Annotated in this window: 90 protein-coding genes and 6 tRNA genes (2 of these 96 only partly in view); 56 read left to right on the forward strand and 40 right to left on the reverse strand. The window is 39.6% G+C overall.

All coding sequences use genetic code 11. The annotated features are described in order from the left end of the window. The 9 genes from FAZ15_RS08765 to FAZ15_RS08805 all read right to left on the reverse strand — a co-directional run. Positions 1–1202: the 5' portion of a MutS-related protein gene (locus tag FAZ15_RS08765; protein ID WP_136900936.1), read on the reverse strand. It extends 121 nt beyond the left edge of the window; the window shows 1202 of its 1323 coding nt (coding positions 1–1202); it begins with the start codon at positions 1200–1202; its stop codon lies off the left edge, out of view. Continuing rightward, a complete protein-coding gene (locus tag FAZ15_RS08770) occupies positions 1199–2551 on the reverse strand; it encodes a MutS-related protein (RefSeq protein ID WP_136900937.1) in 1353 nt (450 codons plus the stop codon). The genes FAZ15_RS08765 and FAZ15_RS08770 overlap by 4 nt, the downstream gene beginning before the upstream one ends. 4 nt (positions 2552–2555) lie before the next feature. Then, positions 2556–4856: a Gldg family protein gene (locus FAZ15_RS08775; protein ID WP_136900938.1), complete on the reverse strand. Its 2301-nt coding sequence runs from the start codon at positions 4854–4856 to the stop codon at positions 2556–2558. An 18-nt stretch (positions 4857–4874) separates the two neighbouring features. Next, positions 4875–5795, reverse strand: coding sequence for an ABC transporter ATP-binding protein (locus FAZ15_RS08780; RefSeq protein WP_136900939.1), 921 nt, complete (start codon positions 5793–5795; stop codon positions 4875–4877). Positions 5796–5873: 78 nt separating this feature from the next. Next, positions 5874–7235 (reverse strand): RagB/SusD family nutrient uptake outer membrane protein, encoded by a 1362-nt coding sequence (locus tag FAZ15_RS08785; RefSeq protein WP_162304905.1) that lies wholly within the window; start codon positions 7233–7235, stop codon positions 5874–5876. A gap of 17 nt (positions 7236–7252) precedes the next feature. Further along, a complete protein-coding gene (locus tag FAZ15_RS08790; protein ID WP_136900941.1) occupies positions 7253–10840 on the reverse strand; it encodes a SusC/RagA family TonB-linked outer membrane protein in 3588 nt (1195 codons plus the stop codon). Positions 10841–10982: 142 nt separating this feature from the next. Continuing rightward, positions 10983–12131, reverse strand: coding sequence for a FecR family protein (locus FAZ15_RS08795; protein ID WP_136900942.1), 1149 nt, complete (start codon positions 12129–12131; stop codon positions 10983–10985). Between the two features lie 214 nt (positions 12132–12345). Further along, a complete protein-coding gene (locus FAZ15_RS08800; RefSeq protein ID WP_238387203.1) occupies positions 12346–12918 on the reverse strand; it encodes an RNA polymerase sigma factor in 573 nt (190 codons plus the stop codon). Between the two features lie 457 nt (positions 12919–13375). Further along, positions 13376–13600: a helix-turn-helix domain-containing protein gene (locus FAZ15_RS08805; protein ID WP_136900943.1), complete on the reverse strand. Its 225-nt coding sequence runs from the start codon at positions 13598–13600 to the stop codon at positions 13376–13378. 126 nt (positions 13601–13726) lie between these two features. Here FAZ15_RS08805 and FAZ15_RS08810 point away from each other — a divergent pair, with 126 nt between their 5' ends. Further along, a complete protein-coding gene (locus FAZ15_RS08810; protein WP_136900944.1) occupies positions 13727–14386 on the forward strand; it encodes a hypothetical protein in 660 nt (219 codons plus the stop codon). 91 nt (positions 14387–14477) lie between these two features. Here FAZ15_RS08810 and FAZ15_RS08815 read toward each other — a convergent pair whose 3' ends face one another. The 8 genes from FAZ15_RS08815 to FAZ15_RS08850 form a co-directional block, all read right to left on the reverse strand. Next, the gene (locus tag FAZ15_RS08815; RefSeq protein ID WP_136900945.1) at positions 14478–15650 is read right to left on the reverse strand and encodes an ATP-binding protein; all 1173 of its coding nucleotides are present in this window, start codon (positions 15648–15650) and stop codon (positions 14478–14480) included. A 198-nt stretch (positions 15651–15848) separates the two neighbouring features. Further along, entirely contained in the window at positions 15849–18230 is a 2382-nt protein-coding gene (locus FAZ15_RS08820) for an ABC transporter permease (RefSeq protein WP_136900946.1), read from the reverse strand. An 85-nt stretch (positions 18231–18315) separates the two neighbouring features. After that, positions 18316–20739: an ABC transporter permease gene (locus tag FAZ15_RS08825; RefSeq protein WP_136900947.1), complete on the reverse strand. Its 2424-nt coding sequence runs from the start codon at positions 20737–20739 to the stop codon at positions 18316–18318. Positions 20740–20780: 41 nt separating this feature from the next. Further along, positions 20781–23126, reverse strand: a complete 2346-nt coding sequence (locus tag FAZ15_RS08830) for an ABC transporter permease (protein WP_136900948.1) — start codon at positions 23124–23126, stop codon at positions 20781–20783. 95 nt (positions 23127–23221) lie between these two features. Next, on the reverse strand, positions 23222–25666 hold the full coding sequence (locus FAZ15_RS08835; protein ID WP_136900949.1) for an ABC transporter permease: 2445 nt from the start codon (positions 25664–25666) through the stop codon (positions 23222–23224). A gap of 116 nt (positions 25667–25782) precedes the next feature. Continuing rightward, positions 25783–28155: an ABC transporter permease gene (locus FAZ15_RS08840; protein ID WP_136900950.1), complete on the reverse strand. Its 2373-nt coding sequence runs from the start codon at positions 28153–28155 to the stop codon at positions 25783–25785. A 37-nt stretch (positions 28156–28192) separates the two neighbouring features. Beyond that, positions 28193–28870, reverse strand: a complete 678-nt coding sequence (locus tag FAZ15_RS08845; protein ID WP_136900951.1) for an ABC transporter ATP-binding protein — start codon at positions 28868–28870, stop codon at positions 28193–28195. A gap of 110 nt (positions 28871–28980) precedes the next feature. Further along, on the reverse strand, positions 28981–30231 hold the full coding sequence (locus FAZ15_RS08850) for an efflux RND transporter periplasmic adaptor subunit (RefSeq protein WP_136900952.1): 1251 nt from the start codon (positions 30229–30231) through the stop codon (positions 28981–28983). 338 nt (positions 30232–30569) lie between these two features. Between FAZ15_RS08850 and FAZ15_RS08855 the strand changes: the two genes are divergently transcribed. From FAZ15_RS08855 to FAZ15_RS08870, 4 genes are all read left to right on the forward strand, one after another. Continuing rightward, the gene (locus FAZ15_RS08855; protein WP_162304906.1) at positions 30570–31883 is read left to right on the forward strand and encodes a TolC family protein; all 1314 of its coding nucleotides are present in this window, start codon (positions 30570–30572) and stop codon (positions 31881–31883) included. A 13-nt stretch (positions 31884–31896) separates the two neighbouring features. Next, the gene (locus tag FAZ15_RS08860) at positions 31897–33258 is read left to right on the forward strand and encodes a sigma-54-dependent transcriptional regulator (RefSeq protein WP_136900954.1); all 1362 of its coding nucleotides are present in this window, start codon (positions 31897–31899) and stop codon (positions 33256–33258) included. Positions 33259–33286: 28 nt separating this feature from the next. Then, a complete protein-coding gene (locus FAZ15_RS08865; protein ID WP_136900955.1) occupies positions 33287–34606 on the forward strand; it encodes a sensor histidine kinase in 1320 nt (439 codons plus the stop codon). 305 nt (positions 34607–34911) lie between these two features. Then, a complete protein-coding gene (locus FAZ15_RS08870; RefSeq protein WP_162304907.1) occupies positions 34912–35367 on the forward strand; it encodes a hypothetical protein in 456 nt (151 codons plus the stop codon). On the opposite strand, the gene FAZ15_RS08875 is transcribed toward FAZ15_RS08870, so the two are convergent. Beyond that, a complete protein-coding gene (locus FAZ15_RS08875; protein WP_136900957.1) occupies positions 35364–36503 on the reverse strand; it encodes a BamA/TamA family outer membrane protein in 1140 nt (379 codons plus the stop codon). The two genes, FAZ15_RS08870 and FAZ15_RS08875, sit on opposite strands and share 4 nt — an antisense overlap. A 394-nt stretch (positions 36504–36897) precedes the next feature. On the opposite strand from FAZ15_RS08875, the gene FAZ15_RS08880 reads away from it, so the two are divergent. The 14 genes from FAZ15_RS08880 (at position 36898) to rpoC (ending at position 50335) form a co-directional block, all read left to right on the forward strand. Then, positions 36898–36970 (forward strand) — tRNA-Thr (locus FAZ15_RS08880). A 25-nt stretch (positions 36971–36995) separates the two neighbouring features. Then, positions 36996–37076: transfer RNA gene (locus tag FAZ15_RS08885), tRNA-Tyr, on the forward strand. Between the two features lie 59 nt (positions 37077–37135). Beyond that, positions 37136–37208: transfer RNA gene (locus FAZ15_RS08890), tRNA-Gly, on the forward strand. A gap of 92 nt (positions 37209–37300) precedes the next feature. Continuing rightward, positions 37301–37372: transfer RNA gene (locus FAZ15_RS08895), tRNA-Thr, on the forward strand. Between the two features lie 74 nt (positions 37373–37446). Continuing rightward, a complete protein-coding gene (gene tuf, locus FAZ15_RS08900) occupies positions 37447–38631 on the forward strand; it encodes an elongation factor Tu (RefSeq protein ID WP_136900958.1) in 1185 nt (394 codons plus the stop codon). Positions 38632–38792: 161 nt separating this feature from the next. Beyond that, positions 38793–38863: transfer RNA gene (locus tag FAZ15_RS08905), tRNA-Trp, on the forward strand. Between the two features lie 23 nt (positions 38864–38886). Continuing rightward, on the forward strand, positions 38887–39081 hold the full coding sequence (secE, locus tag FAZ15_RS08910; RefSeq protein ID WP_136900959.1) for a preprotein translocase subunit SecE: 195 nt from the start codon (positions 38887–38889) through the stop codon (positions 39079–39081). A gap of 19 nt (positions 39082–39100) precedes the next feature. Continuing rightward, positions 39101–39646 (forward strand): transcription termination/antitermination protein NusG, encoded by a 546-nt coding sequence (nusG, locus tag FAZ15_RS08915; RefSeq protein WP_136900960.1) that lies wholly within the window; start codon positions 39101–39103, stop codon positions 39644–39646. A 230-nt stretch (positions 39647–39876) separates the two neighbouring features. After that, a complete protein-coding gene (gene rplK / locus FAZ15_RS08920; protein ID WP_136900961.1) occupies positions 39877–40320 on the forward strand; it encodes a 50S ribosomal protein L11 in 444 nt (147 codons plus the stop codon). A 22-nt stretch (positions 40321–40342) separates the two neighbouring features. After that, on the forward strand, positions 40343–41041 hold the full coding sequence (gene rplA / locus FAZ15_RS08925; RefSeq protein ID WP_136900962.1) for a 50S ribosomal protein L1: 699 nt from the start codon (positions 40343–40345) through the stop codon (positions 41039–41041). A gap of 2 nt (positions 41042–41043) precedes the next feature. Further along, positions 41044–41562: a 50S ribosomal protein L10 gene (gene rplJ, locus FAZ15_RS08930; protein ID WP_136900963.1), complete on the forward strand. Its 519-nt coding sequence runs from the start codon at positions 41044–41046 to the stop codon at positions 41560–41562. A gap of 75 nt (positions 41563–41637) precedes the next feature. Then, the gene (gene rplL, locus FAZ15_RS08935; protein WP_002992785.1) at positions 41638–42015 is read left to right on the forward strand and encodes a 50S ribosomal protein L7/L12; all 378 of its coding nucleotides are present in this window, start codon (positions 41638–41640) and stop codon (positions 42013–42015) included. Positions 42016–42177: 162 nt separating this feature from the next. Beyond that, the gene (rpoB, locus tag FAZ15_RS08940) at positions 42178–45987 is read left to right on the forward strand and encodes a DNA-directed RNA polymerase subunit beta (protein ID WP_136900964.1); all 3810 of its coding nucleotides are present in this window, start codon (positions 42178–42180) and stop codon (positions 45985–45987) included. A 70-nt stretch (positions 45988–46057) separates the two neighbouring features. Then, a complete protein-coding gene (rpoC, locus tag FAZ15_RS08945; protein WP_136900965.1) occupies positions 46058–50335 on the forward strand; it encodes a DNA-directed RNA polymerase subunit beta' in 4278 nt (1425 codons plus the stop codon). A gap of 74 nt (positions 50336–50409) precedes the next feature. Here rpoC and FAZ15_RS08950 read toward each other — a convergent pair whose 3' ends face one another. Next, the gene (locus tag FAZ15_RS08950; protein WP_136900966.1) at positions 50410–51048 is read right to left on the reverse strand and encodes a bifunctional 4-hydroxy-2-oxoglutarate aldolase/2-dehydro-3-deoxy-phosphogluconate aldolase; all 639 of its coding nucleotides are present in this window, start codon (positions 51046–51048) and stop codon (positions 50410–50412) included. A 2-nt stretch (positions 51049–51050) separates the two neighbouring features. Continuing rightward, positions 51051–52043, reverse strand: coding sequence for a sugar kinase (locus FAZ15_RS08955; protein ID WP_238387204.1), 993 nt, complete (start codon positions 52041–52043; stop codon positions 51051–51053). Between the two features lie 157 nt (positions 52044–52200). Here FAZ15_RS08955 and FAZ15_RS08960 point away from each other — a divergent pair, with 157 nt between their 5' ends. From FAZ15_RS08960 to FAZ15_RS08970, 3 genes are read left to right on the forward strand one after another with little or no spacing between them, the layout of a single operon-like run. After that, complete coding sequence (locus FAZ15_RS08960) at positions 52201–53022, forward strand: SDR family oxidoreductase (RefSeq protein WP_136900968.1); 822 nt, start codon at positions 52201–52203, stop codon at positions 53020–53022. Between the two features lie 19 nt (positions 53023–53041). Then, complete coding sequence (uxuA, locus tag FAZ15_RS08965; RefSeq protein ID WP_136900969.1) at positions 53042–54211, forward strand: mannonate dehydratase; 1170 nt, start codon at positions 53042–53044, stop codon at positions 54209–54211. Between the two features lie 35 nt (positions 54212–54246). Then, positions 54247–55689: an MFS transporter gene (locus tag FAZ15_RS08970; protein WP_136900970.1), complete on the forward strand. Its 1443-nt coding sequence runs from the start codon at positions 54247–54249 to the stop codon at positions 55687–55689. A 2-nt stretch (positions 55690–55691) separates the two neighbouring features. On the opposite strand, the gene FAZ15_RS08975 is transcribed toward FAZ15_RS08970, so the two are convergent. From FAZ15_RS08975 to FAZ15_RS08985, 3 genes are read right to left on the reverse strand one after another with little or no spacing between them, the layout of a single operon-like run. Continuing rightward, on the reverse strand, positions 55692–56735 hold the full coding sequence (locus FAZ15_RS08975) for a LacI family DNA-binding transcriptional regulator (protein ID WP_136900971.1): 1044 nt from the start codon (positions 56733–56735) through the stop codon (positions 55692–55694). 56 nt (positions 56736–56791) lie between these two features. Continuing rightward, positions 56792–57436: a LolA family protein gene (locus FAZ15_RS08980; RefSeq protein WP_136900972.1), complete on the reverse strand. Its 645-nt coding sequence runs from the start codon at positions 57434–57436 to the stop codon at positions 56792–56794. Next, complete coding sequence (locus tag FAZ15_RS08985; protein WP_136900973.1) at positions 57437–60058, reverse strand: FtsK/SpoIIIE family DNA translocase; 2622 nt, start codon at positions 60056–60058, stop codon at positions 57437–57439. A 209-nt stretch (positions 60059–60267) separates the two neighbouring features. Between FAZ15_RS08985 and FAZ15_RS08990 the strand changes: the two genes are divergently transcribed. Then, entirely contained in the window at positions 60268–60918 is a 651-nt protein-coding gene (locus FAZ15_RS08990) for a DUF4397 domain-containing protein (protein WP_162304908.1), read from the forward strand. Positions 60919–60946: 28 nt separating this feature from the next. On the opposite strand, the gene tyrS is transcribed toward FAZ15_RS08990, so the two are convergent. Beyond that, on the reverse strand, positions 60947–62230 hold the full coding sequence (gene tyrS / locus FAZ15_RS08995; protein ID WP_136900975.1) for a tyrosine--tRNA ligase: 1284 nt from the start codon (positions 62228–62230) through the stop codon (positions 60947–60949). 90 nt (positions 62231–62320) lie between these two features. Between tyrS and FAZ15_RS09000 the strand changes: the two genes are divergently transcribed. Both FAZ15_RS09000 and FAZ15_RS09005 read left to right on the forward strand, forming a co-directional pair. Beyond that, positions 62321–62995 (forward strand): ACP phosphodiesterase, encoded by a 675-nt coding sequence (locus FAZ15_RS09000; RefSeq protein ID WP_136900976.1) that lies wholly within the window; start codon positions 62321–62323, stop codon positions 62993–62995. 47 nt (positions 62996–63042) lie between these two features. Next, complete coding sequence (locus FAZ15_RS09005; protein WP_136900977.1) at positions 63043–64731, forward strand: amino acid permease; 1689 nt, start codon at positions 63043–63045, stop codon at positions 64729–64731. Positions 64732–64753: 22 nt separating this feature from the next. Here the strand turns inward: FAZ15_RS09005 and FAZ15_RS09010 are convergent, their stop codons facing one another. Beyond that, positions 64754–66697, reverse strand: coding sequence for a KUP/HAK/KT family potassium transporter (locus FAZ15_RS09010; RefSeq protein ID WP_136900978.1), 1944 nt, complete (start codon positions 66695–66697; stop codon positions 64754–64756). Positions 66698–66914: 217 nt separating this feature from the next. On the opposite strand from FAZ15_RS09010, the gene FAZ15_RS09015 reads away from it, so the two are divergent. Further along, positions 66915–67337 carry a T9SS type A sorting domain-containing protein gene (locus FAZ15_RS09015; RefSeq protein ID WP_136900979.1) on the forward strand — a complete coding sequence of 141 codons (423 nt, stop codon included), beginning with the start codon at positions 66915–66917 and terminating at the stop codon, positions 67335–67337. Positions 67338–67394: 57 nt separating this feature from the next. On the opposite strand, the gene ispG is transcribed toward FAZ15_RS09015, so the two are convergent. Next, entirely contained in the window at positions 67395–69395 is a 2001-nt protein-coding gene (ispG, locus tag FAZ15_RS09020) for a (E)-4-hydroxy-3-methylbut-2-enyl-diphosphate synthase (protein WP_202912354.1), read from the reverse strand. A 28-nt stretch (positions 69396–69423) separates the two neighbouring features. Next, complete coding sequence (locus tag FAZ15_RS09025; RefSeq protein ID WP_136900981.1) at positions 69424–70341, reverse strand: LiaI-LiaF-like domain-containing protein; 918 nt, start codon at positions 70339–70341, stop codon at positions 69424–69426. A 221-nt stretch (positions 70342–70562) separates the two neighbouring features. On the opposite strand from FAZ15_RS09025, the gene FAZ15_RS09030 reads away from it, so the two are divergent. Genes FAZ15_RS09030 through FAZ15_RS09040 form a run of 3 tightly spaced genes read left to right on the forward strand, consistent with a single transcriptional unit; the run spans position 70563 to position 73027 of the window. Beyond that, entirely contained in the window at positions 70563–71297 is a 735-nt protein-coding gene (locus FAZ15_RS09030; RefSeq protein WP_136900982.1) for an MlaE family ABC transporter permease, read from the forward strand. Between the two features lie 16 nt (positions 71298–71313). Then, positions 71314–72069 carry an ABC transporter ATP-binding protein gene (locus tag FAZ15_RS09035; RefSeq protein ID WP_136900983.1) on the forward strand — a complete coding sequence of 252 codons (756 nt, stop codon included), beginning with the start codon at positions 71314–71316 and terminating at the stop codon, positions 72067–72069. 52 nt (positions 72070–72121) lie between these two features. After that, the gene (locus FAZ15_RS09040) at positions 72122–73027 is read left to right on the forward strand and encodes a class I SAM-dependent methyltransferase (RefSeq protein WP_136900984.1); all 906 of its coding nucleotides are present in this window, start codon (positions 72122–72124) and stop codon (positions 73025–73027) included. Between the two features lie 55 nt (positions 73028–73082). Here FAZ15_RS09040 and FAZ15_RS09045 read toward each other — a convergent pair whose 3' ends face one another. From FAZ15_RS09045 to FAZ15_RS09065, 5 genes are all read right to left on the reverse strand, one after another. Next, the gene (locus FAZ15_RS09045; RefSeq protein ID WP_136900985.1) at positions 73083–74903 is read right to left on the reverse strand and encodes a hypothetical protein; all 1821 of its coding nucleotides are present in this window, start codon (positions 74901–74903) and stop codon (positions 73083–73085) included. A 110-nt stretch (positions 74904–75013) separates the two neighbouring features. After that, entirely contained in the window at positions 75014–75859 is an 846-nt protein-coding gene (purU, locus tag FAZ15_RS09050) for a formyltetrahydrofolate deformylase (protein ID WP_136900986.1), read from the reverse strand. Between the two features lie 45 nt (positions 75860–75904). Next, positions 75905–77773: a DNA topoisomerase IV subunit B gene (locus FAZ15_RS09055; RefSeq protein ID WP_136900987.1), complete on the reverse strand. Its 1869-nt coding sequence runs from the start codon at positions 77771–77773 to the stop codon at positions 75905–75907. A gap of 136 nt (positions 77774–77909) precedes the next feature. Next, positions 77910–78698, reverse strand: a complete 789-nt coding sequence (locus tag FAZ15_RS09060) for a DUF3575 domain-containing protein (protein ID WP_136900988.1) — start codon at positions 78696–78698, stop codon at positions 77910–77912. A gap of 73 nt (positions 78699–78771) precedes the next feature. Beyond that, positions 78772–79272 (reverse strand): cupin domain-containing protein, encoded by a 501-nt coding sequence (locus FAZ15_RS09065; protein ID WP_136900989.1) that lies wholly within the window; start codon positions 79270–79272, stop codon positions 78772–78774. A gap of 290 nt (positions 79273–79562) precedes the next feature. On the opposite strand from FAZ15_RS09065, the gene FAZ15_RS09070 reads away from it, so the two are divergent. From FAZ15_RS09070 to FAZ15_RS09145, 16 genes are all read left to right on the forward strand, one after another. After that, positions 79563–81779, forward strand: coding sequence for a helix-turn-helix domain-containing protein (locus FAZ15_RS09070; protein WP_136900990.1), 2217 nt, complete (start codon positions 79563–79565; stop codon positions 81777–81779). Positions 81780–81812: 33 nt separating this feature from the next. After that, positions 81813–82076, forward strand: coding sequence for an AtpZ/AtpI family protein (locus FAZ15_RS09075; protein WP_238387205.1), 264 nt, complete (start codon positions 81813–81815; stop codon positions 82074–82076). After that, positions 82069–82455, forward strand: coding sequence for a hypothetical protein (locus tag FAZ15_RS09080; protein ID WP_136900991.1), 387 nt, complete (start codon positions 82069–82071; stop codon positions 82453–82455). Before FAZ15_RS09075 ends, FAZ15_RS09080 begins: the two co-directional genes overlap by 8 nt. 106 nt (positions 82456–82561) lie before the next feature. Then, positions 82562–83650, forward strand: coding sequence for a F0F1 ATP synthase subunit A (atpB, locus tag FAZ15_RS09085; RefSeq protein WP_136900992.1), 1089 nt, complete (start codon positions 82562–82564; stop codon positions 83648–83650). 35 nt (positions 83651–83685) lie between these two features. Beyond that, positions 83686–83874 (forward strand): ATP synthase F0 subunit C, encoded by a 189-nt coding sequence (gene atpE / locus FAZ15_RS09090; RefSeq protein ID WP_136819682.1) that lies wholly within the window; start codon positions 83686–83688, stop codon positions 83872–83874. A gap of 99 nt (positions 83875–83973) precedes the next feature. Beyond that, positions 83974–84474: a F0F1 ATP synthase subunit B gene (locus FAZ15_RS09095; protein ID WP_136900993.1), complete on the forward strand. Its 501-nt coding sequence runs from the start codon at positions 83974–83976 to the stop codon at positions 84472–84474. Positions 84475–84501: 27 nt separating this feature from the next. Then, on the forward strand, positions 84502–85047 hold the full coding sequence (gene atpH / locus FAZ15_RS09100) for an ATP synthase F1 subunit delta (protein ID WP_136900994.1): 546 nt from the start codon (positions 84502–84504) through the stop codon (positions 85045–85047). A gap of 54 nt (positions 85048–85101) precedes the next feature. After that, positions 85102–86676, forward strand: coding sequence for a F0F1 ATP synthase subunit alpha (atpA, locus tag FAZ15_RS09105; protein WP_136900995.1), 1575 nt, complete (start codon positions 85102–85104; stop codon positions 86674–86676). A gap of 71 nt (positions 86677–86747) precedes the next feature. Then, positions 86748–87626: an ATP synthase F1 subunit gamma gene (gene atpG / locus FAZ15_RS09110; protein ID WP_136900996.1), complete on the forward strand. Its 879-nt coding sequence runs from the start codon at positions 86748–86750 to the stop codon at positions 87624–87626. A 333-nt stretch (positions 87627–87959) separates the two neighbouring features. After that, positions 87960–89240: a hydroxymethylglutaryl-CoA reductase gene (locus FAZ15_RS09115; protein ID WP_136900997.1), complete on the forward strand. Its 1281-nt coding sequence runs from the start codon at positions 87960–87962 to the stop codon at positions 89238–89240. A gap of 10 nt (positions 89241–89250) precedes the next feature. After that, positions 89251–90225 (forward strand): UbiA family prenyltransferase, encoded by a 975-nt coding sequence (locus tag FAZ15_RS09120; RefSeq protein ID WP_136900998.1) that lies wholly within the window; start codon positions 89251–89253, stop codon positions 90223–90225. A gap of 42 nt (positions 90226–90267) precedes the next feature. Next, positions 90268–92883: a PEP/pyruvate-binding domain-containing protein gene (locus tag FAZ15_RS09125; protein WP_136900999.1), complete on the forward strand. Its 2616-nt coding sequence runs from the start codon at positions 90268–90270 to the stop codon at positions 92881–92883. A gap of 3 nt (positions 92884–92886) precedes the next feature. Beyond that, on the forward strand, positions 92887–93972 hold the full coding sequence (locus tag FAZ15_RS09130) for a DUF3419 family protein (RefSeq protein ID WP_136901000.1): 1086 nt from the start codon (positions 92887–92889) through the stop codon (positions 93970–93972). Beyond that, complete coding sequence (locus FAZ15_RS09135) at positions 93969–94646, forward strand: diacylglycerol/polyprenol kinase family protein (RefSeq protein ID WP_136901001.1); 678 nt, start codon at positions 93969–93971, stop codon at positions 94644–94646. The genes FAZ15_RS09130 and FAZ15_RS09135 overlap by 4 nt, the downstream gene beginning before the upstream one ends. After that, positions 94643–95617 carry a hypothetical protein gene (locus FAZ15_RS09140; protein WP_136901002.1) on the forward strand — a complete coding sequence of 325 codons (975 nt, stop codon included), beginning with the start codon at positions 94643–94645 and terminating at the stop codon, positions 95615–95617. The genes FAZ15_RS09135 and FAZ15_RS09140 overlap by 4 nt, the downstream gene beginning before the upstream one ends. Next, complete coding sequence (locus FAZ15_RS09145) at positions 95601–97127, forward strand: AMP-binding protein (protein ID WP_136901003.1); 1527 nt, start codon at positions 95601–95603, stop codon at positions 97125–97127. The genes FAZ15_RS09140 and FAZ15_RS09145 overlap by 17 nt, the downstream gene beginning before the upstream one ends. Positions 97128–97146: 19 nt before the next feature. On the opposite strand, the gene FAZ15_RS09150 is transcribed toward FAZ15_RS09145, so the two are convergent. Beyond that, entirely contained in the window at positions 97147–98193 is a 1047-nt protein-coding gene (locus FAZ15_RS09150) for a 3-oxoacyl-ACP synthase III family protein (protein WP_136901004.1), read from the reverse strand. A gap of 74 nt (positions 98194–98267) precedes the next feature. Between FAZ15_RS09150 and FAZ15_RS09155 the strand changes: the two genes are divergently transcribed. From FAZ15_RS09155 to FAZ15_RS09165, 3 genes are all read left to right on the forward strand, one after another. After that, complete coding sequence (locus FAZ15_RS09155; RefSeq protein WP_136901005.1) at positions 98268–98549, forward strand: ATP-dependent Clp protease adaptor ClpS; 282 nt, start codon at positions 98268–98270, stop codon at positions 98547–98549. A 95-nt stretch (positions 98550–98644) separates the two neighbouring features. Beyond that, positions 98645–101134, forward strand: a complete 2490-nt coding sequence (locus tag FAZ15_RS09160) for an outer membrane beta-barrel family protein (RefSeq protein WP_136901006.1) — start codon at positions 98645–98647, stop codon at positions 101132–101134. A 105-nt stretch (positions 101135–101239) separates the two neighbouring features. Further along, a complete protein-coding gene (locus tag FAZ15_RS09165) occupies positions 101240–102052 on the forward strand; it encodes a 3-keto-disaccharide hydrolase (protein WP_136901007.1) in 813 nt (270 codons plus the stop codon). Positions 102053–102081: 29 nt separating this feature from the next. Here the strand turns inward: FAZ15_RS09165 and FAZ15_RS09170 are convergent, their stop codons facing one another. Then, positions 102082–102783, reverse strand: coding sequence for a YjjG family noncanonical pyrimidine nucleotidase (locus FAZ15_RS09170; RefSeq protein WP_136901008.1), 702 nt, complete (start codon positions 102781–102783; stop codon positions 102082–102084). Between the two features lie 118 nt (positions 102784–102901). On the opposite strand from FAZ15_RS09170, the gene FAZ15_RS09175 reads away from it, so the two are divergent. The 6 genes from FAZ15_RS09175 to FAZ15_RS09200 all read left to right on the forward strand — a co-directional run bounded on the left by FAZ15_RS09175 (position 102902) and on the right by FAZ15_RS09200 (position 107196). Beyond that, positions 102902–103777 (forward strand): sensor histidine kinase, encoded by an 876-nt coding sequence (locus tag FAZ15_RS09175; RefSeq protein ID WP_136901009.1) that lies wholly within the window; start codon positions 102902–102904, stop codon positions 103775–103777. Next, positions 103767–104489: a response regulator transcription factor gene (locus FAZ15_RS09180; protein WP_136901010.1), complete on the forward strand. Its 723-nt coding sequence runs from the start codon at positions 103767–103769 to the stop codon at positions 104487–104489. The genes FAZ15_RS09175 and FAZ15_RS09180 overlap by 11 nt, the downstream gene beginning before the upstream one ends. 1 nt (position 104490) lies before the next feature. Beyond that, complete coding sequence (locus tag FAZ15_RS09185; RefSeq protein WP_136901011.1) at positions 104491–105006, forward strand: tetratricopeptide repeat protein; 516 nt, start codon at positions 104491–104493, stop codon at positions 105004–105006. Next, on the forward strand, positions 105006–106040 hold the full coding sequence (gene hemE / locus FAZ15_RS09190) for a uroporphyrinogen decarboxylase (RefSeq protein ID WP_136901012.1): 1035 nt from the start codon (positions 105006–105008) through the stop codon (positions 106038–106040). The genes FAZ15_RS09185 and hemE overlap by 1 nt, the downstream gene beginning before the upstream one ends. Positions 106041–106122: 82 nt before the next feature. Then, the gene (locus tag FAZ15_RS09195) at positions 106123–106674 is read left to right on the forward strand and encodes a CopD family protein (RefSeq protein WP_136901013.1); all 552 of its coding nucleotides are present in this window, start codon (positions 106123–106125) and stop codon (positions 106672–106674) included. Positions 106675–106686: 12 nt separating this feature from the next. Further along, a complete protein-coding gene (locus tag FAZ15_RS09200; RefSeq protein WP_136901014.1) occupies positions 106687–107196 on the forward strand; it encodes an outer membrane beta-barrel protein in 510 nt (169 codons plus the stop codon). Positions 107197–107215: 19 nt separating this feature from the next. Here FAZ15_RS09200 and FAZ15_RS09205 read toward each other — a convergent pair whose 3' ends face one another. The 4 genes from FAZ15_RS09205 to FAZ15_RS09220 form a co-directional block, all read right to left on the reverse strand. Next, on the reverse strand, positions 107216–108646 hold the full coding sequence (locus tag FAZ15_RS09205; protein ID WP_136901015.1) for an NAD-dependent succinate-semialdehyde dehydrogenase: 1431 nt from the start codon (positions 108644–108646) through the stop codon (positions 107216–107218). Positions 108647–108729: 83 nt separating this feature from the next. Then, positions 108730–109944: a bifunctional 3,4-dihydroxy-2-butanone-4-phosphate synthase/GTP cyclohydrolase II gene (locus tag FAZ15_RS09210; protein ID WP_136901016.1), complete on the reverse strand. Its 1215-nt coding sequence runs from the start codon at positions 109942–109944 to the stop codon at positions 108730–108732. Positions 109945–110019: 75 nt separating this feature from the next. Then, positions 110020–111477, reverse strand: coding sequence for an LptF/LptG family permease (locus FAZ15_RS09215; RefSeq protein ID WP_136901017.1), 1458 nt, complete (start codon positions 111475–111477; stop codon positions 110020–110022). Between the two features lie 68 nt (positions 111478–111545). Next, entirely contained in the window at positions 111546–111923 is a 378-nt protein-coding gene (locus FAZ15_RS09220) for an START-like domain-containing protein (protein WP_136901018.1), read from the reverse strand. Positions 111924–112178: 255 nt separating this feature from the next. On the opposite strand from FAZ15_RS09220, the gene FAZ15_RS09225 reads away from it, so the two are divergent. Further along, positions 112179–112252 (forward strand) — tRNA-Met (locus tag FAZ15_RS09225). A 302-nt stretch (positions 112253–112554) separates the two neighbouring features. Then, on the forward strand, positions 112555–113193 hold the full coding sequence (locus tag FAZ15_RS09230) for an outer membrane beta-barrel protein (RefSeq protein ID WP_136901019.1): 639 nt from the start codon (positions 112555–112557) through the stop codon (positions 113191–113193). 227 nt (positions 113194–113420) lie between these two features. Here FAZ15_RS09230 and rpsJ read toward each other — a convergent pair whose 3' ends face one another. Beyond that, the gene (gene rpsJ, locus FAZ15_RS09235) at positions 113421–113726 is read right to left on the reverse strand and encodes a 30S ribosomal protein S10 (RefSeq protein ID WP_002993539.1); all 306 of its coding nucleotides are present in this window, start codon (positions 113724–113726) and stop codon (positions 113421–113423) included. A 123-nt stretch (positions 113727–113849) separates the two neighbouring features. Beyond that, a protein-coding gene (gene fusA / locus FAZ15_RS09240) for an elongation factor G (RefSeq protein ID WP_136901020.1) crosses the window boundary here: on the reverse strand, positions 113850–115343 show its 3' portion. The gene runs 630 nt beyond the window's last position; only the last 1494 of its 2124 coding nucleotides appear in the window; the start codon falls outside the window, past its right edge; the stop codon is at positions 113850–113852.

Below are 115343 nucleotides of genomic sequence, written 5' to 3' on the forward strand. Positions count from 1 at the left end.
GGCAGATAAGCAAACTGCACATTGTCTGTTGTCTTTTGCAAGGCTTCCCCTACCTCAATAATGTGGGTAGAAATGACGAAAAAACATTGTCGGTATTGCGCAAAGGCGTCGGTTACTGCTAGAGTCGCATCGTAAGCATCTTTAACATTGGTTCCTTTAAACAACTCATCAAATAAAACAAGAAAGCTTTTCCCTCTGGCCACTTCTTCCGCTGCTTTTTTTACCCTCAAAACCTCCGCATAAAAATGACTGTAACCCATATTCAAACTGTCGGACACATTTATCGAAGAATAAATTCCATCGCAGACGGAAAAACGCATCCCTCTTGCAGCAAGCGGAAAGCCCATGTGTGCCAAATAAAGCGCAATGCCTAATGATTTCATAAAGGTAGACTTCCCGGCCATATTGGCCCCGGTAAGAAAAATCATATTATTTTCTCCGTTAAAACCAACCGGGTTGGCCACCCCTTTGATTAATGCCGGATGCCAAAGCGCGGCAATTTCTATCACTTGCTTTCCTTTAGGCAGTGCCTCGGCATATGCAAAGCCCTGGGCCTTGCCCACCTTGCCCACGGCAAGGTAAACGTCTAATTTATAAATGCACTCCATAAGGATTTCTATATCCGCCTGAAGGGTGTGTTTCAACAAATGATCATAGGCGGCGAGCTTCGCAATTGAAAATTCATCAGCATCTTTTTCTTTTAATAAGTTACGGAGCGCAGGTGTTTCAAGGATTCGCTGAAGCACTTGCAGTTCCTCATCAAAAGGTGTTGGATTAGGGTCATTGAACTGCTTTAGGAAATCATTTAAGGAATTTAGCAAACCTATTGTCGCTACCAAGCCCTTCTGCAGCGCTGGATATCGCTCATCCCTTAACAGGGAGGCTTGTATTTTCTTAGAGAAAACCACTATAAATGCGGCTGGATAGTTTGTACTGCTGCCCGTGCTAAAATAGTGTTCTACGGTCTGAAATTCAGCTCGACTAAAGGGAAAATCCAGTGCCTTCTCTTGAAAATAGCTCAACAAGCCACTACGTTTATTAATGGCATCAGGATCTGTTAGGGGATTTTTAAACAACTGCAGCAAAAGCCTTTCACCGCCGCTGGTCTGTACTTTATTGAACATGCCAAAAATAGAACCTGGTGTAAACTTGCCCAACAAGTTTAAATCTTCCAGCGTTTGTTTGTCAACTGTAAAGCTCATATCTTTTGTTTATTCATCCGCTCCATGCCAGACGCTAAAATATCCAATATTCCTTCGTTTTTTATAATAATCATTCCATGCCTGTCAGCTGTTAAACCTTGTTCCAGGGTGTAGGTGTATACGGGTTGATTACCGTCCATACGGGTGGGCAGATAGACAAAATTAATATTATCACATCTTTCTTTAAGTATTTCGCCCGCTTCAATGATGTGCGTGGAAATCACAAACATGCTATCGCGTTTCCCTGCAAAAGCTTCGGTAAAAGCAATGGTAGCTTCCGCCGCGTCCTTTACATTGGTGCCTCTGAACATCTCGTCAAAAAGAACAAACAGATTCCGACCCAGCTTAAGTTCCTGGGCGATTTTTTTCGCACGCAACACTTCTACATAGAAATGACTTACCCCCAAACCTAAGTTATCGGGCAAGTTAATGGTAGTATAAATTCCATCCAGCACCGAAAATTCCATTTCTTTGGCAGCGACCGGGAAACCCATATGGGCTAGAAAGAGTGCGACACTCAATGACTTCATAAAAGTAGATTTTCCGGCCATGTTGGCGCCGGTTAGGAAAATCACGTTGCTGTCGGGCGTAATATGGATGGAGTTGGCCACCGCATTTTTTACTTGCGGATGGTACACGCCCTCTAACTTAACTACATGCTGCTGTTTAGGCAGAGCTTTCGGAAAAATAAAGTCACGTTCTACCGCCACTTTGGCTATAGAAAAGTAAACATCTAGACCGTATACATAATTAAGTATTTTGAGTACCGCATCCCGGTGTTTAAACCTGAAAAATTCGTCGTACGCCACATATTCGTCCGAAGAAATCTTTGTGTTAAGAGGCAAGTTCAGGCTCTCCCTAATTCCCGATGTGGTTAGCAGGCTCATGATATCGGCTTTATCCTGCTGGTAAAAATCAAGCGAACCCATATCAAGGCTATTCAAAAACTGATTCAGCTCGTTTAGCAGCTTGATTAAAGCCGTGATCCCAAGGTATACGCCCGAAGTAACCGCATCCAGAGCAACCAGGTTGCTGAACTTTTTTGCAATAGAGCTTTCCTGTGCGGACAGCTTGGTCCTTGTATCTGTATTTTTTATGTATGTTTCTACCGGGTCAAAATTATCAACGCTGAAGGGGAAAGATGTTCCTGTTTTGGCGAGATATTGAATAATCCGGCTACGATGGTTGATTTTAGTCTCATCTGATAGCGGAAAACGAAACATTTCTTCCAGGATTGCCGCTCCACCTCTCGTTTTCGTTCTGTTAAAAATCTGATAGATGGAATCTCCACCAGATTTTCCAAAAAGATTAAGGTCGTCTATCGTTTGTTGATCAGTAAGGAATGCCATTTCTTTATTTTCTTTTTCTTCTGATCAATATTAATGTCCCAAGGGCGAGTAGTAGGCCTGGGAATACCCAAAGCAATGTAATCCGCAGGTATTTAATTTGTTCCCTTTTGATTAAAAGCGTAGTATCCTTCGGCGCCGGACGGTAACTGCTGATTGGAAACTCACCATAACTTAACCAACTAAAAATCCCTGTATTGAAGGCAAAGTTGGCCGTCCTCATGTTAAAACGGTTTAACTCGATGTTGGACATAAAATCAGCGTCGCCCACAACGACGATACGTTGCTCTTTCCCTTTTGTATTCCGGGTCAGGCTAACAGCCAGCGGAAAGGATTTCTGCAGATCACCTCTTTCAGGTTCAAACTTCACCTTTGCAGAATCCGTTACAAATTTGTCTCTTTTAAGCCAGCTTTTTCTTGAGTCGGTAACTAGTAATGGTTTTATCGTGTATACACTTGAGTTTTCAATACCGAGCGCTGTGGCCATGGGCATTGAAACTACTACACTGTCGCGGTGCGCGGCTACAAGTGGCGGATAGAGCTTGGCGCCTGTGCCGGTCAAAAACGGTGCGGCAAGGTGGGGTTCCAGATCCCTGCTGGTCTGGACGATGGCGCCATCCATCAGTTGAACGCCAAATTGTTTTAATAACGGATTAAGCATGGCTTGTTTTCCCGGTTCACCGGAAATTAGCAAATTACCGCCATTGTCGATGAACTGCTGCAATTTTGACGTTTCTACTGCCGTAAGTTCGGTCTTTGGATCAGCGAGTACGAGTGCGGAAATGTTTTCAGGAATCGATTCGCTTTGTAAGGAAATGGTATCCACATCAAAGCCCTGATTAATCAGTGAATTCCTGAAATTCTTCAGGTTTGCTAAAGCCCGGTATTCACGGTCACCCATTTTATTTATGTTACGTTCCAGGTTTCCGGTTACAAACAGAATTTTTGGAATTTTTGCAAGAAGCAATCTTTTTAGTGCCGCAGAAATCTCAGTCTCGGATGGCCAGTGTTCATTATCAGGAAATACCCTTAAGAAAGTTTGCCTTCCTTTATATTTGAGCTGCATGATGTAATAATTGGGCTCCTGAGAAAGGTCAATCATTTTTCTGATCTCTTCAGGACGCTTAAACTGGCTCAGACTGATCTCCGCAGTTTCTGCGGATTTGGCCGCGATCTCGGTTAATGTTTTCCCGAGATTGCCTTTTTTCATCTCCTCTCCAACACCCAGGGTGTCATAGTAAAGTACTGTTTTTAACCTGATGTTGTGCTTGAACCTGACATAGGGTGCCCAGCGATTGATGTTCAGCTGGTAGGATTCAGGTTTTGCGTCTTCCATATATCCGCCGAACAGGTTTGCGTACCCGGTAACTTCAAGCGGCTCATCTCCCAGATCCTCCACAATTTTCTGCGTATCTGGCTTAATCGTGTTGCTTTTATCCCTAGTTACGTCGAAGTAAAGAATAAGCTGAGGAATTGAACTGATGTAACCAATGCCAATCGTGACAATGACAATAAGGCTATAACGGCTCACCTTAACCCAGGTAGACGTTGTCTCCATCCCCGTTTTTAGCTTGTAGATGGTCAACTGCAGAAACATGAACACAATTGCAACGAAATATATAATTCCATTGCTGGTGATCAGTCCTGCGAGTATCCAGTCTGTACGGCCGGCTACGGAAAGAAAATAAGTAACGTCTCTTAGAAAAGGGATTCCCTTCCACAAACCGGAGACATTATAGAGTATACCGAAAGTTACAAATGTGCACACTGCGGCTACAATCTGATAGGTAGTGAGGCAGGACATAAAGATTCCGATCGCAGAATAAGCACAGAGCAGTAAGAATAAACCAAGCACATAGCTCAGCAGCAATCCCGTATCCGGATTATTTACCGTAAAGTAACTGGTGATGATATAAATAGATACAATGGACACCATGACTAAGCTCATGGCTACCATTGCTACAAATTTTCCTAATACAATGTCCCGTACGCGAATCGGTGAAGAATATAAAAGCCGGATGGTACCACTGCTCGTTTCGCGGCTAATGAGCCCCATAGTCAGAAGCGGGAGGTAAAGGTAAAGGTTCCCCATCACGTTAGAGAGGACGCCTCGTCCCCCCGAAAATATGGAAGCGATAATGCTAAACGGAATTTTATAGCCACCCTCTACTGTGATAGCGATATCGTCAAGCCCTTTCAGATAGACAAAGGCGCACTGGACCATAAAAATAGTAATCAGAAACCAGGCAATAGGGGAATAAAACAGCAGTTTCAGCTCTGTTTTAGCCACTCGAAAAATTGTTTTCATTAAGCTTTTTTGATATGTTTATTGTTGGGACAATTGTTTAAATATTTCCTCTACCGAGTCTTTTTCGAGCGTAATTTCCTGTAAACGCCAGCCGTTCTGCACGCTTTTCGTGACGATGGTTTCGGCGATCCCAGCCTCTCCGCTAAAAAACAGGCGTACGAGTCTATCGGTAAGAATTTCTGCTCTGATGATGCCCTCAATGGTTTCCAATGCGGCGATATCCGGCATATTATTAAAGTGGATCAGCAAGCTGTGCGGCTCAATGTAATTGTTAAACGCTTCCATCGTATCTTCAAATACGATCCTTCCGTTCTCAATCATCTTAATGTCCCTGCATAGCAACTGCACCTCGGAAAGAATGTGTGAAGAAAATATCACCACCCTATCTTTAGCGATGTCTTTAATCAGGTTCCTCACCTCAATGATTTGGTTGGGGTCTAATCCATTTGTCGGTTCATCGAGTACGAGGACGTTGGGGCGGTGTACAATGGCTTGAGCGATGCCCACGCGTTGTCTGTACCCCCCGGAGAGGTTTTTGATCAATCTTCCACTGAAGTGGTCTATTCCGCAGCGTTCTTTTGCTTCTTTCACTGCATCTTTTCGGACCTGGCCAGACATGTCCCGTAGGCTTGCGCAATATTCAAGGTACTCATCCACGGTAAGATCCAAATATAAAGGCGGATTCTGGGGCAAAAAGCCTATTTCCATTTTAGCGCGCATCGGGTCATCCCTGAAGTTGATGCCATTGATATAGACATTTCCTTCCGTTTGATTAAGGGATCCACAAAGAATGTTCATCGTGGTGGATTTCCCGGCACCATTTGACCCCAGGAGCCCGACAATACCATATTGGCTAATCTCCAGATTGATGTCACGTATCGCCCAGCTGCTGCTATATCGATGCGATAAATTCTCTATTTTTACTATACTTTTTTCCAAAATTTAGTGATTTTACATTTTATAGGAATATTAATTCTGCTGCTGATGTTATAAAAACCATAAGTAACAGAACATAATTTAATTCGGATTTTGTGTTAACTCCGGATTTTGATTAACGATTATAGGAGAAAACGGAAATACATATGCGTTGCTGTTAGGCTCCAGCGTGTAGGTCGTACCATTGTAGACACGTGTAACCGTTTTTGCGAATGCGGCATCTTTGTTCAAGCGTTTTTGGTCAAACCACCGAAGTCCAGTTCCGAATAATTCCCTACGGCGTTCATTAATAACCATTTCTAACGCCTGCTGATCTGATGTAGCTGTAAGCGCCACATAATCGTCCTGCGTAAACCTAAATTTACGCAAATCATTTAACGCCTGTAAGGCGTCTGCACGTCTTCCTGCACGTGCCAGGCATTCTGCCCGGATGAGCCAGGTCTCGCCAACTGTTAATCCCACGCATGCGTTGTCAGCACCAGCTCCGGCAAAAAATCGCCTACCTGTAAAGCTGGGATAACCGATGCTTCCGTCTCTGGTAAATAGAGTATATCTCAAGTCTTTAGTCCCTAGTAAGTTCAATAAGTCTTCGCTCAACTGCAAGCCGGCATAACTAAGTCGGGGAATTTTACGTAACAGAACTTCTTTGTTTTGTATCAGCGTAGGAAATGCAGCATTAACGAACAGATTGTAATCATTAAGTCCGTTTGAAAGTGCTAATGCTTGTTCTGCTGCTACTCGAGCGGCCTCAAAATTACGCATGTTCAAATGAACCTTAGCCAATAGCGCATAGGCGCTGCCTCGGTACGGGTTCACTGAATTCATTTTAGCAGTAGGCAATAAAGGAATAGCGGTTTCTATATCTTTCAGTACTTGGGCATAAACTTGAGCAACAGTGGCCCTTTGCAAGTTTACAAACAGCCTTGCTTCCAATAACAGCGGTACACCAAGATCAGTGCCAGCCGTCGAAGCATCGTATTGCTTCCCATGTGAATTTACCAGCGTAAAATAAGTAAATGCCCTTTGAATAAGTGCTTCCGCATAAATCGCATTCTGCTCTGCCAGAGAACCATTTTTACTCTCCAATACACCTGAGATCACGGTGTTAAAAGTATATATTGCTTTATACATGGAATTCCAATCAAAATCATCCTCTTTGTCGATATAGAATGGTTTTGCCCAGGTATATTGCGCAACGTATACACTATTGTAGGAGATTTCGCTTTGGAGGTTCGGATCTTTGAGATCAATGTCATCACAACCTATAATCGCTGCATTTGCCGAGCCAAATTCTGAATCGGTTCTACTGTTCATTAGTAGGCGATAATCATTTGTATATACTAAAACCCGCTGGCCTTGCACCGGAACATTTTCTACATATTTCCGGCAGGAAAATAAGGTTGCGGCAGTTATAGTGATGAAAAATACTTTAAATACATTCATAGTGATTTTTTTATGCATTATAAACTTAGGTTAAGTTGAAAAGAATAGTTGCGTACGGGAGCCAATTGGTAGGTGTTGCTCACATTAAATAAATAGTCCGGATCAATTTTCTCCTTATTTTTGGCCCAGATCATACCTAGGTTCCTGCAAACCACAGATAAACTCAAGGCCTTAATACCCATTTTAGCCACCACCGGCTGAGGAACCGCATAGGACAGGCGCACCTGATTCAATTTTACATTGCTTCGGCTTCTCACCAGTAAATCTGAATTGGAATATCTCTCTACACTGGTTCCATAATTAAAACCCTGCGAATAATCCGATGTAATTCCTGGAACGTTGGTCGTTAATTCATCACCTGGCTTTCTCCAGCGCTGTGCCAAATCTCCGGCACGGCTTAAATAAAATCCCGTTTCAGCAACTGAGGGCCTTAAAAAAACACCACCGAGCTGATATTGAAATTGAAGACCCAGATCAAACCTCTTGTAGGTAACGTTAGTGTTATATGCACCATACCATGGTGAGGTTGTTCTTCCTGAATACGACTTCACATCATAAAAAGGGAAATCCCAGGTCGTATACAATTTGCCTTGCTCGTTAGGATCCTCTATTAATGTTTCTCCTTTTTCATCCAATCCTGCAAACTTATACGTAAATAAATAGTCTGTCGGGTAACCATCGTACAATGCCTCCTCCCCAGGCGCCAGCATATTGGCGATAGGCAATTTAAAACGCTCATCATGAATGGTATTGGTATTGTAAGACAAATTGATCGTATTGTTCCAAGTCACTTGTTTAGATCTAACGAGTGCAAATGAAAAACCTAAATCTACACCCTCTCCGTCTAATGTGGCCGCATTAAATAAAGTTCTTGAAAAACCATAGGTTCCGTTGATGGGCAATTCATAAAAGATATCCTTAGTATGTTTTTTGTAGTATTCAAAGGTTCCAGAAATGCGACTGTCAAAAAGGGAAAAATCAAGTCCGTAATTCAGCATTTTGGTCTTTTCCCACGCCAGATCTTCTCGCGCGGGCTTTTCAATACGCGCATTCGGAAGGAGGGAATAACCATCTGTTCCCTGTAATTCGATCACCGTTACCGGTGCATAGCCCTGTGGGGCATTTCCGGTGAAACCATAAGTAAACCGTCCGGATAAGGCGCTCAACCACTCCACATCTTTCAAAAAGCTTTCCTTTTTCATGTTCCAGCTTAATCCCCCAGACCAAAGCGGGATGGCTCTTTTTCTCCGTTCCACACCAAGCAGGTTCAAATCATCAAAACGTGCACTTGCCGAAACAGTATACTTGCTATCATAGGTGTATGAGGCAGTTGAATAATAAGATAATGCCCTGGTGGTTCTCTCTACAACCGGCGAGGACGTAGCCCCAATAGCCGGACGGTTTCCAGTTATATCCAGGTAGCTTCCATTGGGATTTACCGGCGTAAATGAATTGATCTCCTTATTATAGCCATAACGGTTCTCTCCGCTGGTTTTATTAAAAACCTCACGAATTTCATTCCCCAGTACAGCGTTCAGTTCATGTTTGTTGTTCCAGTTTTTATTGATGTTTAACTGGCCCCTCAAATTATAGCTCTTGGTTGATCCATTATTCGTAATCAACTTTCCACCAATAGGAAGGCCATAAACCAATTGACCAGCAGAATTTATAGTAGTCGCCCTATTTATCATAATCCTGGCTTCGTAACTATCCGGTTCCTGATAATTTTCACGCTCGGTAAAATTCCGGCCCAGATTTCCAGAGACCGAAAAATTAAGCCATGAAGTAATCTTAGTTCTGACATCTACATTCAGGCCCAAATTGTTACCTGTATTGATGGTATTGTTGTAATTCAATTCATCTAGCGCGGAATACCTAAACGGAAGATAACCTTGGCTTTCTAAACTCCGGGCCCTGGATGGAATCGTAAAAACATCGTAGTACATCGTGCTTCCATCCGAATTGACCAGTAAATCATAAGGGCGCAGTCCAAACGGAGACATGCTCATCCCAAGCGCAGCGGCGGGATTAGTTTTATCCGTAGTGTTACCGTAAATCAGGGAAGTATTAATTGCAACGCGTCCTTTTAGGAGATTGGAAGTTGTAGATAAGTTGAAGGAATAACCCTTATTCTTATTTCCTTTGTATATCCTGTCATCGGTATTGTAAGAGCCAGACATGTAATAAGAGCTATTTACACCACCACCGGAAAGTGATAAATTATATTGTTTTGTGGCCTGCCGCTGAAGCAGGTATTCAGAAATTTGATCTGCGTTATCATATTGTGCCAATGCAGCAAGCTCTGCATTCATCTGGGCTTCAGAAATTTCGCCACGCTTGTTTTTAAAAATGACGGCTTGGGCTTGAGTCAGGTTTCCCGATATATAGGCTGATTGGGTAAGGTCTTCCACATAATTTTTATTGATCATATCTTTTTCAAGATCAATGTAATCAGCGACAGACATCATTGGCCCGTAATCCGTCCTGGGTTTTGCACCGGTGCTATAGGTAGTCGAAAAGTTAAGTGATGGTGCTGCATTTTGTTTGCCTCTTTTAGTCGTAATTACAATAACGCCATTTGCCGCCTGAATACCCCATATAGATGCTGCAGCAGCATCCTTTAAGAAAGTTACCTGTTGAATGTCATCTGCGTTAAGCAAATCCAGTGCACCATTTTCGATGGAAATCTGCGATGGAAAGCCATCGACCACTAAAAGGGGCTCTACGCTCACCTGAGTATAATTACCAACGATGGTCGAGACACCACGTATGTTAATTGTTCCGTTTCGGCTTTTACCAGCTGTTGTCTTTGTCGAAATATTCACTCCCGGAACCAGCCCTTGCAAACGTTCAAGGATACTGACCGTTGGAAATTGTGCAATCTCCTTAGCCGTTATGATCCCAAATGAACCCGTTGCGCGGTCTCTGTTCAGATCCTGATAACCTGTACTTACGATGGATACATCCTCAAGTGCTGCAACCAAAGGCTTCATGGCAATCACCACGCTATTTTGACCATTTAATGTTAATGTATCCGATTTATAACCGATGAAAGTCGTAATCAACGTTTCCTTACCCGTGAGGTTTCGCAAGCCAAACGATCCATCTGAAGCCGTTTTGGTAACCTGGTTGCTTCCTCGTACGGAAACACTGGCGCCGGCCATTGGTTCTCCTCTCTCATTCATTACCAATCCCCTTATATCTACGTTATGAATGGTAATGGTAACGTGTTGAGTGAGAGTGTTTTCCTTTTTACGTACAACAACCATGTTGTTCTGGATTTCGAAAGCTAAGGGCTGGTTTTTAAAAATAACCTCAAGAACTTCCTGAAGTTCCATATTTTTTACCTGGAGATTTACAGGTTTCGCAGCTTTTAATACACTACCGTCTGCGACAAAGTCGTAACCGATCTGCGATTTAATTTTGGAGAAAATCCTTACTAGTGACGCGTTTTTTTCTGATAATGTAATTTTCTGTGCGAACCCTACTACGGGAACTTGCATAAGAAATGCTAAAAATATCATGCTGGTTAATCGCATAATTAGCAAGGTTTTGCGGCATATACCTTCAGGCATACCGGGTTTTCTGATATATTTTGTATACATTTATTTCATCTTAGGGTTCTGTAGCATACCTCAACTTTCCACGGGAAAGGTTACTACGGATTCGGTTGATCAGTTGTTTTTGGCCCAAGCCAAATTTTAATCAGGTTCCGATCTTCGGGATCTGGTTAATTTATTCAAGTAGTTATTTCGACACGTATACCTTCCTTCCTTCAACTTTAAAGTGAACTAATTTTGTGGATTCCAAAGCCCGGAGTATCTGGCTTATGTTTTTAGATCTGGAAACATTCCCTGAGAACGTACCTGTGGGGATGCTTCCCTCGTAAACGATCTGGATGTTATACCATCGTGCAATGTCACGCATAATGCTTTCTATACCCTTCTCAGTGAATATAAAATCGCCTTCTTTCCAGGCCATATTTTCTTCCAGGTTCGCTTTGGCGATACTGATAGACTCTCCTTGAAGTAGGGATTCCTGTCCAGGACTCAGCACAATTTCATCCTCATAGATAACTTTTCCGTTATCATTCCATGTGGCAGCCTGAAAATTTACACGCACGCTGCCTTCTAGAAGGGTGGTTATCACGCTCGCCTCTTCCTTATAGGCTTTAATGTTAAAGTGCGTCCCTAAAACAGTTACGTGCTGTCCTTTTGTTTTTACAATAAATGGATGCGCCTCATCTTTTTCAATTTGAAAGAAAGCCTCGCCTTCGAGGTCCACTTGGCGGTTTTTTAATGCCGTGAAAGAGGTTGGGTATCTTAAAGAAGAACCGGCATTCAAAAATACCAATGATCCGTCAGGTAAACGCAAACGCGTTCGCTGCCCTCTTGCAGTTGATAAGCTATTGTATTCTACTTGACCTGATCTACTTTCTCTAATTTCGTAAAGAATGCTACCGTCTGCTGCCTTTGAAATTTTTACTCCTCCCTGTCTCGCGATATCTCCAGTAATCGTGTTATTGATCGATATTTTTTCTCCATTTGCCAAAGTCAAAGTTGCTCCCTCTTTTCCCGGAGCAATATCATTAGCATAAGAAATTGTTTTTACGGCTGTTCTATCTGGCTGGTTGCTGAAGTAAAACAGACTAGCACCTAATACAGCTATAAATAATGCAGCAGCTATTGCAATGCGTGGCCATAGTTTGACTTTACGAATCATTGGTCCTGGCAGATTCTGCTTTATCAATTCTAGCTGTTGCTGCTTTTGCGCATCATTGAATCCTGAAGTATCCTGCACATTTAATGCAGCATACCATTTTTCAACAATAGTCTGTTCAAGGGGATCTGCCTCCCCACTTATGTATCTCTTTAATAATTTTTCTGACTCTTTCATTGCCTAAAATAGGGAAATGTTTTACCCCCATTTATAGTTAAGACAAACAAACTCGCCCGAACAAGTATCCGAGATTAAAAAAAAGTTAAATAAATGTAAGGTTCTGCTTTTAATAGTTTGTTTTATCGGTGTTTTATTTGTTTTTGTGTTGAAATTCAAGCGAAAAGTTCCATGAAAGATAGTATTCATGGAGAATTTAGGAAATAAGGGGTGATTAAGGGAAGAAAAAAGTTATGAAGTATAATGAGCCGAGTTTTTTTCTTAAAATTTTAAGCACATTGGTTATTTGTTTAGATACTGTCGTTTCTGAGGTACCTAGCAGTTCTGCAATCTGTTTATGGGAAAGTCCCTCTTCACGGCTTAATTTATACACTTCTCGCATGCGTGTTGGTAGAGCATCGATTTCCTTTTGTATAAGCTCTGTGAATTCTCTTTCTCGAATCTGAAGGTCGATCAGGTAGTTCCCTTCATTAATAAATTCCTCCAGTGATTCAAGATAATGCATCTCTTTTCTCCGCTTATAAATCAAATTGAGAGAGCGGTTCCTAATGGCTGTAAACAGGTAGTTGGACAATCCTGTAGTTATATTGAGAGATATTCTCTTATCCCAAAGTTCAGTAAACAACTCCTGAATAACATCTTGGACATCCTGAGCGTCACCAATTTTCTTATAGGCATGTTGCTGAAGCAGCACTTTATAGCGGTCATATATTTCCAAAAATGCCTTGTGGTCGCCTTCTTTTAGAAGCGTCATGAGTTCAGTTTCGGTTTGATTACTATATACCATAATAATGATTTCTATTGTCAATCAGCGACAGATAGTTCGATAATTTAATAAAGCATGGGGAAATCATATGAATTTAGTGATTTCTGTTAAAAATGGGCAATATTTAATATAGCAAAACGGATAATCCGTAACTAAAATAACTTTCTGGAATAATTCGCAAACAAACGCCCCAAAAAAAACTAAAAAAGATTTTATAATTTTTAACCTAAGTCAAAGCAATGTCGTCGTATAAATCCCGAAAATTGGCGTATCTCTATAAATTTAATATGCGAATTTAATCAAAATTTCCAAATAATGCAATCTGTTGGTCTTTATAGAAAGGATCATTGTACTGCTTGTTTGAATGTTTACTTCGCAATTCCTAATGTCAGGATGACAAAATGAAAAGTATAATGTGCGACGCGTTACTATAGTAAAATATTGCCCTCATTTGGATTACGCTATAATATTACACATTCTAAGAATCTGACTCGTCTAAACTTAAGTCTGCACAGAGAATTTTCATCATTTCGCAAGGATCTGTATCAATAGCTAATGCGATCAAGTACATTTCATCTAAACGTAGTTTGGCGCTATCGGTCATGGTTAATTCGTTAATTCTAGCCTTGCTGAGTCCAGTTTTACGGGCCACCATCGATTTATTAACTGATTTCTTTGCTAAGTATTCTCCTAGTTTAGTCATTGCTATTGTGTCTATTTGTATAGATAAATGTATGAAATGTAAATAATTTTTAAACAGATGTTTTGAATATTGATATTTAATCTATTTATTTGTATAGAAAAACTATATAAATCAAATTTAGAAATTATGAAAGAAAGGAAATTTAAACCTACAACAAAGGTGTACAGACGGATGTATACCCCCTTTGAAATGATAATGTATTACCGTATGATGTTATTACGGATTTCTCGGCATTTATCTCCTATTGAGATTTCTTTTTTAATGGGAAAGCGTCTGGATTTTATACGTAAAGTAGAGACATTTAAATTTAAGAAGTTAACGATAGTAGATCTGCTTAGGATGGAGCGGGCTTTGGATCTAAAAAGTATAGGGTTTCTTTTTTCGGAAGGACAAGAAAGCCTCAATGATAACTACTCTTATCAACTGACCTATATGGTATTAGAAAGCCAAACTGTCTATCAGGTTGAAAGGTTAGATAGTGTAGAGAATGCCTTTGTTAATGAATTCAGATTGATCGATAAGAGACATGATATAGATCCATATACCGTGTCAACTTCGACTGAGTTAGACAAAATACACACCTGTATGCGAGAGCTATTTGCCGAAGGTTATTTTAAAGATAAAAGGGATCCGTATGAAATTTACACGAAGTGTTGCACCGACATGGATCAATATTTAAAGCCAAAAAATGTGCTAAGCGTTTTACAAGGTGATTCAGAACAATCTTTCGCTATTCAGCGGATGGAAAGCAAAGACGGAGCTTTCTATATGGAACGTGAGGTGTAAAAATTAAATAAAATCTTTAAGTCGTAGGATTTTACCGATTATTAACCAATTTCCCCAAAATCGGTTTATTTAAGTTCGCACCCCCTGCGGCTTATTTATAAAGACTTCCGTCCGATGCTTCGTTCCAGCTCCTGACGAGATACTTACTGCGCTTTTGGGATTGATTGCCTCCGTAGATCAAAACCTTTTGCACATGTGTTTCCTGATAGCTTTCGAATTTGTCCAACTGTTTAAACATTTCTGTGGTTATTGTCTTAGCCGCTTTTATTTCTGTCGCTATAAAGGTGCGGTCAACCTTCCAAAGGAGGTCGATTTCATTTCCGTTACTGTCCTGCCAGAAATATAGATCGTTAAATTGATAAAGGTGATTGGTGCTTTTTATGTGCTCTGCTATAATCATATTTTCGAATATGTTACCTCGAGCCTGATCCAATAACAATTGTTCTGTTGTTTTTATACCTAAAAGAAAACATAATAATCCGGCATCGTAAAAGTAAAGTTTGGGTGTTTTGACTAATCGCTTATTCCTGTTTTCGTAATAGGGGTGAAGTAGAAATGTGATGTAACTGCTTTCTAAAATAGACAACCATTCTTTAGCCGTATTAAAAGATATATCGGCTTCGTTAGCCAGCGCAGAAAGGTTGAGCAGTTGACCAGCCCTGTTGGCACATAGCTTGATGAATTGTCTAAACTGTCGGAAATCCTTTATTTTTAATAGCTCGGTAACGTCTTTATCGATGTAAGTCTGTAAATAATTGCTGTAAAAGATGGAAGGGTTAATCTCCCGATCATAAATAGCAGGATAAAAACCCCGCAGTGTATTGTCGGCATAGTCTTCGGATAGAAGTTGGTGTGCTTTTAGTTCTTCTAAGTCAAATGGGAGTAGTTTGAACAAGGCTACTCTGCCCGCTAGAGATTGCGTTATACTTTTTAGTAAATTAAAGTTTTGAGAACCGGATAAAATATATTGCCCCATAAGTCCGCTTTCATCTACGCGCCCCTGTAGATAAGAGAACAGCTGAGGGACACGTTGTATTTCGTCCAGAATGACGTATTTATCATAAAGATCCAAAAAAGCCGTCGGATCGGATTCGGCAAACTCCCGAATGTCTGGATCTTCCAAAGAAATATAGCGATATGTAGGGAACGTGTTTTTGAGCAATGTCGTTTTCCCAGACTGTCTGGGGCCAGTAAGGGCTATGATAGGATACTTGTCCTTTACTTCGTTTATTTTATTCGCTATCCTTCTGGTTACAAACATCATTCAATCCTTTGACAGGACAAATATAAATCATTTTGATGAAATTACATAACTTATATTGATGAAATTACATAGACTATACTGATGAAATTACATAACTTCTATTGATGAAATTACATAACTTCGGTATTGCATAAATGATGATATACTTAAGTTTGTAGACATCCTTGTTCTTTGTTCCTTTATCCTTATTCCAACCTGCTACTCATCCCTCAAGCTATCTACAGGATTTGCCCGTGCGGCTTTGATAGATTCGTAACTAACCGTTAAAAGTGCCACTACAAAAGTCAAAAAAGCAGCCGTGCCGAAAATAATCCAATTGATTTCGATACGATAGGCGAAACCGGACAACCACGTTGATGCCCCGTACCAAGATACAGGAATGGCAATAACAATTGCCAAAATCAATAACCCGAGGAAACTTTTGGTCAGAAGATATACAATGCCTGCGACGGACGAACCGAGGACTTTTCGGATTCCGATCTCCTTAAAACGTTGTTCGGCCAGAAAAGAGGATAGTCCATATAGACCCAAGCAGGAGATGAAAATTCCCAAACCAGCAAATATATTGAAAAGATTACCCAAACGATGCTCGCTTTCATATAGCTTATCTAACTCTTGATCGACAAACCCATAGGAAAAAGGAAAGTTGGGGTTGAAACTAGTATTGATTTCCTCTAACAGTCTTATGGTAGCCTGTAGTTGATGTGGCTGTGCCTTTACTACAAACATTCCGCCCCAATCGTTAAACCGCAGCATTAAAGGTTCGATGATTTGACTAGCGGGTTTAAAATTGAAATCTTTTACCACTCCGATGATCTCACCTTTAACGCCCCATAACGTAAATGGCATACCGATCGCATCGTGGGGAGAAATCCCCATGATGTCGGCTAATCTTTCATTGATGATGTAATTGCTACTATCTTGGTATTCTTTAGAAAATGGTCGGCCGGCAACCATTTTTATATCAAATACATCAATAAAGCTTTCGCTGACATCCATCATAGGTACAATGAGATCAGAATTAGGATCTTTTCCTTCGTATTGAAAATCGACAGTTCCGCTTTTTAGGTTCGAAGGGATCATATCAATGACCGTGAAATTTGATGTCAAGGAATTTTGTGCTAACGCATCTTTATAAGCAGCCTGTTTGCCCCAAATTTCCCCATTCATTTCTACATAGATCAAATTGGATTTATCAAATCCAATATTTCGATTTTTGATAAAGTTTAACTGTTTGTAAATGACAATAGTTCCTACCAATAAAAATATGGATACCACAAATTGGATCACCACCAACGCATTTCTAAATATCAGATGACCATGGTTGCTCGTGGTAAGCACGCCTTTAAGCACGTTGATTGGTTTAAATCCGGATAGATACAATGCAGGATAACAACCAGAAAGAATCCCTGTAAAGAGTGATATGCTTAAGAGGGTAATTATTATGTTAGAATCGAAAATGTGTGTTTCTAACGTTTTCCCGATTAATAGACTAAAGACTGGTGAGATGAGCCATACCAATGTCATTCCTAGAATGAGGGATATATAGGTGATCAACATGGATTCTCCAAAAAACTGAAAGACGAGCTGTAGACGCTTTGCCCCGACAACTTTTCTTAATCCAACTTCTTTTGCTCTCCGTGCCGAACGTGCTGTTGTAAGGTTCATGAAGTTAATGCAGGCTACAACCAGAATAAATATGGCTACCAAAAACAGCGTATTCACATATAAATGGTTACCTCGTCCTGCAAAATCAACCTGAAAATTACCAGAGTATAGATGGATATCAGGTAATGCCTGTAAATGAAAAGTTGTTTTTAATAAAGAGCCTGATACATGTTCTCGATAGATGCCTGCAATTTCTTGCTCCAGTTTCTGACGATTAGACGAAGAGGAAATATAGTTTTCATCCAGCTCAATATATCCGTAATTGACAAAGTTTCTCCAGTCTTCTTTTGTCTCGTACATCCAATTGTCTGGGCTGATAGCTGTCATTGGAAGGAGGTAATCAAACTGAAAGTGTGTGTTGTTTGGTAGATCAGCTAATACTGCAGATATTGTTACAAGTTTTCGGTTGTCTTGTTTTAATGTTTGGCCTACAACATTTGTCTTTCCAAAATATTTCTTGGCCATACTTTCTGTAATGAGTATCGAGTTGGCATCCTGAAAAGCCGTGTGCCGATTACCGGCTATAAGAGAGAAAGAAAACATGTTCAAAAACGTAGTGTCAACATAATAGCCTCCTTTTTCTTCAAAACGAATGCCTTTGTTTTCAAAAGTTTGATTGATCTGATGGCTAATACGGGTATAGCGTTTGATAGAAGGACTTCGTTCAGCGATTTTAGGTGCAAGAGGAGGGGGAACAACCGCAGCTTTAAAATCTTCCGACAAACCGCTTGTAATGCGATAGATCTTGGAGGCATTTTGGTGAAAATTGTCATAGCTTCGTTCATTGAAAACCCATAATAGTATCAGTACACTTGACGCTATCCCTACAGACAAGCCAAGAATATTCAGTAGTGAAAACGCTTTATATTTCCAAAGGTTGCGAATCGCTATTTTTAGATAGTTCTTTATCATTTTCGGTATCGAGATCTAGTTATTATCTACAATCTGTTATCATTTTTTTTTGTCCTTACTTCCTTTGGAGGGACTGGAGGAAGATTTATTCATCCCGCAAACTATCCACTGGATTCGCCATCGCAGCCCGTATGGCCTGCCAGCTGACGGTCAACAAGGCTATCACCACGGCCACTGATCCTGCTAAGGCGAACATCCACCATTCTATATCGATACGATAAGCAAAGTCTTCCAGCCATTTGTTCATCGCCCACCATGCAATGGGTGATGCAATAGCAATGGCAATAACTACAAGTCGTACAAAATCTTTGGACAGCATCGCAACAATGCCTGAAACCGAAGCACCCAGAACTTTGCGGATACCAATTTCTTTGGTACGTTGAAATGCGGTGAGCGTCGCTAAGCCAAACAGACCGAGGCAACTGATAAATATCGTAACCCCTGTTGCTAAATCAATCAGTTTTGCTGTACGGTGTTCGGTCCCATAGAGGGTCTTTATCTTTTCGTCGGCGAATTTGTATTCGAACGGTGCGTTAGGATAAAAAATTTTCCATTCTTTTTCCATTAATGCGAAGGTTTTTGTCCATAGGTTGCGATCATTCGGCAGTTTGATATGGAACGTTTGCAGTTGTCCGCTCTTATTGGAGGATCCTAAGATCAACGGTTCTATTTTTACATGCAGTGATTTTTGGTGAAAATCCTTAAATACGCCAACAATGGAAAAAATTTTATTATCATCTTGTGTCAAAATATGGCCAACGGCTTGTTCGGGGGACGAGATACCCAAGGGTTTCAAAGTAGATTCGTTAATCAGAACCTCACGCATCGTGTCTGTTTGCTGTATATTACGGCCGGCTAATAATTCGATATGATAGAGATCTACAAAATCTTTATCAACGTATTTTCTTGGAGCGTGAAGCTGTACTTGTCCGGTATCTGCGGCGAAGTAATAAATATCTCCCCAATGACTGTTATTTTGAGGTTCATGTCCTAATGCGATATTTGCTATTTCAGGATATTTTGACAGGGCTTGTTTGTATAAAAAAGGGTCGACATCTGCATTTTGATATGATTTGTAAGGCATGCGGATAGTCACTATAGCATCGTGAGCAAAACCTAGATCTTTCTGCAGTGTGAAATCCAGTTGTTGACCTATAATAAGCGCTCCCACCACAAAAAACTGAGCAATGACAAATTGGAAGACAATTAGCGCCTTGAGCAAGCTAAAACGTGTTCCCTTAATTTTGGTCTCTATTTTTCCTTTCAATGTGTCTATAGAACGTACTTTGTTGATCAAATAGGAAGGATACAGCCCGCCTAAAAGAGATACCAGAAGAACTAGTATAAACAGAAACAGTACAACAATCCAGTTGTTGTTGAATTGTTCCATTCCCGAAGGAATAAATTCAGGATATATCCGCCGAAATAATTCGACAATCGGCCATGATAATAGTAAAGCCAACAAGACAGTACATAATGTTTCTACAAGGAAATTTGCCGTAAGATAAAGTGGACTCGCGCCTAAAGTTTTGCGGACACCAATCTCTTTAGCGCGTTGAGGCATTTGTGATGTACTCAAATTGACATAATTAATACATGCCAGGATTAATAAGAATCCTCCAATCATCACTAATCCGTAAAGTACTTTTTTATTGATGCTACTTCCTTCGGTGTCGAATTGCTTTTCGAAATGTTTATCTTTCAAAGGAGAAGAAGTAAAATTAATCTTAGCACCAAGTTTTTCGTGCTCTTTAGCGGCCGTTTCCTGATAACGTTGTATTACCATAGATAATAAGCGTTTCAAAGATGCCTGATTTTTTGTTTTGACATAAAGGGTGTGGTTTGAATTCATACCGCTCCAGTTCTGATTATGCCATTCCTTATCGGGAATAGCCATAAATACCTGTGCATTAAAGCTGCTTGGAAAGGATAGTTTTCTGACCACGCCTGATACCACAAACTGTGTTGTATCTGCCACTATAACTTTGCCTAAAAGTTCCGTGGAGCTATTTTTAGGAAAATACTGTCGCGCGCGCTCTTCCGTGAGTACCAGATTGTTGGGTTGGAGAAAAGCCGTTTCGGCATTGCCTGCAATCCATTCATAAGGAAGTAGTTGGAAGTAATCCGCCCGCGTGCCCACTATGCCCTCTTGCTCATCCAGTATCAGGGGCTCTTCTTCATGATCCTGCGGTATGGACAAACGTTCAAAATATTGGTTATATATAGGTACGATAAGAGCATCATCCAATGACTCATCTGCTAACAGCGGTGCCATACCCAAAGGAACACCTGCGAAACTGCTCTTTTTTCCTTCAAATTCCTGCCTAGATACAATCTGATGAACGTGTTCAATATCGGGAATCTTCTTGTCGAAAGATAACTCATAATGTACAATGCTGAATACCAGCCAGCAGGCGCTGATGCCGATCGACAGCCCGATCATGTTCAACGCAGTAAATAACTTATTGCGCCAAAGATAACGGAGAGTAGTTTTAATTTTGTTGTTCATCTTTTTACAATTTAGATATCCTTAATCCTTGTTCCAACATACTATTCATCCCGCAAACTATCCGTCGGATTCGCTACCGCTGCCCGAATCGCCTGCCAGCTCACCGTAAATAAAGCGATCCCGATCGCCAACAATCCGGCCAGTACAAACATCCACCATTGGATATCGATGCGGTAGGCAAAATCGGCCAACCATTTATTCATCGCCCACCAGGCAATGGGTGTGGCGATGATAATGGCAACAAACACAAGTTTTACAAAATCGATGGAAAGCATAGAAACGATACCTGATACCGATGCACCTAGCACTTTGCGAATCCCGATTTCTTTGATACGTGTCTCGGTGATATAGGAGATAAGTCCGAACAGGCCCAGGCAAGAGATAAATATAGCCAACAGCGAAAACGTCAGGGATAAAGAAGCCGTTTGTTGCTGGTCCCTGAATTTTTCGGCATAGCGTTCATCCACAAAACGGTAGTTGAACGGATAGGCCGGGTCGAATTTCTTTACGGTGCTTTCGATGAAAGCTAAAGTTTTATTCATTGCCTGCTGATTGTCCGTACGAATAATCATATTTTTGAGATTATCAACCCATGAGAAGACCAGCATTGGCTCTACCTCGCTATACGGTGAGCCACTAACGAAGTCCGAAAACACACCCACGATCGTGTAAGCCTCGTCTCCCCAGTTAAAAAACTGCCCGATCGGGTTTTCCAGACCCATCGTTTTAATTGCTGCCTCATTGAGCAGAATAGCACGGTTATCACTAGGCAGGCGGGGATAGTCCAAGTCACGGCCATCCACCAGCTTGAGTCCCACGGTTTCGATAAAATCACTCTGCGCATTTGTCAAGAAGAAAGTCGTTTTTTTTGATTGTTCGGGCGTAGCACCCTGCCATGAAAAGTTCCCCCATGATGATGAGTTATTTTGGGTAATGGTCTGTCCGGTACGGGTTATATGGGTGACAAAACCACTGTTCAGCAGTTCGTTCTTGATCGTTTCATAATTCTCGACGGCTTTGCCCTCGAGGGCGACTTCCAGTAGTTGAGAGGTATCATACCCCACATCTCTGTCGCTCGCATACTGGATCTGTAGATGGATAATCAGAGTAGCGATTATCAGCACGACGGCAGAGCCAAATTGTAAGACCACCAATACGCTACGCATACTGAAATTAGATTTTTTGGATACTTTAATATTTTTTAGGGTCTTGATGGGCTGAAAAGCCGAAAGGACAAATGCCGGATAAACGCCGGCCAATAAGCCAGTAAAAATAACAAAACCCAACAGTATCAACCAAACCAACGGCCCGGTCGTCACGAAGGACAAGGGTTTGTCGAGCATTTGGTTGAACAGTGGCAAGGCCAAAAAGCTCGCCACAATGGCCAGGATCCCCGCCACGACCGATATGATGACAGACTCCGTCAAAAACTGACCGACCAGATTGCCCTTGCTCGCTCCGATGACTTTACGAACCCCGACTTCCTTGGCTCTCTTTTGTCCCTTTGCGGTGCTGAGGTTGACAAAATTTATACAGGCAATACATAGGATCAGCAGCCCTATGCCAGCAATAAGACGAACTTGGCTGATCTTGCCGCCCACAGCCACACCGTTCTCAAACTTCGAGTACAGGTGTATTCTGGACAAGGGATAAAGAAAGTTTACGTTGTTCTTCAAATCGGGAGCATGGGTACGCACCATAGGTTCGATCTTTTCGTTGAACACCTCGATGTCGACCCCAGGCCGGAGACTTACATAGGTACTATAGCTCATTGTATTCCAGTTCGAGGGATCCCGATCCATGGGAATCAAATAGTTAAAGCTAAAATCCGTATAGGTCGGTAGATCATTGAGCACCGAGACGACGGTGTAGGATTTTTCGTTGTCCAGCGTGATGGTCTTGCCAAGGGGGTCTTCGTCTCCAAACAGGCTTTTCGCCAAGCCCTCGGTCACGACGATATTGGTTTTGTTGCTGAGTGCGTCCTCTCTCATTCCCTTTATAGCCGGAAAATCGAATATTTTCAAGAAATCGGGATCGACCTCATTTCCATACGCTTTGATACCGTCACTTTTGAAGGTCAACAAACGCTCCCAATGCCGATACACCCGCGCGGCATATTCCACTTCCGGATAATTTTCGGTAAGTGCATCCGCCGCAGGATAAGGGGTGCTCTGACCAGTTGACATATCCACGATGTATCGGTTCAATACTTTGTAGATATTCTCCTGATTGCTGTAAAAATTGTCCTGTCGAAACTGGTTCTGCACCCACAGGGCAATGATCAGCACAGCAGACAGCCCTACGGTCAGACCAAGAATGTTAATAACGGTGAAGCCCTTGTTTTTCAGAAGGCTACGCCAAGCGGTTTTAATGTAGTTCCTTATCATTTTTTAGTATTCAGATTTCAGTATTGCAATCCAGTTATTATCTATAATCTTTGATTTTTCTGCGTATCGACAAATTTGCAAATACGCGGATTCGCTTATTCATCCCTTAAACTATCTACAGGATTGGCTAATGCCGCACGTATTGCCTGCCAACTGACAGTTAGCAAGGCCACCACTACGGCCGCCGATCCCGCTAATGCAAATGTCCACCATTCTATATCGATACGATAAGCAAAGTCTTCCAGCCATTTGTTCATCGCCCACCACGCAATGGGTGAGGCGATGACAATGGCCACAAACACAAGTCTTACAAAATCTTTGGACAGTAGTTTGACGATAGCGGAGATTGAAGCGCCTAATACCTTGCGAACTCCTATTTCTTTGGTTCGCTGTGTCGTTGTATAGGCCGCCAGGCCAAATAAACCTAAACAGGCAATGAAAATGGCAATAATTGCAAAGGAAGTGAAGATGTTTTGAGTACGTCGAACATCGTTATATAACGCGGCAAACCCTTCATCCAAAAAGCTGTATTGGATTTTTTGGTTTGGAGAGAATTTATCCCAAATAGCGGTAATATCCTTGATAGTCAGGTCGATGTTGTCCGAGCTGATTTTTACAGATGTTAACGAGTTACTTCCTCCAATTGCCAAGCAAAGGGGCTGTAAGCCTTCTTCTCGTAGTGACCCGAAAATGAAGTCATCAACGACGCCGATGATTGTATATGTTGTTCCGTTTGTAATTCGTGCCCCAATAGGATCTTTAAGCCCCAGTTCCACTATCATTTTTTTATTTACTATTACTGCCGCTGAGTCTGAGGCTACATCCATATTGAAATTTCTGCCAGCAATTAGGGTAAGTCCAAATGTTTGAAGGTAATCTTTGTCAACTATCCAAAATTGACCACCTTTTCCGGCTTCTTCGATCTGTTTACCTTCTAACCAAAAGGTATTACCATTTCTTTTGGATCCATCGATCATCACCGGTAGGTAATCGCTGATGGTCACGTTGTTTACAGAAGGGATACTGCCGAGTTCGCTTTTAAAAGTTCGTGTCTGGCTACCCAGCGTGTTCGTACCATGTAATACCAATACTTGATCTTTATTAAAGCCTACATCTTTGCTTAGAATAAACGTCATCTGCTGATTAACAATCAGCGTTCCGATAATAAGGATTATAGAGGTTACGAATTGAAACACGACTAATCCGTTGCGAAATGTTGATGTTCCAGATCGCGAAGATATTTTTCCTTTTAGAACGGATATGGGTTTGAAGCCGGATAAATAAATAGCAGGATATATTCCGGAAAGTAGACCAATAATTAGTGCAATTGCAATGGCAGCGGGTACGAAATACCATTCATTCCACGGTATAGATAGTGTTTTATCTGCTAAGTCGTTAAAAACGGGTAACAGCAGGAAACTTATAGCAATGCCGGCAAAGACAGAAATCATACTGTAGAGCAAGGATTCGGTAATAAATTGGCTAATCAAGGCGCGTCGATTGGATCCTATTGTTTTTCTAATGCCTACCTCTTTAGCTCTGCTGGTAGCGTTTGTTGTAGAAAGGTTAATGAAGTTTATGGCTGCAATAAGAAGAATAAATCCTGCAATGCCGCTGAAAACCCATACGGTTTTAATGTCACCTCTTTTTTGTGTTTCTAATTTGTAATTCTGAATGTCCGATGAATACAGATGTATTTCAGCTAAAGGTTGTAAGACGAGTTTGGCCGTGCTTAAGATAGGATTAACTTGCATACCCGCTTGTAAAATAGCAGGAACGTAATGATCTTGAATGTATGATTTGGTAAGCTGCTTGGCCAAAGGCTCGATATCAGTTCCCTTTTTTAGCTTCAGGTAGGTGCTATAATTACTAGCGATCCAGTTTTGCTGCTCGCCGGGATAAAAATCAATTCCTGATAAAGTCATAAAGAAATTGAAGCCATACAAATGGGAATTGCTTGGCACGTCTGCAATGACCGCAGTGATTGTATAAGGTCTGTCCTTATCGTTATTTAAATAAATGATCTTTCCGGTAGGATCTCTTTTAAAGTATTTTTTTGCCGTGCTTTGGGTTATAACCACAGTGTTGGGTTTATCAAGCGCGTGGGCTAATGATCCATAGATTGCCTGTGGAGAGAAGATATCCAAAAAAGACTGATCTACATAGGTAAAGCCATTGTCTGAAAAGTTTTCTGGGTTTTCATGTGTAGATAATTGATTGCTTCCTGCGCCAAATAGCGGGTTGGAAAGCATTCTGCCCATGGCTTCGATCGCAGGAAATTCCTCTTTCAATGTTGGTCCAGCAGGAGCGGGCATGGCTATCCCTTTTAGAATTACATTGTCACGATTAGCAACACCTACTATTCTATATATCTGATCTGAGTCGGGATAAAATTTATCATAGCTAAGTTCGTGCTTCACGAATAGAACGATGAGCAAGCAGATGGATATACCGAAGGCAAATCCCCCGATCTTTATGATGGAGAATAGCTTTTGACTTCTGAGGTTTCTCCAAGCTAATTTAATATAATTTTTTATCATAACTGTCTTTGTATGTGGTTATCTACCTGTCGCGTTATCCTTCGCTACGTACAACGTGACATGTAACCTTTGTATGCCTTTTTAGATACCTCCCGACGCTAATAGTATACCGTGTTCTATTCGTTCCGCAGACTCTCTACAGGGTTTGCGGTAGCCGCACGTATAGCTTGGTAACTTATTGTCAAAATGGCTATTACCACGGCGATCACACTACCGACGACGAATGTCCAGATGCTTAACTCGATTTTATAAGCAAAGTTATCAAGCCACTGTTTCATCAGATAAAACGCAATGGGATAAGCAATCAAAATCGCAATACTTACCAGCATGATGAAGTTTTTCCCTAACAGCTCGACTATTCCGAAAACGCTCGCTCCCAGCACCTTTCGGATCCCGATTTCTTTTATACGTGTCTGACCTTCATGGGTCGCCAAAGCAAATAAGCCGAGGGACGATATGAATATAGCGATACCTGAAAAAATATTAAATAGTAAGCCTGTTCGTTGTTCAGATTTATATAAATTGTCGAATTGCGCGTCTACGAAGGTGTAACTAAATGGCGCATCAGAGGGATAGCGATTGTATATCGTCTCTAGCGCTTTAATAGCTTGTCTCGTTTGAGTAGCAGTCGTTTTAACATATAACGTTCCCGCACCCCAACGTGTCCAGAAGACCATAGGCCCTATTTGTTCTCTGACTGATTTAAAATGAAAATCTTTGACCACACCGACGATTTGACCAGGAATGTCGTGAAAGCTCATCGTCGACCCCACGTAGGGTGGGGTCAGACCCATTTGCTTTGCTAATGTTTCATTGATTATGTAGTTGGATGAGTCGGCCGGTAAACCGGTAAAATTAGTCCCTTCAAGTAGTTCAATACCCATCAAAGGAATAAATTCTTTGTCAATGGTAGCCTGTGATACCACTAATGGGTTATTTTTGGATTTGCCCGGCCATTCAATATCTCCCGTGGAGTGGCCGTAATCCGTAAGGTTATACACGCCGGAAAGCGAAACATTTTGTATCGCGCTGTTGTTTTTTAATTCTGAACGGATAGCTTCAATATGCTTATAAGCCTCTCCAGGTAGATTTACAGTCAAAACATGCTCTTTATCGTATCCCAAATCGATTTGTTGAATGAATGCAAGCTGATTTTTGATAATCAAGGTGGACACAATTAAGGTTACTGATATGGTGAATTGAAAAACGACTAAGACCTTTCTCATGATGTTTGATGAGAGGTGATTAAGTGATTTTCCTTTTAATGATTCGATAGGTTTAAATGCGGATAATTGTATGGCAGGATAAATACTCGATAAGCATAAAGTTCCGAAAATAGCTAATCCTACATATATCCATGGCGAGATGTTATGGAGAGAATAGCTCATGGATTTTTGAGCTATTTGGTTATAGCCAGATTGCAATAAAAAGATAATTGCCAATGCGATAATTAATGAAATTAAGAATATCACCAACGTTTCGATAACAAATTGAAGGAATAGTCTCGCTCTACTCGCTCCAATTAGTTTACGTATACCTACTTCCTTTGCGCGGTCCAATGCTCTTGCTGTACTTAGGTTAACATAATTTACTGCTCCGATAACTAACAATAAGATAGCGATTACACCAAATATCTGCACCATCCTGAGTGCAGATTTATTCCCGTCAGCGGCAATTAAATGTAAGGTTTCCAAGGGGTCCAACACGAATACGCTGGAATTTTCGCCATCGCGCGCTTTGGTGTAGGCGGCTGTTATCGATTCGCTAATGGTAAGGGGATCGCTATGGGGTTTTGCTTTTATGTAGGTCTGGAAGGCGTAATTGCCTAAATCCTCGTCTATGGTCTTCCATTTTCCGTTTCCACCCCACTTCGTGAAACGTTGCGCATGGTATCCTAACGGAATAAGAACATCAAATTGGATGGACGAGTTCTGCGGTACATCTTTTAAAATTCCTGCGACAGTAAATAGATCTTCGCTATATCGGAATGTCTTGCCGATTATGGAGCGGTTATCAAAAAGTTTTTCTGCAGTGGATTCCGTGATGAATGCATTAGTATAGTTTGTTTGAAAGTTCGATAAAGAACCTTCTATCAACGGAAAGTTAAATATGCTGAAGAAGTTACTATCTACATAGCAAACACCCAGCGCCGTTACCGAACGTTTAAGCTCGTCGTTAACGAATGTAACATGATGATCCTGTGATATGCGGGTGGCCTGGTTTACATGAGGCGAATTTTGAGCGTAGTTCGCAATAGGGCCTGGCGAACTGCCCCATATCGGACCGTTCTGTTCTGGACTCAGGTGTGAATTTACTTTGTACAATTGCGTGTAATCGGAGTGGAATCTATCAAAACTACGCTCATCCTGCACCCATAGGATAATCAATATCGACGTCGCAAGACTGATGGACAGTCCTAAAATATTGATAATGGTGTAGAGTTTTTTCTTTTTCAAACCCCGTAAGACAGCTTTTAAGTTGTTTGTCATCGTTATCTTTCTTATGTGATTACCTTTCTTTTTTGAATTATGCCGTTGTCGTTTCCATAATTACCTGTCCGTCGAGCATACGGATCACACGATCTGCAAATCTAGCATCGTGTTCACTGTGCGTTACCATTACTATGGTTGTTCCAGCCTCATTAAGCTCGGTAAGCAGTTGCATCACTTCGTTACCGTTGTTGGAGTCCAGATTTCCCGTTGGCTCATCGGCTAGTATTAATTTAGGCGTATTAACTACTGCGCGGGCTACGGCTACACGTTGTTGCTGACCGCCGGAAAGCTGCTGTGGAAAGTGATTTCGGCGATGCATGATCTGTACCTTTTCCAATACTTCTTCGACGCGGCGCTTGCGTTCTGCAGCAGGCACATTGGTATAGACGAGCGGAAGCTCCACGTTTTCAAAGACGGTTAACTCGTCAATCAGATTGAAACTTTGGAACACAAAACCAATATTATGCTTTCTAAGGTCTGATCGTTTGCGTTCGTTGAATTTTGCAACCTCGATATTGTTGAACAGGTAACTGCCTTCATCCAGATCATCCAGTAGACCGACAATGTTGAGTAGGGTTGACTTCCCACAACCAGAAGGGCCCATTACAGCTACAAATTCTCCTTCTTTGACATGTATAGTTAAATTGTTCAGCGCGACCGTCTCTACTTCTTCGGTGCGGTAATATTTTTGGAGGCTAGTTATTTTGATCATAGTATTCTAGATGTTAGATTTGAGATATTAGACTGTAGACTTGGGTGTTTGCTTGGTAATCGTTATTAGACTGCACGTTCATAATCTTTGTTCTTTATTTCTCATTTTACTTATTTCACATTCAATTCCTGTATTTTATCATAGGTTTCATAGCTGGAAACAATTACTTTGTCGCCCGGTGATAGCCCATTCATGACTTCATAAAAATCCGGGTTTTGTCGTCCCAATTGAATATCTACACGATAGGCAATGTTACCAGATTTGTCTAATTTGAAGATCCAGTTGCCTCCTGTTTGTTGATAGAATCCTCCTTTTGCTAATAGAAGGGCTTTTGTCTCGTCGCTTAATGCCAGGCGAATTTGTAAGGTTTGTCCACGGCGAATGCTTTGCGGTCGTTCACCCGTAAATTCCATATCTACCTGAAAGCGACCACTGGTCACTTGTGTGTAGATCTTCTTAATACGAAGTTTGTAAGGTTTGCCCGATATGGTGAACAATCCTTCCAGATCGGGAAAAATCCGATTAATATAATGTTCGTCGATCTCAGCACGTACCTTAAACCCGGTCAGCACATCGATCTGTCCTAGGCGTTCGCCTGCGTTTTTATTTTGCCCGATCTCAGCATCAAAGGAAGTCAGTTGTCCATCCACCGGTGCGCGTAATATCAGATCGCCTACCTTCCGGCGCATCAGTTCTAACGCACTCTGTGTACGCTTGTACGTTTCTCGATCCTGGTACAGTTTCTGGTTTGTGGACAGCGAATCCTGTAGCAGAATCTGTTTGGTTAATGCAACCCGCTCCTTTTGATAGTTATATTCGTTGACGGTTTTTTCGTACTCCTGTGAGCCAATCGCTTTTTCCTGAAAAAGTTTCTTGTTGAGCCGATATAAACGATCGGCTTCTTTTAAACCTTGCTCTACGTCCGCCATTTGGTTGCGGTTGTTGATAGATACCTGCTGTGCGTTGGTTTGCGCGATCTGCGCCTGTGTTAATAGGTTTAGTACCTGTGTTTCCTGCTGTACTAGACTGAGTTCTAAATCCGTGTTGGATAGACGCATAATTGGATCTCCTTTTTTGAGGTGTGCGCCGTCTTCCACAAATTTCTCTTCCACGCGACCACCTACTGAGGCATCTAAGTAAATGCTGCTAATAGGTAATATCGTACCATTGATAGGGATAAATTCCTGAAAAGTCCCTTCTTTAACTTCCACGATATTTAGACGTTCAGCTTCTACATTCAATTTGCTGTTACCACTTGTGAAGTAGTAGCTAGCTCCGATTAATGCGAGTATACTCAAAATCCCGATAAGAGTAAGGATTCTTCTCTTATTCCATCTGCGTTGTTTTATCGGTCTGTCCATTGAAAAGTAGAAAGTATTAAATATAAAAAAAGTATGTCGTTTTCTCTTTTCCTAGAGAAGCTTGTGCCATTTTTTTAAAGTATTGTTATATAGTTGTTTAGTTGTTTTTTGGAAAAGTGATTTGTCCGATAGTGAACACTTGATTGTTCATCTGCGAACAGTAAGGTTAAGTTTCTTTGTTTTACAGGAGGAAACCGTGTACTGAACAAAGTGTCCGATTCCGAACACTCATTGTTCGTCAACGTACATGTTTTTTATACAGGCGATTTTAACTAGTTGATTTTTTGTGTTTTACTGGTTTGGCACAGGCTATGAATGAACCTCAGAAATATCTAAGCATGGATCTGAAACTATTTTATAGTATACTCTTAATAACAATCGCGCATGGAGGTAAAGCCTTTTCCCAGGATTCAATAATTGATCTGCGCACGTGTATTGTAATGGCATTGAAAAGCAATCCGCAACTGAAGCAAAATCAATTGAGTGTGAGGCGGGGCGAGATCGAGTACAGACAAGCCTGGCAAAACCAGTTGCCGACGCTGAATGGGGATTTAAGTCACGGATTCAATCAGGGTCGGAATATTGATCCTACGACCAATCAATTTATTGAAGAAAATAGTGCCACGGGGAATCAAAGTTTGAACGCAGGAGTGAGCCTGTTTAACGGCTTTCGGATTTTACATGATATACGCATGAAATCTAATGCAAAAGAAGCCGGAAAATTGGAGTTTGAAGGAAAAGCAAACGAGCTTCGACTAGATGTGATAGAAACCTATATTCAGGTGCTGACCGCAAAGGATCTGTTGATTCAGTCCCGACGGCAATTGACCGTTACAGAAGAGCAGTTGCGTAGAGCTGAAGTTATGTTTAAAGAAGGCGCTTTTGCTCCAGGAGATTATTACGATATTAAAGGGCAGTATAAGATGGATCAAAATAGTGTGCAAGCGAACATACAGATCTTGTATACCAATAGATTACGTTTAGCAAAACTATTAAATATCCCGGAATCAGAACTTGGCGAACTCAAGACACTTCCTATTCCAACTATCGGCTCCGCTTTAGGTTGGGAACAACTCTACACGCAGGCGCAGATCCTTTTGCCCGATTATCGGGCCTTAGATTGGCGAATCAAGGAAGCGCAACAAAATATTAAGGTGGCGAAATCCTATTACTATCCTTCCCTATCACTAGGAGCAGGGTTAAACAGTCGTTACTCGAGCAACGGCGATTTTTCTTACTGGCAACAATCGAGAAATAATCTTGGAAAAAGTGTTTTTATGACTTTAAGTATTCCTATCTTTAATCAGTTTCAGGTGCGTAATCAGGAAAGTCGTGCAAAAATCGGGTTAGAAGAAAATTTGCTACAAAAGGAAATCGCTTTGAATAATTTGCGCGAATCTACTGCAAGGGCGGTATTTGATTTGCGTGTTGCGTTAGAAAGCGTACAAAATCTGAAAGAACAGGAACAGAGTTATGCGGAATCATTTCGAATTGCGCAGGTTCAGTTTGATGAAGGCGCAAGCAATTCGTTCCTTTACCTCACAGCGAAAAATAAACTTGATGCAGCTAGAAATCAATTGTTATTGAAGCAGTATGCGTATTTATTACAAAAATACATGAACGATTATTATGCAGGTAATCTTGATTTATAATTATTTTTAGCGGATGGATTTAAAAAAGGCTTCTATACTGGTGTTAGATGATGATCAGGATTTACTGACAGCAGCTCGGATTTTACTAAAATCGAAGGTCAGGAAGATAAGTGTAGCACACAATCCCGAAAATTTATTAGCCACATTAGCTAAAGAAGATATTGATCTGGTCTTGTTGGATATGAACTACAAGAGTACGATCAATACGGGGAATGAAGGCTTATTTTGGCTCTCGCAGGTGAAAAATAAGTATCCCCATATTCGGGTAATTATGATAACGGCTTACGCGGCAGTCGACCTGGCCGTGAAATCGTTGAAACAGGGAGCGGCTGATTTTATCGTCAAACCCTGGCAGAATGAGCAGTTGATCGAAACGCTTGAAAATGCGTTGGTAGAAAAAAAGGAATTTACGGTCAGTACATCAAGTAAGGCCGTACACGATGATGGTATTATCGGCAGATCCTCCATTATGGCCGACTTGCAACATAAAATTAATAAGGTCGCTCCAACAGAGGCAAATATCTTGATTCTTGGCGAAAACGGGACGGGCAAGGATCTGATTGCTCATGCTATCCATTCCAGATCTTTACGTAGCAAATCTCCTTACGTCAAAGTAGATGTGGGGGCATTGACCGAATCCCTGTTTGAAAGTGAACTATTCGGTTACAAAAAAGGAGCCTTCACAGACGCTCGCGAAGACCGTAAGGGAAGGTTTGAAAATGCAGATAAAGGGACCTTGTTTTTAGACGAAATAGGAAACATATCCCTGCATCAGCAATCAAAGTTATTGAGCGTATTACAAAACAGAGAGGTTATACCGCTAGGCTCGAGTCAGCCTGTTCCGGTAGATATACGGTTATTAACGGCAACCAATGTATCCCTGAAGTCTTTGTCTGATGAAAGTCGATTTCGTAAGGATCTAATATATCGAATTAATACGGTTGAAATACAGGTTCCACCACTTCGGGACCGAGGAGATGATGTATTGTTATTGGCGGAACACTTTTTAGCTTTTTATTCCAAGAAATACAATAAACTGATTGAGGTTATTGAAAGTGACGGACTACGAAAATTAACGGATTATCATTTTCCGGGTAATGTCCGGGAGCTACAATATAGTATCGAAAGAGCCGTGATTATGTCGGAAGAAAGGACATTAAAAGCGAATGATATTCTTTTTTCGCCAATTGAACAGGTGGAGGATCTTCATCCGCTTGATGCAACACCTCCTAATCCCCGTAACTTAGAAGAACTGGAGCGAAAAGCCATTAAGTCAGCTATTGATCGTTACAATGGTAATATCAGCAAGGCCGCCAAAGAGCTAGGGCTAACCCGGGCGGCACTTTATCGGAGATTAGAAAAATATGATATCTAATGAGATTAAGAAACAGAAAAATTAGGGTATGACACGTCAGGTAACGTCGATCTTTTTTAAGTCAATTGTTCTGCTAATTTGTACGATAGGCGCATCTTATTTGTTTTTTTTAAAGCTATATACTTACGGAATTTTATTGTTCATAATTGCTTTCACTATTCTGTACTACCTTTTATCGAGGCAAAATAGCCTGTTAAAACATCTTACCGAGTTTGCAGACGCGGCAAAATATAATGATTTCACGCGAAGATATCTCGTTAAGGATCCACACTCGGCAGAAGGACGGCTGTTTACCGCCTTTAATCAAATCAACCAAATTTATAAAAATATAAGCGCTGACAAAGAAGTTCAAAATCAGTATCTGAATAAGGTCATTAATATGTTGGATTCGGCGATTATTTTTTATAATCATAACACCGGGAAGGTAGTCTGGATTAACGATGCCTTCAAGCAGTTGTTCCATACACCTCACCTTGGAAATATAAAGGGGATGCAAAAGAGACACGAAGAGCTGTATGAAAAAACCATGGCTCTTGACGTGGGCCAGCAGCGGATGGATGTCATCAATTCGAGCAAGGGAAAGATTAAGCTTCTGATACAGACTTCTGAATTTGGGACGAAGGATGGACTTTTCCGTATTATCGTGTATCAAAACATCAATGAGGCCATGGATGCAACAGAGACCAGAGCCTGGCACAAATTGTTACGGGTACTGACGCACGAAATCATGAATTCTATTGCCCCGATTACCTCTTTAGCGGAAACACTATATAGTAAATTGGATCTATTGGAAGGGCACGAAGAGATTGAGGATGTGAAATTGGGCATATATACCATAAAAAGAAGGAGTGAGGGCCTGTTGCAATTTGCCAAAAGTTACCGATTGATTAATAAGGTTGACCAGCCGGAATATACCGATATAATCGTCGTACAGCTATTCGAAAATATCTATCAATTGTTGGAACCGACCTTGATACAAAAGAAAATTGATCTGGATATCATCATTAAAAATACCAGATTAATTCTACAGGCGGATATCAATTTAATAGAACAGGTCTTGATTAATATCGTTCTTAATGCTATAGAAGCTGTTAAGGGAGTAGAAAATCCGTATATAAGTTTGAGTGCGTTGGAAAAGGAGGGTAATATCCAGTTGAAAGTTGAAGATAATGGAATTGGGATGTCGGTAGATATTCAGGATCAAATATTTACTCCGTTTTTTACAACCAAGAAGTCGGGGAGTGGCATAGGACTGACATTGAGCAAACAGATTATGTTATTGCATAAGGGTAATATTTTCGTTGATAGCGATGAAGGCAAGGGAAGTGTATTTATCTTGCAATTTTGAGATAGAAGGCGAGACATCGTGTTCGGTTTATAGTCGCTATATGTTCGGGAAAGAGTCATGGCCTCTTTGTAGCAGATAGAAGATGTGTCCGTGTTAACTCCGTAGTGAGTCCGTGACGAGTCCGAGTCTAGCACGGATTCGAGGTGGTTTTAGTGTGCTCGCATAGTTGATATACCTGCCGTATGTTGCGAAGAAAGGATATCTGCAATGCGAAGCGGTATCAAATAGGTGCTAATACACGGACTCGGGGTATTAAAACAGGCACATCGTAAATTCTTTGGAAAACAATAATTAAGTTTGTCGCGATGTTATTTTTCTTTCGGTTGATATCACATTTTATATTGTCTAATAGTAGGCATGGTACACATTCCCCTTTTGTTTATAGGTTGGCAGATGAGGTGATTTACACAGCAACTAAACAGAAAGCCAGAGGGGGCAGTAAATCTGATCTTCTAATTAAAGAAATTGCAGCGTATTATGGTGTGGCAATAAAACAGGATAAATCTGCATGGAGTGGAGCGCTTGATGTTTCCATCGAAGAGCTACAGCTAGAGGAGGTTGTGGATTTACAGCATCGTTTTACATTTCTTTTTCTAAGAGATATCCATAAGAGCCTTTCTAATACACGAAGATGGAACAACTTGACCGAAGAAGACTCCATTACTGTTACGATAGATCTGTTCTATTTTGGAATAGTGTGTCATCGGGAAGGGCAGCGGAAGGAGCATTTTAAGCTCCGTTTCCCATTTTGGAAATACTAAAAGGCTTCACTGATACTTAGGTAAAAGCCAGACTGTCTTTTTTCTCCCGATCTCTTTTCGCCATATGCATAATCCAGTCGGATCGTACTGTTATGCTCTAAACTAAAGAAATAACGTATTCCTCCACCAAACGATGGGACTAAGCGTAGGTCGTGCTGAAGAGAGAACGTGCTTCCTGTGCCACCAAAGACGACAGCTCCGAGTCTTGGAATTATTCTATAGCGTAGTTCTGCCTGTGTAGCCGTGTAGCTCTTGTCTTTATAACGCCCCAGATAATACCCTCTCATCGTCATGTCACCTCCTAGGTCCCTAAAGGCATAGAAAGGTATATCTTTGCCGATGGAAGCCCTGTATAGTGTCTGGATAGCGGTTGTTAATTTGGGCGTGAGGGGGTAGAAGTATCTGACGTCCAATTCGATTTGACTACCTGTGAAATTATCTCCGCCCCAGAAGTTGGGAGCATATGCATATTTTATTCGGCTGTAAAGTCCCGATGTGGAGTAAGTTGTGTTATTCCGGGTGTCGAATAATGCAGACGCCCCTAATGCGATGTATTTTCCACCGGTTTTGCCTAACACTTCATTTGATTCGAAAATGCCTCCAGGCTCTTCATCCGTAAAGGAGAAATGTTCAAAATTCGCATTTACTCCAAGGTAGAGCTTTGGCGATATTTTCTTTTCGATATCGAACTTCGCTCTGAAGAGTTCTTGGCCGATATAGTCTTCATTTATGAGTAATGTCTCGTTGCCAATCCCGTAAAAATTGAACGGCCAATCTCTAAATCTTAGTTCGGAAATAATATGATAATCGTTGTTTTTCGTCCAGATATCTGATGTTAGTTTGATGTTTTTCTGTTGCTTGGTGGTCATGGTCGCCATCAGTGTCAGATTGGATGTGCGGCTGTTTAAATCCGATTTGTCCGTATAAAAATTATAGGTAGAAGCGAATCCGTATTCAAATCCTGATTCTTGTGCATATCCCACTGCGGGTAAAGCAATAAAACTTGCTCCTCTAGAGGAATCCTTTTTAGATGATAAAAACTGTTTGATTGTCTTTTTTATAAAATTATTGTTTTCTTGGGCGGCTAAGGGGAGGGATAATAAGGTGCAAAGACAAAAAATAAAATTTCGTTTCATGTAGTTTTGATATCATTTTTAAGTGGTTCAAACTTAGATAAAATGCTTTGCATTCACGAACCCCTGATAGAAAAAAGCAAGAATGAAATATAATACAAATGTTTCGGATTAGGAGATGGAATTGGTATTGAAAATTATTTCGTTGCATATCAGTGCAATGAAAAGCATGAGCGTGTTTTTTTAGAAAATAATTTTGTAAAGTCCTTTTAGTACCTATCTTTGCGTCATCGAAAACAAAATAAGGTTTATACTTGGATTCGTTTTTGAGTCGTTCTTTAAAGAAAAAACTTTTTTTAAAATACTCTTGCAAAAGTGAAATTAAATTTTGATTTTTGCACTCGCTGTTCAGAAGAACAGATTGTTCTTAGAGATTATATTAAAAGAAAAAATATTAGCCTCCTTAGCTCAGCTGGTAGAGCAACTGACTTGTAATCAGTAGGTCATTGGTTCGATCCCGATAGGAGGCTCTAAAGCGACGTAAGTTGCTGGTCTGGAGGGGTTCCAGAGCGGTCAAATGGGACGGACTGTAAATCCGTTGCTTCGGCTTCGAAGGTTCGAATCCTTCTCCCTCCACACTAAACAGTTTGCGGATTGTTGCGGGTGAAAAACTTGCTACAATTACGCGAACGCAAGCGGAAGTAGCTCAGTTGGTAGAGCGATAGCCTTCCAAGCTATAGGTCGCGAGTTCGAACCTCGTCTTCCGCTCTTTAATATCAAGATTTTAAGTCTCTATCTTTCATGATAATCATGTAATGTAAGGTGGAGGCAATAATCTGTAAATAAGCTTTTGATAAGAAGCCGAAGTAGCTCAGGGGTAGAGCACTTCCTTGGTAAGGAAGAGGTCGTGGGTTCAAATCCCATCTTTGGCTCGAATAATTTAAGTTTATTAACTTTGTAAAGAATTTAATAAAGAAATATTTAATAATTACTAATTCGCATAAACATGGCAAAAGAGAAATTTGACCGTAGTAAACCACACTTAAACATTGGTACAATCGGTCACGTTGACCACGGTAAAACTACTACAACTGCAGCTATCACTAAAGTATTAGCTGATAAAGGTTTATCAGAAGCTCGTTCATTTGATTCAATTGACTCTGCTCCTGAAGAAAAAGAACGTGGTATTACAATTAATACAGCACACGTTGAGTACTCAACAGCAGCTCGTCACTACGCACACGTTGACTGTCCAGGTCACGCGGATTACGTGAAAAACATGGTTACTGGTGCTGCTCAAATGGATGGTGCGATCATCGTAGTAGCTGCTACTGACGGTCCTATGCCTCAAACTCGTGAGCACATCTTATTGGCTCGCCAAGTAGGTGTTCCTGCATTAGTTGTTTTCATGAACAAAACTGACTTAGTTGATGACGAAGAGTTGTTAGACTTAGTTGAAATGGAAGTTCGTGAATTATTATCGTTCTACGAATACCCAGGTGATGATATCCCTGTAATCAAAGGTTCTGCTCTAGGTGCATTGAATGGTGAGCCTGAGTGGGTTGAAAAAATTATGGAATTAATGGATGCTGTAGATAACTACATTCCAATTCCTCCACGTTTGACTGAGCTTCCTTTCTTGATGCCAGTAGAAGATGTTTTCTCTATCACAGGTCGTGGTACAGTAGCAACAGGTCGTATCGAAAGAGGTGTAATCAACTCTGGTGATCCAGTTGAGATCTTAGGTATGGGTGCTGAAAACTTAAAATCTACAGTAACAGGTGTGGAAATGTTCCGTAAAATCTTAGATTACGGTGAAGCTGGTGATAACGTAGGTTTATTATTACGTGGTATTGAGAAAACTGATATCCGTCGCGGTATGGTTATCTGTAAACCAGGTTCTGTAACTCCTCACGATCACTTCAAAGCTGAAGTTTACGTGTTGTCAAAAGCTGAAGGTGGACGTCACACTCCATTCTTTAACAAATACCGTCCTCAATTCTATTTCCGTACAACAGATGTTACTGGTGAGATTTCATTAGCTGAAGGTACTGAGATGGTTATGCCAGGTGATAACGTTACAATCACAGTTAAGTTGATTTCTCCTATCGCTATGGAAAAAGGTCTACGTTTCGCTATCCGTGAGGGTGGTCGTACAGTAGGTGCTGGTCAGGTAACTGAAATTTTATAGTCTTTATAGATTATATTAAATACAAAAAATAAGCTAATTAGCTGATGCTGATTAGCTTATTTTTTCTAAGGAATTTACACTCCTTAGTGCCAAAAAAAGTAAATAATATTTGCTGTAATGTATCGTAAACACTATATTTGCAGCATTGAAATAATAACTACACGGGCATAGTTCAATGGTAGAATAGAGGTCTCCAAAACCTTCGATCAGGGTTCGAATCCTTGTGCCCGTGCTAACATAACTTAAGTAACTATAATGGCTAAAGTACTTGATTTTTTTAAAGACTCGTATGTTGAGATTACCGAGAAGGTAACTTGGCCTACTTGGTCTCAGTTGCAAAATCATGCAGTTGTTGTACTTGTTGCATCTGTTTTAATCGCATTGATTATTTTTGTGATGGATAAAGCTTCAAGTAACGTGTTAGAGGTGTTGTACGGTACAGCTTCTTAATTTTATCAATCAAATATCTATGGCTGATCAAAGTTTGAAATGGTACGTTGTGCGTGCTGTAAGTGGTAAGGAAAAAAAGGTAAAGCAATATATAGAGGCTGAAGTAAGTCGTCTTGGTATTCAGCATTTGGTTCCTCAGGTATTGATACCTATGGAAAAGTACTATCAGATGCGTGACGGTAAAAAGGTAGCTAAAGAGCGTAATTATTACCCTGGATATGTGCTTATCGAAGCTGCGTTAGATGGTGAAATCGAGCACGTAATCAAAAACTTAAACAGCGTAATAGGTTTCTTAGGAGATAAAGCCGGTAATGCTATTCCACTTCGTCAAGCAGAAATAAACCGTATTTTGGGTAAGGTGGATGAGATGGCCGAGCAGGGAGAGACTATCAATGTTACCTATTATGTAGGTGAAGCAGTAAAAGTAGTTGACGGTCCATTTAACGGTTTTACTGGTGAAATTGAAGAAGTTCACGAAGATAAAAAGAAACTAACAGTAATGGTTAAAGTTTTTGGTCGTAAGACACCATTGGAACTAAACTATATGCAAGTAGAAAAGGAATAATATAATTATTCTTTAAGATATAAAATAAAGCCCTTCTGATTTTTCAGAAGGGCTTTATTATGCGAGAGGTTGTGAATTATTTTGTATTTTAATTTGTATATGATTAATACTTTACATATCTTTGCACCTCATTTGGTTGCAAAACTATGTTTTAAAGTCAAATGAATAAATGTTACGTTATTTGCTTCCAACTTACTAACAAACATTTAACACATTAAATTTATAACAAAATGGCAAAAGAAGTCAGTGCGTTAGTAAAATTACAAGTTAAGGGCGGTGCAGCCAATCCATCTCCTCCAGTAGGACCTGCTTTAGGTGCTAAAGGTGTGAATATTATGGATTTCTGTAAGCAGTTCAATGCTCGTACGCAAGACAAACCGGGTCAGGTTTTACCTGTTGTCATTACTGTTTATGCAGACAAATCGTTTGATTTTATCATCAAAACTCCACCGGTAGCTATTCAATTGAAAGATGCTGCTAAATTAAAAAGTGGATCTGGTGAGCCTAACCGTAAGAAAGTTGCTTCGGTAACTTGGGAACAGGTTGAGGTTATCGCTAAAGATAAAATGCCGGATTTGAATGCATTTACTGTAGAGTCAGCTATGAAGATGGTAGCTGGAACGGCGCGTAGTATGGGTATCACTGTTTCAGGTGACGCTCCTTGGAAAAATTAATTAACGAAATCAGTTTAAGAAAGTGGCTAGATTAACAAAAAATCAAAAAGCGGCACTATCCAAAATTGAAGCTGGTAAGGCGTATTCTTTACAAGAAGCTGCGGCTTTAGTAAAAGATATTACGACAACTAAATTTGATGCTTCAGTGGATATCGACGTTCGTTTAGGCGTAGATCCACGTAAAGCGAATCAAATGGTTCGTGGTATTGCGACATTACCTCACGGAACCGGTAAAACTGTGCGTGTTTTAGTATTGTGTACTCCTGATAAGGAGGAAGAGGCTAAAGCTGCTGGCGCGGATTACGTAGGTCTTGACGACTATATCAGCAAAATTGAAGGTGGTTGGACTGACGTTGACATCATCATTACCATGCCTAGTGTAATGGCAAAAGTGGGTAAATTGGGGCGTATTTTAGGCCCGAGAAACTTAATGCCAAATCCTAAAACTGGTACAGTAACTACAGAAGTAGGTAAAGCTGTAACAGATGTAAAAGGCGGTAAGATCGATTTCAAAGTTGACAAAACCGGTATCATCCACACTTCAGTTGGAAAAGTGTCTTTCCCTGCGGAGAAGATTTATGATAATGCTTTAGAGGTATTACAAACTATTGCAAAATTAAAACCTTCGGCAGCTAAGGGAACATACTTCAAGAGTATCCATATCTCATCAACAATGAGTCCCGGTATTCATATCGAAACTAAATCAGTAGCTGGAATTTAATCATGAGAAAAGAAGAAAAACAAGAAATTGTTCAAGCTTTGGCCGAACAGATTAAATCTTTTGGTAATTTTTATATTACTGACACAGCTGATTTAACTGTTGACAAGATCAATGGAATTCGTCGCAAGTGTTACGAACAAGGGATCATCATCCAAGTGGCTAAAAACTCATTAATTGAGAAGGCACTTGTTGAAGCAGGAATCGATTCAGAAGAATTACGTAGTGTACTTAAAGGTGCTTCTACATTGTTATTCTCTGAAGTAGGAAATGCTCCAGCGAAGTTGATCAAAGAATTGCGTAGAGCAGGTGATAAGCCTGTATTGAAAGCAGCATATATCCAAGAGACAGCCTTTGTAGGTGATGATCAATTGAATGCACTAGTTACCCTTAAATCTAAGGATGAACTTGTTGCAGATATTATTGCCGCACTTCAATCACCAGCGAAGAATGTTATTTCTGCACTTCAATCAGGTGGAAATACTATTTCGGGTTTAGTAAAAGCTTTAGAACAAAGAGGATAACGAACGCCTCATTAAATTAAAAGTTCGTAATATTAATTAACAACATTATTAAGTAAATTCAAAAATCAAAATAAAATGGCAGATTTAAAACAACTTGCTGAACAGTTAGTAAACTTAACAGTAAAAGAAGTTAAGGAATTAGCTGATATCCTAAAAGACGAATATGGTATCGAGCCTGCTGCTGCAGCTGTTGCAGTTGCTGCTGCTCCTGCTGAAGGTGGTGCTGCTGCGGCTGAAGAGAAAACATCTTTCGATGTAATCTTGAAAGAAGCTGGTGGTCAAAAATTAGCAGTAGTTAAATTAGTTAAAGATTTAGCTGGTCTAGGTTTGAAAGAAGCTAAAGATTTAGTTGACGGCGCTCCTAAAGAATTAAAAGCTGGTGTTTCTAAAGATGAAGCAGAAGCTTTGAAAAAACAATTAGAAGAAGCTGGAGCTGTTGTTGAGATTAAGTAATCTCACATAGAGCCCCCAAAGGTTAGACTCTGATAGATTATCTATCAGAGTCTATTCCTGTTTTATACTATAAGTCTTGTGAAGAGGTAGTGCTGGCTTCTTTACATTTACAACAGAACAGCACAGTTAAGCTCAGTTTTTTTAAACTAAAATCTTATTCCCTTGGCAAACAGTAATATTCAAAAAGAAAGAGTAAATTTTGCTACAAGTAAGAAGGTAATTGATTACCCTGATTTCTTGGATGTGCAATTGCAGTCTTTCAAGGAGTTTTTTCAATTAGAAACTACTTCTGATAATCGCCATCAGGAAGGGTTGTACAAGGTTTTCGCGGAAAACTTCCCTATTTCTGATTCAAGAAACATTTTTGTGCTCGAGTTTTTGGATTATTTTATTGATCCACCTCGCTATGATATCCAAGAGTGTATCGAGCGTGGTCTGACGTACAGCGTGCCGTTGAAGGCAAAGTTAAAATTATCTTGTAATGATGAAGAACACGAAGATTTCGAAACAATCGTACAAGATGTATATTTAGGTACAATTCCTTACATGACTCCCAAAGGTACGTTTGTTATCAATGGTGCTGAACGTGTTATTGTATCTCAATTACACCGCTCTCCTGGTGTATTCTTTGGTCAGAGTAGACACACAAATGGTACTAAACTTTATTCTGCTAGGGTAATTCCTTTTAAAGGTTCTTGGATCGAATTCGCGACAGACGTGAACAACGTAATGTACGCTTATATCGATCGGAAGAAAAAATTCCCAGTTACAACTTTATTACGTGCAATCGGTTTTGATTCGGATAAAGATATCTTAGAATTGTTCGACCTTGCAGATGAAGTAAAAGTTAGTAAATCTGGTTTAAAGAAATATGTTGGTCGTCGTTTGGCGGCTAGGGTATTGAAAAAATGGATTGAAGATTTCGTGGACGAAGATACAGGTGAAGTTGTATCTATCGACCGTAACGAAATCATACTTGAACGCGAAACTGTCCTAGAAGAAGATCACATTGACTTGATCATCGATGCCGGTGTAAAATCTATTATTTTGGCTAAAGATGATGATTCAAACAATGCGGACTATTCTATTATATATAATACCTTACAGAAAGATACGTCAAATTCTGAAAAGGAAGCTGTAGAACACATCTATCGTCAATTGCGTAATGCGGAACCACCTGACGAGGAAACTGCTCGTGGTATCATTGATCGTTTGTTCTTTTCCGATAAACGTTATGATTTAGGAGATGTGGGCCGTTACCGCATTAATCGTAAGCTTAAACTGGATACCCCTGCTGAAACGAAAGTATTAACACGTCAAGATATTATCGCGATCGTGAAATACTTAATTAACCTGATTAATTCTAAAGCTGAGGTAGATGATATCGATCACTTGTCAAACCGTCGTGTACGTACGGTAGGTGAACAGTTATATGCTCAATTTGGAGTTGGTTTAGCTCGTATGGCGCGTACAATCCGTGAACGTATGAACATCCGCGACAACGAGGTGTTTACACCTACGGATTTGATTAATGCACGTACACTGTCGTCGGTGATTAATTCATTTTTCGGAACGAACCAACTTTCTCAGTTTATGGATCAAACAAATCCACTGGCTGAGATCACACACAAACGTCGTTTATCAGCTTTAGGTCCAGGTGGTTTATCGCGTGAGCGTGCTGGTTTTGAGGTGCGTGACGTTCACTACACACACTATGGCCGTCTGTGTACGATCGAAACTCCAGAGGGACCAAATATTGGTTTGATCTCTTCGCTATCAGTGCATGCTAAGATTAATAACTTAGGCTTCATTGAGACCCCTTACCGTATTGTAAGAGATGGTAAAGTGGTCGTTGATGAGCCAGTGGTATATTTATCTGCGGAAGATGAAGATGGTAAAACTATTGCTCAAGCAAATGCACAATATGATGATAACGGTAACTATTTAGATGCTAAAGTAAAAGCAAGATATGAGGGGGATTTCCCGATTATCGTGCCTGAGAAATTAGACTATATGGATGTTGCCCCTAATCAGATTACATCTATTGCAGCTTCTTTGATTCCTTTCTTGGAACATGATGATGCCAACCGTGCCCTAATGGGATCGAATATGCAACGTCAAGCTGTTCCTTTGTTACGTCCGCAAGCTCCTATTGTAGGAACTGGATTAGAAGGCCGTGTGGCTTCAGATTCACGGACGTTAATTAACGCAGAAGGAAACGGTGTAGTAGAATACGTAGATGCACAAGAAATAAGAATTCGTTACGAACGTAACGACGATGATCGTTTAGTTTCATTTGACGATGATATTAGAACATATCGATTGATCAAATTCAAGAAAACCAATCAGAATACGTGTATCAACTTGAAACCTATTGTTAGAAAAGGTCAAAAAGTTACTAAAGGTCAAGTACTTTGTGAAGGTTATGCGACTGAAGATGGTGAATTGGCATTAGGACGTAACTTAAAAGTAGCATTCATGCCTTGGCAGGGATATAACTTCGAGGATGCGATCGTAATTTCTGAACGTGTGGTATCTCAGGATATTTTCACTTCATTACATATTGAGGAATTCGAATTGGAGGTTCGTGATACGAAACGTGGTGAAGAAGAATTGACGGCTGATATTCCTAACGTATCGGAAGAAGCTACTAAAGATCTAGATGAGAATGGTATCATTCGTATCGGAGCGGAAGTAGGTGAGGGTGATATTCTGATCGGTAAGATTACACCTAAAGGTGAATCAGATCCTTCCCCAGAAGAAAAATTATTACGTGCTATATTTGGTGATAAGGCAGGTGACGTTAAAGATGCATCTCTAAAAACTCCTCCTTCGATTAAAGGTGTTGTAATTGATACTAAATTATTCTCACGTGCTAAGAAGATGTCTAAAGAAGTTGAAAGAAAAGCTTTAGAGAAATTGGAAGTAGCACACGATAAGAACCTAAGATCACTAAAAGAACGTTTGGTAGACAAATTATTTACTATTGTAAACGGTAAAACCAGTCAAGGTGTTTATAATTCTTATCGCGAACTATTGGTAGCAAAGGGTGCGAAATTTACGCAAAAAATCTTAACGGATTTAGATTACGCGCACATCAATCCAACGGGTTGGACTACTGATGAAGAAAAGAATGAGATGATTAAAATGGCTCTTCACAACTACAATATAAAGTATAACGAAGAGTTAGGAGCTTTCAAACGTGATAAATTCGCGATCTCAGTAGGAGATGAGCTTCCATCAGGTATTGTTCAAATGGCTAAAGTTTACGTGGCAAAGAAACGTAAATTGAAAGTAGGAGATAAGATGGCTGGTCGTCACGGTAACAAAGGTATTGTCGCACGTATAGTACGTGATGAAGATATGCCTTTCTTAGAAGACGGAACTCCGGTAGATATCGTATTAAATCCACTAGGTGTACCTTCGCGTATGAACTTAGGTCAGATTTATGAAACAGTTCTTGGATGGGCAGGACAAAAATTAGGAATGAAGTTCGCTACGCCAATCTTCGATGGTGCTGAAATGGGCCAAGTGGAAGAGTGGGTGGCAAAAGCGGAATTACCTAAATCAGGGCGTACATATCTTTACAACGGGTTAACGGGAGAGCGTTTTGATCAACCTACTACTGTCGGCGTGATTTACATGTTGAAATTAGGTCACATGGTAGATGATAAAATGCACGCACGTTCGATCGGGCCTTATTCATTGATTACACAACAACCATTGGGTGGTAAAGCACAATTTGGTGGTCAGCGTTTCGGTGAGATGGAGGTTTGGGCATTGGAGGCATTCGGTGCATCTAATATCCTTCAGGAGATTTTGACTGTGAAATCCGATGATGTAGTAGGTCGTGCTAAAACTTACGAGGCTATCGTGAAAGGTAATAACTTACCAACTCCTTCGGTACCAGAATCGTTCAACGTATTGGTACATGAGTTGCGTGGTTTAGGTTTAGATATCACATTAGATTAATCAAGCAAATAGGACTTAACAGATGGAACAATCTGTTAAGCTTCTTTAAAGCTTTAACTTTTGAATAAGTATGTCTTACAAAAAAGATAATAAAATTAAAAGCAACTTTACATCGATCACGATCAGCTTAGCGTCTCCGGAGACGATTTTGGAACGATCAAGTGGTGAAGTTGTAAAACCAGAAACGATCAACTATCGTACGTACAAACCGGAACGTGATGGTCTATTTTGTGAACGTATCTTCGGTCCGGTAAAGGACTACGAATGTCACTGTGGTAAATACAAACGTATCCGGTATAAGGGTATTGTATGTGACCGCTGTGGTGTCGAAGTTACAGAGAAAAAAGTACGTCGTGAGCGTATGGGCCACATCTCTTTGGTGGTTCCTGTTGCACATATTTGGTACTTCCGTTCTCTTCCCAACAAAATTGGGTACTTATTAGGTCTTCCTACTAAGAAACTAGATATGATCATCTATTACGAGCGATACGCGGTAATCCAACCTGGTATCAAAGAAGATGATGGTATTTCTTATATGGATTTCTTAACAGAAGAAGAGTATTTAGATATTTTAGATACTTTACCAAAAGAGAACCAATACCTGGATGACAACGATCCGCAAAAGTTCGTTGCAAAAATGGGTGCTGAAGCATTGGAAGAGCTATTGAAACGTATTGATCTTGATCAATTGTCATACGATTTACGTCATCAAGCAGCTAATGAAACTTCTCAGCAACGTAAAAATGAGGCATTAAAACGCCTTCATGTTGTAGAAGCATTCCGTGGTTCAAGAGATCGCATTGAAAATCGTCCAGAATGGATGATCGTAAAAATCGTTCCTATTATTCCTCCAGAATTACGTCCTTTAGTTCCTTTGGATGGTGGTCGTTTCGCGACTTCGGATTTGAATGACTTATACCGTCGTGTAATTATCCGTAACAATCGTTTGAAACGTTTGATCGAAATCAAAGCTCCCGAAGTAATTTTACGTAACGAAAAACGTATGTTACAAGAAGCGGTTGACTCCTTGTTTGATAATTCACGTAAAGTGAATGCTGTGAAAACGGAAGGTAACCGTGCGTTGAAATCATTGTCAGATATTTTAAAAGGTAAGCAAGGCCGTTTCCGTCAAAACTTACTAGGTAAACGTGTCGATTATTCGGCTCGTTCGGTAATTGTCGTGGGACCTAACCTGAAATTACACGAGTGCGGTATTCCTAAAGATATGGCGGCAGAGCTTTACAAACCGTTCATCATTCGAAAAATGATTGAACGTGGTATCGTGAAAACTGTAAAATCGGCTAAAAAAATTGTAGATCGTAAAGATCCAGTTGTTTGGGATATTTTAGAAAACGTGTTGAAAGGTCACCCGGTATTATTAAACCGTGCGCCTACGCTTCACCGTTTGGGTATTCAGGCTTTTCAGCCTACCTTGGTAGAGGGTAAGGCAATTCAATTACATCCGTTGGTGTGTACAGCGTTTAACGCCGATTTTGATGGTGACCAGATGGCAGTCCACTTACCGCTAGGTAATGCTGCAATTTTGGAAGCCCAGATCTTAATGTTGGCTGCACATAATATTTTGAATCCTGCTAACGGCTCTCCGGTTACAGTACCATCTCAAGATATGGTATTGGGTCTTTATTATATTACTAAAGGCCGTAAATCGGACGAAAATCGTAAGATGAGAGGTGAAGGAAGTATATTCTATTCTCCGGAAGAGGTTATCATTGCTTTAAATGAGCAACAGGTAGATCTTCACGCTTGGATTAAAGTTAAGACGCAAGTTAAAATAGGCGAGGAGAAATATGCTCAGCAGATTATTGAAACGACTGTAGGAAGAGTAATCTTTAACCAGATAGTTCCGCTAGAGGTGGGTTATATCAATGAAATCTTGACGAAGAAATCACTTCGTAATGTCATTGGAGAGATCGTGAAGAATACGGGTATGGCTCGTGCGGCGAAATTCTTGGATGATATGAAAGAGTTAGGATTCCAAACAGCTTTTAAAGGTGGTTTGTCATTCAACTTGCAAGATTTGAATATTCCGGATGCAAAAGCTGACTTGATCGCTCAAGCTACTAATGAAGTTGAAGAAGTAATGAACAACTATAATATGGGTTTCATTACGAACAACGAGCGTTATAATCAAATCATCGATATCTGGACGCGTATCAACAATAGGTTGACTGCGCACGTAATGGATATCCTTTCAAACGACAACCAAGGTTTCAACTCGGTATATATGATGTTGGATTCTGGAGCGCGTGGTTCGAAAGAGCAGATTCGTCAGTTGTGTGGTATGCGTGGTTTGATGGCGAAACCCCAGAAATCGGGTAATTCAGGAGGGGAAATTATTGAAAATCCGATTTTATCAAACTTTAAAGAAGGTCTTTCGGTATTAGAGTACTTTATTTCTACACACGGTGCGCGTAAAGGTCTTGCCGATACAGCATTGAAAACAGCCGATGCGGGTTACTTAACGCGTCGTTTGCATGATGTTGCTCAAGATATGATTGTCGTAGATCACGATTGTGGAGGTCTACGTGGTATCTATACAACTGCATTAAAAGATAACGACGATATCGTTGAACCATTATATGATCGTATCTTAGGCCGTACACCACTTCATGATGTTTATCATCCGGAAACCAACGAGTTAATCGTGGCAGCGAATGATGACATTAACGAGGAAGTTGGATATGCGATTGAAGAAGCAGGTATTGAGGGTATTGAGATTCGTTCGGTATTGACCTGTGAATCAAAACGCGGCGTATGTGCTTGTTGTTATGGACGGAACTTGGCTTCTGGTAAACGCGTGCAAATGGGTGAAGCTGTCGGTGTAATTGCCGCACAATCCATTGGTGAGCCGGGTACACAGTTAACACTTCGTACGTTCCACGTGGGGGGTACAGCGTCTAACATTGCCAATGAGTCAACTATCATTGCTAAATACGAAGGTGTTGTAGAATTCGAAAATGTTCGTACTGTTGAGAAACAAGGTGAAGATGGCCCATATCAAGTTGTATTAGGACGTTCAGGCGAGATTAAAATTGTTAGTGGTGAGAACAAAGTTCTCTATCAACAAATCATTCCTTACGGTTCAAACTTGTTTGTAAAAGAAGGAGAGAAAGTCGAGAAAGGAACTAAACTTGTTGACTGGGATCCATATAATGCTGTCATTATTTCCGAATTTGCGGGTAAAGTGGAGTTTGACGCGATCATCGAAGGTGTTACTTTCCGTGAAGAATCTGATGAGCAAACAGGTCACAAAGAGAAAGTAATTATTGAAACTCGTGATAAGACGAAAAATCCGACTATAAAAGTTCTTGACTTGAAGGGCGAAGTAATCCGCTCGTACAACATTCCGGTGGGAGCGCACGTTTCGGTATCTCATGGACAAAAAGTAAAAGAAGGAGCTATCTTAGTTAAGATTCCTCGTTCTACCGGTAAGACGCGAGATATTACGGGTGGTCTTCCACGTGTAACGGAGTTATTCGAGGCGCGTAACCCATCTAATCCAGCTGTAGTTACTGAAATTGATGGTGTTGTATCTTTAGGAGGTGTTAAGCGCGGTAACCGTGAGATTTCGATCGAATCCCGTGATGGACAAGTGAAGAAATATTTGGTTCCTCTTTCGAAACACATTCTGGTACAAGACAACGATTTTATTAAAGCAGGTATGCCTTTGTCAGACGGTCAGATTTCTCCTGGAGATATCTTATCTATCAAAGGGCCGGCTGCCGTTCAAGAATATATCGTAAATGGTATTCAAGAGGTTTACCGTCTTCAGGGGGTAAAAATCAACGATAAACACTTCGAAACGATCGTTCACCAAATGATGCAAAAAGTTCATATTGAAGATCCAGGAGATACACGTTTCTTAGAGAAAGAAGCGGTAAACAAATGGGATTTCATGTTGGAAAATGATTCCTTGTATGATAAAAAGGTTATTGTTGAGTCAGGTGATTCTTCGACTTTACGTGCAGGTCAAATTGTTACGTTGCGTAAACTTCGTGAAGAAAACTCCAGCTTGAAACGTCAAGACTTGAAATTGGTAGAAGTGCGCGACGCAATTCCTGCTACCTCAAGTCCGTTGTTACAAGGTATCACTAGAGCTTCATTAGGAACCAAATCGTTCATTTCAGCAGCATCCTTTCAGGAAACGACAAAAGTATTGAACGAGGCAGCTATTGCAGGTAAACGTGATAATCTATTAGGTTTGAAAGAAAACGTAATTGTTGGCCACTTAATTCCTTCTGGTACTGGTCTGCGTAAATACAGTAATATTATCGTAGGTTCACGTGAGGAATACGATCAATTATTGGCATCGAAAGAAGAAGATTAATGTTCTCTTTTTAATATAAATAATAAAGGCTAGCGAATTCGCTAGCCTTTATTATTTATATGTAGAATGTTTTATTATTTGATCCAGCTAAACAATTGCTTACTTCGTACAGATAACCACGAATAATCTGTTGCCCCCTCTGGCTCTTGAAATAATTTGGAACCAAGACCAACGGAGTATACTCCGGCTTCAAACCATTCTTGAATATTTTTCTCTTCTACATCAACACCACCTGTCGGCATGAATTTAACTTTTGGAAACAGCGGTTTGATTGCTTTTAAAAATTTAGGACCAAGTGTATCTCCAGGAAATAGTTTAACAAGTGGTGCTCCCAATTTTTCGGCAACGGCGATTTCAGAAGGTGTCATACAACCCGGAATCCATAAAATGCCTTTATCTAAAGTTTCTTTAGCAATACTTGGTTCAATAATGGGACTTACTATAAATTCTGCGCCAACTGCTAAAAAGCTTTTCGCCTGTTCAACGTCTTTTATTGTTCCAATACCCAATACCAATCCAGGTAGATGCAAATTCTTATAATCCAATAATATTTTGAAATTTTCCAATGCCTTTTCACCTCGATTTACAAATTCGAAAACGCGAATTCCTCCTTCATAAGCGGCCTTAACGATTTCAATGCATTTCGCACTGTCATCATGATAATAAACAGGTATTACTGGGTATTTATTGATTGTTTCTAATATATTGTTCATGATTATTTAAATTTTCCGTTTCCAAAATCGCCTTCAACAAATAGTTTTTGATATCCGGCTCCTGTCGCAATTTCAATTATTTCCCGAGGATCAGTCGTATTTTTTAACGCATGAATAAATCCGGCCATAAACGCATCACCGCTTCCTATACGATCGATGACTGCATTCGTTTCAAATATTTGCGAAATACTGTTTTCTTCTCTCGAATGATAAGTTCCGTAGAAGAGATTGTGTGTGGGATTGTCCATAAAACGATAGGTATTGGCGATATGTTTCGTTTTATGGAATTTGTCGAATATTTCTTTAGCTGATTTTATTGCATATTCATAATATGTTTGAATCTCGGTTTCCCGATTTAGGGATTCATCAATAGATGTTCCCAACATTTTATTCGCAGCCCATATATTGCCCATTACTACATCACAGTATTCAACCAATTGAGGCATTATTTCGAGGGGTTGTTTCCCATATTGCCACAGCTTACTTCTGTAATTCAGATCGACTGAAATTGTGATATTTCGCGAACTCGCTTCTTTCAGTAAATCTTCGGTTAATGAGGCCATCTGTTTACTGAGAGCAGGTGTAAGCGCAGTCCAATGCAGCCAATCTACATTTTCCAGTAATGACCCATAATCGATATCTTCCAGACGAAGCTGGCTAAAGCTTGAGTACTTCCGGTCATATATTACCTCTCCTTTGGTAAGGCCATTGGCAGATAGAAGAATATACGATCCGATTCTATCACCGACTTTCGAGACTTTAGAGGTGTCGACATTGGATTCGTGGAGTAGCGCTATGATTTCGGCGGATAGTGGGTTGTCGGGGAAAGCACTATAATAGGAGGTTTTTGTTCCCATTTGTGCTAACGATACGGCTACATTTGCTTCTGAACCTCCTGGATACAATCTGGATAAATTATTGCCTTTTTCAAAAAAAGAACTGCCTACTGCTTGTTGCCTGATCAATATTTCTCCAAAAGATAAAACGCTTTTCATTACAATGGTTTTGATTAATGTTCTAAAATACGATTTAACTGTGATAAATAGACGATTGCTTATGCATAAATTTACCGCAATCGTTATCGTATTTTACGTTCATTTATTGTTATTTTTTTGGGTATCTTGCTTTGATAAAATTATAAACAATTGTTAAATGAACGTTTTAGAAAAATTTTCCTTAAAAGGAAAAGTAATAATTGTCACTGGAGGAACGGGAGTTTTAGGGAAGTCTTTTGTGAAGGCACTTGCAGAAGCAAAGGCTAAAGTTTGCATTATTGGCCGTAATCAAGAGCGTGCAGACGAGCGGGTGAGATTAGTGGAAACTTTTGGTAGTGAGGGGCTTGCTGTCGTGGGCGATGTGATGAATGAACAATCAATGATCGTGGCCCGGGAGCAGATATTGACTAAATGGGGGACGATAGACGGTTTGGTGAATGCTGCGGGGGGTAATATTCAAGGTGCAACAATTACTCCGGAACAAGATCTTTTTGCCTCAAATGTACAGGATACGATAAAAGCTATTGAATTGAATCTTTTTGGAACGATAATCCCCACTCATGTTTTTGGGAAGATAATTGCGGAAAAAGGCAAAGGTTCTATTATTAATATAGGATCGTTGTCATCTAGTCAGGCTATTACCCGTGTAATGGGTTACACGGTAGCCAAAAATGGTGTTATAGGTTTTACAAAATGGATGGCAACTGAATTGGCCTTGCGTTATGGCGACAAAATTAGAGTAAATGCGATCGCTCCAGGTGTGTTTTTGACAGAACAAAATAGGGCTTTACTCACCAATACGGACGGCACATATACTTCTCGCGCGCAAAAATTTATTAACGGAACACCTTTTTCGAGACTAGGGGATCCTTCCGAGTTGGAGGGGACATTGGTTTATCTATTGAGTGACGCATCGTCTTTCGTTTCCGGAGAAACTGTGTACGTCGATGGCGGATTTAATGCATGGAGTGGAGTTTAATTATAAATAATTTATTTAGATGAAAAATAGATTTGAACAAACTTGGAGATGGTATGGGCCTGATGATTCGGTCAGTCTACAAGATGTAAAACAAGCTGGGGCTACAGGAATTGTTACCGCATTACACCATATAGCTCATGGAGATGTTTGGCCTTTAGAAGATATACAAGAACGGAAAAGGATCATTGAAGAATCTGGGTTGAAATGGTCTGTAGTTGAAAGTGTTCCGGTACACGAAGCTATTAAAACTAGAAGAAGTGATGCCGCACAATATATTGAAAATTATAAAGAATCGTTACGTAACCTTGCATCGTGTGGTATACATATCGTAACATATAATTTTATGCCTGTACTTGATTGGACAAGAACAAAACTTGATTTGGAATTAAAGAATGGTGCAAAAGCACTTTATTTTAATTGGATTGATTTGGCGGCTTTTGATCTTTTTGTGTTGAAAAGAGAGCATGCAGAAAAAGATTATCCTCAAGAAATAGTTACAGCGGCAAGAAAACGTTTCGACGGTTTTACCCCGGCTGATATTGAAGACTTGAATAGAGTCATCCTAATGGGAATTCCAAGTGAGAAAGATATAAGTTTAGAAGATCTTCACACAAGTCTTGAAATATATAAAGAAATTGGATTCGACGGATTACTTCATAATCTTCTTTGGTTTTTGAATGAAATCGCTGAAGTATGTGAGGAAAACAATATCAAGATGGCGATCCACCCGGACGATCCTCCTTATCCGATATTAGGTTTGCCTAGAATAGCATCTAATAAGCAAGATTACCTCAACATCATTAACGGATTAGATAAGGATTTTAATGGCGTTTGTTTTTGTACAGGGTCATTAGGAGCAGGGGTAAATAATAATGTTCCTGAGATTGCAGAAGCATTAAAACACCGTGTACATTTTGCACATTTCCGTAATGTGAAAAAAGATGGACAAGGAAATTTCTATGAGGCCGATCATTTGGACGGTGATGTAGACATGGCTGCTGTGTTAAGTATCTTTATTGCTGAGAATCAGCGAAGGGAATATCCTATTCCATTTAGACCTGATCATGGTCATCAAATGTTGGATGATTTGCAAAAGGTAACAAATCCAGGTTATTCAGCAATCGGCCGACTAAAGGGGTTGGCTGAAATTCGTGGGCTGGAATTAGGATTAATTAGTACAAAACCTTAACTTTAATATTTACTAAACCTTGTTATATAAACTTTATGAAGTCTAATTCAATGAGCAAGTACAGGTGGTCAATTTGCGCCTTACTTTTTTTTGCCACTACGATTAACTATTTAGATCGACAAGTATTATCCTTAACCTGGAAAGATTTTATCGCTCCAGAATTTCATTGGACAAATAATGATTATGGTAATATCACCGCTTTGTTTTCTATTTTTTATGCTGTGAGTATGCTTTTTGCTGGTCGATTCGTCGATTGGATGGATACAAAGAAGGGATTCTTATGGGCGATTGGTATATGGTCGATAGGAGCTGTTCTACATGCTTTTTGTGGAATTGCAACGTCGGGTATTGTTGCAGGAGAGTGGTTTGTAGGATTTGAGGGAGCAAAAGAGGCTATTGGCCGGGTACATGATGTTGGTCGAGTAATCAATGTGAGTGTGGTTCTGTTTATTTTTGCACGTTTAATTCTTGCAATTGGTGAGGCCGGTAACTTTCCTGCCGCTATTAAAGCTACAGCGGAATATTTTCCTAAAAAGGATAGAGCATACGCTACGAGCATATTCAATGCTGGAGCGACGGTAGGTGCTTTAGTTGCCCCTTTGAGTATCCCACTGATTGCGAAATTATGGGGATGGGAAATGTCCTTTATTATAATTGGTGCATTGGGTTTTGTGTGGATGGGTTTCTGGGTTTTCATGTATGATAAACCAGAAGGTAATCCTAAAGTAAATGAGACGGAGCTAAATTATATTCAACAAGACAATACGTTAGAAGAAAATGCGGATTTAAATGCCAGAAAGAAAATGGAGAAGGTCTCGATTTTATCGTGTTTGAAATATAAACAGACATGGGCTTTCGCTTTTGGTAAATTTATGACAGATGGCGTGTGGTGGTTTTTCTTGTTTTGGATGCCAGCTTATTTGAGCTCTGTATATGATATCAAATCTTCTGATTTTGAAGGTCAGCTTGCAGTTTTTGTACTTTATGCAATTACACTATTGTCTATCATTGGTGGTTGGTTACCAAGCTATTTCGTAGATAAATTGGGAATGAATCCGTATGCTGGGCGTATGAAAGCCATGCTAATTTTTGCATTTCTTCCGCTCGTGGTGATGTTGGCTCAGCCTTTAGGATATTTGAGCTACTGGTTTCCGGTGGTCTTAATTGGTATAGGGGGGGCGGCGCATCAAGCGTGGTCTGCGAATATTTTCTCTACCGTGGGTGACATGTTCCCTAAGAAAGCAATTGCTACCGTAACCGGGATTGGCGGACTAGCCGGAGGAATCGGAGCTTTTATAATCAATAAGTCTTCAGGTGTACTTTTTGATTTTGCGGGGCGTACTAATATGCAGTTTATGGGGTTCCAGGGTGAAGAAGCCGGATATTTTATTATATTCTCGATTTGCGGAGTTGCCTATCTGATAGCGTGGACCGTAATGAAAGCTTTAGTGCCTAAAATGAAATTAGTCGAGATGTAGGTTTAAGAATCTACATCTGTTGACTTTCGAAGTTGAATAGATGAATCAAGTTTAAATTCTTGAAAATCTATTTGACTTCGATTTTTTTTGTTAGTTATGAGTTTAATAAGCATTTCAACCGATAGAGCGGCGATTTCTGCTGTAGGTTGTCTGATCGTCGATAACGCGGGGTTAAGACTATTCGCTATCTCTGTATTTGCGAATCCTATTACTGCCAATTCATTAGGTACTTGAATTTTTAGATCTGCCAATATTCCCAATACACGAGTAGTCAAGGTATCGGTAGTGCCGAAAATAGCATTTGGTGCAATGGATGAATCCTTCATTAAAACAGCTATTTTTTCTTTCAGATCATTGTCAAAATCTTCGAAACTATTGTTGTAATTACAGTAAACGATATACTCCTGAATTAATTCAATGTCATTTTTTTTGAGCGCCTCTTCGTAGCCTGCAAGTCGTTCCTTTGTAACACCTATATTTTTGCCACAAAGGATGATAATCCTTCTTCGTCCTACCTTGATTAATTCCGCAGTAGCATCAAGCCCACTCTGGAAATTATTAACGCCTATCTTGTAAGTATCGAGGTCGTAATTGATTCGATCAAATATAATAACAGGGCAAGTGCTCTCATGAATTTTTTTTAATAATGCTATGTTGGATGTCTCATGAGCGGGAGAAATGATAATGCCGTCTATTCCTTGATTTAAAAGTGTCTGTATTGCCTTTGTCTCTATTTCTTCGGAATCCTTACTCTGCATAATGATCAAGTTGAAATTATGTAAGCTAGCATAGTTGTGCAGACTCTCAATAATCTGACTGTGAAAGGGATTGCCGATAGAGGGCAGTATGACACCAATACTATTAGATCTGCCCAGTTTCAAGTATTTGGCCAAAGGATTTGGTTGGTAATTACGTTCCTTTGCAAATTTCTTCACAATTTCCTTTGTAGCATCGCTTATTTCATGGCTATCGTTTAAAGCTTTGGAGACTGTAGATACAGACATGTTCAAAACTTTAGCCATTTCCTTAAGTGTTACCTTACTCATCCTTCAAAGTCTAATTTCTTAAAGATACAAAAATACATCTAAGTTAATTCGATTAATTACCTCAAGTCTACGACTTCGAAACCCGGATGATCCTTCTTGTTAAATACGAATCGTGAACTTGGAATTTGATGATTGACATACAGTTTCTGGATCGTATATGTGTATTTAGAACCCGATTTGTCATAAATACTGACATCATGAATATGTTTGTTTTTATTTATACGCACCTTAATTTTGAAATAGTTCTTTTTTGCATCCAAGGGAGCCATTTCAATTACGGATAATGTATTTGACCCTACGGTCTCGTCAGACATCCCTATGTATTTAAAGCCTGTTCTGTAAAAAGTAAAGAGATTATTCGGGCCGATAGCATCTGTACTGTTTTCTGCGTCGGTTATTTGAATTTCTTTTTCTTCTCTCAAGACTGTCCATACAGAATGACCATCCGAGATAAGTTGTTGGTTTTGAAGTTTAATCTGATATTGATTTTTACCCTTATTTAGGTATAATGTGCCTTGATCTGAATAGGATTTGTTGTCAGTGTCTGTGGCTAGAAAACCAAAATCGGCCTGTGCAGTTGAATAACTGTCATACTTTTTTGCTACTGCATCCAACATCTTTTTTGCGCCAGCATCCGACTGGGCACTCGTAGAAAGAGTAGCACAGGCAAATAATAGGACTAAAATATATCTCTTCATCATCTAATTTTGATTTCTTAATGTTTCTAAATATTGCTCCAAGGAATATTCATCTGGATAAAGCACTTCTCTGGCTTTACTTCCTTCAAATGGGCCTACAATTCCAGCAGACTCCAATTGATCAATGATACGTCCTGCTCTATTGTATCCCAACTTCAGCTTACGCTGAATTAAGGACGTAGAGCCTTGTTGATGCATAACGATAAGACGAGCAGCTTCTTCAAAAAGCTGATCTCTATCGGATAGATCGAAATCCATTGACCCACTTCCTTCTCCGGATTCATCGACATATTCCGGAAGCATGAATGCGGAAGGATATCCCCGTTGGTTTCCAATAAAATCTGATATTCCTTCAACTTCGGGTGTATCCACAAAAGCACATTGGATACGGATTAAATCAGATCCGGTTGATAATAACATATCTCCACGTCCAATAAGCTGATCGGCTCCTCCCGAATCCAAGATCGTTCGTGAATCTACTTTAGACAATACACGAAATGCCAAACGTGCTGGGAAATTGGCTTTGATCGTACCTGTAATAATATTCACGGAGGGACGTTGTGTCGCAATAACCAAGTGAATACCTACTGCGCGTGCCAATTGCGCCAATCGCGCGATTGGCGTCTCAACTTCTTTTCCAGCTGTCATCATCAAATCTGCAAACTCATCAACAATAAGAACTATAAAAGGTAAGAATCGATGACCCTCCTCAGGGTTTAATCTGCGGTTGATAAATTTTACGTTATATTCTTTTAAATTTCGTACCTGAGCATTTTTGAGTAGGTCATAACGCTGATCCATTTCTATGCAAAGAGAGTTAAGCGTATTGATTACTTTTTTTGTATCAGTAATAATAGCATCCTCCTCTCCGGGCAGTTTAGCCAAGAAATGGCGTTCTATTTTTTTGAAAAGCGATAGCTCTACTTTTTTGGGATCGACCAATACAAATTTTAGTTCTGATGGATGCTTTTTATATAATAGCGAAGTCAAAATTGCGTTTATACCAACAGATTTTCCCTGGCCTGTAGCTCCTGCTACCAACAAGTGAGGCATCTTGGCCAAATCCGCGATGTAAACTTCATTAGAGATGGTTTTGCCTAATGCAATAGGCAAATCCATCTCTGTTTTTTGAAATTTTTCCGTTGCTAAGACCGAACGCATGGATACCATTTCGGGATTACTATTAGGAACTTCAATACCAATCGTTCCTTTTCCGGGCATAGGAGCAATAATACGAATTCCTAATGCCGCCAAACTCAAAGCGATATCGTCTTCTAGATTTTTTATCTTTGAAATACGAACTCCTGGTTTCGGGATTATTTCGTATAATGTCACTGTCGGACCGATGGTGGCTTTAATATGTTCAATTTCGATATTGTAGTTTCGTAATGTATCTACAATTTTATTTTTATTCGCTTCTAATTCGTGTTGGTTGATCGTTATTTTACCGCTTCCATATTCTTTTAACAATTCAAGAGTCGGGTGTTGATAACCTGAAAGATCAAGTTTTGGGTCATATTCTCCAAATTCGGCTACAAGGTCATTTGCTGTTATCGCTTTTTCTTCTTTTACTTCGGTAACACTCAAAATAGGTTCGTCCGGTTGATTTGGAGTCTCAATTTCTAAAGGAGTGTCTAAAGACAATTCGATCTCTTGGAGATCTGTATCCGCACTCTTAGTTTTGTTTTGGGCAAACGACGGTTTGGTGTCGAAATGTATGCTATTTGTGATTTCTTCTTCATCCAGCTTTTCTTGTTCTTCGTAACTATTGTGTTCAAAACTTACATTGGGTGTAATTGCTGTATTGGAAGATGACACGACGGGAGTAGTTTTGTGTAAGTTTTCGCTAAAGGAAGTAGATTCACTGTCCTCCTCTACATCATCCCCGTATTTAGAGACCTTTTTGATGGCTTTTTCTTTTTGAAACGAAAATTTAAGATCAAAATTATAAATTAATATCAGGATCGTAAGATAGGCAAAGATCAATAATCCGGCAACGCCAAATTTTCCGATCTGTGCGTTCAACAACTGATTGCTCCAATAACCGAATTTCCCCTCCAGAATATGGGGTGTTTCTGCAATATAATCTTGAATAAAACCTAAGGTAATCGATAGGTAAATAATGCCTAGACAGGAATACAGAAGTGTTTTCCAAATTGGAAGTACAGATTTGCGGTATATCAACTTATATCCTACTACAAAAAGCATCAATATAAACAAGAAAGAAGCTACTCCAAACCATTCGTATATAAATTGATTGGATAATAGTGCGCCGAGTTTGCCTAATTTATTTTGTACAACGGTTGCATCGATCGTGTCATCTGTTATTTCTTCATGCGTACTGAGTAAGGTGTTCCAGCCTCCATTGCTGGTCGCGATATAACTTTGGTCTTCTTTCCAGGTAAATAAGTATGAAACAAAAGATACTGCAAATGCGAAAGCTGTCAACAACAGCAGCAAGCCAAGTATCTTTAAAACTTTGCGTTGACCTTCTGAAAAATCGATATTATCAAATGATTTAACAAAAGAGTCTCTTTTTTTATAGGTGATTTTAGTAGAATCCTTACTTTCTTTGGAATTTCTAGATTGGCTACTATTTTTGAATGTATTTCCTTTATATGCCATGAAAATGTGATAATCTTCCCCATACAAACTTAAAAAAAATAGCTATAAAAGTGTCGTGTTAAAATGTATTTCTATTAACTTGTAGCAATTAATCTGGTTATAACGTTTTTTGTTCATATGCAAATAATTATTTCATGAGCTCGCCTACATTTAGAAAATTAAAACTTATGGTATCTAGGATATTGTTTTTTTTGTGGGGTATCATATCTATGACTTTGTTTGCTTGTAACAAAGCGAATATAGATGAGATGTACGATAATGTGGTTAATTTGTCTTCGGTGGCTGTTGTAAATGCGGTGCCGGGATCAGTTGGCATGGATGTGTTTGTGAATCAAAATCGAATGAATAACACGTCTGAAAAGTTAATTTTTGGAGAGCATATTCCGTATAGAAATATGTATGCTGGGGAGGTTGAGCTTTCATTAACCAGTTATTTCGGGGCTAAACAAGAGACGTATAAAGAGAAGCTGACATTTCAATCGAACAAGATCTATAGTGTGTTTGTCTATAGAGATGGTGGCCTGAAGCTGTTACAATCGGAAGATAACGTATTGTTGCCGGCTAAAGGCCAAGCAAAATTCCGTGTCGTCCATCTGGGCGGAAATGTATCATCTTTGAAGATTTCTTCAATTGAGAAGGAAGTTAATTTTCAAAGTGTTAAGTATAAAGATGTGTCGTCTTTTATCAATATAGCTATTAATAAAAGATATAGTTTTGAAATTACGGACGGAAATGCTGAGGTAAAAATAGAACTGGATTTTGAACCGCAAAACCAAGGAATCTATACTTTGTTAATAAAAGGGGATAAAAAAGACAGTGCTGGAGAAGGCGGCATCGATGCCAAAATTATAAAACATTAAAGGATGCCCTTAGGCATCCTTTAATGTTTTATTCAGCGATGATAAGGAAGTAGTTCTTTTTCCCTTTTTGAATGATTAGGTATTTACTACTTATTAAGTTTGACGAGGTAACGATCTGTTCGATATCAACTAACTTTTCTTTATTCAATGAGACACCTCCGCCCTGTAGCATTTTACGAGCCTCGCCTTTGGAAAGAAACACATGGGTGTTGTTGGCTAATAAATCGAGGATATTGATCCCTTTTTCTAAATCAGCCTTATTTACGGTGTATTGCGGAACACCTTCAAACACCTCCAAGACGCCTTCATGATCTAAATGATCTAAAAACTCTAACGAACCATTCCCAAATAAAAAATCAGTAGTTTTTAATGCTGTTTCGTAATCTTTTTCAGAATGCGTACGGATTGTTATATCTTTAGCTAACGCCTTTTGAACTGTTCTTGTGTGGGGTGCTGCATCATGTTCTGCTATGATATGATCAATCTCTTCTTTCGACTTCAATGTGAAGATTTTAATCCAGTTTTTAGCGTCATCATCTGATGTATTTAACCAGAATTGGTAGTATTTAAATGGAGAAGTTTTTTTAGGATCTAACCATACTGCTCCAGATTCTGTTTTGCCAAATTTTTGTCCGTCTGCTTTTTTTATCAGTTGTGTAGTAATGGCATAGGCTGTTCCTTGATCTTGACGTCTGATTATTTCACTACCGGTCACAATATTACCCCATTGATCGGATCCTCCCATCTGTACTTTACAATTGTGGTGTTTCCATAAATAATAAAAGTCGTATCCTTGGATCAATTGATAAGTGAATTCCGTGAAGGATAAACCATTGTCTCCTTCGAGACGTTTCTTTACAGAATCTTTCGCCATCATGTAATTGACAGTGATTAATTTACCAACATCACGAATAAACGTTAAAAAACTGAAATCTTTAAACCAATCGTAATTGTTGACCATTTTTGCGCCATTGTCTCCTGCTCCAAATTCCAGAAATTTAGACAGCTGGTTCTTTAAACAATTTACATTGTGTTGTAAGGTCTCTTCGTCCAGAAGATTTCTTTCTGCAGATTTAAAAGATGGATCTCCGATCATTCCGGTTGCTCCACCTACTAATGCCACAGGTTTGTGCCCCGCATTTTGGAAGTGAATCAATGTCATGATCTGCGTTAAATGACCGACATGTAATGAATCCCCTGTCGGATCAAAACCTATATACCCTGCGACTTTCTCTTTATTTAATAATTCTTCTGTACCGGGCATGATGTCTTGAAGCATGCCTCTCCAACGTAATTCTTCTACAAAACTCATGTGAAATGATTTAGAATTTTTTATTAAGATTGCAAATATACGAGATTAAGCCGTATCTTACGATACGTAATAATATATATACTTTGCTCAGTGAATTTTTTATCTCATTTCTATTTTGAACGGTTTGCTTTGGACGCTGAAAAAGTCCTAGGTGCATTACTACCCGACTTACTTAAAAATGCAGATAAAAGCTATTCTTTTCAAATTCATAAATATAAAGATCAACTTCACTTTCATCCGAAAGGTATTGCATTATATGAAGGATGGAGCCGACACGTAGCAGTAGATAAATTATTTCATAGTTCGGATTTTTTCTATACGCATACGCATAGCCTGCGTAAGCAAATCGAATACACTGTGCAGGATCTGCCGATCCGAGCTTCCTTTCTTGCTCATATCAGTTTAGAGCTTTTGTTAGATCACTTACTCATTAAGCATAGTATTTTGAATGTGAATAGACTATACGAGCATTTGATTGCAATCGACCGTTCTGTTTTAACACACTTTCTGAAGGTACTTGGTGGGGTAGATATTGAACGTTTTTTTGATTACTATGATGGCTTTATCGCATCAAAATATATCGTACAATATGATGATATCAATAATATCTCCTACGCCCTTTTCAATATTTGTAGACGAGTCTGGGATTTTAAAGAAAGTGACCGGCACGTTGCGGAGTTAACCAACCATTTGATAAATTATGAGGTCAATTATTTGAAAAATTACAAAGAAATCTTTTTAGTAATTCAAGATAAAATAGAATAGTTGATGATATTTTATCATTTTTGTTGTCAACAAACTTTTAATCTATTATGGCAAATAGACTTTTCAGGAAGAAAAGCGTGGAACAAATCTTGTCCGATTCGGAATCTCACGGCTCGGGTTTAGCAAAAATTTTAGGCGTAAGAGACTTGGTGTCTTTAGGGATTGCTGCTATTGTTGGTGCGGGTATATTCAGTACCATTGGTTTGGCTTCATATAATGGAGGACCTGCTGTTTCTTTGCTTTTTGTTTTTGTCGCATTTGCTTGTGTTTTCACTGCGTTATCTTATGCCCAGTTTGCGAGTACTGTGCCAGTTTCAGGAAGTGCGTATACATATGCTTATGTGGCATTTGGAGAGTTGTTTGCGTGGATAATTGGATGGGCACTCGTGTTAGAATATGCGGTTTCAAACATGGTAGTCGCCATTTCCTGGTCTCAATATTTTGTTTCGATGTGTGAGGGGTTTGGAATCCATATCCCTCGTTGGCTGACAATGGCACCGGCCTATGCGTCTGAAGCCTATGCCAAAATGCAGGAAGTAGGTGAAGAAAACCTAAGTGGCATTGATAAAATTGGCCTGCAGGCGTTTGAAACAGCTCCCCGTATAGCGGGATTTCCTATAATTTTCGATCTGCCTGCCGGATTGATTACGGTTTTTGTGACCTGGTTAGTTTATATTGGAATTAAAGAATCCAGACGTGCCAGCAATATTATGGTCGTCATTAAAATAGGTGTCATTCTCGCTGTTATTTTCGGGGGATTATTTTTTGTGAAGCCAGAAAACTGGACGCCTTTTGCGCCAAAGGGCTTGGGAGGGGTGTTAAGTGGTGTGGCGGCGGTATTCTTTGCTTTCATTGGCTTTGATTCCATTTCGACAACAGCGGAAGAATGTAAAAATCCACAGCGTGATCTACCTAAGGCCATGATTTACTGTCTTGTAATATGCGCTGTTTTATATGTTGCCATTACGCTGGTACTAACGGGGATGGTTAATTATTCCGAACTAAATGTGAAAGATCCATTGGCCTATGTTTTTCATTACGTGGGATTCGATCAAATGGCGGGGATTATTTCGGTTACATCCGTCATTGCCATCACATCTGCATTGTTGGTCTTTCAATTGGCGCAGCCGCGTATTTGGATGACAATGAGCAGAGATGGATTATTAAGCAAAAAATTCGCTAAAATACACCCGAAATATAAAACACCTTCCTACGCGACGATTGTCACCGGCTTTGTCGTCGCTGTACCCGCTTTATTTATGAAAATGGACTTTTTCGTTGATTTGACAAGCGTGGGAACTTTCTTTGCTTTTATATTAGTATGCGGAGGCGTATTGTATATGGATCATTCAGGGCTTTCTGAAAAGTCAAAATTTAAGGTGCCGTATGTTAACGGTAAATATGTTGTAGGGATTGGATTTATAGTTGGTCTCGTATTGCTGTATTTATATGGTCAGGACGGGCTTTCTGAATGGAGAACATTGGGAACAAAACAAGTGATACTTCACAAGTCGCTCGTAGTCGTATTCTGGGGAACTTGGTTTGTAATGAGCATATTTAGTTTTAAGAACAATTTCTCTCTCTTGCCGGTTATGGGAATATTAATCAACCTATATTTGATGAGTGAGCTCGGTGCGAGTAATTGGTTGATCTTTATCATTTGGCTTGTTATTGGATTGGTCATCTACTTTATGTACGGATATCGGCATTCAAAACTCAATAGTGTGAAAGAATAAGGCAGGGGGAAATCCCCCTGCCTTATTTGAGTCTTCTCAATTGGATATCATCTGTGTTGGGAATGTTGAGTGGTACGCGTTCCAGCGTAACAAAGCTACTATCCAGCCCAAAACCTTTTTCTTCACTCAGACTGAAATGTTTGAGTAGTTTATATATTTCCATGATAATTCTATTTCCCCAACTGAGCTCCGAAGTTTTGCTGAATATTTTTTCAAGGACAACAAAATTGAAGTCGCCGGTAACTTTATATTTATTTAAGGTCTTGCAATGACTTGTGATGTCAATTTCACCCTTATTTACCATATCTTCTACTACTTTACGAAAAAGAAGGCTAATGCGCTGCTCTTCTCTAAATCCTAATTTGAAGTCAATTCTAACCAATTTTCCTGGAATTAGTTGAGTAACTAGATAATCTCTTGCATGAGGTGTATCCATTACATCTACGTGCACAATCCAATAGACATCGGCACGTTTCGGTTTTTTATTGATGATTGAGTACATCACTTTTGCTTCTATTTCCTCTTTATTGTTGGCACTCGTCAAGTACACCAATTGAGATGCGAATGTCGGAACGGATATATCATCGCTTAGTTCCGCTATTAACGGATAATACTGTTTAATGTCAACGAAGCGCACGTATCGATTTTTAATTTTTCGGGCACCGTACCAACAGAACATGACAATGAAAACAGAAGAAGCCAACAGCAATGTAAGCCATCCGCCATGTTCTAACTTGATCATGTTACCTAATAAAAACGTAATTTCAATACTAAAGAAAACGAGGGCAAATAGAATAATCCAGATTTTATTAATATGCTTTCGAAGCATAAAGAAACACATCAATATCGTAGTGGTGATAAAAGTCAAGTTGATCGCTAGGCCATATGCAGCTTCCATGTTGCTGGACTCTCTGAAAACAAAGATAATAAGCATACAGCCTGCGAATAAAATCAGGTTAATGGAGGGTACGTACAACTGGCCTTTTTGATTTGAGGGGTATCGGATGGCTACTTTAGGCCAGATATTAAGTTTTACTGCTTCTGAAATGAGTGTAAATGATCCGGATATCATAGCCTGACTGGCGATTATGGCAGCTATGGTAGCTATGGTGACACCATAAATTACAAACCAATCGGGCATAATTGCATAAAATGGATTAGTGTCGCCAATTTGACCGCCCTCGTGCAGTAGTAACCACGCTCCCTGTCCGAAATAATTTAAGATCAGAGATAGTTTTACAAAAATCCAACTGATACGGATATTTGCCTTTCCGCAGTGTCCCATGTCCGAATACAGCGCCTCAGCACCCGTAGTACATAGAAATATAGCTCCAATTATAAAAAGTGCGTTTGGGTAATTTACTAATGTTTCAATTGCATAATAAGGATTGATTGCTTTTAGTACCTGTGGCGCGTTGTCAATATATCTAAACCCAAGAAAAGCGATAGTAGAAAACCAAATAAACATGAGGGGACCAAAGATCCTGCCTACGATGGATGTGCCAAATCGCTGAATTAAAAACAATAAAGAAATAATAGCTATCACGACGGGGACAGTTGGGAAGCCGGGGTTTTGAATTGCTAAACCCTCTACGGCAGAAGAAATGGTAATCGCCGGTGTGATCATACCGTCGGCGAGTAGAGTAGAGGCGCCGATGATAGCGGGAATGATCAACCATTTTGCTTTTCTTTTTACCAATGAATAGAGGGACAGGATACCACCTTCTCCTTTATTATCGGCATTAAGTGTGATAATTACATATTTAATTGTTGTTTGGAGTGTTAATGTCCAAAAAACACAAGAGATACTGCCAATGACTAGGTTACTATCGATTGTTCCTTTGTTGAATATCGCTTTGAAAACGTAGAGAGGTGAAGTGCCTATATCTCCAAAAATAATGCCTAGCGCTACTAATAAGCCGCCCGCGCTTAGGCGATTTATGGAATGTTGATGGTCTGTTGCCATTTTAATGTTGTATAAAAAGATCGCTTAAAAAACTACGCGAAGTTAACACGAAATATTTGGGTAACGTTTATTCTTGTTAAAAATTGTTAAAAGAAGTGATTTTTTTGAGAAATCTTAGAATTATGTAGACAATAAACTACCTTTGTATTAGGATTTTTGGATTGAAAGTCATAGTTTTGATTAAACCAAATGTCAGCTCAATTGTTCTAAACTATAAATGAAATTTAGTGTCCACAAAATAGTAAAATTAGGAGTTGTCAATACATTGTTATTGACCTCTGTTACTACTGCATATGCGAGTGGAGCTAATGCCTATTTTGGTACTTCGGCATCATCATATAAAATGTCTTCAATGGTAAATGAAGAAGAGAACGAGAAGAACATTAATAATGTTAAAGTGTTTTATAATCCGGTATCTCAGCAAATCAACGTTTCTTTTAAGCTATCTAAGCAAGGTACGGTGAGTATTAAATTGATGGATGCGTTAGGAAATGAGATTTTGAATTTATCAAATTCTACTTTGGAAAGTGGAAATCAATCTTTTGCTTTTGATACGAATGACAAAATAACCCCCGGTTTTTATTTTCTTCGAGTAGTTGTCGGCGGAGAGGCTGTGGTAAAAAGAATGTCTATACGATAATTTTATCGATTGAAATACCTAATTTATATCGAGCGCGTTCATTAGAGCGCGCTCGCTCTATTCTGCATCAATCCATAAACCATCATTTTTTATGATCCCTATGAGTTCGTCCAATGCATTTGCTGAACTCACGTTTCTTTTCACGACTTCCTTCCCTCTATAGAGCGTTATTTTGTCTGGTCCGGCACCTACGTATCCATAATCGGCATCTGCCATTTCTCCAGGGCCATTTACGATGCATCCCATGATGCCGATTTTTAGACCTTTCAAATGATTTGTTCGGCTCCGGATCATTTGGGTAGTCTCTTGAAGGTCAAATAATGTACGTCCACAGCTTGGACAGGATATATACTCCGTTTTAGATATGCGCGAACGTGTTGCTTGAAGTATTCCGAAAGATAGGGAGCTTAAGTTGCTTAATGGCGTAGCAGGAGAGTCAATCCATATACCCGAGCCTAAACCATCAATTAAAAGTGCGCCGAGATCCGTTGCCGCATATACCTGGATTTTAGAGACAGGTTCTTCAGGATTCATGAGATCACCAAAAGGACCGTTGAATTCCTCAGGAGGATAAGATCGCTTAATAATAACGGGAACATCTAATCCTATTTCCTGTATGTTGGCAAAAAATTTACGTTGATCGGCCATCCCATGAAGATGATCGGTTTCTAACAAGAAGACGACGGTTTTGTCAATTTGAAGGTTAGCAAATTCGTCAGATGCCAAGAGTACATTTGATATATAGACAATATTCAGTACTGGATCTTTTTCGGTTGCCCTATTAAATTCATCTAATCGATATATCGGATGAATATTGCTCCTTGATTTTAAGCTGCCCCAGGTTTTATAATCGTATAATTGCTTGAGGTTACCAGGCATTGTAAAAGACGGAAGTTGATCAGCTAAATAAACAAAATCTACGGATTGTTCTCCCATGTGATACTTATCCAACAATGCATCATATTTATAACCAACTGCATGGAGGACAAAAGGATCTTGTAAGTTTTCTTTTGAGATATCCACAATAATACGTGGAACTAATGACCCTCCAACAAAAGTATTTACTTCGGAAGACACATATGCTTTGGTTTCATCGGACGAAGAAATATTCAAAATAGGAGTGTGTTCATTTTTGCTCAACGCTTCTGCCCGTTTGGTATATCTATTTACCAGAGCTATGGCTACGGGAGCTTCTTTTTCGGGTTCTTCTGTTAGGGAAACACGTACGGTATCTCCCAGTCCATCCTCCAACAAAGTTCCAATCCCTACAGCGGATTTTATACGGCCATCCTCTCCATCGCCTGCTTCTGTTACCCCAAGATGGAGTGGGTAATTCATGTTTTCTATAACCATTTTTTCCACAAGGAGTCGGTACGCTTGTACCATTACCTGCGGATTGGATGATTTCATGGATACCACAAGGTTGTAATAATTTAAATCTTCGCAGATGCGTATAAATTCTAAGGCAGATTCTACCATACCTTCTGGAGTGTCTCCATATCTGCTCATGATGCGGTCGGAAAGAGAACCATGATTTGTACCTATACGCATGGCTGTGCCGTATTCTTTACAAATATGTACCAATGGAGCAAATTTTTTGTAGATACGATCCAATTCTGCTTGGTAAGCAGCATCTGTGTAATCTATTTCATCAAATTTCTTTTTATCGGCATAGTTCCCAGGATTTATTCTTACTTTTTCTACGATTCTTGCGGCGACTTCTGCTGCATTGGGCGTAAAGTGTATGTCGGCTACTAACGGAACATGATAGCCTCTGAGATGAAGTTCATTTTTTATATTGGCAAGGTTTTCGGCTTCTTTAATACTTGGAGCAGTGATGCGGACATATTCGCACCCTGCATCTACCATCTTGATGATCTGTTCTACGGACCCCATAGTATTCATGGTATCTACCGTGGTCATACTTTGTATACGGATAGGATTGTCTCCACCCATGGGAATATCGCCTATAGAAACCTCTCTTGTTTTATATCTAGAATAGATGTTTTTAGAATTGCAATATCTTCCAGGTAATATCAATGTGTTTGTTGTCTCCATATTAGAAACAAAGTTAGCCATTTATAACTTAAAACCTATTTATTGATAGTGAATTGGCTGCACCCGAAATTTTAATAATATACTTGTTCTGTGCCGTGTCAAAATTTAGCGTTTTATGTATGTTGTCCTCTTTAATGTCCAAGCCTTTGAATTTTTTGCCCGATAAAAAGCTGTCATTTTCAATCATACACGCCGCGTTTTTCGGCAGATTGATTTTACAACTAGAAGCAGCCGTATTTATCTCAATGGTGGTAACGCTTAATTGGGGTTGTCCTAGTGTTAGATCTATACTCGCTGCACCCGAATTAATGGATAGATTTGCCAATTTATAATTCGATAGATCCCCCTTGAAAGAGGATGCTCCTATGTTAAATTCCATGTTCCAAATCGGATTTCTGTTCAATGCAAAGTTGATGGTATTCCCTGAGGAATTATCCTTTTTTATTTTATTGATAAGTTCAATCTTTGTCAGCTTTTCTTCATCTGTCACTTCAAGTTTAAGACCCATATTGCCATTAGGACTTGAGGCTTTAATGAGTTCTTCGGAAGGCAGGCTGTCAAGAAACAGGGAGGTAGCACCGGCACTGACTTCAAGTTTGACTTCTTGAATATCATTTGTAAAAGGATGAGATACGACTTGTTCTAAACCGAGGGTGTCGTTTTTATTTTCGATATTAATATTTCCAAATTTATTGAAAGAAAACTTTTCTAAAGAAGTCAAGCCAATGATCATTAGAAATATACATATGGAGACGTTAATAATAGATGTGACAAGTGTTCCAAACTTTCTGTTCTGAAGAATTAGGTTTGCCCCAATAGCTACTATGATAAGTGGCCAATATTTAAAAATGGCGTAAAAATTGAAATTGACTACTCCAAAGTTGTGAAGTAGAATAATAACTCCAAAGAAGATAAACCAAATGCCTGTAGTGATTTTACTGTTCATATTCGATTGTTAAAGATAGCATTTTTAGTTGTTTTATTGGTAACAAAAATAGGGCTATATGTATGGCTATACTATTTGAATTAGGTTATTTGATCCCTATTTTCGGTAAAGGGGATGATTCTGTCGGTAAGTGATTTAAAGATGCATGGGAACAAATACTCAAAAAAATCGGGTATACTATTAATAAATATGTATTTTAGCATAAACCGTAAGTAAGTTATATGATTTTCTATCATTTTGGTGAATATTTGCTGCTGCTAAAGAAGGTTTTCAAGAAGCCGGAAAAGTGGAAAATTTATTGGAAAGAGATCTTACATGAAATGAATGAGATCGGAGTAGGATCCATTGGCTTGATTGTCATTATATCTACTTTTATTGGAGCAGTAATGACGATGCAAATTGCATTTCAATTGGTTTCCGATTTAATACCTAATTCAATTATCGGACAGATTAACCGCGACTCTAATATTCTGGAGCTGGGGCCTACTATTTCCGCCTTGGTTCTCATGGGAAAAGTAGGTTCGTCAATTTCTTCACAAATTGGATCTATGCGGGTCACTGAACAAATCGATGCCTTGGAAATTATGGGCATAAATGCCGCCGGGTACTTAATTCTTCCCAAGATAGTCGCTGGTGTAGTCATGATGCCTATTGTAGTCATTATTGCTATTTTTTGTGCTTTAGTAGGTGGGTTGCTTGGTGGTTCATTGACGGGGGCGGTCAGCGCTGGAGATTACATCATTGGAATTAGGGAATCTTTTAAGGGTTTTACGATGGTGGTTGCGATGGTTAAAGCTGTTTTTTATGGTTTTATCATTACTTCTGTACCCGCTCACAAGGGTTTTCATGTGCGAGGTGGTGCTTTAGAAGTGGGGCAAGCAGGTACGAGAGCAGTAGTTATAGGCTGTATTGCTATTCTTGCTAGTGATTACATCATTACCGCTTTACTTTTATAAAAATAGGGATGAATTTATGATTGAGATACAGAATATACATAAAGCTTTTGGTGATAATCAAGTATTGAAGGGGATAGATGCGGTATATGAACCAGGAAAAGTAAGTATGATTATCGGTGGATCGGGTTCGGGTAAAAGTACGCTTCTTAAATGTATAGTCGGTCTGCATCAACCAGATCAAGGGAGAGTGTTCTTTGGTAAACAGGAGTTTACGAAGATGGATTTTGAGGAAAAAGTGCCCATTCGTAAGGAAATTGGTATGCTTTTTCAAGCGTCAGCGTTATTTGACTCGATGACTGTGGAACAAAATATTGTGTTTACACTGGATATGTTCACTGAAATGAGTCTTGCTGAAAAAGTAGATAGGGCAAATTTTTGTTTGGAACGGGTTAACTTAGCCGGTAAAAATAACTTGTTTCCCGCAGAATTGTCTGGAGGAATGAAAAAACGTGTAGGTATTGCGCGTGCTATTAGCATGAATCCAAAATACTTGTTTTGTGATGAACCGAATTCGGGATTAGATCCCGCGACGTCAATATTAATTGATGAGTTAATTCAGGATTTGACAGAAGAGTACCAATCGACGACTATTGTTGTAACTCATGATATGAACTCTGTTATGGGGATAGGGGAATATGTGATGTTTCTCCATAAAGGTGAAAAATTTTGGGAAGGATCTAATAAAGACATGCTCAAATCAGATGTGAAGGAACTTAATGATTTTGTGTTTGCAAGTCCATTAATGAAAGCTGCTCGAGAAACGATGAAATAAATAATAAATAATCATATCTAACATCTATCTTTGCACAAAAAATACGATTGCTTTGTCTGAAATTACAACTATTCAATTGCTTACTCCGCAGCACTGGAAGGATTATGAACTAATCGACTGTGGGAATTTTGAAAAATTAGAGCGGTTTGGTGACTTAATCTTAATCCGTCCAGAACCTCAAGCTGTGTGGCCAAAAACGTTGGGAGACGCGGAATGGAATAGCAGACACCATATTAAATTCAAGGGAAGATCAGCTACCAGTGGTGAGTGGTTAAAAAAAAATTCGAAAGCGGCAGATCGTTGGCATATTGAATACAAGAATAAGGATGTTGAGATCAAATTGCGCTTAGGATTGACATCTTTTAAGCATGTGGGCATTTTCCCCGAGCAGGCGGTTAATTGGGATTATATATCCGAAAGTGTAAAATCATTTGAAACACCTCAACCCAAGGTATTAAATCTGTTTGCATATACGGGAGGAGCTTCGTTAATAGCTAAAGCTGCAGGTGCGGACACCACACATGTGGATTCCATAAAACAGGTGGTGACTTGGGCAAATGAGAATCAAGAACTTTCTGGGGTGGATAATATACGTTGGGTTGTCGAAGATGCATTGAAATTTGTAAAACGAGAGCTCAAAAGAGGTAATAAATATAATGGTATTATCTTGGATCCCCCCGCGTATGGTCATGGTCCTAAAGGAGAGAAGTGGAAATTGGAAGACCATATCATGGAAATGATGCAGGATGTCGTTCAGTTGTTAGATCCGGAAGAACATTTCCTTATTTTAAACACCTATTCCCTCGGATTTTCATCAGTCATTGTAGAAAATTTGATTCGGACTTCGTTTCCTCAGGTGGCGAATCTGGAAATAGGGGAGTTGTATCTACAGGCTACAGCAGGCCCTAAATTGCCACTGGGTGTATTTGGGAAATTCCGAAAAACAAAGAAGAAATAAAGAGACTGTCTCCTACATTTGCATTCTGCAAACATAGGAGACAGCTCTGACTCGTTTATTGATAAATATTATTTTCGCTGAGTTCTTTCGTTGCAATAAATTCAATGGATTTCAATTGGTTTTCTGCATCAGCTAGTTGCATCAAGAGATCTTGCTTCATGTTGTTCGACAATAAGGAAATCTTGTCCTTAAGATTTTTATAATAGTCGATGCCTTCATGCAATTGCTGCTTAAATTTAGTGAGGTATTTCTCTTTTTTATCATTAACATCATTGAGATTGGTTTCTACATAGGTGCGTATATAATCCACGTAAAGATTTAGCTCATTGATGAAAAGCGAAGGACGTCTTACCCCATCCAATAAATCCTTACGTCCGTAAATATGATCAATCATTTCAGTTAAGGAGTAGGGGCCTTTGAAATAAGCCGTGTTTGGGCCTGGACAGATAGCCACAGCTTTGCTATCTTTTGGTTTAGCGATGTTATATTTTAAGTAGGCCGAAGAAGCTAATCCCTCACATAGGCAGACTTTATCCGTTATCTTGTCGAATTCTTTTTTATAAATTTCGGCATCTAGGTTCTTTAATTCGAGTTCCTTTAGTTTCTTGTATTGATACACCCGGGAGGCCGTACAAATAGGTTCGGCTGTAAATTCTGTGTTGGATATCAGGTATTTTTTAGTGCACGGGCTGCCTGGACGATCTTGTGAGATGCGTTGCAAACGCTGCTGTTCCGCTGTGCTTTTCCGAAAGTTGTTGAATGGAACACCAAGCGGCGATGCACCACTGATGTAGAAATCCTCTTTTTCTGCAGTACTTAATGTATTTAAGGTCTTTGTATCTACGGTCGTAGCCTCAGGGACCAATAGAAAGGGTGATCCCCAGCCGGTACGATCTATGCCATAATAGTCTAAGAGAAAGTTTTGTTCAGCAGCGGTTCCAATGCCACCCTGCACGGTGAATTTTATCTCAGGTGTTTGATCGATTTGGATTCCTTTTTCTGCAAGGGCATGCTGATAGATTGGGAATAGTTCCTGCGTGAGGTTGTTTCGTCGCTCTTTAAATTCTTCCAGAATAGGGCCTAGCAGGAATCCATCGGTTGCAAATGCATGTCCACCACAATTTAACCCTGATTCGATTCGGAATTCTGAGATCCAAATTCCTTTTTTTGCCAAAAATTTAGCTTGAATAAAAGCAGATCTGTAATCACTAACCTTAAGTGTAATTTTCTTGGCAAATTTGCCAGTATTGTTTGGACGAAACTGCTTCAACTCTGCTAAATAATTGTATAGTCTAGGGTTCATTCCCGCGGATAGTATTACAGATGAAGATAATTTGCTGTTTGCGAATCCTCTTAAAGCGGCCGAGGCATCAGAATATTGTTCTTCTAATGTATTTCCTTTATTGTCAACATTGATTTTATCTACTTTGGACATGATATTAACATCGATATCCCCAATGACCATTTGCTGTTTTAGATAGCGTGTTTTATCTTTTCTATTTTCATCATACCCTTCTTTTGTTATAGCTTGGTACAGCGCTTTTGTTTCACTGTTATCTGGCAGAAGTTTGAAATATTGATTCAATTCCTGATCTTGATCCAACGCTGCAGACTGTAGCCTATCTACCTGTTCATCTACTAAATCCTGTACAAGATCCAGGTAGGAGGTAATACGGCGTGCACGTGCATCGTTTTCTGTTTTAAAAATTGGGATGTATGGTTTGTCGTGTAATTCGGAATAATACTTGCGCATGCGCTCGATTAGTTCATCGTCAACAATCGAAATTACAGAAGAAATGCCAAATTTAGCTACTTTTATAGGGCTATCTATGGAAAAAGCTAAGCCCAAAACCGGAATATGAAAAGAGTGTCCCATTAAGTGTTTATGTTATTGGACGCAAATACCTTAAAATTCCGCGGTTAAAAAATAACTGCAAAAGCTTATAAAGGTGATTGAGATCACTTTTCCGTTATAGAAATAGGAGCCTACGATTTAAAAACGATCGTTTTATTCCCGTTAAGCATCACTCTATCTTCTGTAAGAAGTTGAATTGCTCTGCTTAAAACTGCTTTTTCAATTTCTTTACCTGCGGTTTTCATTCTGTGCAGATCGTAACTGTGATCAATGGTTTTTGTGTTTTGAACGATAATTGGTCCTTCATCCAGATCGTCTGTGACAAAATGTGCTGTTGCACCGATAATCTTAACGCCTCTGTCGTGTGCCTGCTTATATGGATTTGCACCTATGAATGCCGGTAAGAAGGAATGGTGAATATTAATAAGCTTACCTTTGAATTGCTTTACAAAACCGGGGGATAATATGCGCATAAATTTGGCAAGTATAATGTAGTCTGCTTGATAGATGTTCAACGCTTCTGCTAATTTGTCTTCGAATTCTTCTTTGGAGATATTCTCATGGGATAAGTAATGATAGGGAATATCAAACTTTTCGGTAAATTCTTTTAACGTTTCGTAATTGCCGACAACTGCTAATACTTCTGCCTGTAAGGTGTTAAAATAGTTTCGGACTAAAATGTCGGCAAGGCAATGGTGCTCTTTGGTAACAAGTACAACTATTTTTTTACGTTGAGCTGGAGAAAGTGATACCGTCGAATTTTCGGGTAATTGTAACATCAAGTCCTGCATTAACGTTTCCTCAGAACCTAACATACCAGAGCACACCACACGCACGAAAAATTTATTACTTTCTTCGTCTACGTATTCACGCATGGTGATGATATTTAATTCATGTTTGGCGACTACATTGGAAATGCCGGCTACTAATCCGACGGCATCCTTACATTGGATAAGAATTAAGGTTGGGTTTTGCATGGTTTTAGGCTGTCTGTTCTCCTTCCTTTTAACTGTATGTGATTGTTAACTCGCTTGCTGAGCTGCTTTTGCTAAAGCGAGCTCCTCTTCAAGATCCAATTCTACACGTAAATTATTTACAATATGTTTTTGCCTGTCTGGCGTATTTTTGCCCATGTAATATTCTAACAACTGTTGAAGTTTATTATCTTTAGATAAGATTACTGGTTCTAACCGGATGTCTCCACCGATAAATAAGCCAAACTCGGAAGGCGAGATTTCGCCTAATCCTTTGAAGCGTGTGATCTCCGGTTTTCCTCCGAGTTTAGAAATTGCCCGTTGCCTTTCCTCGTCGGAATAACAATAGATCGTTTCTTTTTTGTTACGAACCCGAAATAGTGGGGTTTGTAAAATCGATACATGTCCGGCTTTTACCAGATCAGGGAAAAATTGAAGGAAGAATGTCATCATCAGTAGACGAATGTGCATGCCGTCGACATCGGCATCGGTAGCGATTACGATGTTGTTATAGCGTAATCCATCCAAGCCGTCTTCAATATTTAGTGCATGTTGTAAGAGGTTGAACTCTTCGTTTTCGTAAACAATTTTTTTCGTCAACCCAAAGCAATTCAGGGGTTTTCCTTTTAAGCTGAATACGGCCTGGGTTTGTACGTCCCGCGATTTAGTAATAGATCCACTCGCAGAATCTCCCTCTGTGATAAAGAGAGTAGTATCTTGTGTCCGTTCATGCTTATCTCCAAAATGTACTTTACAGTCACGCAGTTTTCTATTATGTAAAGAAGCTTTTTTTGCCCGTTCGTTCGCTAATTTCTTGATACCGGCTATATCTTTACGTTCCCTCTCAGACTGCAGAATACGTTTTTGTAAGGCTTCAGCCGTTGCTGAGTTTTTACGTAAATAGTCGTCCAAAGCTTTCTTTACGAAATCATTTATAAACGTTCGGACAGTCGGGCCATCAGGGCCGATGCTTTGAGAACCTAATTTTGTCTTCGTTTGTGATTCAAAAACAGGCTCTTGTACTTTTATGGCTATAGCCGCTATGATAGATGCCCTAATATCGGAGGCATCGTATTCCTTTTTGTAAAACTCGCGAATTGTCTTTACGACTGCTTCACGAAATGCGGCTTGATGAGTACCCCCTTGGGTGGTATGCTGACCATTTACAAATGAATAGTATTCCTCGCCATATTGCTGTCCGTGCGTCATCGCAATTTCAATATCTTCACCTTTCAGGTGAATAATCGGATAGCGCATCGAGTCTGTTTCTACATTTCTTTCTAACAGATCCCTTAACCCGTTTTCAGAAATGAATTTTTGGCCGTTAAAATTGATCGTTAATCCTGAGTTCAAGAAAACGTAGTTCCAGATCATATTTTCAACGTACTCAATTCTGTATTTGTAGTGTTTGAATATACTATCGTCCGGATAGAACGTTACAGCTGTTCCGTTTCGTTGTGTAGTTTCTTTCTGTTCGTCGTCGACTAGCTCTCCTTTACTGAATTGTGCAATACGGGTTATACCCTGACGATAAGACTGTACAGTAAATTGGGATGAAAGCGCATTTACAGCTTTTGTACCTACTCCATTTAAACCTACTGATTTTTGGAAAGCTTTACTGTCATATTTACCCCCGGTGTTTATCTTAGAGACCACGTCTACTACTGATCCGATAGGAATGCCACGACCAAAGTCACGTACGGTAACCTTATTGTCATTGACCGTAATGTCAATAGTTCTGCCTGCTCCCATCACAAATTCATCAATGGAGTTGTCTACTACCTCTTTTAAAAGTACATAGATGCCATCATCATAGGCAGATCCATCTCCAAGTTTACCAATATACATCCCCGGGCGTAAGCGAATATGCTCTTTCCAGTCGAGTGATCGGATACTATCTTCGTTATATGTAGTCATTTGTTAACTCAATTAAGAAACCTGACAAAAATATAAAAAAAATAGATGATATTCTGTATGCTATTTGTTAAAGAATAGATCTTCTTTAACTGTAAAAGTGATCTGTGGAGTGAGTTAGCAACAACAAGAGTAAGAGCTATCTAAATCGATATCCGATTGACAATCCCATTGTCAATCCAACAATTGGGCCGTTTGGCTTTACTTCAACTATTCGCTCATCGACATGGTAATCAAATTTGTAGACCGGGATTTTATCTAGTTGTTGAAGTGTTCGGCTTATATCGTTCTGAATATCTTGGGATAGGGGCTGAGAAGACGTTCCGGAGACTTTGCCAAACGCATATCCGAAATGATTCCCAATGATTTGCCAATCCAAATAAAAATCTTTAACAATATGATACTGTAAACCAATTCCATAGCCGGCACTAATGGTGTTGATTGGCCCTTTGATGGGAATTTCTACGGCCGATAAGGTGTTGTCTATAGTGTTGATATAGTCGTAATTTAATCGAAATGAAGACGTGTATCTCGAATATTTAAGATAGGGAGCAAAATAAAATTTCGTGAACGTATTATTGTTGCCAAAATAAAATCGTATTTCGGGTTGAATCGAAAATCGGTTATATTGAGCCTCCTCAATAGTTTTTCTGCCATTTTCGTCCTCTATTCTGTCAATATATAAATCCTGAAAAGGAAGGTTTCTGTTTGGTGTGAACGAAAAGCTTAATCCTATAGAAGTTTTAGGCTTTATAGATCTTTCGTACTGGAGTTGAAATGTTTTGAAGGGAAGGGTTAGGAGGTTGGTTTTGATAAGTTGGGGAGCATCTGCATTCTCTCCGTAGCAGTACAACTGTCCGTAAGAATCAAAAACCATAAATGTGAAAATCAAAACTGCTATCGTTTTAACAAATTTCTGTTTAATCATTAATAAATAGTAGTTACAACAGTTAAAATTTGCATTTATTTATGGTTTTTGATACGGAAATTTTGCGTGACAACTATCTACCAAAATCGTCTTGTACACGTACGATGTCACTTTCATCCGAAGGGTTAGACGCATCTGTATGTTGCCAGATTTCGGCAACAACACCGAATCCACCTAGTCCTACTAAGCGATGACGCTCACCCTGACTGAGGCGTATGGTATCACCTTCTTTGAGTATTTTAAGCTCATGCTCATCATCATTGGGACTGGTTACTACGCCCACTTCGCCGCGTATTACGCGCCAAATCTCGGCACGACGATGATGATACTGCCAAGAGAGGCGTTTGTTTGGTCCTACAATTAAAATTTTTGGACTTAGCTTCCCTGATATTTTTAGATCTTGTACATCTAACCCTTCAAAATATTCATTTGCAAATTGCTGTGCTTGATCTTCATTAATCACGAAGAATCCGCCCCAAGGTCTATTTTGATCGGTATTTTCAATGGTAAATCCTCGATCAGTGATTTGTTTTTCAATTTGGCTGAATAATTCGCCTTTATCTATATACGTCATGGCTAATTGATTTATAGTGACGATGAAGATAATACATTCTTTGAAAATATCATAATCAAAAATAAAACTGTAGTAAAAATAGTGATAAAAACCGGTTAATGTCGTTAGGTTAAGGACTATCCCGTAGGGGCTACATGGTGATAGCATTTTATGACATTGACCTGTCCGCAGCATGGGAGCTTAGCGGTACGGCGGAATCCCGAAGCTCATGGAAGATTATCCGCGATGAAGCTACTTGACGGCCTTTGAGAATAGATACTTTCAGAAAAACCGTACCTTTGCCATTGAATATGGAATCTATAAACTACGATCATAGCAATATAGTATTTAAACAAGCTGTAGCTTTTGTCAATCAGACAAATCAGAACCTTTTCCTGACAGGTAAAGCCGGAACAGGCAAGACTACTTTTTTGAAATATATCCGCGAAAATTGTTATAAAAAAATGGCTATTACAGCACCCACAGGTGTAGCCGCAATGAATGCAGGGGGCACAACTTTGCATGCCTTATTTTGGTTGCCATTTGGCGTTTTTATAGCAGATTATCCGCTGAAGTGGGATGATGCAGACAATCACATCTACAATAAGAATAGACTTTTTAGCACGATTAAATTAACGAAGCAACGTCGGGCCATTCTCCAGGAATTGGAACTTTTGGTCATTGACGAGGTTTCTATGGTGCGTGCAGATACATTAGATGCTATTGATGTCATACTGAAATCCGTTCGTAGAGATATGCGTCCGTTCGGAGGTGTACAAGTTTTATTTATTGGTGATCTCTATCAGTTGCCCCCTGTGGTCAGAGATAACGAATGGCATGTACTTCGTGACCACTACACCAGTCCGTTTTTCTTTGATGCAAAGGTCTTACGTGGCAATCCATTGGTCATGTTAGAATTACAGCAAATTTACCGTCAGAAGGATGATGAATTTATTTCCATATTGAATAATATTCGAAATAATATATGTTCGAGTGATGATTTAATGGCATTAAATGGACATTATAAGGAAGACTTTAGGCCTTCTCAAGATGACCAGTATATCACCCTCACCTCTCACAACAGATTGGCCGATCAGATTAACCAGGAAGAGTTGGTTAAATTGTCGGGCAAAATGCATAATGTAAAGGCTATTGTTAAGGATGATTTTCAACAAGGCGCATATCCCACCGAAGAAACGCTCGCGTTAAAAGAAGGCGCTCAAGTCATGTTCATTAAAAATGATGTTGGAGAAGACCGGAAATTCTTTAATGGAAAAATAGGTTTTGTCAAAGAATTGAAGCTGGATAAGCACCAGGTTCTCGTGGGATTTAAAGATGGTTCAGAAGATGTTGTGGTTCGTCGAGAAACCTGGGAGAACATAAAATATAAATACAATAAAGGTGAAGATAAAATAGAGGAGGAAGTGCTAGGTACCTTCTCGCAGTTTCCCTTGCGGCTAGCTTGGGCCATAACGATTCACAAGAGTCAAGGTTTGACCTTTGAAAAAGCAATTATCGATGCAGGAACGTCTTTTGCTGCGGGACAAGTTTATGTCGCTCTGAGTAGATTGACCGGGCTTGAAGGTCTGGTGCTACGCTCTAAGATTTCGCCCCACTCTATACGAACGGACTATCAAGTGGTCGATTTTATGAAGCGTTTGATGAAGGAAGACGAGGTTGTTGGGATATTAAAACAATGCCAACGTGGATATCTTGGTCAAATACTTCTCCAGAGTTTCCGATTTAATACGCTGACGGAAGCAACCAAAGAGCTATCTGATAGTTTGGTCGAACGAAACGTGGATAACAAAGCGGGGGCAGTACAGTTTTTTGAGGAGCTGACGTTGAAGATCAAAGCACAAGAACAGGTGGCGCATAAATTCGTTACACAATTGTATAACATGTTGTCAGATCCTCAAACCTTGGATTATGATAAAATATGTGAGCGTACGCAATCGGCAGTGAACTGGTTTTTGCCAAAAATGGAGGTGGATCTCATTGATGCTACCCAAAAGCATATTGATGACTGGCAGATCCGTAAGCGTACCAAAAAATACATTCAAGAGTTAAAAGCACTTTTGTTAGATTTTAAGCGCAAACATGAAGTTTTGAAACACTGCCTCACGATCGCGCAGGCTTTGACACAGGACGGAGATCTGGAGGCTGTACCTTTGAAAATAGAAAGTGTCAAAGATGATTCTGTCTCTATCAAGGAGGATGAGGCAGAAAAGGATACCGATACAAAACAGGTCTCCTTGGATATGTATCTAGACGGGTTTGATATTAAGCAGATTGCGGATAAACGTGGTATGGTAGAGGGGACTATCTATGGACATTTGATTAATTTCGTTGGAAATGAGATTGATGCTGAAGATTTGATTTCCCAGGGAAAATTGGAAAAGATACTGGATGTCTTGCAAAAAAATGAAGGTAAATCTTCTTCCGAGATCAAGATGCTATTAGGGGATGATTTTTCATATCCGGAGATTAAAATAGGCCAAAAAGTTTTAGCGATAAAGGCAGGATAGTAAATGACAGATGTTTGTTTAAAATAACTATATTTGCCACTTATTAAGGGAGCCAATCAACTTGTTATTTTGAAAACGAAGCCGCCAGATAAAAAAGTAAATAAATGGCTAGTTTTTGCCAGTATGCCTGTGCAGATGGGGGTAATTATCTATGCTTTTTATTGGTTGGGTACGTGGTTGGATGATAAGTACGAAGTGAACGGAAGTTGGGGAATGAAAGGACTTACCATGTTGGGTGTGATCATTTCACTTTATCAGTTCATCAGACAGGTGAATTATATAAATAAGCATGAATAAATATTTAAAATATATTCTTTTGTTATTGGCTGTTGCAGGCGGCACTTACGGTATTCATCACTTCGTTTTGGAAGGCAGGGGTAGTCAACAATATTGGGTGCAATCGGGGTACTCTTTGCTAAGTTTGTATTTTTTTGGTTTTATAGCTTCATTTTTTGTTACAATTGTTGTTTTGCTAGGTCAGTGGACAATGCCGAAAAACGTTGGTTTTATATTTCTTGGCGTGATGACGGTTAAGGTGATAGCGAGCTATCTGTTTATTCAGGACGGTTTAAATAAATCTGAAAATGATTTTATTGAATATAATTTCCTGGTTGTATTTCTTGTTTTCTTATTTTCTGATGTTTTTGTGGCTTTTAAAGTGATAAATGAAGGTTAAAATAAGTGAGTGAAGCATTTTTATAAAAAGTTTCAATAAAAGGTATTTAATGCCAAATAAAATTGTATTTTTGCGCAAAATTTTTCATTATTCAACGTTAGTTAAAATGGTGAGTCTTAAGAGAACACTTTTAGTATTTACAGTAATTTTTTTTACTGTTAACCCTTTCAGTCTGAGAGCAGCGGATGACGTGCATGGAGATGCACCTAAGACGCAAGACGATGAAATCAAAGCGTATATCGCACATCACTTGGAAGATGATCACTATTTTTCTTTATTCAGTGATAAAAAAGCCGGTAAACATTATGGATTTCCGCTACCTGTGATTTTGATTGATGGTGGGTTAAAAATATTCTCTTCCGGAGAATTTCACCATGGTGAGCATATCGTAGAAAAAGGGGGGACCTTCTATAAATTATATCATGGTAAAATTTACAAGACAGATGCTTCGGGTATATTGAATTACGACGAACACCAGCATCCGACGAATGCAAAACCATTGGATTTCTCTATTACAAAGAATGTAGTTGGATTATTCTTAGCTGGAATTTTATTGTTTTGGGGCTTTCTAAGTCTAGCAAAAACGTATAAAAAAGGAGCTAACGCCATTCCGAAGGGCATCGGCCGTGTGCTAGAGCCATTGGTGCTGTATGTGCGTGATGAGATGGCGATTCAAAATATCGGACATCGTTATAAAGAATTTATGCCTTATCTACTTTCGGTATTCTTCTTAATCCTGACGTTAAATTTGTTAGGACTTACACCTCTTGGATTTAACGTGACAGGTAATATCAGTATTACGCTATGTTTAGCCTTGTTTACTTTTTTTGTTACCAATATCAAAGCGAACAAAGACTATTGGAAACACATTTTCTGGATGCCGGGAGTACCTGTTCCGTTTAAGTTCGTTTTGGCACCTATTGAAGTGTTGGGTATGTTTACCAAGCCTTTCTCGCTCATGGTGCGTCTTTTTGCTAATATCACAGCCGGTCACACGGTAATCATGGGATTAATAGCCATCGTTTATTTATTACAAAATCAATTAACCGTAGGCGGAAGTATAGGCGTTTCAATGATACTTACTTGTTTTCTTATGGTAATTGAATTGTTTGTAGCGTTTTTGCAAGCCTTTATCTTTACGATGTTATCTTCGTTATTTATTGGTATGGCTGTAGAAGAACATACGCATCATTAATCAGAATTTTTGTTAAATTTTATAAAATAATTATTATGTACAACTTAATTGGAGCAGGTTTAATCGTAATCGGTGCAGGGATTGGCTTAGGTAAAATCGGTGGTTCTGCAATGGAAGCTATCGCTCGCCAACCAGAAGCAACATCTAAAATTCAAACTGCGATGATCATTATTGGTGCCTTACTAGAAGGTTTAGCATTCGGTGCTTTACTTTTAGGTAAATAATCAATAGCAAAGTACAAACACAATTTGCAACGGTTGGTTGCAGATTGTGTTTCATTAAAATGACAAGAATTAAAAAATTAACATTTTACACTATATATAATGGATGCATTAATTAATCAGTTCTCATACGGTTTGTTCTTTTGGCAATTAATCGTATTATTGGTTATTATCTTTTTGTTGGGCAAGTTTGCTTGGAAACCAATTGTTAATGCTTTAGAAGAGCGTGAAAGTGGTATTGCTGATGCTTTAGCTTCTGCCGAAAAGGCAAAGTTAGAGATGACTCGTTTGACCAATCAAAATGAGCAACTTTTGAAAGAAGCACGTGCTGAACGCGATGTAATTTTAAAGGAAGCTAAAGAACTAAAAGACAAAATCGTAGCTGAAGCAAAAGTAGCCGCGCAAACGGAAGGTGCAAAGCTAATCGAACAGGCAAAACGTGAGATCGAGGATCAAAAGACAAAAGCATTAGCCGAGGTAAAAGGTCAAGTATCTGCTTTATCTTTAGCGATTGCCCGTAAAGTATTAACAACGGAATTTGAAGACCAAGGAAAACAAGAGGCACTAGTAGCAGACTTGTTGAAAGATGTGAAATTAAACTAATTGGTTACGCAAATTAAATATTAACGCATGTCAGTATTCAAAGTTGCTTCAAGATACGCCAAATCACTAATTGATTTAGCACAACAACAAGGAAGTTTAGAAGTTATAAAAGTCGATATGGAACAAATTGTCGCTTTGATAAAATCTAATTCTGAGTTGCAAGCTGTTTTAAGTAATCCTATCATTAAAATAGATAAAAAGAGTAGTATCTTAGAAGCCCTATTTAAAGATAAAGTACGGCCTGAAATATTAGGATTCTTTAATATTATGGTCAGAAAAGGGCGTAGTGGGCTAGTGTACGCTACTGCACAAGAGTTTATCCGCGAATACAATGAAGTAAAGGGCATCGTTAACGCGGAGGTGACTTCAGCGACTGCGTTATCTGAAGCTAATTTACAATCCTTAAAAGCTAAGATCGCACAAGAGATCAATGCGGAGGTTATCCTTACTAATAAGGTGGATACGGCGTTGATCGGTGGTTTCGTGGTAAAAGTGGGCGATAGACAACTTGATGTAAGTATCGCTGGTAAATTAAATAAGTTAGAAAGACATTTTAGTAGTCAAGGTGTTTAACTCCCTGGCGAATAATAAAGTAATAGAATCTAAAACCCCTTATACGAATTTAAAATGATAGAGGTAAGACCAGATGAAGTTTCGGCAATTTTAAGAGAGCAGTTGTCAGGCTTTAAGTCAGAGGCCGAATTGGAAGAAGTGGGTACCGTGTTGCAAGTAGGAGACGGTATTGCACGTATTTACGGCTTAACAAAAGTTCAATCAGGTGAGTTGGTTGAATTTGCTAATGGATTACAAGGTATAGTATTGAACTTAGAAGAAGACAACGTCGGTGTTGTACTTTTAGGTCCTTCTGACGAAATCAAAGAAGGTGATACGATCAAACGTACAAACCGCATTGCATCTATTAAAGTAGGCGAAGGTATGTTAGGACGTGTAGTAAATACCTTAGGTCAACCTATTGATGGTAAAGGTCCTATCTTGGGTGATACGTATGAGATGCCTATCGAGCGTAAAGCTCCGGGTGTAATCTTCCGTCAACCGGTAACTGAGCCCCTTCAAACGGGTATAAAGGCTATCGATGCGATGATTCCCGTAGGTCGTGGACAACGCGAGTTGGTTATCGGTGACCGTCAAACTGGTAAAACCGCGGTTTGTATCGATACGATTATCAATCAAAAAGAGTTTTATGATGCTGGGCAACCAGTTTTCTGTATCTATGTTGCCGTAGGTCAAAAGAATTCTACCGTAGCGAACATTGTTCGTACATTAGAAGAGACTGGTGCTATGGCTTACACTGTAGTTGTAGCAGCTTCTGCTGCTGATCCGGCTCCACTTCAGTTTTATGCGCCAATGGCGGGTGCAGCTATTGGAGAGTTCTTCCGCGATACAGGTCGTCCGGCGTTGATCGTTTATGATGATTTATCAAAGCAAGCTGTAGCATACCGTGAGGTTTCTTTACTATTGAGACGTCCTCCAGGTCGTGAGGCATACCCCGGTGATGTATTCTATTTACATAGCCGTTTGTTAGAAAGAGCTGCGAAAATCAACTCTTCCGACGATATCGCTAAAAATATGAATGATTTACCAGAATCTATCAAGCATTTGGTAAAAGGAGGGGGTTCATTAACAGCTTTACCGATCATCGAAACACAAGCAGGTGATGTATCTGCATATATCCCTACCAACGTTATTTCGATTACGGATGGTCAGATCTTCTTGGAGTCTAATCTATTCAATGCAGGTATTCGTCCAGCGATAAACGTAGGTATTTCCGTATCACGTGTTGGGGGGAATGCACAGATTAAATCGATGAAAAAGGTATCTGGTACATTGAAGTTGGATCAAGCACAATACCGTGAGCTGGAAGCATTTGCTAAGTTTGGATCAGATCTAGATGCCGCTACTAAATCCGTATTGGATAAAGGTATCCGTAACGTACAGATATTAAAGCAAGGTCAATTCTCACCGGTATCTGTAGAGAAACAAGTTGCTATCATCTATGCGGGTACGAAAGGGTTATTACGTAATGTTCCTGTGGACAAAGTTAGACAATTCGAAGAGGAGTATTTAACACAATTGGAGCAACGTCATCCAGAGGTATTATCGGCCTTAAAAGCCGGTAAATTCTCAGACGATTTGACTGATGTATTAGAAACTGTAGCAATAGAATTATCTTCAAAATATTAATTTTAGATTTCGGACGTGGGATTTGAGATATTAGATCTCACGTCTCATATCTCAAATCTTTGATCTCGAATATGGCAAATTTAAAAGAAGTTAGAAATCGTATTACTTCGGTAACATCGACGCAACAGATCACCAAAGCAATGAAAATGGTATCTGCTGCTAAATTGAAACGTGCAACTAATGCAATCGTGCAATTACGTCCTTATGCCAATAAGCTAAGAGAAATTTTGGCGCAAGTTTCTGCTTCTGTTGAAGGGAATGATTCACCTTTCACACAAGATCGTGTTCCTACTAAAGTATTAATTATTGTTGTTACTTCGAATAGAGGTCTGGCAGGTGCTTTTAATGCAAACGCCATAAAAACGACAAATAATTTGATCGCAGCCAAATATGCAGATCAGTTTGCTAGAGGGGATGTAAGCCTTATCGCTATTGGTAAAAGAGGACACGATTTCTTCTCAAGACGTAGTTTTAATGTAATCGGCAATCACAACGATATATTCAATAATTTAGATTTTGAAAACGTGTCTAAGGTAACTGAATACGTAATGGATGAATTTAAAGCGGGTAATATTGATCGTGTAGAAGTCGTGTATAATCAGTTCCGCAATGCAGCCGTTCAAATTTTGACTTCAGAACAGATATTACCTCTTTTGTCCGAAGAAAAAAATGAGGATGTAATGGAATTAGATTACATTATCGAACCTTCGAAAGAAAAGATAGTTGCGGAATTGATTCCGAAAGCTATCAAAATTCAGTTGTATAAAGCGGTATTAGACTCGAATGCGTCTGAACATGGTGCCCGGATGACAGCAATGGATAAAGCAACTGAGAATGCAGGGGATTTATTGAAGGCTTTAAAATTGTCTTACAACCAAGCAAGACAAGCGGCGATTACGACCGAATTAACAGAAATTGTTTCCGGCGCAGCAGCGTTATCCAACGGGTAATTCAGATAATTTTAAGAAAGAAAAAAGGCGATGAAGAATTTCATCGCCTTTTTTTGTTTTACATTTCGACGTTGAATATCGTCGCTCCAATTTTACCCCCACCCCGTCATTGATCCTGTCGTATGCTTGTATCTGCTAGGAAAAACAACTTCGTGATAAAGTTATAAAACCAGTAGCGAGATCATCCCCTTTTTCGTTTTAACTATTCACGATGTCGACATATTTTGGTTTGAAATGTTTTGGATGTGTCTGAATATTCCGTACATTCCTTTTCGAAATAAAGTCTCCCTATCGATTTATTTCGAAAATGGAATTAAAGGATAAATAGTACATATGGCATCTTCATTAGAAAAAGCGAGCACGGCCTTGCATATCATAAATACCGTACAACAGATGGAGGAAACTATTGAGCAGATCCGGGACAAGAAATCGCCGGTTCACCGAAAAGAAGACGATCTACCCTTTGAACCGAAAGTAAGCCAAGAGGGTATAGCAGCACGTAGGCTGTTCCTTCTTCAAAAAAAGAATCAAGAATATCCATATCTGATGGATAATAAAGGGTTTGAAGATTACGATTCCCTGAACGGAAATGTGGAAAATTATATAGGTATGATCCGTGTTCCCACGGGGGTGATTGGGCCGCTACGTATTACGGGATCATCTGCTCAGGGAGATTTTTATGTTCCGCTAGCGACAAGTGAGGGTGCTTTGGTAGCATCGTATCATCGCGGTGCTAAGGCCTGCTATTTAGCTGGAGGTGCTACCTCCATTTGTTTGATGGAAGGTGTTCAACGGAGTCCTGTTTTTAAGTTTGAAAATATTGCAGATCTGGGGCTATTTGTAGCTTGGATCTTACCGCAGGTGGACAAATTTAAGGAAATCGTTAAGGAGACTAGTCGATTTGCTAAATTAATGGATGTCAAAATCCAGATCGAGGGCAATCATCTAATTGTAACATTCGAGTACCACACGGGGGATGCCGCCGGACAAAATATGGTTACGATCTGTACCGATGCCATATGCCGTTATATTATCGAAAAATGCCCGACCAAACCCAAATTATGGTTTATCGAAGGCAATTATTCGGGTGATAAAAAAGCTACTGCATTGTCCTTCACGAACGTACGTGGAAAGAAAGTGACCAGCGAGATTGTATTAGCCGAAGAGATTGTGCATAAAGTGCTTAAAACGACACCTGAGCTCATGGCCGAGTATTGGAGATCGTCTACCGTTGGTATCATTCAAAGCGGAGCGATCGGGGCGCATGGACATTATGCAAATGGTTTGGCCGCGTTATTCTTGGCAACAGGGCAGGATGTGGCCTGTGTAGCAGAGGCAGCTACCGGAATCACGCGCATGGAGATGAATAAAGATGGTTCGCTCTATGCAAGTGTCACGCTACCAAATTTGGTAGTGGGTACAGTGGGAGGGGGTACACATTTGCCCACACAGCGGGAGTGCTTGGAAATGATGGATTGCTACGGGCAGGGCAAGGCCCGTAAGTTTGCTGAAATATGTGGTGCCGTGGTGTTGGCTGGCGAATTGTCCATCGCTGCGGCGCTCTCCGCAGGTCATTTTACACAAGCTCATCAAAAATTTGGTCGCAAAAAGTAATTCAATCCTTATGCGTAAAGGTATAATAGAAAATGAATACAGTAAGCCCGAGGAGAATAATTCTTCTTTTGCCAAGCGTTTCTGGATTTATCAAAAAGAACGTTTTCCGTTTCTCGGACATGGCATATTGGTTGTCGCGTTTAGCTTCTCTGCTATTTCCTATAGCAGAATATGTCGCGGTGCAGAAGGATTTGTAAATTGGACAACATTCCTCATTGGTGTCTTTACGACAATTTCCTTGTTTTTCCTGGTTCGGATCTTTGATGAATTCAAAGACGCAGAAGAAGACGCTGCATACCGGAAAGAGCTCCCTGTGCCCAGAGGTTTAATCTCTTTTGGTGAACTTAAAGTTATAGGGATTGTACTTGCTATCCTGCAGGTTGTACTGAATTGGCTTTTCTTTCCAAAAATGCTCTTTCTTTACGCGGTAGTCATTATTTACCTGTGCCTAATGGGCAAAGAGTTTTTTATTCCATCGTGGTTAAAAAAGCATCAATTCTGGTATGTAGTTTCGCATATGTTCATTATCCCATTAATCGATATCTATGCAAGTGGCTTGGACTGGTTACTAGCCGACGTCCCTGCACCTCATGGACTTGTTTTCTTTTTTGCAGTCTCATACATGAATGGTATCGTGCTCGAAATTGGGCGTAAGGTACGCAGCCCCCAGGATGAAAAAGTCGGGGTATTGACATATTCTGGTATGCTGGGAACGGATAAATCTGTAAAATATTGGATAACTGTTCTTTTTGTAACGCTATTATTGAGCACGGCCGCATCTTATTATGCAGGATACGGCGGGGTTGTCTATATAATATTGAGTATTATCTTTTTGATCTGTTGTATCCCAGCATTTCTTTTTTTGAATTCATATTCACGTAAATATGCCAAAGCAATCGAGTGGTCCTCAGCGGGTTGGACTATAGCCATGTATTTGAGCTTGGGTGGTATCCCGATGCTTGAACAGTTTTGGAGAGGCTTTTGATAACAGAAACGTCATACGGTAGATTAATCCCCATATTACGAGATGTTTATTAAAGATTATCAATATCAACATATATATAATCCTGCTGTTGGCGGGAAAGCTAAGAATCTGCTGAAATTAGGACAGCTTAATCTTCCGGTACCGAAGTGGATCGTATTGCCTGCTGATTATTTAGCGGAAGTATTTAAAGATGTTGCTTCTATTGAAAATGCGACGGATTTATTAGAGGCTATCGATGCGTATCGATTTCCGTCCTTTTCCCTTACACAAATAGAGACAACTTTTCCGGATACTACTTATTTTGCCGTGCGTTCATCTGCAATTGATGAGGACGGCCGTCAGCATTCTTTCGCGGGCCAATTTGAATCGTATCTCTATGTGCGTAAAGAGGATATCTTCGCACGCATCAAAGATGTATGGCGGTCTTTATTCGCTGAACGGATTCTTTCGTACCGTGCATCAAATAACCTGGGACTGGGTTTAGGGATCGGTGTGATTGTACAGGAGATGATTGATGCGGATGTGTCCGGAGTCGCGTTTGGTATGAACCCGATTTCGGGTAATCGAAAAGAAAAGCTGATTTCCGGCGTATTTGGTGTAGGGGAAGGGCTTGTATCCGGTTATCTAGATGCCGATAATTTTATTATTCATAAGGGTAAGATCGATCGGCAGATCGTCAGGAAGAAAGAAAAATTTATCCTTAATCCAGCCGGAAAAGGTGGTGTAATGAAGATGGACGTCCCTCGGATTCACCAAAACGACCAGTCGATTCCAGATGTGCACTTACATAAGCTGGATTCGATTTTAGATCAATTGCGAACGGAATTTAACTTATTTCAGGACGTTGAATTTGCGGTTAAAGAGGACGTTTTATTTATCCTTCAGGCCCGCCCGATTACGCGTCTTGATAAGGTGCCTGATCTCTCTGCAGACTATGTGCTATGGGATAATAGTAATATCATCGAATCATATCCGGGTGTTACCACACCATTGACGTTTTCGTTTATTAGTCAGTCGTATGAAGACGCCTATAAGCTGTTTTGCGCCTTTTTGGGTGTATCCGAAGACAGTATCCGCAGAAATGAACGTGTGTTTGCAAATACCTTGGGGCTGATCAACGGTCGTGTATATTATAATTTGAAGAGTTGGTACCATATGTTGGCCATGTTGCCCGGATATAGTATAAATGCACGTTTTATGGAAAAGATGATGGGGGTAAAGGAACAATTTGACGTACCTAAAAGTTATCAACTTTCCATTGGAGATGCATGGCGCAGTATACTGTGGATGATACTGCAAATGTATAAACGATTTAAAAGCCTGCCTCAGAAACGCACTGAATTTAAAGCACTGTTAGATACAACAATTGCGAAATATAAACAGATCGATTTTCAACGTAAGAACGCAAATGAATTGATGCAATTGTATTTACATTTCGAACGAAAATTGCTGAATCAATGGAAGGCACCTTTGCTCAATGATTTTTTTGCCATGGTCTGGTTTGGCTTGCTGCAAAAACGTACAGAAGATTATACCAATGGTCAGTATCCAAATATTCACAATGATCTACTTTGTGGAAGTGCTGATATTATTTCTACACAGCCTATCCATCGCAGTATAGCTATTGCCACATTCATTCAGGAGGTTGATTACCTAAGGGCAATTTTTGAATCCGAAGATCCAGAAAATATCTGGCGGATACTACAGCACGATAAACAGGATGAGAGCGAAAAATTATTGCTACAGATACAGCAATACCTGGCTGATTTTGGAGAACGCTGTGTGGGCGAGTTGAAATTGGAGACGATCTCCTATTCACAGGATCCGGCAAGGTTCGTACAGATAATCAAATCGTATGTTGAGGCCGGAATAACGACGGCCAGTACCGACAATACTGTTGAAGAGGAGTTGCGTAACGACGCCGAAGAAAAGATGAAAGGGATATTACGACGGAAACCGTTGAAAAAATGGTTGTTTAGAAAGACGTTAAAGAAAACCCGGGAATTGGTCAGTGCGCGAGAAAACCTCCGCTATGAACGTACACGTGCGTTCGGTGTGGTGCGCGAGTTATTTACACATATCGGCAAGCGTTTTTATGAGGAAGATATCCTTGAATTTGAAAGAGATATATTTTACCTAACAAAAGGCGAGATATTCGCATATATTGAAGGAAGAAGCGTTAATCAAGATCTGAAATCTTTAGTGGCTGTACGTAAGGATGAATTCGAACTTTTTAGACGCATGGACGCTCCTTCGGAACGAATCGCAACGTATGGTGCTGTTTATCAGAGTAATGATTTTTTTAGCAACAGTAAAAGTGAACCTGTCGAGGGTGATTTGAAAGGGGTAGGTTGCTGCCCCGGACGTGTGAGAGCACAGGTTAGAATCGTTTTGAATCCCAGTGAAACGAAAACACTGAATGGCGATATTTTAGTAACTAGTAGCACCGATCCGGGATGGGTAACCCTGTTTCCAAGTGCTGGTGGAATTTTGGTAGAACGAGGTAGCTTGTTGAGTCATTCCGCCATTGTTTCAAGGGAAATGGGGATTCCATGTATTGTCGGCATCACGGGGCTATTAAAAACATTGAAGACGGGAGACTGGATAGAGATGGATGGGAATACAGGCGAAATAAAAATTTTGGATCCGCAGGGATAACACATGGGAAATCTCAGCACACAGGTTGATTTTAATAGGATTCGATACGCAAATTGTTGGGAAGATCCGCATATTTTGCTAAAAGGGCTCCTCCCCGCCGTGGGATCAAAAATCTTATCTATAGGATCAGCAGGCGACAATAGTTTTTCGCTGTTAACTACTTCACCATCTTTGGTTGTCGCTGTCGATGTCAATCCTATACAGCTGCATCTTATTGAATTAAAGAAACAAGCGATTCGAAATCTTGAATATGAGCAGGTGTTGCATTTTCTGGGTTTTCGGCAGGGAATGAATCGGGTGGCACTGTTTGAACAATGTAAAGACCGTCTGAACGCCGAAGCAAGGGTATATTGGGTGAACAACACCGATAAAATCGAAAAAGGCCTTATTCACCAAGGTAAATTTGAACGATATTTTCAAATGTTCTCAAGTAAAGTACTTCCTTTTATCCATAGTCGACACGATGTTGAAGAGTTGCTGGCCAGTAAGGATGCGCCTTCACAAGCTCGGTATTATCATGAAAAATGGAATACCTGGCGTTGGCGATTTTTCTTTAAAATTTTCTTTAGCAAAATCGTCATGGGGACACTGGGACGGGATCCACAGTTTTTAAAGGAAGTAGGTGTACATGTCAGTGATTATATCTTCAAGAAAGCGGAACGGCATCTGAAAAAAGTCCAAGCGCAGACAAACCTGTTCTTGCGCTATAACCTGACAGGTACATTTGGCGATCTCCTACCGCATTATTTACATCCCGACAATTATCAACGTGTTAAAGAAAATGTCGATAAACTCATATTACGCAGTGGGTTTGCAGAAGATGTTGTTGACGAATTCGGGAGTTTTGATGCTATGAATTTATCTAATATCTTTGAATATATGGATAGGGATGTTTTTCGAAAAACAGCAGACAGCCTGTTAAAAGGTCTAAATGCAAATGGCCGTATGGCGTATTGGAACTTGATGGTACCTAGACGCGTCTCGGGTATTTTTCCATCGGAAATACAATACTTAAGTACGTTGTCCACACAATTGAGCCGAGAAGATAATGGTTTTTTTTATAACCAGTTTATTGTAGATCAAAAATGACCCAAAGTGTAATAAATGCCATTGTTCTAGCCGGATGTTATCTGTTGCTTTTTGCCCTGGGTGAGCTTCTCTATCATTATTTTAAGGTCAAAGTAGAAATTACGCGTAAAATAATTCATGCAGGAACAGGTCTTTTAGCTCTGCTTTTTCCGTTATTATTGGACAACCATTGGCTGGTATTGACACTATGTGCTCTTTTTGCTGCTATTCTGATACTGAGCCTAAGGTATCATCTTCTCCCTTCTATTAATGCGATCGATCGCCGATCTATAGGCAGCTTGGCCTATCCGATTGCTGTATATGGTTGCTATTTGGCCTATCACCTAAATGCCAGCCGTTATGCCTATTATTATCTACCTATACTGATCCTGGCCATTTGTGATCCTATTGCAGGGCTTACTGGAAAACGATGGGCAATAGGTCCGTATCATATTGCAGGAGCACATAAGACGCTCATGGGGTCTCTGATGTTTTTGTGCTCAGCCATGCTCCTTACCGCCGGATACTTTGGGCTATTTTGCGGTGCAGTCGTTGATTCTTCTTTTATGTTCACGGTTGCTTGTGTAGCCTCGCTATCTACCTTGGCTGAAGCTGTTAGCCGCGATGGTTACGATAACCTCACGATACCGTTTTCTGTAATTCTTGGATTAATGCTTACAAAATCGATCGTATGATGATGGAAGTCCAGAAATTTACCGCTGCCTTGTCAGATTTTAATGCCTTCGTTCGTCTGTGCCGTGCGACAGAAACACCCCCAATCACACATTTTTATCAAGGCTTCGTCGTGAAAGCAGTGGATAAAGTACTCGCCAGTGCTGCACTGTACCTCAATACAGATATCGTATTTGAAGATAAGATACCCGGATTTGTAGGGGCATTTGATGCGGCCGACGATCATGAAGCCGTTTCTTTGCTGTTTAGGGAGATAGAACAGGTCGCACAAGAATTAGGCCTGGATTTCCTAATTGGACCTATGAATGGATCTACCTGGGAACATTATCGGTTTCACGATAATCCCGACGAACCGCGTTTTCTGATGGAAATGCAGCACCCCGGTTATTATTCTGACCTGTGGATGCAAAATGGTTTTCAACCAATCGCATCTTACTATTCTTCCGAGACTTTCCAGTTGCAGTATACGGATATAAACATCGCTGAAAATAGAGACCGCCTGATAGGAGAGGGTGTTCACATTCGTCCGATTCGATTGGATCAATATGAAGAGGAACTGGTTGAGCTGTATCCCTTTTTGTTGAATGCATTTGCATCGAATTTTCTTTATTCTCCTTTGTCAGAGAGTTCCTTTAAGGAAAAGTATCTCCCGCTCCAGAAATATCTTGACTCGGATTTCGTGTTGTTAGCTTACCGTGAGGGGAGGATAGTAGGTGTTTTCTTTTGCGTGGAAGACTTTTTAGATGGGACGCAAAAGACCCTTATCATTAAAACCATCGCACGTAATTCTAATCCGCTATATCGAGGATTGGGTCATGTAATGGCGGCTCAGGTATATCAAACAGCTTATAAGAAAGGATATATACGTATTGTTCATGCCTTTTTAAAAGAAGACGGCACGTCTACCCCTATCTCCAATCATTTCTTTGGTACGCCATTTAAAACATATTCACTGTATGGAAAAGCGATTTAATATCACGGAATTGTTTCTATCCGCTGTTGCAACGTATCCGGACAAAGTAGCTATTGTGGATAAGCAAACAAAGATAAGCTTCACACAGCTGTTAGATGATGTGAAAAGCAAGGCTCACTATTTCGCTAAGAAAGGTATTCAGAAAGGTGATAGGGTCTTGGTATTTGTACCCATGGGAATAGACTTGTACCGTATCGTGTTGGCTTTGTTTTACATGGGAGCTACCGTTGTATTCCTGGATGAGTGGACTAGCCGAAAACGGTTGAACCTATGCTGTCAGCTCGCCGATTGCAAAGCATTTATAGGGACATGGAAAACACATTTGTTGCGGTTATTTTCGAGCGAAATTCGAAAAATTCCGATTAAACTGCATAGGCATCTTCGTTCCGGTAACAGCTATGCTCTTTCCGATACACAAGTGGAAGACGTCGCGTTAATTACGTTTACGACAGGTAGTACCGGAATACCAAAAGCAGCTTTACGTACCCATGGTTTTCTGCTCGAGCAGTTCAGGGCATTGGAAGACAAGATGCAGGCTCATCCCGCTGATGTCGATATGTCTGTGTTACCAATTGTACTTTTGATAAATTTGGGTGTTGGATCAACCTCCATTATTGCTGATTTCAAATCGAGCAAGCCTGCAAAGATGCATGCTGCACGGATTATTAATCAACTGGAAGCGCAGCAGGTTTCGCGTATTGTTGCTTCTCCTTATTTTATGAAGCGATTGGCCGAAGAGATCAAGTCAAATCCTCGCCCGTTGCCTCATCTGCGAGCAATCTTTACCGGTGGTGCACCGGTATTTCAGAAAGAAGCGCTATTGTTTACCGAAGTTTTTCCACACAAGCACATACAGATTGTTTACGGATCTACAGAAGCTGAACCTATCAGTTCGATTGAAGCGAAATATGTAGCGGAAGATCATATTACCTATATCCCTGACGTGGGTCTATGTGTGGGCAGACCTTATCCGGCCACGCAAGTTAAAATTCTTAAAATAACTGATGAGGACCTTTTTGATATATCTGCAGGGCAGTTTAAGGTGTTGCAGTGCGAAGAGAAGGAGTGGGGAGAAATAATTGTTGCCGGTCCGCATGTGTTGGCTGCTTACTTTAAAAATGAAGATGCCTTGCGGAAGACGAAGATAAGGTCGAATGGACGGTATTGGCACCGCACGGGGGATGCGGGCTACTTGAAAGATGGTATGTTGTATTTGACCGGTCGTTGCCAAACCCTTATCGAAAGTGGGAATAGGTATATCTCTCCATTTATATTTGAAAATTACCTGCAGTTTATTCCTGGGGTTTCCTTAGGAACTATACTGAAAATAGAAGGACAAATGATGGCTTTTGTAGAGTTAGAAAGTAGAGTTGCGAACCGTCAGCTCATCGAGAAAACCATTCGTTCTTTACCGTTGTTTATCGATGAAATACGATTTTGTAAATTACCTCGCGACCAGAGACATCATTCTAAAATTGACTACAATAAACTACTGGATTCAATTAAATAATGTTTTACCTCCACATGCTTTACCAACGGATTAATGCCGACCCCCAAGTAAATCCAGCTCCAAATGCGGCTAAACACACGAGATCACCTTTTTTGATGTGCCCCTGTTCCCATGCTTCGCACAAGGCGATAGGTACGGAGGCTGCGGTGGTGTTGCCATACTTTTGGATATTGTTGAATACTTTATCGTCACTTAATTTTAATATTTTTTGTACGAATTGAGAAATACGTAAATTTGCCTGATGGGGTATTAACATGTCAATGTCTTTTGTGCTTAAGTTGTTCTTGGCCAAGGCTTCGGCGATTACCTCAGGAAATTTGACCACGGCTTTCTTGAATACCGCTTGTCCGTCCATATAGGGGAAGGCGGTGCCATCTTCTAGCATTTCCTTCGTCATTAACATACCTCCCAATTCCTGATCCGGCCAATTGGGCTGGTTTTCCAACCATATACCACCAGATGCTCCGGGGTAATACATGGCCAATTTTTCGGCATCTGCACCATCGGAGTGGAGGTGTGTGCTCAATATTCCGCTACCTTCTTCCATAGTCGGTTGAATCACTACTGCGCCGGCGCCATCTCCAAATATGACAGATACATTGCGCCCACGTGTAGAATAATCTAAAGCGAAGGAATGTTTTTCAGATCCTACCACAAGTACATTCTTATACATACCCGTTTTGACAAATTGATCTGCTATGGATAACGCATAAATAAAGCCCGAACATTGATTACGAACGTCTAGGGCACCCACTTCTTTCATGCCCATCTCGCGTTGCAATAATACGCCGCAGCCTGGAAAATAATAATCAGGAGAGAGCGTAGCGAATACGATGAAATCGATATCTTGGGCCGTAATACCAGCGCGCTCAATAGCGATCTGTGCGGCCTCTATGCCCATTGTTGTTGTCGTCTCTCCAATGCGATCGGCATAACGTCGCTCTTGTATTCCGGTACGTTCTTGGATCCACTCGTCGCTTGTTTCCATAAAGCGAGTTAGATCGGTATTGGTATAGATGTTCTTGGGTACATAATACCCTACACCTGCTATGTGGGACTGAAACATAAGTTTATCTCGTAATTCGTAATCAATTATAGGCAAAATTACGCTTTTTTTGAAAAATAAGTTATTTTTGCAGTATGAGTGTCGAAACCGCACAGGAAACCTTTACATTGGAAGAGATCTTAGCCTCTTTTAAAGAGTCCAATAGATTGATCTTATGGAATGATGAAACCAATACATTTGACCATGTAATTTATTGTCTTATGCACCACTTGCAATATACGGAAACAGAATCCGAGCGTATTGCCTGGAAGGTACACAATGAAGGAAAATGTGCGATATTGGAGGGCTCATTTACGGAGATGGAGATTTACCGAAAAATTCTAAAGGCTGAAGGCCTTACGGTCTCCGTAGAATAGATTTCGCTTTTGTCTTACGAGTAATATTGCAGTTACGTTATCCGTTCCTATTACAAAAATGACCACTTTTGTAATACGAGGAACTATTATATAATATGCAACTTAGACTTTTTTTTATTTTATTAATTGTTATTCCAACAATTTCTTTTGCGCAAAAGAAACAACTCAAAGCGGTAGTTATAGATGCTGAAACCAACGAACCCATTGTAGGTGCTAGTGCAGCACTCTTGAGTCAATCCACAAAAGCTTATATCCGAGGTCAACAGACTGGCGCCGGCGGTAAATTGAACTTTGACGATATTGGTCCTGGTACGTATGCGTTACGCATTACATATGTTGGATTAACAGACTATACGCATGAGAATATAATAATCGCAAATACCGCTACGTCCATTGATCTGGGAACATTGAATATGCTGGCTGAAGGCGAAAGGTTGGAAGAAGTGGTCGTGCAGGGCAGAACGCCGGAATTACGGTTGGATATTGATAAAAAAGTATTTGATGCGTCACAAAGTATGGTAAGTGCCGGAGGTACGGCCTCGGATCTATTGGCAAATGTGCCTACGTTACAAGTTGATATGGATGGCTCTGTCTCGTTAAGAGGATCCAGTTCTGTACGTATTTTAATTGATGGCAAAGAGTCCGCAATGGCGGGAAGCGATATAGGTAAACTTTTGCAATCTCTGCCAGCAGATGCAGTATCGAAAGTAGAGATTATTACAAACCCTTCTGCAAAGTACGATGCTGAAGGACAATCGGGAATTATAAATATCATCCTCAAAAAGAATATACGTACGGGATTAAATGGTGCCGTTAATGCCTCTGTTGGTAATTATGATAATTATAATGCTGGAGTTACGTTAAATTATAGAGATAATAAATTTAACTATTTTGGTAGCTATAATTTTAGACACGGTAAAAATGTAGGGGAAGGATCCGTTCGTAATGTGCAATTAATCGATGGTGAACAATCGAGTTTAAGTGAGGTGACAAATACCGAAACGGAGAGTTTCAGAAAAGGTATAAATAACTCCTTTCGTTTGGGGGCGGATTATTATGCGACTGAGAAAACGACACTAAGTTTAGGGACGAACATAAGTGTTCGCGACAATAATAGAGGAGAAGATATTTTATACAGCTACTTTAATCAGCCTAGCTGGGGGACACGTAGCGACAGGACATCACGGCAATCCGAACAAGATTTTGGGTATGATGTTAATTTTGATTTTAAACAGCTTCTTAAGCGCGAAGGAGAGGAAATTACAGCTAACGTAACTTACGGTAATGATGAAGAAGACGGTGTTAACAGTTTTTTCCAAACTTTTGATAACGGACGTGCGCGAAGAGAACGGAAAAATGTTACTGGAGAAACAGGTCAAAACTGGAACTTTCAGTTGGATTACTTATTGCCTTTAGGTGATAATCATAAATTCGAAGCGGGGTACCGGACAATTTTGCGTAATTCTGATGAAAGCCAGTATTCCGATACATTGACAACTGATAATATCTTTGGACCGGATTATAATGTTAGTAATGATTTCGAAATGAAGAGTGGGGTTCATTCTTTATACGCAAATTATCAACGCATGTTGACAGATCGCATAGGCATGCAAGTTGGGCTACGGGCAGAGGACGCCTATCTAAATACTACTATCGTTAGTATGAACGAAGATCTTTCTGAAAGTGATCGGATTGGAAGGGGTAAACTGGATTATTTTAGGTTATATCCCAGTGCCTTTCTTACATATGACGTGAATGGCGAAGGCGATAAGGTACAAGTAAGCTATACAAGACGCGTACAGCGTCCGAGGGGCTGGCAAGTCAATCCCTTTGTGAATTTATCTGATGAAATGAATTATAGACAAGGCAATCCGAATCTGATGCCTGAAGATATTCATTCGTTCGAATTAAGTTTCGCGAAGTTTTACGAGAAATGGAATTTTATCAGTTCGGCATATTTCCGTCGTGTAAATGACATGACGCAACCCTTTCAGTTTGGCGAAGATGATCCTATCGCTCAGGAATATCTAGCTGCAAATAGAAATGCCACATTTAGCCGTTGGGAAAACGTAGGTAGCCGTAATAGTGGTGGTATTGAGCTAATAGCAAAAGTAAATTTATTAAAATGGTGGGATGCTACTGGAAATGTGAATATGTTTTACAGTAAGGTAAATCCCTATAGCGCCTTTAATGTTTCATCTGTTGATGCGCTTGGTTGGAATGGTAATTTGATGACAAATGTGAAATTCACGTCAACCACATCTATGCAGGTAAGAGGTGATTATCGTGCACCAATGAATACGTTGCAAGGAAAAATGAAATCGATGTCTGGTTTAGATTTAGCGCTAAGTCAGGATGTACTTAAAGGAAAAGGTACTATTATGTTCAACGTTAGGGACGTTTTTGATAAAAGAAGGTTTGGAAGTGAAAGTTATTTGCCAACTAGAACTATAGATCAAACCATGCGTTGGTCAAAACGGACTTTTAATCTTTCATTTTCGTATCGGTTTGGAATTCAGGATTTAAATAGAAATAAGAAAAATGGTGATGAGATGCGGGGAGATGATATGGGAGGAGAATATTAATTTTAGTTTGTTAATATAATGTTAAGCCAAATTTCATTTGAAATTTGGCTTTTCTTTTTGTTATCTTTATGTTTATTATACATCTATAAATACGATAAAACTAATATGAACAAAACTTCTATTTTAACCTGTGCATTAGTTGGGGCTCTTTCTATTTCGGCCTGTAAAGCACAAAAAAATGCAGATGCCGTGGAAAATAAAATAAACTACGAGTTACTGGATCTTCCAAAAGTAAACATTAAGAGTTTTAAAAAAAATGCAAACGGAGCATACGTTATATTCGACGGATCTTCGTTAGAGGGATGGAGAGGATACGGCAAAGATCACATTCCCAATAAATGGAGCTTGGATAATGGTACGCTAAAATTTTCCAAAGCACCTAGTGTCAGTTCTCCTGAAGGTGGTGATTTGATTTTCGCACATGATTTCAAAGATTTCGAATTGGAATTTGAATGGAAAATATCTGAAGGTGGTAATTCAGGGGTATTCTTTTTGGCAAAAGAAATAAAAGGTCAACCGATTTATATTTCGAGTCCTGAATTTCAGCTACTGGATAATGAAAGACATCCTGATGCAAAAATGGGTGTAGACAACAATCGAAAATCAGCTTCGCTCTACGATATGATCCCTGCGAAACCACAAAATGCAAAGCCGGCTGGTGAATGGAACAACTCTAAAATAGTAGTAAAGAAAGGTAAGGTTTCTCACTACCAAAATGGTGTAAAAGTGGTAGAATATGAACTTTGGTCGCCAGCGTGGACGGAATTATTGCAGGCTAGTAAATTTAGCAAAGAGAAATGGCCATTAGCTTTTGAATTGTTAAACAATGTGGGCGGCAAGTCGAAGTCCGGTGTGATTGGGTTTCAAGATCACGGAGATGATGTCTGGTTAAGAAATATCACTGTAAAGGTTCTTTAATTTTTACCTTAGAAAGAATTGCAGACTTTTTAAAAAATTGTCTGCAATTCTTCAAGACTATGTACCATTAATGGAATGTCATCCGGTTTATTCGCACGAACAGGGTTAAAGAAAATGGCATCCATTCCGTAATTAAGTGCTCCCCTTACATCTGCGTCCAAGCTATCTCCAATCATAATAGCATCTTCTTTTTGCGTTTGGCCATTGCTGATGGCATATTCGAAAATGCGTGGATCTGGCTTATTGATGCCGAAAATTTCCGAAATAACTATAGTTTTAAAATAGGATTTCAGTTGGCTATGTTCTAGCTTTTTCTCACAGGCTTCCTTAAATCCATTTGATATAAGATGTAAGTTGTACCTGCTTTGCAAATACGTCAATGTTTCGTGTGCATGCGGAAACAGGTTGGTCTTCGTCGGACATATTTCCAGGTATTCGTTTTCAAAATCTTCAGGAAATAATTCGGGGGCTACCCCCAATTGAGAAAAAGTATCTACGAAACGTGATTTGCGTAAAGTAGCCTTATCAATTTTACCATGATGATATAATCCCCATAGCCGATGGTTGTTCTCGGTATATGTTTCAATAAATAAATCCGAATTTTGCTGATTGAACAGGTTTGGGAATTGGTATTTAAAATATAAATCGTGCAACGTTTCCTTCGCATTCTTGTCGAAATCCCAAATGGTATGATCTAAATCAAAGAAGATATCTTTTTTTGCTTTAAACATATACAAACTTAGGTAATTGCTTTTAATGTGAAGATGATTTTCTTATTAGTGTCATAAAACGCGCGCTATTTTAGAATGATATGGTATTTAAGTATTTTTGTCGATGTTGATAATCAGGATGAAAAAGGCGTTATTTTTATTTTATTTTCTTGTTTTTTATGCGTCTGCCCAATTAATATGGTGGGGATACATGTTAGTTAATTTTGAGCCTGGACGCAAGGGGATGATTTTCGGAGAGGGAATGATTTTTATGTTTATTTTCATCTGGGGAGCTTTGCGCCTAAAAAGGCAATTTAAAGAGGAATATAGAACGCATCAACAGCAGCAAAATTTTTTATTAGCGGTGACGCATGAATTGAAATCACCGTTGGCATCCGTTAAATTGTATTTACAAACGATACAGAAGCGGGATTTGGACCGAGAACAGCAACGGATGTTCCTTTCCAATTCGCTCAAAGATATTGAACGATTGGACTATCTGGTGGAAAATGTATTGTTGGCTACGAAATTGGAAAATAGGAGTTTTAGTTTTCCCAAAGAAGATTTTAATATGTCTGAGCTTGTAGCAGATGTGGTGGATAGGTTGCAGAAGAATGCTTGTAAAACGGAGATTATCAAACCGCATGTTGAACAAAATGTCATCTTGCATGCCGATAAGTTCGCGATAACCAATGTGGTTACTAACCTAATCGAAAATGCGGTCAAATATTCACCACCATGCGCCCATATTGAAGTGAACCTATTTCCGAGAGAAAATTCGTTAATCTTTTCTGTATCGGATCATGGAATAGGTGTCTCCGATGAAGAGAAAAAGCTTATATTTAATAAATTTTATCGCGTCGGAAATGAATCGACACGTAAAACTAAAGGCACCGGTTTAGGGTTATACATAGTGAAAACAGTATTGCAAAAACATAATGCTTCCATTAAGGTCAAAGATAATCATCCCTCTGGAAGCATTTTTGAAGTAACATTTTACAATTATGCAAAGTAAGCAAAGAATATTATTAGTCGAAGATGAAGAGCACTTGCTAGAGGCTATCAAGTTAAATCTAGAATTGGAAGGTTATCGTGTTACGACTGCTACCGATGGGAAAAAGGCACTTAAAGTCTTTAAGGAAGAGCGTTTCAACCTCGTTATTCTAGATGTGATGATTCCTGAAATTGACGGATTTCAAGTTGCGGAAACCATTCGTCTCCAAAATACCGAGGTTCCTATTATGTTTTTAACAGCGAAGAACAGTAGTGAGGATCGTATTACCGGTTTGAAAAAAGGAGCTGATGATTACCTTGTAAAACCGTTTAATCTGGAAGAGCTTATCCTACGCGTGGGTAACTTGGTGCGCAGAGGTATGAAGGGCGATGATCTCAAAGAATTGAATTCCTATACAATCGGAGATAAGACGATATATTTCAACTCGTATGAATTACATCTGGCGGATGGCAGCATTACTTCGTTGACGAAAAAGGAGACCATGTTGCTGAAGTTGTTAATTGAACGACGTAATGAAGCTGTCTCCCGTGAACAAATCCTAGAAACGGTATGGAACTATGATGTATATCCGTCCACGCGAACAATAGATAATTTTATCCTTACTTTTCGTAAATATTTTGAGCCCGATCAAAAGCATCCCATATATTTTCATTCTATTCGTGGTGTAGGTTATAAATTTACGGATAATCCAGAAGGGCAATCTCAGCAATAAGATGAACACAAGGTTTCGTTTTATACTGATTGCGATAGCCGTAATCTTATTGGCGTATGCTGTGGTGTCAGGGCATTATTACCTTTGTATATATCTACTAGGGTTTGTTGGATTTATTATCTGGACACAATATAGAGACGGTACTGTTTTCTTGGCGACCCAAGCTTTCCATAAACAAGATTATGAAAAGACCAAGCGACTGTTGGAGGAAATAAAAAATCCGGACCATTTGCGTAAAGGGCGTCGAAATTTTTATGAATTTATGTTGGGCAATATTGCAATGCACGAGGGGCGTATTGATGAAGCAGAATATCATTTTCAACTCGCCTCCCGATTACCTTGGCGCAAGGATAACGAGAAAGGAATGGTATTGATCAACTTAGCTAATATTAATTTACGTAAAAAAGAATATGAACGGGTGAATACATATTTGGATTTAACGGATAAATTGACATTGACCGCACGTCAGAAAAGTATAGTGGATAAAATTAGAAACGAAGTAAATAAACATAGTTAGTGAGTACAACTTTACAAAACGATTTATTAATTAGAGCTGCATTATCGCAGCAAACAGAACGACCTCCTGTATGGATGATGCGTCAGGCAGGAAGATTCATGCCGGAATATTGGGAAATCAAGAACAAGTATTCGTTCTTAGAAATGTGTAAGACACCCGAAATTGCGGCAGATGTAACGATGTTGCCTGTTGATCTTTTGGGTATTGATGCTGCCATTCTTTTTTCTGACATCTTAGTAACCGCTGAAGCAATGGGTGGAGACCTATCTTTCGAACAAGGTGTAGGTCCGCGTTTTTCTAATCCTGTTCGATCTGCTGCAGACGCTGAAAGATTGTCTACGGATTGTTTACATAAGTTACAATATGTTGCAGATGCCATAAAGGTGATTCAACAACGTCTCAACGGATCTATTCCTTTGATCGGCTTTGCAGGCGCACCGTTTACTATCTTGAGCTACTTAGTAGAGGGTGGTTCGTCCAAAGATTTTAAGCTGACGAAACTGTTGCTAAATAATGAGCCTCAGTTAGCACATAGAATTCTACAGAAAATTGCTGACGTGACTGTCGACTACCTAAATATGCAAATAGAGGCCGGTGTGAACGCGGTTCAACTATTTGACAGTTGGGCTCTTGCTCTTTCATGGAATGATTATCAGGAATTTTCACATCAGTATAACAAATACATCCTTTCTAGAATTAACAGAACAGTTCCTGTCATATCATTCTGTAAAGGTTCTTCTGTTTTTGCACCTATAATGGCGGAAGCTAATCCGGATGTGATCTCGGTTGATTGGAATTCCGACCTGAAAAATATTAAAAAAACGCTTCCTGAGGGAATAGCCGTACAGGGGAACTTGGATCCGTTTGTATTGTATGCAGAAAAAAGGGTGATTAAAGATAAAATATTGCAGCTGTTTGAACGCATGCGTGGCGAAAATGGGTTTATATTTAATTTAGGCCATGGTATCATGCCTGATATTCCGTTTGATAACGTAAAATATGCGATAGATCTAGTTAAAGAGTTCAGATATTAACATATAAAATAACAAAGAAGGATTTAAGGAACAAGGATGAATTTTCTTGTTCCTTTTTAGTTTTTAATTTTTACTTTTAGCAATGCTTTATCTCTATGCCAAGGCCATACATGTTATTTTCGTCATTTGTTGGATGGCAGGATTGTTTTATATGCCCAGGCTATTCGTTTATCATACAGAAGCGAAAGGCCGGCCGGATAGTGAATATCAGGTCCTGCACAAGCAATTTAGCATAATGGAAAATAGGTTGTGGTGGGTAATTACTACACCGTCTATGTATATTACTGTCGCATCTGCTTTATTGATGTTGTGTATTAATCCGGGGCTATTGTCAATGGGATGGATGCAAATGAAATTGTTGTTTGTTGGAGGGATGGTGTTTTACCATTTTAAAACCCAGCACATCATGTTTCAACTGCGGGACGAGCGCTCGACCTGGACTTCGGCTAGGCTGAGAATGTGGAATGAAGTTTCCACCATACTTCTCTTTGCAATTGTTTTCGTTGTCGTCTTAAAGTCGGCTTTGAACTGGGTGTACGGTGTATTAGGTCTGTTAGGATTGACGATCGCATTGATGTTGTTGGTGAAAGCTTATAAAACTTATCGGAGAAGTAAAGGAGAGAAAATAGATTAATTAAATATAGGGATGAAAAGAATTACACTAGCGCTTATTTTAACAGCGTTGTATTTTGTTAGTTATGGTCAAGATCATAAATGGGCATTTGGTTTTTACGGAGATGTACAGTTAGAGGCACCTGCTTATTCTGGTTCTTTTGGCGTGCAAGCGAAATACGATTTTGCAAATAGACATGCTTTACAGGCTCAAGTGCATGGCAGGTCTGGTTTAGTCATGCTCGGTGCAGATTATCTGTTCTCTTTTTTGGATAAAACAAAAAGCAATTTTAATGTGTTCGTAGGAGCGGGGCTGGGAGAAGAGTTTTATACCGATTCGGATGAGATATTTCTCAACGATCAGCCGGCAACGATTAAAGTGAGAGATAATGTATTTGTGGGAAATGGACAGGTTGGGTTGAGCTACTACTTTCCCGCGGTCGGACTTTCTCTGTATTCAGGTTATAAAGCGAAGTTTAGTTTTGAAGACGAATCTTTTGAACCTAATTACTTAATGTTGGGTGTTCGCTATCACCTGTGGTAGTATTTATGTTTTGGGATGATTAGTTCCCAAAACATAAATACTTTATCTCTAAATACTCATCTAACCCATACTTAGAACCTTCGCGTCCTATGCCAGACTGCTTGATTCCTCCAAATGGGGCGCCAGCATTGGAAATGAGACCGACATTAATTCCAACCATGCCGGATTCAATTTGTTCAGCTATACGGTGACAGCGATGAATATTGTCACTGTAAAAATAAGCGGCCAATCCGAAAGGAGTATTGTTTGCCAATCTTATGGCTTCCTCTTCTGTCTTAAACCTAAAAAGTGCACAAATAGGACCGAATGTTTCTTCTTCCGCTATTAAACTATGATGGGCTACTTCAGAAAGTACAGTGGGTTCAAAGAAATTGCCCTCGATCTGGCTCCCCCCAATTAATATTTTAGCACCTTTTTGTAGGGCGTCTGCTAAGTGTTCTTTCACTTTATCCAGTCCTTTTCTATTGATTAAAGGCCCAATTTGCACTTCCTTTTCCAGACCGTCGCCTACCTTAAGTTTTGATACTGCAAACGCTAGTTTATTAGCGAAGGTTTCATAAACGGTATCCTGGACATAGAACCGATTAACCGAGACGCAGGTTTGTCCGGCATTTCTAAATTTCCCTGCAATAGCACCTTCTACAGCGTTGTCAATATCGGCATCATCAAATACAATAAAAGGAGCGTTGCCGCCCAACTCAAAAGAAACCCTTTTTATAGTGCTAGACGCCTGTTCCATTAATATCTGACCGACTTTGGTAGATCCCGTAAATGTTATTTTTCTTACCAGTGGATTCGTGGCCAATTCTTTCCCAATTTCACTACTGTCTTTTGATGTGATAATATTGAAAACACCATCTGGCACGCCGGCATCGGCTGCTAGTTTTGCAAGTGCAATGGCGGTAAAGGGTGTCTGTGATGCAGGCTTTAGCACGATAGTACATCCAGCCACGAGTGCAGGTGCAACTTTTCGGGTAATCATAGCTAATGGGAAGTTCCAGGGTGTTATCGCTGCGACCACGCCAACCCCCTGTTTGATGGTGCTCAAACGTAACCCGTTTTTCAGTGATGGGATGGTTTCCCCATACGATCTTTTTCCTTCTTCGGCAAACCACTCGACAAAAGAGTTGCCATAATCTACTTCGCCCAGAGATTCGTTTAGCGGTTTTCCGCTCTCTAGCGTCATAATCTCTGCAAGCTCATTTTTATTTGCTCGTATCGCCTCATATAGCTTTCTTACGATTGTCGTCCGATCGCCAATCGACGTTTTTCTCCAGCTTTTCCATGCATGATCTGCAGCTTGTATTGCTGTTCGGCAATCAGCGACGGACAAATTTGGAAGTTGGCCAACTAATTTATTGGTCGATGGATTAATAACATCAAACTTATGTGTAGCGGTAATAAATTTCCCATTTATATATGCTTTTTCAATAAGTAATGTATTTTTCATAACTTTTTATTTTTGAAAACAGGAAAGTCAAACGACTGTTTTCATAAAGTAAAAAGAGGATACATCATATCCTCTTTTTACTGCTATAAATTTTTTAATATGGTGTGTCCCATACGATCTCTTTTCGTTTTTAGATAAGTTTCGTTGAAAGAATTAGGCTCAATTTCAATCGGTACACTTTCCACGATTTCTAATCCGTACCCGATTAATCCGGCTCGTTTTGTAGGGTTGTTAGACATGAGCCGCATTTTACTTACTCCCATTTCACGAAGTATCTGTGCGCCAATTCCGTAATCCCTAAGATCAGCTTTGAAGCCTAATTGGAGGTTTGCGTCTACCGTATCTACTCCTTCTTCTTGTAGTTTATAGGCGTGTAGCTTGTTGATAAGCCCAATACCACGTCCTTCCTGATTCATGTATACAATCACACCTTTGCCTTCTTGCTGGATCATTTCCATTGATTTGTGGAGCTGTGGACCACAGTCACAGCGACAAGATCCAAATATGTCGCCGGTTAAACAAGAACTATGTACACGTACCAATATAGGTTCATCTTCTTTCCATTCGCCTTTATACAAAGCGATGTGTTGCTCTCCTGTATTTTTTTGGGTAAAGGCTTTTAAGTGAAACTCTCCCCATTCTGTCGGCATTTTGACATTCACTTCTTCGTGGATTAAAGAATCGTACTTTAAACGATATTCGATGAGGTCTTCAATGCTTATTATTTTGAGGTCAAAGCGTTTTGCAACTTCCATTAAGTCAGGAAGACGAGCCATTTCACCATCATCTTTTAATATTTCAACCAATACCCCGGCTGGTTCAAAGCCTGCCAAACGTGCTAAGTCTACAGAAGCCTCGGTATGTCCTGTGCGTCTTAATACACCGCCGTCTTTTGCAATTAGAGGGAAAATATGTCCCGGACGACCTAATTCTACTGGATCAATATTTGGGTCTATCAGTGCCTTAATAGTTTTGGATCGATCAGAGGCAGATATGCCTGTAGTACATCCATATCCCTGTAAGTCTACAGATACGGTAAAATTGGTTTCATACACAGCTGTGTTCTGTCCTACCATAGGCGCCAAATTAAGATCCCTACAGCGTTGTTCCGTTAATGGGGCACATACTAAGCCTCTGCCATGAGTTGCCATAAAATTGATGACTTCAGGTGTCGCATTTCGCGCGGCAGTAACGAAATCACCTTCATTTTCGCGGTCTTCATCGTCAACTACAATAATCACTTTACCGGCTTTGATATCTTCTATCGCTTCCTCAATCGTATTCAATCTAATATCCATTGATATCTGTATTTTATTCTTTTACAAAAGTAAATTAGTTTTTAATTTTTTCTATAATTAAGAAGTCATAAAAGGTCAAAAGTGCTGTTTTAAGGACAGGAATCGCTTTTTTATCCAATTAAAAAAAGATAGAGCCTTTATTTTATATTGATCTACATCAAACAAAGCGGAGTCTGTTGTGGATTTATAGGTCAAGAACGCAGCCAAGGGGCTCAATACAACTATGGCCATCCACATACCCCAAAAAGGATCTAACCCTCCGTCTTTCGCTGATTTTTCAGCTACGGTAGCAATGATATGGTATATCAGAAAGAAAATTATAGCCATGACTACTGGAGCACCCAATCCACCCTTGCGAATAATAGCACCAAGGGGGGCTCCAATTGCAAACAATAATAAACAGGAAACGGCGAGTGTAAACTTCCGGTGATATTCAATTTTATAGCGAATGTCTTTATCTTTCAGTATTTTGAAATCGGATAACTTGTTCGTATTTATATCCGTTATTTGTTGCGCTTGACTTAAAGCGTTGTTAATGATATTTCGCTTCGTTTCTTCCGAAGTGTGCGCCAAAATATCCCCGTTAAAATCCACTTGTGCTGGTTTGATGTCAGCTTGTCGGTAGTAGGGAGTGTTATAATAGATGTAGTGATTGTATTCCTTAACCAATGAGTTATGCATACTATCCATCTCGATTTGATTCGAATCTGTTTTTAATTTTAATTGACGGATATTCATCATTTGATGATGAGATTTGAAAAGATTTTCGTCGGTACGTTTAAAATTAAACGCTTCCATGTCAAATTTTTGCTCGGTTTCCTTAAAGTGAAAACGTGTAAATTGTTGGCGAGGGTCGTATCGTTTGGCATTTTTTACCCTAGCATCTTCATACCGTACCCCATCTATCAATTTGATGATCATGTATTTTTGATCACGAGAATTATATATAAATCCTTCTTTGGCTATCATGACATTGCTGGAAGCATTTCCCCCTTTATGGTCGTAGATAGTCAGATCGTATAGCGTTTTCCCATCTTCACTCTTACTTTTAGCACGTATGGCATACCCTGGTATGGTATTGTTAAACACTCCGGGTTTGATCAGAAAATCTGCCTGCTTCTGACGTACATCATATAGAAGTGAGCCCATTTTTAAATTGACGATGGGAAGGATATAGTCGGAAAAAAGGAACGAGGACATACTAAATAATCCTACTAATACAAACAGGGGTGTCATTGCTTTACGTAATGATACACCTGCTGCCTTTATCGCTACCAATTCGTAGCTTTCTCCAAGATTTCCAAAAGTCATAATCGAGGATAAAAGCATAGAAAGGGGTAATGCCATCGACAACTGAACAGCACATTGATAACCGATTAGTTCCAAAATTACATACCACTCAAATCCTTTTCCGATTAAATCATCAATGTATTTAAACAGAAAAAGCATTAAAAGCACAAACATCACAATACAAAATGTGACTAGAAAGGGCTTTATAAATGCTTGTAAAATTAGTAAGTGAACCTTCTTCATATCAGCGAATCCATTCCTATAACGTCAAAAACGAGGAGTATGATAATACGCTACAAAGATAAGATTTTTTAGGCACCAATTACGCTTTGTAAATAGCTTATCGAATTATCCCATATTTTTTTACGGTCTTCGACATTTTCATCTTTTGCATAATCCGTGATAGCTAAGGCTACATCATTAGTCAGTTCATCTTGGATAATCTCCATTTCGAAGAAATTTGGCTCATCGTCAATCCACTTAAATTTAACTGATTTATTTTCTTTAGAGGTGGCGACGCGAGCTTTAAACGATTCCCCATCCCACATGAATTCGTAAACACCGTCATGGTAATTCACGTCGTCAGCAAACCACTGTGCCAATTCGTTGGGCTCGACCAAATATGGATACAGAATGCGAGGTGATGAGTTTATAATGTATTCTAGGGATATTTTCGTTTTTTCCGCCATATCTAATATGTATTTATAATCAATAAAAGTTATATAATTAATTGATATTGTATTTCTGTAATAATACATATTTATTGTGTCATTGTAAAGCCCCTGTATTTTTTTTTATTCACAATAAGGAGTTTTTTCACATCTATAGTATTCATTTTTAGTAATTTGTGGCCTAGAGTGCATTTTAGGGCAATTTTGGTAATAAATTCTAAAAAAAATTACTTTGAAAACGATTCCTTATTACTATATTTGCATACCGAAAACGGCGGGGTAGCTCAGATGGTTAGAGCGCAGGATTCATAACCCTGAGGTCGGCAGTTCGATCCTGCTCCCCGCTACAGATAGAAAGCTTCAAGTAATTGGAGCTTTTTTATTTGGATCAATAATATCGATTGCTCGTCTCAAACGAAGCACTTTTGATAATTTGTTTAATGTTGCCCATATTATTTTGGTATTTAATAATAATTCTATTGTTTATTTGATGAAATAATAATTTCTACTGAAATGTCTGTTGTAATTAACTGATCATTAATAGGTTGTTGCATTGTTACAATTTAATGACTAAAATGTAATCTGATTTTTTTGCTTGTAAAGTCAGAAAGTTTAGATTTGCATCAGTTTAATTTAAAACAATAAAAATATGAAAAAATTATTACTTACTTTGACTGCTGTAGCAGGAATGACATTTGCGTCTAACGCACAAGAATTTGGTTTTGGAAAAGGTGATTTCCTCGTAGAAGGTAACTTCAACTCTTCAAATACAAATGACAAAAATACGAAAGAAAAAACAGCTACTTTCAATTTCAATCCTAAAGCAGGTTATTTCGTAACGGATAAAATCGCAGTTGGTGTGGATCTTGGATTTGGACAAAACAAAGAAACTACTTTCGATAATAATGACGTCAAAACTATCGATACTGAAAAAGCATTTGGTATCGGTGCTTTCGGTCGTTACTATTTCTTAGAAGTGGGCTCTCGCTTCAAAACATATACTGAAGTAGGTGTAGGGTATGCGAACACGACAGGGGAGACTAAAGTAGGGACAGATACAAATGATCATCCTAAAATTAATGGTTTCGGTGCTAACGCAGGAATTGGTGCTAACTACTTCTTGACTGACAAAATCGCGATTAACTTTGCTTTTGCCGATGTGATTTCTTTTGGATCTGCTAAAGCTGATGTAGATGGAGCTGAGTCTGTGTCTACGTTTAACACTAACGTTAACGTATTCAATAACTTTTTTGAAACAGCTAAATTTGGATTGACATTCAAATTCTAAGAATCTTTTCCTGATTAGAGAAAAATAGGGGGTGCAGATTATTTTACACCCCTTATTTATGTTTATGAGTAAAGTAAAATGGTCGCTCGTTTCTGAGTTAACTCATGAAATGACGGGTACTGTCTCCGTTTTAGTAGATCAATAACATATTAATACCAATAAGGAATATAATAGAAAAAGGCTCCTGTTTTACGAGAAGCCTTTTTTGTTTCATTCATGAAATCCTATCACACTTTGATTTCAACTTCGACACCCGAAGGTAATTCAAGTTTCATCAATGCGTCAACAGTTTTAGAGTTAGATGAATAAATATCTAACAATCTTTTGTACGCACACAATTGAAATTGCTCACGTGCTTTTTTGTTAACGTGTGGTGAACGTAAAACGGTGTAGATCTTTTTCTCCGTAGGCAATGGAATGGGACCACTCACTACTGCACCTGTAGGTTTTACTGTTTTTACGATTTTCTCAGCTGATTTGTCAACTAAATTGTAATCGTATGATTTCAATTTGATTCTGATTCTTTGGCTCATTTTTATTTGTTTAAGATGATGACCCCTGATTAGAGCTATTCGCAACCAACGGTCGGTTTAATCTTTGGAATAAAGATGAAAGACTCCATGTCCTTCATCTTTGCTCCTGATCTTTAATCAATATTATTCTACAGATCCTTTTATTCTGCCTTTTGATTTCGCAATTACTTCTTCAGCAACATTACGAGGCGCTTCAGCAAAGTGATCGAATTCCATTGTAGAAGTAGCACGTCCTGAAGTAATCGTACGTAATTGTGTTACGTAACCAAACATCTCAGAAAGAGGTACTAATGCTCTAATAACCTGTACGCCATTACGTGAGTCCAAACCTTGCATTTGACCACGACGACGGTTTAAGTCTCCCATTACATCACCCATATTTTCTTCTGGTGTTAAAACCTCTATTTTCATAATTGGTTCCATTAACACTGGAGAACATTTTGGTAATGCCTCACGGTATGCTGAACGAGCTGCTAATTCAAAAGATAGGGAATCTGAATCGACAGCGTGAAACGAACCATCAATCAAACGAACTTTCATACCAGATAACGGATATCCAGCTAACACACCGTTTTTCAATGATGTTTCGAATCCTTTCTGAACTGAAGGGATAAACTCTTTTGGAATTTTACCGCCAACGATTTCGTTTACAAATTGAAGAGGTGATTTACTTAAATCGAAATCTTCGTCTACTGGAGAAATAACAACTTTAATGTCCGCGAATTTACCACGACCACCTGATTGTTTTTTGAATACCTCACGGTGCTCTGTAGTACCGTTAATAGACTCTTTGTACGATACTTGAGGAGCACCTTGGTTAACCTCAACTTTGAATTCACGTTTCAAACGATCGATCAAAATCTCTAAGTGAAGCTCACCCATACCAGAGATAACGGTTTGACCAGTTTCCTCGTCCGTTTTTACTACGAATGTAGGATCTTCCTCAGCTAATTTACCAAGACCAATACCTAATCTGTCAATGTCAGCTTGAGTTTTTGGTTCAATAGCTAAACCGATAACTGGCTCAGGGAAGTTCATCGACTCTAATACGATAGGGTGTTTTTCATCACATAAAGTATCACCAGTTTTGATATCTTTAAAACCAACAACAGCACCAATATCACCAGCCTCAATGAATGGGATAGGGTTTTGTTTGTTAGCGTGCATTTGGAAGATACGAGAGATACGCTCTTTATTGCCTGAACGCGTGTTCAAGACATAAGAACCAGCATCTAATTTACCTGAATAAGCACGGATGAAACACAAACGACCTACGAAAGGGTCAGTTGCAATTTTGAAACCTAATGCAGCAAAAGGCTCCTTAACATCTGGTTTACGTAATAATTCTGCACCTGTATCAGGATGAGTTCCTTTAACACCTTCTGAATCCATTGGTGAAGGCAATAATTCCATTACTAGATCCAACATGGTTTGTACACCTTTATTCTTGAAAGACGAACCACAGACCATAGGTACGATAGAGTTATCCAATACAGCTGCACGTAATGCATTTAAGATTTCGCGCTCAGTCAACGAATTCGGATCATCGAAGAATTTCTCCATCAAAGTCTCATCATAACCAGCTACTGCTTCTAATAATTTCTCACGGTACTCCGC

Source organism: Sphingobacterium olei (genome assembly GCF_005048855.1).
GTDB classification, from domain to species: Bacteria; Bacteroidota; Bacteroidia; order Sphingobacteriales; family Sphingobacteriaceae; genus Sphingobacterium; species Sphingobacterium olei.

Coding starts and splice junctions, on each gene's coding strand:
- FAZ15_RS09055 (WP_136900987.1), bottom strand. CDS start 77,773: ATGACTACATATAACGAAGATAGTATCCGATCACTCGACTGGAAAGAG.
- FAZ15_RS09015 (WP_136900979.1), top strand. CDS start 66,915: ATGAAATTTAGTGTCCACAAAATAGTAAAATTAGGAGTTGTCAATACA.
- FAZ15_RS08845 (WP_136900951.1), bottom strand. CDS start 28,870: ATGATCAAAATAACTAGCCTCCAAAAATATTACCGCACCGAAGAAGTA.
- FAZ15_RS09070 (WP_136900990.1), top strand. CDS start 79,563: ATGGAATCTATAAACTACGATCATAGCAATATAGTATTTAAACAAGCT.
- FAZ15_RS08835 (WP_136900949.1), bottom strand. CDS start 25,666: ATGATAAAAAATTATATTAAATTAGCTTGGAGAAACCTCAGAAGTCAA.
- rpoC (WP_136900965.1), top strand. CDS start 46,058: ATGTCTTACAAAAAAGATAATAAAATTAAAAGCAACTTTACATCGATC.
- FAZ15_RS08840 (WP_136900950.1), bottom strand. CDS start 28,155: ATGACAAACAACTTAAAAGCTGTCTTACGGGGTTTGAAAAAGAAAAAA.
- FAZ15_RS08775 (WP_136900938.1), bottom strand. CDS start 4,856: ATGAAAACAATTTTTCGAGTGGCTAAAACAGAGCTGAAACTGCTGTTT.
- FAZ15_RS09175 (WP_136901009.1), top strand. CDS start 102,902: ATGAAAAAGGCGTTATTTTTATTTTATTTTCTTGTTTTTTATGCGTCT.
- FAZ15_RS09010 (WP_136900978.1), bottom strand. CDS start 66,697: ATGGCAACAGACCATCAACATTCCATAAATCGCCTAAGCGCGGGCGGC.
- FAZ15_RS08970 (WP_136900970.1), top strand. CDS start 54,247: ATGAAGTCTAATTCAATGAGCAAGTACAGGTGGTCAATTTGCGCCTTA.
- FAZ15_RS08865 (WP_136900955.1), top strand. CDS start 33,287: ATGACACGTCAGGTAACGTCGATCTTTTTTAAGTCAATTGTTCTGCTA.
- FAZ15_RS09205 (WP_136901015.1), bottom strand. CDS start 108,646: ATGAAAAATACATTACTTATTGAAAAAGCATATATAAATGGGAAATTT.
- FAZ15_RS09220 (WP_136901018.1), bottom strand. CDS start 111,923: ATGGCGGAAAAAACGAAAATATCCCTAGAATACATTATAAACTCATCA.
- FAZ15_RS09180 (WP_136901010.1), top strand. CDS start 103,767: ATGCAAAGTAAGCAAAGAATATTATTAGTCGAAGATGAAGAGCACTTG.
- atpB (WP_136900992.1), top strand. CDS start 82,562: ATGGTGAGTCTTAAGAGAACACTTTTAGTATTTACAGTAATTTTTTTT.
- FAZ15_RS08950 (WP_136900966.1), bottom strand. CDS start 51,048: ATGAACAATATATTAGAAACAATCAATAAATACCCAGTAATACCTGTT.
- FAZ15_RS08785 (WP_162304905.1), bottom strand. CDS start 7,235: ATGAATGTATTTAAAGTATTTTTCATCACTATAACTGCCGCAACCTTA.
- atpG (WP_136900996.1), top strand. CDS start 86,748: ATGGCAAATTTAAAAGAAGTTAGAAATCGTATTACTTCGGTAACATCG.
- FAZ15_RS08790 (WP_136900941.1), bottom strand. CDS start 10,840: ATGTATACAAAATATATCAGAAAACCCGGTATGCCTGAAGGTATATGC.
- FAZ15_RS09005 (WP_136900977.1), top strand. CDS start 63,043: ATGGCAAATAGACTTTTCAGGAAGAAAAGCGTGGAACAAATCTTGTCC.
- FAZ15_RS08820 (WP_136900946.1), bottom strand. CDS start 18,230: ATGATAAAGAACTATCTAAAAATAGCGATTCGCAACCTTTGGAAATAT.
- tuf (WP_136900958.1), top strand. CDS start 37,447: ATGGCAAAAGAGAAATTTGACCGTAGTAAACCACACTTAAACATTGGT.
- rplL (WP_002992785.1), top strand. CDS start 41,638: ATGGCAGATTTAAAACAACTTGCTGAACAGTTAGTAAACTTAACAGTA.
- FAZ15_RS08870 (WP_162304907.1), top strand. CDS start 34,912: ATGTTATTTTTCTTTCGGTTGATATCACATTTTATATTGTCTAATAGT.
- secE (WP_136900959.1), top strand. CDS start 38,887: ATGGCTAAAGTACTTGATTTTTTTAAAGACTCGTATGTTGAGATTACC.
- FAZ15_RS08850 (WP_136900952.1), bottom strand. CDS start 30,231: ATGGACAGACCGATAAAACAACGCAGATGGAATAAGAGAAGAATCCTT.
- FAZ15_RS09170 (WP_136901008.1), bottom strand. CDS start 102,783: ATGTTTAAAGCAAAAAAAGATATCTTCTTTGATTTAGATCATACCATT.
- uxuA (WP_136900969.1), top strand. CDS start 53,042: ATGAAAAATAGATTTGAACAAACTTGGAGATGGTATGGGCCTGATGAT.
- atpE (WP_136819682.1), top strand. CDS start 83,686: ATGTACAACTTAATTGGAGCAGGTTTAATCGTAATCGGTGCAGGGATT.
- rplJ (WP_136900963.1), top strand. CDS start 41,044: ATGAGAAAAGAAGAAAAACAAGAAATTGTTCAAGCTTTGGCCGAACAG.
- FAZ15_RS09115 (WP_136900997.1), top strand. CDS start 87,960: ATGGCATCTTCATTAGAAAAAGCGAGCACGGCCTTGCATATCATAAAT.
- FAZ15_RS09195 (WP_136901013.1), top strand. CDS start 106,123: ATGCTTTATCTCTATGCCAAGGCCATACATGTTATTTTCGTCATTTGT.
- FAZ15_RS08770 (WP_136900937.1), bottom strand. CDS start 2,551: ATGGCATTCCTTACTGATCAACAAACGATAGACGACCTTAATCTTTTT.
- tyrS (WP_136900975.1), bottom strand. CDS start 62,230: ATGAGTTTTGTAGAAGAATTACGTTGGAGAGGCATGCTTCAAGACATC.
- FAZ15_RS08990 (WP_162304908.1), top strand. CDS start 60,268: ATGACTTTGTTTGCTTGTAACAAAGCGAATATAGATGAGATGTACGAT.
- FAZ15_RS08980 (WP_136900972.1), bottom strand. CDS start 57,436: ATGATGAAGAGATATATTTTAGTCCTATTATTTGCCTGTGCTACTCTT.
- FAZ15_RS09045 (WP_136900985.1), bottom strand. CDS start 74,903: ATGGGACACTCTTTTCATATTCCGGTTTTGGGCTTAGCTTTTTCCATA.
- FAZ15_RS09140 (WP_136901002.1), top strand. CDS start 94,643: ATGATGATGGAAGTCCAGAAATTTACCGCTGCCTTGTCAGATTTTAAT.
- FAZ15_RS08815 (WP_136900945.1), bottom strand. CDS start 15,650: ATGATGTTTGTAACCAGAAGGATAGCGAATAAAATAAACGAAGTAAAG.
- FAZ15_RS09165 (WP_136901007.1), top strand. CDS start 101,240: ATGAACAAAACTTCTATTTTAACCTGTGCATTAGTTGGGGCTCTTTCT.
- FAZ15_RS09230 (WP_136901019.1), top strand. CDS start 112,555: ATGAAAAAATTATTACTTACTTTGACTGCTGTAGCAGGAATGACATTT.
- FAZ15_RS08960 (WP_136900968.1), top strand. CDS start 52,201: ATGAACGTTTTAGAAAAATTTTCCTTAAAAGGAAAAGTAATAATTGTC.
- FAZ15_RS09060 (WP_136900988.1), bottom strand. CDS start 78,698: ATGATTAAACAGAAATTTGTTAAAACGATAGCAGTTTTGATTTTCACA.
- FAZ15_RS08985 (WP_136900973.1), bottom strand. CDS start 60,058: ATGGCATATAAAGGAAATACATTCAAAAATAGTAGCCAATCTAGAAAT.
- FAZ15_RS09135 (WP_136901001.1), top strand. CDS start 93,969: ATGACCCAAAGTGTAATAAATGCCATTGTTCTAGCCGGATGTTATCTG.
- FAZ15_RS09150 (WP_136901004.1), bottom strand. CDS start 98,193: ATGTTTCAGTCCCACATAGCAGGTGTAGGGTATTATGTACCCAAGAAC.
- FAZ15_RS09145 (WP_136901003.1), top strand. CDS start 95,601: ATGGAAAAGCGATTTAATATCACGGAATTGTTTCTATCCGCTGTTGCA.
- FAZ15_RS08805 (WP_136900943.1), bottom strand. CDS start 13,600: ATGACTAAACTAGGAGAATACTTAGCAAAGAAATCAGTTAATAAATCG.
- FAZ15_RS09185 (WP_136901011.1), top strand. CDS start 104,491: ATGAACACAAGGTTTCGTTTTATACTGATTGCGATAGCCGTAATCTTA.
- ispG (WP_202912354.1), bottom strand. CDS start 69,395: ATGGAGACAACAAACACATTGATATTACCTGGAAGATATTGCAATTCT.
- atpH (WP_136900994.1), top strand. CDS start 84,502: ATGTCAGTATTCAAAGTTGCTTCAAGATACGCCAAATCACTAATTGAT.
- FAZ15_RS09025 (WP_136900981.1), bottom strand. CDS start 70,341: ATGAACAGTAAAATCACTACAGGCATTTGGTTTATCTTCTTTGGAGTT.
- FAZ15_RS08810 (WP_136900944.1), top strand. CDS start 13,727: ATGAAAGAAAGGAAATTTAAACCTACAACAAAGGTGTACAGACGGATG.
- FAZ15_RS09130 (WP_136901000.1), top strand. CDS start 92,887: ATGGGAAATCTCAGCACACAGGTTGATTTTAATAGGATTCGATACGCA.
- FAZ15_RS09210 (WP_136901016.1), bottom strand. CDS start 109,944: ATGGATATTAGATTGAATACGATTGAGGAAGCGATAGAAGATATCAAA.
- FAZ15_RS08855 (WP_162304906.1), top strand. CDS start 30,570: ATGGATCTGAAACTATTTTATAGTATACTCTTAATAACAATCGCGCAT.
- FAZ15_RS09080 (WP_136900991.1), top strand. CDS start 82,069: ATGAATAAATATTTAAAATATATTCTTTTGTTATTGGCTGTTGCAGGC.
- FAZ15_RS09155 (WP_136901005.1), top strand. CDS start 98,268: ATGAGTGTCGAAACCGCACAGGAAACCTTTACATTGGAAGAGATCTTA.
- FAZ15_RS09095 (WP_136900993.1), top strand. CDS start 83,974: ATGGATGCATTAATTAATCAGTTCTCATACGGTTTGTTCTTTTGGCAA.
- FAZ15_RS08830 (WP_136900948.1), bottom strand. CDS start 23,126: ATGATAAGGAACTACATTAAAACCGCTTGGCGTAGCCTTCTGAAAAAC.
- atpA (WP_136900995.1), top strand. CDS start 85,102: ATGATAGAGGTAAGACCAGATGAAGTTTCGGCAATTTTAAGAGAGCAG.
- FAZ15_RS09030 (WP_136900982.1), top strand. CDS start 70,563: ATGATTTTCTATCATTTTGGTGAATATTTGCTGCTGCTAAAGAAGGTT.
- FAZ15_RS08955 (WP_238387204.1), bottom strand. CDS start 52,043: ATGAAAAGCGTTTTATCTTTTGGAGAAATATTGATCAGGCAACAAGCA.
- FAZ15_RS08795 (WP_136900942.1), bottom strand. CDS start 12,131: ATGAAAGAGTCAGAAAAATTATTAAAGAGATACATAAGTGGGGAGGCA.
- FAZ15_RS09125 (WP_136900999.1), top strand. CDS start 90,268: ATGTTTATTAAAGATTATCAATATCAACATATATATAATCCTGCTGTT.
- FAZ15_RS08825 (WP_136900947.1), bottom strand. CDS start 20,739: ATGAACAACAAAATTAAAACTACTCTCCGTTATCTTTGGCGCAATAAG.
- FAZ15_RS08800 (WP_238387203.1), bottom strand. CDS start 12,918: ATGGTATATAGTAATCAAACCGAAACTGAACTCATGACGCTTCTAAAA.
- FAZ15_RS09215 (WP_136901017.1), bottom strand. CDS start 111,477: ATGAAGAAGGTTCACTTACTAATTTTACAAGCATTTATAAAGCCCTTT.
- rpsJ (WP_002993539.1), bottom strand. CDS start 113,726: ATGAGCCAAAGAATCAGAATCAAATTGAAATCATACGATTACAATTTA.
- FAZ15_RS08975 (WP_136900971.1), bottom strand. CDS start 56,735: ATGAGTAAGGTAACACTTAAGGAAATGGCTAAAGTTTTGAACATGTCT.
- purU (WP_136900986.1), bottom strand. CDS start 75,859: ATGCAAAACCCAACCTTAATTCTTATCCAATGTAAGGATGCCGTCGGA.
- FAZ15_RS09160 (WP_136901006.1), top strand. CDS start 98,645: ATGCAACTTAGACTTTTTTTTATTTTATTAATTGTTATTCCAACAATT.
- FAZ15_RS08860 (WP_136900954.1), top strand. CDS start 31,897: ATGGATTTAAAAAAGGCTTCTATACTGGTGTTAGATGATGATCAGGAT.
- nusG (WP_136900960.1), top strand. CDS start 39,101: ATGGCTGATCAAAGTTTGAAATGGTACGTTGTGCGTGCTGTAAGTGGT.
- FAZ15_RS09120 (WP_136900998.1), top strand. CDS start 89,251: ATGCGTAAAGGTATAATAGAAAATGAATACAGTAAGCCCGAGGAGAAT.
- FAZ15_RS09200 (WP_136901014.1), top strand. CDS start 106,687: ATGAAAAGAATTACACTAGCGCTTATTTTAACAGCGTTGTATTTTGTT.
- FAZ15_RS08875 (WP_136900957.1), bottom strand. CDS start 36,503: ATGAAACGAAATTTTATTTTTTGTCTTTGCACCTTATTATCCCTCCCC.
- rplK (WP_136900961.1), top strand. CDS start 39,877: ATGGCAAAAGAAGTCAGTGCGTTAGTAAAATTACAAGTTAAGGGCGGT.
- FAZ15_RS09065 (WP_136900989.1), bottom strand. CDS start 79,272: ATGACGTATATAGATAAAGGCGAATTATTCAGCCAAATTGAAAAACAA.
- FAZ15_RS09035 (WP_136900983.1), top strand. CDS start 71,314: ATGATTGAGATACAGAATATACATAAAGCTTTTGGTGATAATCAAGTA.